This is a genomic window from Dongia mobilis, assembly GCF_004363235.1.
Taxonomy (GTDB): Bacteria; Pseudomonadota; Alphaproteobacteria; order Dongiales; family Dongiaceae; genus Dongia; species Dongia mobilis.
In genome coordinates this window covers 111,841-204,582 of the sequence record NZ_SNYW01000001.1, presented here as the reverse complement: position 1 = coordinate 204,582, position 92,742 = coordinate 111,841, and the positions used below count along the sequence as shown (strand labels likewise).

Genomic DNA, 92,742 nt, shown 5'->3' with positions numbered 1-92,742 from the left:
CCGGCTGCCGTCTGGATGTCGAGATTGGGATCGGTCGCCGCCACCACCGCGGCCACGTCGATCTCCTCGCCGGTATTGTCGAGCAGCGTCACGTCGGCTTCGCCCACCGCCGCGATATAGCCCTGCAGGATCACCGTGATGTCGCCGACGCGCACCGCCAGATTGCCGTTGCCGTCGTCAAGCCGCGCCACCATCGCGTCCTGCGGGAAGGGCAGCTGGATCGTCTCGCCCGGCGTCACCTGGATGCGCACCACCGGCTCGCCCGCCGGCAGCTGGACCTGGGTCACCCCCTGCGTCAGCGTCGCCCGCTCGACATCACCCTCATGGGCAATGCCGGTCGTCTCGGTCGGGATGTTGGTGGTGTCGGTGGCCATGGTTCGCTCCCCAGGAAGTGCAAAAGTACCTGCGATGGACACTTATCGCGCGGCAGGCGCTCGCTGTTTCCAGCGGACGCAGATTGCCGTTTTTTCGTACCGGATGATGCCGAGGCTGGCAGAAAGAGTCTCAAGCCTTATTAAAAGTTTTATATAAAATAGTGTGAGAACATTCATTAATCTTCGATTGATCCGCGGTATTATTCCCCATGCCTTCGAAAATTCATGATATTTGACCGATCGATCAGATATTTATCGAAAAAGCGGGCAAGGGCCAGATCCGGTGCCGGCAGCCAGCGGCGCAGATGGTCCATGCGTATAGGCACCAACCATTCGCCCGCCCCTTGCCCGCCTTGTTCGCCATCCCGCCAGGCGCTATCGCTGGTTCCAATGGTGCGCCCTGCCGGCCGTGACCACCCCCCACTGTGCGAGGCGATGGGCGGCCAGGTGCCGGGCGGCCAGGATAACTTGCGGTTTTGGCGGTAGCTGGGGATGCGGAAGGACGGAAGCGGCGCGATGACCGATGCGACGGAAGATGCGGCAGCAGTTCCGCCGGCAGGCGCCAGGAACTACATCACGCCGGCGGGTCTTGCCCGCCTGCAGGCCGAGCGGCAGCAACTCTGGCGGGTCGACCGGCCGGAGATCGTCCGCGTCGTCGAATGGGCCGCCGGCAATGGCGACCGCTCGGAGAATGGCGACTACATCTATGGCAAGCGCCGCCTGCGCGAGATCGACCGGCGCCTGCGCTTCCTCGACAAGCGCATCGCCGCGGCCGAGCCGGTCGACCCGGCGCAGCAGCGGAATCGAGACCAGGTCTTCTTCGGTGCCACGGTCACCTATGTCCGCGAGGACGACCGCGCGGTGACCGTGACCATCGTCGGCACGGATGAAACCGGGATGGCCGGGCCGCAGAGCGAAGGCAGCCGCATCTCCTGGGTCTCGCCGGTGGCGCGCGCCCTGATGAAGGCGCGGGTGGGTGACGTCGTCACCCTGCGCTCGCCGACCGGCAGCGAGACGCTTGAGATCCTGGCGATCAGCTATCCCGATTGCTGATCACACCCAGCCGCCGTCGACGGTGAATTCCTGAGCCGAACACATCTTCGAATCGTCGGCCGCCAGGAACAGCACCATCTGCGCGATGTCGACCGGCATGACCCGGCCGGCGAGGCATTGCTGGCGGTCGATCTCGGCCCCGCTCTCCGGCGTCACCCACAGTTTCAGCTGCCGCTCGGTCATCACCCAGCCGGGCACCACCGTGTTGACGCGGATATTGTCCTTGCCGACATCGCGCGCCATGCCGCGGGTCAGGCCATGAATCGCGGCCTTCGCCGTCGTGTAGGCAGGCATGCCGCCCTGGCGCGCCTTCCAGCTCATCGATCCGATATTGATGATCGAGCCGGCCTTCTTTGCCGTCATGCCCGGCAGGACCGCCTGCATGGCGAAGAACATGGGCCGCAAGTTGATCGCCATGCGCTCGTCCCAGTATTCGACCGTGGTGTCCTGCCATTTGTGACGCTGGTCGTTGGCGGCGTTGTTCACCAGCACGTCGATCGGGCCGAGTTCGGCCGCGATCTCGGCGATGGTCTTCTGCAGGGCGGCAATGTCGGTGATGTCGCAGCGGCGGAACAGTGGCTTGCGCCCGTATTGCGCCTGCAGCGCATCCTGCAGCCGGTTGCTGCCGTCCACGTCGATATCGACGAAGGCGACGCGGCTGCCTTGTGCCACGAAGCACTCGGTCAACGCAGCACCGATACCGGTGCCGCCGCCGGTGATGAAGACGACCTTGCTGTCGAGCGAGGGAAAGCGGCCGAGTGAACTGAGTTCCATGAATCTTCCTGGCTGATTTTGTGTTGTGCCGTGTTGTGTCTTGTCGCCTCGGCGCCGGGCTTCAGGCCCTGCCGCGGCGCGAGGCCGGTCGGGTGCGACTGCTGGCCACCAGATTGACGATGCGCCGCGTGTCGCGCAACAGGCTGCGCACGGCCTGTCGCGCCGCCTCGGGTTTCTGCGCCCGGATGGCCAGCAGGATCTTGCGATGCCCCGGCAAGGTGCGGCCGATATCGCCGCGCTGGCTGGCGGTATAGGTGAACATGTTCTCGAGCGCCGATTCGATGACCAGTCCCAATGGGACCAGCAATTCATTGCCTGCGGCAAGCAGGATTGCCTGATGGAAACGCGCATCCGCATAGTTCCAGGCGCTGAGGGTTTTTGCCTCAGCCATCTGCAGGAAGGCGGCCTCGATCTCGGCCATCTGTTCGGCATTGCGATTGGCGGCGGCCAACGCTGCTGTTTCCGGTTCGAGGATCTCGCGCACCTGCTGCATGTGGATGAGGAAATGCACCGGGTTGGCGGCGGCGCAATACCAGGCCAGCACATCGCGGTCGAGCAGGTTCCATTGCGCCCGAGGCAGGACGCGCGAGCCGATCTTGGGCCGCGACTGGATCAGGCCCTTGGCCATCAGCATCTTGATCGCCTCGCGCACGGCGGTGCGGCTGACCCCGAACTTCTCGCACCATTCCGCCTCGTTGGGCAGCAGCGTTCCCGGCGCGAATTCGCCCTTGAGGATGCGGGCACCGATATCCTGGGCAACGCTGCGGTGCAGGCTGCTGCGGGCCGGCTGAGCCGCCACCGCGCCCTTGGGCGGCAAGGCCCGCCCGGCACGCGCCCGAGCGCGTGCGGAATTATTTCTGTCGACCCCTGACATATCGCCGGTTTTCCTTTTTTTCCGGGCACTTCTTTTTTTCGACCGCGTGCATGTTTCCAGCGTCCGGTCGTTTGCGTCGGCAATCTCGCCGATGCCGCAAGCGATGTCCAGCACTCTCCCTATTTATCATACAAACGACGATTGCCGCTCTGTTTTTTGTATGATAAAAGCCGAATTCAACGATCGGTCAAGCCGCCTGGAAACCGGCGGCTACAAGAACCGGCACCAGACAGCCTCCGGGAGGGGCGGGACATGAAACACCAGCCAATCGGCCTGTTGCATCCGGCACGTTCAGCTCGCGCCGCGGCCGGGCCTTCCGCAACGCAATTGCCGCGTCACGCGATCGTGTAGCGTCTCCGGCGATTGCCCGGTGGCAGAATATGCCCGATCCTTCGGCCACAGCGACCGCATTCGATCAACCCCAACAGAACCAACGTCACGGGAGGAACAACGTGAAGAAACTGCAATCCCTTCTGACCGCCGCCGCCTTCGGTCTGATGACCGTCGCGGCCACGGCCATGAGCCCGGCCACGGCCCAGGACAAGGGCGTCATCGGCATCGCCATGCCGACCAAATCGTCGGCGCGCTGGATCGACGACGGCAACAACATGGTGAAGGTGTTTACCGACAAGGGCTATGGCACCGACCTGCAATATGCCGAGGACGATATCCCCAACCAGCTCGCCCAGATCGAGAACATGATCGCCAAGGGCGTCAAGGTCCTGGTGATCGCGGCGATCGACGGCACGACGCTTTCTCAGGCACTGCAGCAGGCAGCCGATTCCGGCATCAAGGTCATCGCCTATGACCGCCTGATCCGCGATTCCGCCAATGTCGACTACTACGCCACCTTCGACAATTTCCAGGTCGGCGTGCTGCAGGCGACCTCGCTCACCGATGCGCTGGGCCTCGACGAAGGCAAGGGTCCCTTCAATATCGAGCTGTTCGGTGGTTCGCCGGACGACAACAATGCCTATTTCTTCTATGACGGCGCCATGTCGGTGCTGCAGCCCCATATCGACAGCGGCAAGCTGGTGGTGCAGAGCGGCCAGATGGGCATGGACAAGGTCGGCACACTGCGCTGGGACGGCGCCGTCGCCCAGGCCCGCATGGACAACCTGCTCTCGGCCTATTACGCCGACAAGCGGGTCGATGCGGTGCTGTCGCCCTATGATGGACTTTCGATCGGCATCCTCTCCTCGCTGAAGGGGGTTGGCTATGGCAGCGGCGACATGCCGATGCCCTTCGTCTCCGGCCAGGACGCGGAAGTGCCCTCGATCAAGTCGATCCTCGCCGGCGAGCAGTATTCGACGGTGTTCAAGGACACCCGCGAGCTCGCCAAGGTGACGGCCGAGATGGTGGACGCCCTGCTGGCCGGCAAGGAAGTGCCGGTCAATGACACCAAGACCTATGACAACGGCGTCAAGGTGGTGCCGTCCTACCTGCTGAAGCCGGTGGCGGTCGACAAGTCCAACTGGGAAGAGATCCTGGTGGGCAGCGGCTATTACACCAAGGACCAGATCCAGTAATCAGCCTCCCCGGGCGCGTTCCGCTGCATTGCGGTACGCGCCCGGTTTTCATTCGACCCCTGTTTTGATTGAATTTCGCCGCCGGCTCTGATGTGCTGAAAGTCGACCAGACCTGATGGCCGGCTTTTTTGTTTGGGCGCCGCGCAGCGGAGACGCCGAGCAGGGAGCCAGGCTGGAACAAGCGGCATCCATGGACATGATTGCAAAACAGGCCGGCATTGAGGTCGGCAAGACGCCGATTCTGGAGATGCGGGGGATCACCAAGACCTTCCCCGGCGTCAAGGCGCTCGACAATGTCAACATTTCGGTCCGCGCGGGCGAGATCCACGCCGTGGTGGGCGAGAACGGCGCCGGCAAATCGACCCTGATGAAAGTGCTTTCCGGCGTATACCCGCATGGCAGCTATTCCGGCGAGATCCATTTCGAAGGCGAGGAGCGGCGATTTCGCGACATCGCCGACAGCGAGAAGCTCGGCATCATCATCATCCACCAGGAACTGGCGCTGGTCCCGCTGCTCTCCATCACCGAGAACATCTTCCTCGGCAACGAACTGGCCAGCAAGGGCGTCATCAACTGGCCGCTCGCCTTCAAGCGCACCCAGGAATTGCTGGCCAAGGTCGGCCTCAGGGAATCGCCGGACGAACTCATCACCAATCTCGGCGTCGGCAAGCAGCAACTGGTCGAGATTGCCAAGGCGCTGGCCAAGAAGGTGCGCCTCCTCATCCTCGACGAGCCGACCGCCAGCCTCAACGAGAGCGACAGCGACGCGCTCCTCACCCTGCTGATGGAATTCCGCCGCCAGGGCATCTCGTCGATTCTCATCTCGCACAAATTGAACGAGATCCTGAAGGTGGCGGACCGCGTCACCGTGCTGCGCGATGGCGCCACGGTCGATTTGCTGGATTGCCATGCCGAGGCGGTGAGCGAGGATCGCATCATCCGCGCCATGGTGGGGCGCGAGCTGAAGGACCGCTATCCACCGCGCGTACCGAAGGTCGGCGAGAAGCTGCTCGAGGTCAGCAACTGGGTGGTCTATGACGCCCAGCACGCCGACCGGCAGAAGATCAAGGGCATCGACATCCATGTCTGCAAGGGCGAGGTGGTCGGCATCGCCGGCCTGATGGGTGCCGGCCGCACCGAGCTCGCCATGTCCATCTTCGGCCATTCCTATGGCCAGAAGATCAGCGGCGAGGTGCGCATGCATGGCCGTCCGATCGATGTCAGCACCATCCAGAAGGCGCTCGGCCACGGCATCGCCTATGCGACCGAGGACCGCAAGACCTATGGTCTCGTCCTGATCGACGACATCAAGCGCAATGTGACTTTGGCCAACCTGCCCGGCGTGTCCAGCAACGGCGTCATCGATGACGGGCGCGAACTGACCGTCGCCAACGGTTTCAAGCGCGAGCTCAATATCCGCGCGCCATCTGTCTTCCAGCAGACGGTAAATCTGTCCGGCGGCAATCAGCAGAAAGTGGTGCTGTCGAAATGGCTGTTCGCGGAGCCCGAGGTGCTGATCCTGGACGAGCCGACGCGCGGCATCGACGTGGGCGCCAAATACGAAATCTACACCATCATCAACCGCCTGGCCGAATCCGGCAAGGGCATCATCGTGGTGTCGTCGGAAATGCCGGAACTGCTTGGCATCTGCGATCGCATCTATGTGATGAACGAGGGCAAAATTGTCGGCGAGATGCCGGCCAGGGAGGCGTCGCAGGAAAAGATCATGCACGCCATCATGAAGTCGTGGGAAAACTGAGATGACCGATCAAGCGGCACCGCGCGAGGCGACTGCGCCGAAGAACAACATCGTCGCCTTCATCAAGAGCAACATCCGCGAATACGGCCTGCTGATGTCGCTCATCGTGATCATGGTCTTCTTCCAGATCGTGACCGACGGCGCGCTGTTCAAGCCGCTCAATCTCACCAACATCGTGCTGCAGAACAGCTATATTGTCATCATGGCGCTGGGCATGCTGCTGATCATCGTGACCGGCCACATCGATCTGTCCGTGGGGTCGGTGGCCGGCTTCATCGGTGCCGTCGCTGCCGTCCTCATGGTGCAGATGCATGTGCATTTCGCGCTGGCCGCGATCGTCTGCCTCGCCGTTGGCGCCGCAATCGGCGCCGCCCAGGGATATTTCGTCGCCTATCAGAAGATTCCCTCCTTCATCGTGACCCTGGCCGGGATGCTGGTCTTCAAGGGCCTCGCGCTCTATGTCCTGCAGGGCAAGTCGGTCGGCCCCTTCCCGCCGGAATTCCAGCTGCTTTCCTCGGGCTTCATCCCGAATGTCGGCGACATCAAGTTCCACATCGTCTCGATGCTGATCGGCATCGGCGTCACCATCCTGGTGATCTATTTCAACTTCCGCGACCGGCGCAACCAGCAGGCCCACGGCCTGGTTGAGGAGCCGCTCGCCTTCTTTGCCGCGCGGAACATCCTGGTCGCCGTGGGCTTCCTGCTGTTCTCCTATCTGCTGGCCTCCTATCGCGGCCTGCCGAACGTGCTCATCGTCATGTTCGCGCTGATCGCCCTTTATGCCTTCGTCACCTCCTCGACCACCATCGGGCGGCGCATCTATGCCCTTGGCGGCAACGAGAAGGCGGCCAGGCTTTCCGGCATCAAGACCGAGCGCCTGACCTTCTATACCTTCGTCAACATGGGCGTCCTCGCGGCCCTGGCCGGGCTCATCTTTGCCGCCCGCCTCAACACCGCGACGCCGAAGGCCGGTCTTGGCTTCGAACTCGACGTCATCGCTGCGGTCTTCATCGGCGGCGCCTCGGCCTCGGGCGGTGTCGGCAAGGTCATCGGCGCCGTGATCGGCGCCTTCATCATGGGCGTCATGAACAACGGCATGTCGATCCTCGGCATCGGCATCGATCTGCAGCAGCTAATCAAGGGCATGGTGCTGCTGGCCGCGGTTTTCCTCGACGTCTACTACAAGAAGAAAGCCTGAAGGACTTCCCCATGCGTCTCATCCAGTTCGCCCGCCAGGGCAAGCGGGGCGTCGCCCGCATCAAAAACGGCCAGGCGATCGTGGTGCCGCTGGCCGACCGCGTCATCGATTTAGCCAATGCAGCGCTTGCCGACGGCCGCTCCCTGACGGCCGAAGTAGAGGCACGGGGCGAGGGCGAGCGGCTGGATTACGCGGCACTGCTCAAGGCAGGCGAGGTACTGGCGCCGGTCGACCATCCCGACCCGACGCATTGCTTCGTCGCCGGCACCGGCCTTACCCATCTGGGCTCGGCAGATACGCGCGACAAGATGCACCAGAAGGTCGCCGGCGATGTCGAGAGCCTGACCGATTCCATGAAGATGTTCCGCCTGGGGCTGGAGGGCGGCAAGCCGAAAGACGGCCTCCCCGGTGTGCAGCCGGAATGGTTCTACAAGGGCGACGGCTCGATCGTCGCCAGGCCGGGGGCGGCGCTTGAATTCCCGTCCTTCGCACTCGATGGCGGCGAGGAGCCGGAGGTGGCCGGCATCTATCTGAACGACGCCCAGGGCCGGCCCTGGCGACTCGGCTTTGCCATCGGCAACGAATATTCTGACCACGTGACCGAGCGACAGAATTATCTCTACCTCGCCCATTCCAAATTGCGCGCCTGCGCGATCGGGCCGGAACTGCTCCTGGGCGAGTTGCCGGACCATGTCGAGGGCGAAAGCCGCATCTGGCGCAATGGCAAGCTGCTGTGGCAGAAGCCTTTCGTCTCGGGCGAGCGCAACATGTCACACACCATCGCCAATCTGGAATACCACCATTTCAAGTACCGCCAGTTCCGCCGGCCGGGCGATCTCCACATCCATTTCTTCGGCACGGCGACCCTGAGCGTCGGCGACGGCATCGTGCCGGAGCCCGGCGATGTGTTCGAGATCGAGGCGCCGGTTTTCGGCGCCCCGCTGCGCAATGCCCTGGGCGCAAAGGGCAATGACGATTTCCAGCTGGGCGGCGTCGGATCGCTCTGACGTGGAGATTGCCTGCATCGCCATCGACTGGGGCACCAGCAACCGGCGTGGCTGGGCGCTGGATGCCGGCGGCACCGTGCTGGAGCGACGCGGCGACGACCAGGGCCTGTTGGCAGTCGCCGCCGCTGGTGGGAATTTTGCGGAATCACTCGCGGCCTTTGCGCAAGGCTGGCTGGGTGCGCCAGTCATCATGGCCGGCATGGTGGGAAGCCGCGCCGGCTGGCGCGAAGCGCCCTATCTCGAGACGCCGGCGCGCCTCGCGGATCTCGCCGGCAGCTTGATCACGCTGCCGGCCGTGGCGGGAAGCGAGATCCGCATCGTGCCCGGGATGGCGAAGCGGAATAGGCTACAGCCGGACGTCATGCGCGGCGAGGAATGCCAGTTGCTGGGCGCGCGGCTGGTGCGCGGCATCGAAGACGGCCTCTTCCTGCTGCCGGGAACCCATGCCAAATGGGCCAGGGTCGAGGCCGGGCGCCTCGTCGATTTCCGCACCTATATGACGGGCGAGATTTTCGGCCTGATGAGCCGGCAGGGCAGCCTCGCCCAGGTCGTCAGCGGAGATTCCTTCGACGCCGACGCTTTCCAGCGCGGCATCACCCGAGCGCGTGAAACATCGGCCGGCGGCATTACGCACCAGCTTTTCGGCGTGCGCAGCCTGTCGCTGTTCGGCGAACTGACACCGGCGAATGCCGGTTCCTATCTCTCCGGCCTCCTCATCGGTACCGAGATGCAGGATGCGCTTTCCTGGGCCAGGCCGGCGAGGCAGGTCGTCGCCATCGGTTCCGCCGCGCTGCTGGCGCGATACGCGGCGGCGGCAGCCTTCTTCGACATCACCCTCGACAGGCTGGAGAGCGACGCTATTCTGCCCCCGGCCCTGTTCGCGCTGGCAAAAGAGGCCGGCCTCTTGAGGAGATAGCGCCATGACGGATCTGCGCAGCTGGCTCGAGGAGCTGCCCATGATCGCCATCCTGCGCGGCATCACGCCGGCGGAAGCCGACGGGGCGCTCGACGCGCTGGATAACGCCGGTTGGCGCGTGGTCGAGGTGCCGCTCAACTCGCCGGACGCGCTGACGACGTTGAAGCGTATGGTGGCCAAGGCGGACGGGCGCATGCTGGTGGGCGCCGGCACTGTTCTCAGTGTCGACGAGGTTCATGCCATTGCCGATGCCGGCGCCCGGCTGATGGTGGCCCCCAATTGCGACCCGGATGTGATTCGCGCGGCGAAGCAACGCGGGCTCGTCACGGCTCCCGGTGTTGCCACCCCGAGCGAGGCCTTTGCGGCTCTTGCCGCCGGCGCCGAGGCCCTCAAGATGTTTCCGGGCGAAGCCCTGCCGCCCAGGGTGGTGAAAGCCTGGCGCGCGGTTCTGCCCCAAGGCACGCTGCTTCTCCCGGTGGGTGGTGTTTCGCCAGACAATATCGGTGACTACCTCAGGGCCGGCGCCGACGGTTTTGGCATCGGCACTGCGGTCTACAAGCCCGGCATGAGTGCCGCGGATATTCGCTCCGCCGCCGCGAAACTCGCTGATTCCTTCCGTGCGGCGCGGATGGGATGAGGCCGGCATGAGTATCAGCCCTTTCGGCCTGCTCGACGATGGCGCGGCGGTCGAGCGCATCGAAATCGACAGCGGCGGCGTTACGCTTGGCGTGCTCACCCTCGGTGCCACGATCCAGGATCTGCAGGTCGATACCGGCAAGGGCGCGCAGCGACGCGTGCTGGGCTTCGCACAGCTCAGCGACTACCGCGCCCATTCGCCCTATTTTGGCTGCATCGCCGGGCGCTATGCGAACCGCATCGCCGAGGGAATCTGCCGCATCGACGGAAAGACCTACCAGCTGACCCGCAACGAGGCGGGCCGCACCCATCTTCACGGCGGCGAGCGCGGCTTCAGCCACCGGATCTGGTCACTGCGCGACCAAGGGCCCAGCCACGTGACGCTCGAACTCCAATCGGCGCATGGCGAGGAGGGCTATCCCGGCAATCTCCTGGCGCGCTGCACCTATCGCGTGACCGGCGATGGCGAAATCACCCTGGAGCTCGGCGCCACCACCGACCGGGCGACCATCGTCAACCTGGCCGCGCACAGCTATTTCAACCTGGATCTTGACGAGGGCGCGGAGAACATCCTCGACCATCTGCTGGAGGTGCCGGCGGCACATTACCTGCCGGTGGATGCGCATCTCATTCCGACCGGCGAGATTGCCGCCGTCGGCGGCACGCCCTTCGATTTCCGCGTGGCGCGCAGCATTCGCGCGGCAGGCGACTCGCCATCGGCCTATGACCACAATCTGGTGCTGGCGCGGAAACGCCTGGCGGAACCACGACCGGTCGCGCGCCTCATCGGCCCCTTGAGCGGGACGATGCTCGAAATCCGATCGACCGAGCCGGGCCTCCAATTCTATGACGGTGCGCGCGTCGGCCCACTGGTACCGGGCCATGACGGCCGGCGCTACGGCGCCTATGCCGGCCTCTGCCTGGAGCCGCAGAACTTCCCCGATGCGCCCAACCGGCCGGATTTCCCCGATCCCGTATTGCGCCCGGGCGAGAGCTATCGCCAGGTGACGGTCTATCGCTTCAGCGGGGTCTGACGAAGCGAGAAGCTACTCCGCCGGCGCCGGCTTCGGTCCCTCCGCCGGCCGGTCGCGCAGGTGCCCGGACAGGCGATGCTCTAGCTTGTTGAACAGCCAGATCATCAGATAGGTGATGGCGCAATAGATGGCGCCGACGAAGAACCAGACCTCGAAGGTGCGGAACGAGCGCGAGATGATGACGCGCCCGACGCCGGTCAGATCCATCAGCGTGATGATGCTGACGAGAGATGTCGCCTGGAACAGGAACACTACCTCGTTGGTATAGGCCGGCAGTGCCATCCGGATCGCCTTGGGGAGGACGATGCGCCGATAGAGCCGGAAGCCCGACATGCCATAGGCCCGCGCCGCCTCGACCTCGCCGAAGGGTACCGCCTGGATGGCGCCGCGCAGGATCTCGGCGGTATAGGCGGCAGTGTTGAGGGTCAGCGTCAGGATGGCGCAGAAATAGGGCTCGCGCAGCAGGCGCCAGACGCCGATGTCCTCGAAGAAATCGCGGAACTGGCCGCTGCCGTAATAGACCAGGAACAGCTGCACCAGGAGCGGCGTGCCGCGGAAATAGAAGATGTAGCCATAAACCGGCCAGCGCAGCAGCGGATTGGCCGAGATGCGCGCCAGCGCCAGCGGCAGGGCGAGGACGAGGCCCAGCGCCACGCTGAGTGCGGTGATCTCGATGGTCAGCAGCGTCCCCCACAGGAACCGGTCGAGGTTGTTCCAGACCGGGGCGAAGCGGGTGTCGGCAAAGAGGAGATCGAGGCTTTCCATCATGACGAGATCCGCCGGATGCCGCGATTGGCCCATTTCTCGGCGCGGTGCTGCAGAGCCATCGAGATGATGGTGAGGCCGAGATAGAGGAAGGAGGCAGTCAGATAGAAGGTAAAGGGCAGCTTGGTGTTGCGAGCCCCGATATCGGTCCAGCGCATCAGTTCCTCAAGCTGGATCACCGACATGAGGGCCGTCGCCTTCAGCAGCACCAGCCAGGTATTGCCGAGGCCGGGCAGCGCGAAGCGCCAGACCTGGGGCATCATGATCCGGCGCAGGGTCAGGAAGGGCGACATGCCGAGCGAGCGCGCCGCCTCGATCTGGCCTTTCGGGATTGCCTGGAAGGCGCCGCGGAACACCTCGGTTGCGAAGGCACCATAGATGACGCCCAGCGTCAGCACGCCGGCGGTGAAGGAATCGATGTCGATCAGGACCTCGCCGCCGGTCAGTTCGGAGAGCGCCCATTGCAGGAAGATGGTGACGCCATAATAGACGATGAGGATCAGCACCAGTTCAGGCACGCCGCGGACGACGGTGGTGTAGACATTGGCGATGGTGTTGGCCGGCCTGAATTTGGCGAGTTTCCCCCAGGCGCCCAGCAGGCCCATGACGATCGCCACCGGCGCCGTGCAGAGCGCCACCGCGATGGTGATCGTGATGCCCTGCCAGAAGACCCAGCCGTATCCCTGATAGATATCCAACGACGCCCCCCTGATTGACGGCCCGATGCGGGCCCGGCGCCCACCGCCAGAAACGCGGACGCCGCGCCCGGCCGGATCGACCGGTCGGACGCGGCGCTGTCAGCGCGGATCGGACGACCGGCTCAGTTGCCGTAGACGTCGAAGGCGAAGTACTTGTCGTTGATGGCCTTGTAGGTGCCGTCGGCGAGAATCGTCTCGATCGCCTTGTTGAGGCCATCGAGCAGTTCCGGCTCGCCCTTGCGCACCGCGATGCCGGCGCCCTCGCCATGCCATTTCGGCTCGTTGTAATCCGGGCCGACGAACTCGAAATCGGCACCCTCGGGCGTGGCCAGGAAACCTTCCAGCAGGGCGACGGAGTCGGCCATCACCAGATCGACGCGGCCGGAGACGAGATCGGCATTGGCCTCGTCCTGGGTCGCATAGACGCGGATGTCGATATCCTTGAAATTGTCGCGCAGGAAGTTCTCGTGGATGGTGGCGCGCTGCACGCCGACGGCCTTGCCGCCCAGCGTGTCATAGCCGACGTCGAGACCAGCGCCCTTCTTGGCGATGAACTTGGCCGGGGTATTGTAGTATTTCTTGGTGAAGTCAACGACCTGCTTGCGCTCGTCGGTGATCGACATCGAGGCGATGATGGCGTCATACTTTTTGGCATTGAGGCCGTCGATGATGCCGTCCCAATCCTGCACCACGAATTCGCAGTCGAAATTGGCGGCCTTGCACAGCGCCTTGGCGATGTCGACGTCGAAGCCGACCAGCTCGCCATTGGCATCGATCGAGTTGAACGGCGGATAGGCACCCTCGGTGCCGATCTTGACCTTCTTCATCTCGGCGGCGGCGCCGGTGGCACCCATGACCATGATTGCGCCGGCGACAAGCCAGGCGAACGACTTCTTCATTGTTCTGCTCCCTTGATAAAGCCCTGCATCTTGCTTTTCTTGAGCCGGACCGGCATTGCGACCTGTCCGTTCGGCTAAGACACTAGCCCCGCCATGGCCTTTTGGCAATCTGGGCAAATCGACGGAAAAGGCCGTCGATTCAACGACACGTTGGCCGTTTCGACATCACGATCGCGGCACCGGGAGCAGGCGGGACGCAGTCGGATTGCGCCGGGACGCGCCTCGCCCGTCTCGCCCCGGGCCCGCTATCCGGTCTTGAGGCGCACGACCACATCGGTCGGCTCGGGCGCATGCGGCGCCAGGGCGGTCCGCTCCATATCGGCCCAGCTCGCCAGGCGAACGATATTGCCGGTTGCCGTGCCGTCCGGCAGGCTGCCGATCTTCTCGACGATCTCGAGCCCGTCCTTGTCGAGGAAGTAGGTATGATGCCCGAAGAGCGGTATGAGTTGGGCCATCATCGGATGATCCTCGGGCAGGACCTGGGCGCTGATTTCCTTGGTGGCGTGCTGGATCTGTCTGGCTGAAAGCTTCAAGACGATTCTCCTTGCGTTGAATCGTGCCGCCTCGTGAAGCCGGGTACTTGGAACCGGGTTCATGAGGGCGCTCGGATGTGCTGCGAGTATCGGCCGCCGAAAACCGCCCGGCGGCGTCTGCGCAAGCTGCGTCACCCTATTGCTGCAGTTCTGCGCTGCACTGGGCTTGCCTCTAGAACTGGGGCATGTGGGCGACGTATCAACCCCGCGCGGTCCAAAATACCGCCGCGCGCCGGCAAATCGCGGCATTTTGCCTGCATGGGTCGCATTTCTGATGCAGCACCAAACCCTTGGTCACCGTGTCGACAGCATAGCGCGCGGTGCTGCCGCCGCATCCGGCCGCTGATGGAGCCTTGTCCGCAGCGGCCGGATGCGGTTGGCATCATAGGTTCACGGCATCGAGAAAGCCGGTCACGCTGACGAAGCGGCCCGCCTCGTCAAGCCGGGCAAAATCGGTACCTTCCACGGCCGGACTCGGCCGGGCGACGCCGTTCTGCTCCAGCGACCACGAAAAGCGCAGGCAGTCGTTGTGGGCGTCGACACCTTCCTTGAGCGTGAAGGAATGCCCGGCAAAGCGCCCCTGCACGGCGGCAATGAGACCGTCGATTTCGTCGATGCCCGTCCCCTGCATCAGCGGATCCACATAGCTTGCGCCCGGCTGCCAGAATTGCGCCAGCAGGGCACGGCGGCGATCGCCATCGGTCTCGTTCCAGCAGGCGATATAGCGGCGAGCGGCCGCGACTGCGTCGGCCTGGCTGGAGTCGGGTACGGTGTTGTCGCGCATGTTCGTCTCCGGTTTGCTTGTTTCGACGTACCACCATTCGCGCATCTGGGGTCATGCCGTCGATTACGCCGAAGGTAATGGCGGGCGATTCCATCGAACCCTATAATTCGCGGCCATGATTGCCCCCCGGAAACAGGACCTGTCCCGCATCGCCGCACCGTCGATCGGCGATCTCGTCAAGCACTGGCGGGGCCTGCGGCGCCTCAGCCAGCTGGATCTGGCCCTTTCCGCCGGAATGTCGACCCGACACCTCTCCTTCATCGAGACCGGTCGCGCCGCACCCAGCCGCGAGATGGTCATGCGCCTCGCCGCGCAGCTCGAGTTGCCGCTGCGTGCACGGAACCGCCTGCTGCTGGCGGCGGGATTCGCCCCGGCCTATGCCGAGCGCAGCATCGACGACCCGGACCTCGCCGGCATAAGGGCCGCCATCGAGCGATTGCTGGCAGCGCAGGCGCCCTATCCGGCGCTCGCCATCGACCGGCACTGGAACTTGCTGGCGGCCAACAGCAGCCTGACCCCGCTATTGGCGGGGGCTGCTCCGGAACTGACGACACCGCCGGTCAATGTGTTGCGCCTTGCGCTGCATCCCGCCGGCATCGCGCCGCGCATTCTCAATTTTGCCGAATGGCGCGAACATCTCATGGCCCGGTTGCAGCGACAGATAGCGGCTAGCGGTGACCCGGTCCTTGGCGAACTGGCTGCGGAGTTGGCGGCCTATCCAGCCGCGGCGAACAGCGATGTCGGCAGCGCGGACGAGGCCGACATCGCCGTCAGTCTGCGGCTGCAGGGACCGACGGGGCCCCTCGCATTTCTCAGCACGACCATGGTGTTCGGCGCGCCCCATGACGTCCTGCTCTCGGAACTGGCCATCGAGATCTTCCTGCCGGCCGATGACGCGACCGTGGCTGCCCTGCAGGCCCTGGCGCAGTGATCATCCCGGGCCGCGTGTTGCCGTTGGCCGCGCCTTCCCGACACGAGGTTGCCCGCCGGTGCTGGCGGTTTGCACAGGTTGTTGCCCTGATCGGGCCCAGGATCTGGATAAGGATCAGGCATTGAGCCCGGCATCGATGGTGAGCGCTGTCCCGGTGATGCCGCGCGCCTCGGGACGCGCCAGATAGGCGACGCCGCCGGCAATCTCCTCTGGGGTCGCGAATCGGGGGATCGCCATCAGGCCGAGCTGTGCCGGCGCCATCGGCCCGTCGGCCGGGTTCATGTCGGTATCGGTCGAGCCCGGCTGGACCAGGTTGACCGTTATGCCGCGGGGGCCGAGGTCGCGGGCAAGGCCGCGCGTCAGGCCGATGAGGGCCGTCTTGCTCATCGTATAAAGGGTGAGGCCCGGGAACGGGATGCGCTCGGCGAGATTGGAACCGACGGTGATGATGCGACCGCCATCGGGCATCAGCCTTGCAGCCGCCTGGGCGGCGAGGAAGACGCCGCGCACATTGACCGCCATCACTTGGTCATATTCCGCGACCGGGATCTCGCCAAAGGGCGTCAGCGTCGCAATGCCGGCCGAGTTCACCAGGATGTCGAGCCGGCCCAACTCGCCATGGATGCGCGCGATGGCATCCGGCAGGGCGGCAGGATCGCCGCTGTCGGCCGGGACGACCAGTGCGCGGCGCCCGGCAGCCCGGATATCGGCGGCAACCGCCGCAGCCTTCTCGGCCGACCGCGCATAGGTGAAGGCAATGTCCGCCCCCTCATGGGCCAGGCGGCGCGCGATGGCGGCGCCGATGCCGCGGCTGCCCCCGGTGACCAGGGCGACCTTGCCGGAAAGGGAATTCTGCACCATCGGATATCTCCTATTTTTGTATCGTTTGATACATAAATAGTTAGAGCGCTTGCCTGGGCGTTTCAAGAGAATTATGTATCGAAAAGAACAAAAATCGGATGGACAGAACAAAATGGCTGAACGCGGCCGCCCGCGCAGCTTCGACCGCGACCAGGCGCTCGCCCGGGCGATGGAGGTTTTCTGGGAAAAGGGCTATGCCGGGGCCAGCCTCACCGACCTCAAGGCGGCGATGGGGATCAATGCGCCCAGCCTCTATGCCGCCTTTGGCTCGAAGGAACAGCTCTTCGAGGAAGCGGTCGACCGCTACGATGCCAGCGAAGGTCGAGCGCTCTGGGCGGCGTTCAACGCCGCACCCGATGCGCGCTCGGCCATTGCCGCCCTGCTTGCCGCGTCGGCGGATTCCTATGTGGCGCCGGATCGGCCGAAGGGCTGTCTGGTGGTCCTCGGCGCCCTGGTCGGCGGCGAGGCGGAAGCGGTGGTCGCCACCCGCCTTGCCGCGCGCCGCCGCCAGGCGATCGAACGCATCGAACAGCGTCTGCAGGCGGATATCGCCGCCGGGCGCCTGCCCAGGGGCACCGATTGCCGGCGCATCGCCATCTTCTACACCACCCTTCAGCAGGGCATGTCGCTGCAGGCCCGCGACGGCGCCGACCGCGCCACCCTGCGCGCCGTGGCGGAGGCCGCCATGGCGGCCTGGGGCGGTCTTATTTCCGCTTGATTTTGGGGGCCGGCGACCGCACCTTGCGCGCCGGATTTTCCTTCCCCGCAAGGCATGGCGAGCAAAGGCCCCGCGATGAGCATCACCGACACCAAATACTGGCTGAAGACAGCGCGCACCCTGACCGACGCCCTGCCCTATATGCAGAAATATGCCGGCAAGCGCTTCGTCATCAAATATGGCGGCCATGCCATGGTGGACAAGGAGCTGGCCCGGATCTTCGCCCGCGACATCACGTTGCTGCGCCAGGTCGGCATCCTGCCGGTGGTGATCCATGGCGGTGGGCCGCAGATCGGCACCATGCTGAAGCGCCTCAATATCGAATCGCGCTTCGTCGACGGCCTGCGCGTGACCGATGCCGCCGCCATGGAAGTGGTCGAGATGGTGCTTTCCGGCTCGATCAACAAGGAGATCGTCGCCGCCATCAATGCAGCCGGCGGCAAGGCGGTCGGCATCTCGGGCAAGGATGACAACCTGCTCCTCGCCCGCAAGACCGAGATGACCAAGGATGGCGAGCGGGTCGATCTTGGCCTGGTCGGCGAGCCGGACAAGGTCAATCCCGGCATCATCCGCTCGCTGGAGCAGGCCGGCGTCATTCCGGTCATTGCCCCGGTCGGCTTCGGGCCCGACGGCCAGACCTACAACATCAATGCCGATACGGCAGCAGGCGCCATCGCTGCCGCGATCGGTGCCGCGCGCCTCCTGATGCTGACCGATGTGCCGGGCGTGCTCGACAAATCCGGCCAGCTGGTCCAGCAGCTGACCGCCGGCGAGGTCAGGGCGCTGGCTGCCGACGGCACCATTTCGGGCGGCATGATCCCCAAGCTGGAGACCTGCCTGACCGCAGTCGAGAGCGGTGTCGAAGCCGCTGTCATCCTGGACGGCCGCGTGCCGCATTCCATGCTGCTGGAAATCTTCACGCCGCAGGGCATCGGCACGCTGGTGACGCGCGGCTGAACGCGGCCGTCGCTCAATAGGGCGTGCTGGGCGTCAGCCCGTAGGCTTCAAGGACGGCAAAATAATCGTTGCCGCTGCGCTTGCGGCCGAGTGCGGCCTCGAAATCGGCCAGCCTGTCGCGATGCGGCGATGCCTTGCCGAGGCAAAGCACATATTCGAAGGTGTCGATCACCGGGGGCAGCATGACGAGGGCCTCGGCGAGGCCCAGTTCGCGCAGGTAATAGGCGCCCGACGTCGTCGTCACCAGCGCGAGATCGCCCCTGCCCTGCGCCAGTCCCTTGAGATGGGCCACGTAATCGGCCGCGAAATAGACATCGAAACCGGGCTCCAGCAGGTTCTCCTTTGCCCAGCCATTGCCCCGATAGCTGACGAAGCTGAAACCGCCGAGTTCCGCCAGCGATCCCGCCAGTTCCATTTGCCGGCGCGCGGGATGGTCCCGACGGACCAGCGGATGCAGCGGCGCCCGCAGCACCGGCAGCACGCCGCAATCGGCATATTCCCGCCGCGCCGGGGTCGAGATCGTGATGAAGCCATCGGCCTCGCCCTGGCGCACCAGTTGTTGAGCCCGTTCCCAGGGATAGAGTTCTATTTCGACGGCTACACCAACATCCTTGATGAAAATATCGCTGGCGATGTCGATCAGGATGCCGCGCGTGAGCCCGTCCTCGACGAATGAAAGCGGCGGCAGCTTGTCGGCAAAGACCAGACGGACCGGCGGCACCTCATGGGCGAGGACGTCGCCCGGGCCGGCCCCAGGCAACCACGCCAGTGTCGCGGCAAGCAGGCAGCCAAGACGCAAATGTTTCAACAGCGCTCCCTTCATGTCGCTAGCCTAGCAAACAGTGCCGCGACGGTACATCGCGCGATCCACCTTTGCCGCGACGTAACCTCCATGACTATATTGCTGGGTGATGGCGCGAATCATGCCGCCATCACCTGTTTCGGACAGCGACGAAGGAGAATTCCGGGATTTGGCACTGATCAACCACATCATTCTGATCGGCGCAGTGCTTGCCGTGATCAGCATCCTGCTCGGGCAATTGTCGTCGCGCCTGGGAGCGCCGCTGCTGCTGGTCTTCCTGTTGCTCGGCATGCTGGCTGGCGAGGATGGCCTGCTCGGGCTCAGCTTCGATTCCTACGGCGCCACCTATGCGGTGGGCTCCATCGCCCTTGCCATCATCCTGTTCGAGGGCGGCCTGCGCACGCCGCGCGAGGTGGTGCGCCTGGTCTTCTGGCCCAGCCTGACCCTGGCCACGATCGGCGTCGTGCTGACGGCGCTTTGCACCGCCGGCATCGCCGTTCTGGTATTTGGCATGACGCCGCTGGAAGGCGTCCTGATGGGCGCCATCCTGGCCTCGACCGATGCCGCCGCCGTTTTCATGCTGCTGCATGGCCAGGGCGTCGCGGTGAATGCCCGCGTCGGCGGCACGCTGGAGCTGGAATCAGGCATGAACGACCCGATGGCCGTGTTCCTGACCCTGATGGCGGTCGCCTTGATCCAGGCCGGCGCCAGCATGAACGGCTGGGATGTCGCGTGGATCTTCCTGATCCAGCTATTGGGCGGCGGCGCACTCGGCGCCGGTGGCGGCTATGCGCTGCGCTGGCTGCTGGAGCGTCTCAACCTGAGCGCCGGCCTCTATCCGGTGCTGGCCACCGCCGGCGCGCTTCTTATCTTTGCCGGCACGAACGCCCTCAATGCCAGCGGCTTCCTGGCCGTCTATGTCGCCGGCGTGATGCTGGCCCGCGCCCCCTACCGGGCGCAGCAGGTCATCACGCGCTTTCTCGACGGCCTCGCCTGGCTGGCCCAGATCGCCATGTTCCTGATGCTGGGCCTGCTGGTGACGCCGTCCGACCTGGTCTCGAACCTGCTGGGCGCGCTCATCCTCTCGGCCGGCCTCATCCTGGTGGCCCGGCCCGGCGCCGTCCTTCTCTGTCTGCTGCCGTTCCGCTTCAACTGGCGCGAGCGTGGCTTCGTCGCCTGGGTCGGCCTGCGCGGTGCCGTTCCGATTTTCCTCGCCTCGATCCCGATCCTGGCCGGGCTCGAAAACGCGCAAGTTTATTTCAACGTCGCCTTCGTGGCGGTCCTCACTTCGCTGCTGGTGCAGGGCTGGACGATCAGCCGGGCGGCGCGCTTTCTCGGCCTCGAAGTGCCGGCCTCGGCGCCGCACGGGCATGAACTGGACATCAGCCTCGGCCATGGCGCGACGCGCGAACTGGCCGGCTTCCGCGTCATGGAAGGCGCGCGGGCGCTCAACCACACCTATGGCGACCTGCAATTGCCGCCCCAGGTCGACATTGTCAGCGTCATCCGCGAATCGACCCCGCTGCCCGATTTCCGCGCCACCCGGCCCGGCATAGATGATTACGTCATCGCCATCGCCCCGCCGACCGAGATCGCCGGCCTGCACCAGCATTTCGCCGAGCGCGGCAAGGATTCCGGCGGTCTCGCCGGCTTCGGCGAGTTCGTCTTCGATGCCGACACGCCGGCCGACGACCTCGCCCTCATGTACGGAATCGATCTCGGACCCGGCGCCAGGGGGCGCCGCATCGGCGATGTACTGCATGACGCGATGGGCGACCATGTCGTCGCCGGCGACCGCGTCAAATTCAACGAGATCGAGCTGGTGGTGCGCGAGGCGCGCGATGGTCGCATGCGACGCATCGGCCTGGAGCTGGAAGATACCCGCATCCACCTGCCGGTGACGCGGGCTCTGCGCAAGCTGAAACATCCGCTCAAGAGCTGGCGTGCTTTCCGCCGCCTCAACCGGCTGTAACGGCGCCTTCTGTCAACCGGTGAAAAGCTCCAGCTGCCATTCCATCTCGCGCTCGCTCAGCGGGTAGTCGGTGCCGCCGCGCGGGTTCAGGACCTGATGCGGCGCGATGCCGGCGATCTTCAACTGCAACTGCAGGGCCTGGCGCATGGTGAGCCCGGCTTTCCAGGCCAGCGCCGTCACCGCCTTGGCACTCATCGAGGTCAGGATTTTCCGGACAATGGCGGGATTGAGGATGGCATCGCGGGCGAGAGCCGCCGCCACCTGTTCCTGCTTGCCGCCCGCGATCGCCGCCGACATCGCCTCGGCATCGCCGGGCGGCGGCGGAGCGTCGTTCCTGGCGGCATCGCGCTCCCTCGATTCCGCGGCAAGGCGTTTCTTCACCGCCTTGGCGACCGCCTTGGCCGTCGCCCTGTCGAGATCCGGCCGTGCCTGCAGCAAATCGAACAGCGAGGAGGAGACGAAATCGGCGAGCCGCCTGATGGCATTCATCGGCAGCAGCGGGCGTTTCACCAGCGGTTCCTGCCATTCCTCGACCGCCGGCGCCTTGTCGAGGATGATGTCCAGCGTCTCCTCGCGTATGGCGGTATTGCGGTTGTTGAGCAGCGCCGTGATGGTCTCGCTCTCCTCCGGTGCCTCGATCGCGGCGGCGATGATGGCATCGGCCAGTCGCTCGCCGATCTGGGCGCGCCTGGCAATGGCCGAGAGGGCACCCCTGATCGGCCCGCTGCTGATGATCTCCAGCAGATCGGAATCGCTCAGAATCGGCGAATACTGCAGCACCGGCCCGGCCACCCGGATCTCGAGGTCGCGGGCCAGTTCCTGGATGATGTGCGGTGGCGCGTCGGTGAGGTCCTTCAGCGCCTCGGCGACGATGCGGCGCACCTTCACCGCCTGGTCGCGGGCCAGGGTTTCCAGCACCTGGATGGTAAGATCGCGAACCTGCGACCTGGTTTCCTGCGGCAGATCGGGGGCCAATTGGCCGATCTTCACCGCCAGCAATTCGCGCACGCCTTCATCCGCATCGCGCGCCAGCCTGAGATCGGCCTGGCGCGGCGTCGCTGCATTGCCGGCGATGGCGCGCCGCACGGCATTCGACTTGTCCTCGGCCAGGAAATAGAGAATCTCCGGGCGCATGTCGGACCGGGCAGCCAAGCTGCTGCGGTCGCGTTCGCTGCCGGCGGCTGCCAGCCTTTTCGCCTCTTCGTATTCCATCACTCCACCAGTACGAAACCGCCCTTGCCGCCATGCTTGATGCGATACATCGCCTCGTCCGCACGTGCCATCAGCCGCTCGAGATCGTCGACCCCGTCCTGGGCCGCCGGACGCATCAGCGCGATGCCGATCGAAAAGCCGAGCGGCCGGTCGGTGCCCGGCGCGAACCGTGCCAGATCCGCCGCCGCCCGCTGCAATTCCTGGGCCTTCGACTTCGCCTCCTCGGGACCGACGCCGTCCAGCCAGGCCACGAATTCGTCGCCACCAAGGCGCCCGATCGGATCACGCGTGCGCAGATTCTCGCGCAGGATGTCGGCGGTGGCGACCAGTGCCGCATCACCCTGGGCATGGCCGAAGCGATCGTTCACCTGCTTGAAGTTGTCGAGATCGACATACATGAGGGCGCCGCCCTGGCCGTCGAGCCGCGCCCGCGTCACGGCGCGGGCCAGCACGGTCTCGAAGCCGCGTCGGTTGAGCAGGCCGGTGAGCGCGTCGGTGGTGGAAAGCTGGCGCAGCGCCTCGTGACCCTTCAGCTGCTCGATCAGCACCGCCACCTGCTCGGCCAGTTCGGAGAGCAGGAAGATGTCATCGGCCGCCCAGGGCCCGCGCCCGTCCTGGCGCCACAAGACGAGCAGCCCGACCGGGCGCCCTTCGTGGCGGCAGACGAAGGCGATGCCATGGCGGTGGCCGGCATGGCCCATGGCAAGGCCGTTGTCGGATTCGATTGCGGTCGGGGATAGAACGGCATCATCGGCATCGGCGGTGCCGGCGAGGCAGGCACCGATGACGCCGCCGTCCAGCCGGTGGACGCTGCCGAGATCCGCACCAACGGCCTGGATGGCGGTTTCCAGCGCCGCCGCCAGGGCCGAATCGGGGTCGATGTTGCGCCGGAGCGAGCGCATTAGATGCAGCACCAAGCGCTCGCGGTGCCGGGCCTCCGCCAGATCCGCCTCGCGCGCCTTCTGCTCGGTCACGTCCCGGGCAAGGCCGCGGGCGCCGCGGAACGAACCGTCACCCGCTTCCAGCGCCTGGCCCTGGACCAGCAGGCAGACCGGAATGTCGCCGGCACCCTTCAGCCAGATCTCCGCGCCGGCATGCGGTCCCACCCCGGCAAAGGCCGCGTCGGAATCGCTCGAGATGGCAAGGTCGGACGGCTTGCGCCCGATGAGATCGGCCGCGGCAAAACCGAGCGGCCTTTGCCCGGAAACGAAGCTGAACCGACCCTCGGCATCCACCTCCCAGGTGAAATCGGCGGCCCGGTCGACCAGATCCTTGAGGCGCTGCCGGGAATCGATGAGGGCGCCGCGCAGGGCACGCTCCAGGCTGACATCGCGCGCCAGGACCAGCACGGCATTGCCGCAGGGGAGCAGGGTAAGATCGAAGCTGATTGGCCGCGATTGTGCGTCGGTTGGCGGTGCTTCGAGGGCGGCCAGGCGCTGGACCGCGCCCTCCTGCGCGGCGGCGAAGGCGGCGGCGAGTTCCATCGGCGGATGGCGAAGAAGCGGCCGCAGGGCAGCGGCTGCCGCATTGGCCGCAAGTTCCGTCCGGTCCGGCGCCAGCAGCATGGCAGGGCTCAGGTCCCGCGCCAGCGGACCGTCCGCCGCCAGCAGCCTGATGGCGGCAGCCCGCATTTCCCCCGCGTCGGCAGGCTCCGCGCCCGCAGCAGGTCGATCGGCCATATGTGACGGATTCTTGGGCGCCATGAAGCAAGACTGCCCCGGCCACCCTTAATGCCTTATTAAGCAACCCCTTGCCACCGGGCCGGGCAAGGCCATAAGGTCGCCGCGCCCGCCGGCGGCGCTCAACCGGGCGGGCCACTCACCGGACCAGTTCATGCCGATACCAGACGATCCAAATCCGGGCCAAGCAGCAGCAACGCCGCAAGCAATGCCGGATCGCCCCGATCACCGCCTTGCCTTCCGGGGCGCCATGGCCGTACCGGCTGCGTCTGCCGGGCGGGAACCAGAAAGGGTCGGTACCTGGATTTTCGACCTCGACAACACCCTTTATCCTGGCACCTGCCGGTTGTTCGATCAGGTCCAGGTGAAAATCCGGGAATTCATTCGCAGCCATCTCGGGCTCGACGAGGCTGGGGCGCTGGCCCTCCAGAAAAGATACTTCCGTGAGCACATGACCACCCTGCGCGGCCTGATGATCAATGACGGGATCGACCCCAACGCCTTCCTCGATTTCGTCCACGACATCGACCTCTCCGGGGTCGCCCCCGACCCGGCGCTCGACCGCGCCATCGCCGCCCTGCCCGGCCGCAAGGTGATCTTCACCAACGGCTCCGTGCCGCATGTCGAGCGGGTGCTGGCCAGGGTCGGCGTCGATGCCGGCCATTTCGACGGAATCTTCGACATCGTCGCCTCGGATTTCGTACCCAAGCCCGATATCGGCGTTTATCGCCGCCTCTGCGAGACCTTCCGCATCGAGCCCAGCCGCGCCGTGATGATCGACGACATGCCGCGGAACCTGGTGCCGGCACACAATCTCGGCATGACCACCGTGCTGGTCGAGGAGGGCGATGCCTTCGCCGGCCTTGATGACAGCGCCGATGCCGGATCCCAATCCGCTTGCATCCATCACAGTACCGCTAACCTGGCCCAGTTCCTGGCCGCCTGGCTGGCCGCATCCGACAACCAGACGAAGACAGTGGAGAGATAGAAGATGAGCAACCTCGCCAGCGTCATCGACGCCGCCTGGGAAAACCGCGCCGCGATCAACGCCGGCACCAGGGGCGAGGTGCGCGACGCCGTCACCCAGGCCCTGGCCGATCTTGACGCCGGCCGTGCCCGAGTCGCCGAGAAGATCGACGGCAAATGGCATGTGTACCAGTATCTGAAAAAGGCGGTGCTGCTCTCCTTCCGTCTCAATGATTCCTATGTGGTACCGGGTGGCGGCGGCTTCCCGGGCGGTGACGCCGCCTGGTTCGACAAGGTGCCCTCCAAATTCGCCGGCTGGGGCGAGAGCCAGTTCAAGGCCGCCGGCTTCCGCGCCGTGCCGGGCTGTGTCGTGCGCCAGAGCGCCTATGTGGCGCCCAGCGTTGTCGTGATGCCGAGCTTCATCAATGTCGGGGCCTATGTGGATAGCGGCACCATGGTCGATACCTGGGTCACTGTCGGCTCTTGCGCCCAGGTCGGCAAGAACTGCCATATCTCGGGCGGCGTCGGCCTGGGAGGTGTGCTCGAACCTTTGCAGGCGGGCCCCGTCATCATCGAGGATGATTGCTTCATCGGTGCCCGTTCCGAGATCGTCGAAGGCGTCGTGGTCGAGACCGGCTCGGTCGTCTCGATGGGTGTCTTCATCGGCGCCTCGACCAAGATCGTCGATCGCGTCACCGGCGAGGTGCATATGGGCCGCGTGCCGGCCTATTCGGTCGTTGTGCCTGGGGCATTGCCGGGCAAGCCGCTGCCCGACGGCTCGCCGGGTCCCAGCCTCTATTGCGCCGTCATCATCAAGCGCGTCGACGAGAAGACCCGCGCCAAGACCTCGATCAACGATCTGCTGCGCGATTGAGCCCATGCCCCTCGATCCGGTCGACCTCGCCCGCACCCTCATCCGCCGTCCGTCGGTGACGCCGCAGGACGCAGGCGCCATCGGCGTGCTGGAGACGGCCCTGAAGCCCTATGGTTTCGAGGCACACCGCCTGAGCTTCGCCGCACCGGGGACCGAGCGGATCGAGAATCTCTATGCCAGGGTCGCGGGCGACCGGCCGGGGCGCAATTTCTGCTTCGCCGGCCATACCGACGTGGTGCCGCCGGGACCGAGCGATGCCTGGAAAACCGACCCCTTCGCGGCCGAGGTGATCGGCGGCGAGCTCTTTGGCCGCGGGGCGGCCGACATGAAGAGCGCCATCGCCGCCTTCGCTGCTGCTGCAGCACGATTCATCGAGAAGCGCGGCGGCAAATTCGCCGGCGCCATCTCGCTCCTCATCACTGGCGACGAGGAAGGCCCGGCGGTCAACGGCACCAAGCCGGTGCTGGACTGGCTCAAGGAAAAGGGTGAAAGGCTCGATGCCTGCATTGTCGGCGAGCCCACCAACCCGACGCGCCTCGGCGAGATGGCGAAGATCGGCCGGCGTGGCAGCTTCACCGGGCGCCTCGTCGTGCATGGCGTGCAGGGCCATTCCGCCTATCCGCATCTGGCCGACAACCCGATTCATCACCTCGCCCGGATGATCGCCGCCCTCACCGAACCGCTCGACCAGGGCTCGGCGCATTTCCCGGCGACGACATTGCAATTCGTCACCGTCGATGTCGGCAATCCGGCCACCAACGTGATTCCGGGCGAGGCAAAAGCCGTCTTCAACGCGCGCTTCAACGATCTCCACACGGCGGCAAGCCTCGAGGCCGAGATCCGCCGCCGCCTCGACGCAGCCGGCGGGCGCTACAGCCTTGCCTGCGAATGCTCGGGCGAATCCTTTTTGACACCGCCTGGCCCCTTGTCCGAGATCCTGGTGGCGGCGGTCGAGGCGGAAACCGGCCTGACGCCCGAGCTTTCCACCACCGGCGGCACGTCGGATGCGCGCTTCATCAAGGATTTCTGCCCGGTGATCGAATTCGGCCTGGCCGGTTCGACCATGCACAAGGTGGATGAGCGGGTGCCGGTCGCCGATATCGAGACGCTGGCCCGCATCTACGAGCGGGTGCTCGACCGGTATTTCGATGCCTAGCTGGACCGAGGCGCTGGCCGCCATCCAGGGCATCAAGCGCCTCATCCGCTTCGATCCCGGCTTTGCCGCCTGGTTCGACCGCTCGCCGCGCGGCGCGCTCCGCTCCTTCGGCCTGATGCTGCCGGTCTTTCCCTGCTTCCTGGTCTTGTTGTTCTACGGCAAGACCCTGCGACCGGAACTGGAAAGCATCCGCCTCGTCTTCGCCACCCTCACCTATTATGCGCTGGGCTGGATCATGTTCCCGCTGCTGCTGATCCTGATCGGCCGGCTGCTCGGGCGTGAAGGCCAGGCCATCGGGACCATTACCTTCTACAACTGGTTCGGCGCCATCCTGGTCGGCCTCATATTGCCGCTGCGTATTCTCTATGCCGCCTTCGACGCCAGCGGGATCGCCGGTTTCGCGATTCTTTTCCTGGTAATCGCCTCGCTGGTCCTGGAAGCCTTTGCCTTTCGGGTCCTTCTGGGTATCGGCTATCTCGGCGCAATCCTGCTGACGCTGTTCGATTACATTCTCGGCGAAAGCCTGTTCGTGCTGCTGATGTCCCAGCTCTATCAGGCGATGCCGATCTAGGCGCAGGGCGACATTCCCGGAAGCCGGTGTCGTTTTCTGTCCCGACGAGGTTACGCCGCCGCCATCTCAAGCCGCCGCGCACGCAGCACGCGCAGCCGGCTCTCTACGTCTTCCTTGTTGAGATAGGCGCCGGCGAGGCGGCGCACGCCGCTATAGGCATCCCGGGCGTGGAGCAGGCGCCAATTGTCGAAGAGGGCCAGCGAGCCCGGCGCCAGACGGCGGCGGTATTGCAGGGCTGGGTCATTGGCGTGGCGGGCGAAGGTCGCGTAGGCCGCCGAGAAAAGTGCCTGGCGGCGGGGCTCGAGCGCGAAGGGTGCCCGGTCATGGTTGTTGAAGCTGACCTGCACGAGGCGGCCGGCGGAATCGAGGCGGAAGAGCGGCCGGCGGGCCATCAGATGGATGCCGCGGTCAAGATCGATATACTGGCCCGGCACCTCGACCTCGGTCAGCACGCGATAAAGTTCGGGCGTGTCGCGGCGCATGATCTCGGCGATGCGGAAGCCGTCGACGAACACGTTCTCGCCGCCCTCACCCTCGAAGGCGAGGACATGCAGCATCTGATAGCCCGGCGCGTCGAAGGCATAGGTGCCGTCGGTATGCGGGCCGATGGCAAGCGAGGTATAGGCCGTGTCCTTGTGCTGCAGGTTGGCGGTGAAATCCCAATAACCACCGAAGATGGTCTCGCGGATATAGGCGATGCGGGTGGCAACAGCCTGCGTGCCCTCCGGGGTCGCCGGCGTGCCCTCGACGAAACAGAAGCCGAAACGTTCCAGCCGATCGAGACAGGCTTCCAGTCCGCCATCTCCTTGCATCATCGCGTCAAACGACACCTGCGGAAAATCGGCCGAGATCTCGGCCTCGTTCCAGGTGGTGATGTCGCTGGTCGGGTGGCAGACCGGCGACAGGGTCGCCGCAAGCTCGCGCGCCATGAAGCTGCTCTCATGGCCGTCCGACCAGGTGATGCCGAGCCTGTCGCCGCCGGCGCCAAGTTCGATCGCGCTCGCCTGGAGGCCGGCAGGAAGGGCGAAGGTATCCACCAGGCGTTGGCGCGTTTCCGGGTGATGGCAGCTTGCACAGGTGCAATGATCGCGCAGCCAGTCATGGGTGAAGACATGGCTGGTGCCGTCGCCGAAGGCGATCTCGATCCCGCCCTGCTGGGGGGCGGCATGGGTCATATGCGTCATGGCGGCAATCCCGTGGAAAAAATGTCGGTGCGATCATTATTTTACGATTGTATAATACACAAGTATTATTTATTCATGTATGGATGAAGGCGATTCACTGAAGATCGAGCCACCGAAAACCGAGGCCGGGATTGACACCGTTGACTGACAAGGCACCGAAATTCACCCGCGACCTGCCGGAGGCGCGGCGCAAGCAATTGATCGAGGCGACCGCACGGTCACTGGCCCGGCATGGCATGGAAGGCACCACCGTCCGCGTGGTGGCGGCCGAGGCGGGGGTCTCGCCTGGCCTGGTGCGGCACCATTTCGCCGGCATGCATGACCTCATCGCCGAAACGTATCGCTGGACCGGCAAGGAGGTCGACCGGGCGCTGCGCGCATCGCTCGCCGCCGCCGAGCAGACGCCGGAGGCGCAGTTGCGCGCCTTCGTCGATTCGAGCTTTTCCGAGCCGATGCTGGATACCGATCTGCTGGGCGTCTGGCTGACCTTCTGGAGCCTGACCCGCACCGATCCCGAGATCCACGCCATCCACGGCAAGGTCTATGCCGGCTATCGCCGCCGCCTGGAGGAACTGATTCGGGAACTGGCCGTCGAGCGGAAGCTGAAGGTGGATGCGCGTGTCGCCAGCCTGGCCTTCACCGCCCTCCTCGACGGGCTGTGGCTGGAACATTGCCTGGATGCCAGCACCTTCACCGCAAGGGAAGCCGCGATGATCGCCCATGACTGGGTCGACAATCTGATCGCCGGCCGTTTCCTGGCAGGCGCGAAGCAGGCGCTCTCGGCCTAATAGACCACCCTGGTGAGATAGAGGCCGTCGGGCGGTGCCGTCGGGCCGCCGGCGGCACGGTCGCGGGCGGCGAGGGCCGCCGTCACGTCATCCGCCGACCATTTGCCCTCGCCGGCGAGGCGCAGCGTCCCCACCATGTTGCGCACCTGGTGATGCAGAAAGGAGCGCGCCTCGGCGATCACCTGGATCTCCTCGCCGACCCGGTTGACGTCGAGGCGGTCGAGCGATTTCACCGGCGATTGCGCCTGGCAGAGAGCGGCGCGGAAGGTCGAAAAATCGTGGCGGCCGACCAGGCGCTGGGCCGCCTCGTGCATGGCAGCGGCATCAAGCTCGGCCGGCACCCACCAGACATGGCCGCGCTCCAGCACCGGCGGCGCGCGCCGGTTGGCGATGCGATAGAGATAGGCACGGCCGGTGGCCGAGAAGCGAGCATGAAAATCATCCGCCGCCACAGCACAATCGGTGACCGCGATCGGGTTCGGCTTCAGATGGAAATTGAGTGCGGCCATCAGCCGTGCTGGGGCGATCTCCTTCAGGATGTCGACATGGGCCACCTGGCCGATCGCATGTACGCCGGCATCGGTGCGCCCCGCGCCATAGACATGGGTTTCCTCCTGCACCGTCGCCGCAACCGCCTCCTCCAGGCATTGCTGGATGGAAGGGCCGTTCTCCTGGCGTTGCCAGCCGACGAAGGGGCCGCCGTCATATTCGATGCCAAGGCGGAAGCGGGTCATGACAGCTGGGTACCCCTGGCCAGTTTCACCCCGCGCAGGAAATCCGGCGCCGTCATGGGTTTCTTGCCGGCCCTTTGCACCAGCGTCAGGCGGAGCGCGCCGGCGCCGCAGGCGACGGTCAATTGATCGTCGAGGATGGTTCCCGGCACCGCCTGGCCCGGCACGATCTCGGCCTTCAGGACCTTGAGCCGCTCGCCGTCGGGCAGCTGGCACCAGGCGCCGGGATGCGGCGCGAAGGCGCGCACGGCCCGCTCCAGCAATGTCGCCGATTGCGACCAGTCAAGCCGCGCCTCGGCCGGCGAGATCTTGGCGGCATAGGTGACACCCTCCGCCGGCTGCGGAACGGCCTCGAAGGGCAGCCGCGGCAGGGTTTCGACGATGAGCCGCGCGCCCATCTCCGCCAGCGCATCGTGCAGCGCGCCGGCCGTCATCTCGTGGCCGATCTTGAGTGTCTCGCTGGCGAGGATCGGGCCGGTATCGAGCCCGGCTGCCATCTGCATGACGGTGATGCCGGTGGTGGCATCGCCGGCCAGGATCGCCCGCTGGATCGGCGCCGCCCCGCGCCAGCGCGGCAGCAGCGAGGCATGGATGTTGAGACAGCCGAATCTGGGTGCATCCAGGATGGCCTGCGGCAGCAGCAAGCCATAGGCGGCAACCACAGCCACGTCCGCGCGGTGTGCGGCAAAGGCCGCCTGCGCCGCTTCATCCTTCAGCGAGACGGGCGTCAAAACGGGCAGGCCGTGCTGCTCGGCCAGCACCTGCACCGGCGATTTCCGCAATTCCTGCCCGCGACCCGCCGGGCGTGGCGGCTGCGCATAGACAGCCGCCATCTCATGGCCGGCCGCGATCAGTGCCGCGAGGGTCGTCGCCGCGAAATCCGGCGTGCCCATGAAAACTATGCGCATTGGAAGTCGGGGCGCATGCGCCGCGCCCTAGGCCGGCACGCCGGCGCCCTGCTTCTTCGCCTTCAGCAGTTTGCGCAGGATGATGTTGCGTTTCAGCGAGGTCAGGTGGTCGATGAAGAGCACGCCGTCGAGATGGTCGATCTCGTGCTGCACGCAGGTGGCGAGCAGGCCGTCCGCTGCCAGTTCCTGTTCCTCGTTGTTGTGGTCGAGATAGCGCACGCGGCAGGCGGCCGGGCGCACCACATCGGCATAATGATCCGGCACCGAGAGGCAGCCTTCGTTGTAGCTGGCGTCGTCGTCGGAGACCCAGACAAGTTCGGGATTGGCCATCCTGAGGGGTTGCGGCGGCTCGCCCTCCGGCGCTACGTCGAGGACGATGACACGCTTCAGCACGCCGACCTGTGGCGCGGCCAGGCCGATGCCGGGCGCCAGATACATGGTCTCCAGCATATCGTCCATCAGCTGCCGCACCTCGCCATCCACCGCGGCGACCGGGTCTGATTTCTTGGCAAGCCGCGGATCGGGTGCGGTCAGGATATTGAGCTTGGCCATGATCGGGTCGGGTACTCCTCGCTTTCGGGCTTTACCTATGGATTCCGGGGGCTATCGTCAAGCTGACCCCGGGGCGAGTCGGGCCTAATCGGGCACCGGGATCGGCTCTGGCAAAGGAAAAAACCATGGAATCCAGCCCTCTCCTGCTGGCGGGAATTGGCATCACCCTGCTGGCTGTCCTGTTGGTCCTGGTGGTCGTGCTGCGCCGCCGGCCGGAACCGGCGCCGGCCGCCGATCCCCGCATCGACCAGCTGGCGGGGCAGATCCAGGCGCTCGCCGCCGCCCAGGCCGCCACCCAGGCCGCCATCGACCAGCGCCTCGACCAACGCCTCAACCAGTTGTCGGACCGGGTCCACGAACGCCTCGCCCTTTCCGCCACCGAGGCCGGGCAATCGCTGAGCGAGCTCAAGGAACGCCTGGCCGTGATCGATGCGGCACAGAAGAACATCGCCGAATTGTCGACCCGGATGGTGAGCCTGCAGGACATACTTTCCAACAAGCAGGCGCGCGGCGCCTTTGGCGAGGTGCAGCTCGCCGCCATCGTGCGCGACGCCCTGCCGCCGGCCAATTACGAGTTCCAGGCGGCGCTGGGCGACGGCAAGCGGGTCGACTGCCTGCTGCGGCTGCCCAACCCGCCCGGCGCCATCGGCATCGACGCCAAGTTCCCGCTGGAGGCCTATCGCGCGATCCGCGATGCGGCTGATGATGCGGCGATCAATCAGGCGCGGCGCGAGTTCTCGACCGCCATCAAGCTGCATGTCCGTGCCATTGCGGAGAAATACATCGTGCCGGGCGAAACCGCCGATTCCGCCCTCATGTTCCTGCCCTCGGAAGCGGTCTATGCCGAGCTCCACGCCAATTTCCCGAATCTGGTCGAGGAGGCGGGGCGGTCGCGCGTCTGGATCGTCTCGCCCACCACCTTGATGGCGACCCTCACCACCATGCGCGCGGTTTTGAAGGACGTGCGCATGCGCGAGCAGGCCCATGTTATCCAGGCCAAGGTGGGCGAGCTCGCCAAGGATCTCGACCGCCTCGACACAAGGGTCGGCAAGCTGCAGCAGCATTTCGACCAGGCCGTCGAGGATGTGCGCCAGATCCGCATCTCGACCGACAAGGCATTGAAGAAATCGGCCGACATCGAGAGCGTCGGCCTGGACGGACCGGAGGCCGAGGCGCTCGCTGCGCCGGTTGCGAAAATTCCGGTGGCGCGCTGAGGTCCGTCCCGCCAGTTTCACTTGCAAGCCGGCAAAAGCCCCCTACATTCTTGGGGTGACCGGCAGCGGCATCTCGCCGCGCCGTCCTGTCTGGGGGGAAACCATGGGCCTGAGCACGTTTGCGATCTTCGTCATCGTCCTGCTGGTGGTGGCGGTCCTCCTCGTCTTCATGGGGATCAAATCGGTGCCGCAGGGACGCGAATGGACCGTGGAAAGGTTCGGCCGCTACACCCACACGCTGCGCCCGGGCCTCAACTTCATCATTCCCTTCGTCGACCGCATCGGCGCCAAGATCAACATGATGGAATCGGTGCTCGACGTGCCGACCCAGGAAGTGATCACCAAGGACAACGCCATGGTCAGCGTCGACGGCGTCGTCTTCTACCAGGTGCTGGAGGCGGCCAAGGCCGCCTATGAGGTCAACGATCTCGAGAACGCGATCCTGAACCTCACCATGACCAATATCCGGACGGTGATGGGCTCGATGGATCTGGACGAACTGCTCTCGCAGCGCGACAAGATCAACGCGCAGCTCCTCCATGTGGTCGACGACGCGACCCAGCCCTGGGGCATGAAGGTGACGCGTATCGAGATCAAGGACATCGCCCCGCCGAAGGACCTGGTCGACAGCATGGCCCGCCAGATGAAGGCCGAGCGAGACAAGCGCGCCGCCATCCTGGAAGCGGAAGGGTTGCGGCAGGCGGCGATCCTCAAGGCCGAGGGCGAGAAGCAGGCCGCGATCCTGCAGGCCGAGGGCGAGCGCGAAGCCGCCTTCCGCGAGGCGGAAGCGCGCGAGCGCCTCGCCCAGGCGGAAGCCAAGGCGACCGAGGTCGTCTCGGAATCCATCGCCAAGGGCAGCGTGCAGGCGGTCAACTACTTCCTCGGCCTCAAATATACCGAGGCCCTGCAGGCCATTGCCGGCGCCCCGAACCAGAAGGTGATCCTGATGCCGCTGGAGGCGAGCAATGTGATCGGCGCACTGGGCGGCATCGCCGAGCTGGCCAAGACGGCGCTGGGCGATCGCAGTGGTGGCGCCGCCGGCACAGGACCCTGGCAGAAGCCGTAACGGCAAGAGGTCGAGATGAGCGAGGTCGGCATTCCATTCGAGCTTGAGTTCTGGCACTGGATGATCCTGGCCGCATTGCTGGCGGGCCTCGAAATCCTCACCCCGGGCTTCTTCTTCCTGTGGCTGGGCGGCGCGGCCCTGCTTACCGGAATCGTGGCGCTGGTGGTGCCGAGCCTGACCTGGGAAATCCAGGTGCTGGTCTTCGCCCTGCTTTCCGGCGTTTCCGTTCTGGCCTGGTATCGGTTCCGCGACAAGCTGGTGATCCAGAGCGACGACAACACCCTCAACCGCCGCGGTGAGCAGATGGTGGCGCGCACGGCGACATTGTCCGAGCCGATCGTCAACGGCCGCGGCCAGATCCGGATCGACGATACGGTCTGGCGCTGCGAAGGACCGGACCTGCCCGCGGGCACCCGCGTCAAGGTGACCTCTGTCAGGGGCGCCATGCTGTCGGTAGAACAGGTTGGGACAAGCTGACGGATAACCACGACCCGAAGGAGGATTGCACGGGATGAAGATTCTCGTCGCCACGGATTTGTCGCCGCGTTCCGACCGCGCCATCGCGCGCGGCTATGCCCTCGCCCAGCAGCAGAAGGCCGAGATGTCGATCCTCTATGTGGTCGATGCCGATCTGCCGGCCGAACTCAGGACGCATTCCATCGAATGGGCGCGCGCGGCACTGGCGAAGGAAGCGGAGACCCAGGCGGCGAGAACCGGCGTCAAGGCGACGCTGGAGGTGCTGGCCGGCCACGCCAAGACCGACATCGCGCGCCATGCCGCGGCGATCAAGGCCGATCTCATCCTGCTCGGCATCCATAACGAGGCGGCCCAGCCGACGCGGCGTTCCTTCGCCGCCACCACGGCCGGCCAGATCGTCAAATCGACCCGCCTGCCGATCCTGCTGGTGAAGAACGAGGCGGCGCAACCCTATGGCCAGGTGGTGATCGGTGTCGATTTCTCGGTCTATTCCCGCGCCGCCCTGCGCGAGGCGATGAAGCTGGCCGGCAGCGCGCAATATCACCTGGTCCATGCCTATCACGTGCCCTTCAAGGGCTTCCTGGGCAGTGCCGAGACGGCGACCGAGGTGGCGCTCGACCAGCGCCTCGCCTTCGACGCCTTCCTCGAGGATGAGATGGATCTGATGGAAAAGCGCGGCCGCGATGGCGGCATCGCCCCGGAGCGGCTCAACAAGATCCTGCGCGAGGGCGAGCCGCATCGCCTGCTGCCGGAGGAATGCGCGCGCCTCAGCGCCGATCTGCTGGTGATCGGCACCCATGGCCGAACCGGCATGTCGGCGGCGATCTGGGGCAGCGTCGCCACCGACATCCTCAACCAGCCGCCGACGGATGTGCTCGTGGTCAAGGCCTACTAGCGCCGGGTCAAACAGCGCTGGCTGTAGCGCGTCCGATTATCTTCCCAGGACCACACCATTGAGCGGGTCCATTTAGCCTTTCTTCATATTCTTGGCGGAATCATGCGCCGGACGGAGGCAGGCTGCGCCGGGGATACGCGGCCAAGCCATCCGCTTGAGAAGATCGGGAAGGTCCGGACCATGGTGAAGGTAATCGGCGCCAATGCCGACGAATTGGCGCAGCGCGACGAACTTGAATTCCGCGACGAGGCGACCCAGCACATCGCCGAGATGAACCGGCTGCTGGACGAGATCGCCGCCCAGGGCCCGGCCGAGAACCTGCTCGAGCAATTCCGCCGCCACGGCCACGAATTGCAGGGCGCCGGCCGCAGCTTCGGCTATCCCGTGCTCTCCATGATCGCGCACCGCCTCGGCGCCTATCTCGACGATCTCACCGACTGGCAGGACAGGAGCCAGAACGACCTTCAGATCTTCGTCGACAAGCTGGGCGAGATGCTGGAGCGGAAGTCGCAGCCCGCCGACGAGGAGATTGCCAGCATCGTCCGCGCGCTGCCTTCGCATATCAACCAGAGCTTTTCCGAGAAGGATGTCGAGATCCGCAATGTCGAGATCCTGCTGGTGACGCCGGCGCGCGCGGTCGCCAAGCTGCTCGCCCAGCAGATCAAGGCCTGCGGCTTCCGCGTCACCACCCTTGCCGATCCGGTCGAGGCGCTCGCCATGGCGCTCCGCCTCCGCCCCGACATGGTGCTGACCTCGCAGGTGATGACGGGTTTGAACGGCGTCGATCTGTTGCGCGCCTTGAAAGCCATCGAGGGCACAGAGAAGATTCCCGGCGCCGTCCTCACCAGCCAGGATCTGGCCGCGACCGTCTTCAACCGCCTGCCGCAAGGCACGGCCATCATCCGTACCGGCGGCAATTTCGCCGACGATTTCGCCAAGGTGGTGACGCAGTTCGGGCTGGGGTGAGGCCTTCGCCGCCTGCCCGATTGTCCCGATACATGCGGTGAGGGCATAAGCCCCTCCCGGCATCGCCTCTGCTCAAGCGGAGAGAAGCCGCGCTAGACTCCCGCCCTATCGAAGCCTGGGAGACGTCGCATGGCGCCACAATCGGCGGCGAAGGCCGCACCGGATACCCGCATTCTCTGGATCATCGCGGCCGGCTGCGGCATCGGCCTGATCGGCTTCGGCGTGCGCTCGGATTTCGGGCTCTTCCTCCTGCCCATGGTGGATGCCAGGGAATTCACCAAGGCCGATTTCGGCTTTGCCATGGCGCTGCAGGCCCTGCTCTGGGGCCTGGGCCAGCCCTTTGCCGGCGCCATGGCCGATCGTTACGGCACCGCGCGCGTGCTCGCCACCGGCGGCCTCCTCTATGCAGCCGGCGTCATCCTGGGCGCACTCTCGCAATCCGCCATCCAGCTCTATCTGACCCTGGGTGTGCTGGTCGGCTTTGGCATGTCATCGGCCTCCTTCATGATCGTGATGGGAGCGTTCGCGCGCCTGGTACCGGCCGAGCAGCGCAGCTGGGCACTCGGCATCGCCACCGCCTCCGGCTCGCTGGGGCAATTCCTGCTGACGCCTCTGGGCGCCGTGCTGCTCGAAGCCTTCGGCTGGGAGACAGCGATGATCATGACCGGGCTGCTCTGCCTTGCCATCATCCCGCTCGCCATCGCGCTCAAAAGCCGCAAGGCAGAACCCCACGCGGCACCTTCCGCGCTTTCCTGGCACGCCGCCCTCGCCGAGGCCTTCGACCAGCGCGCCTATTGGCTGCTCATCCTCGGCTTCTTCGTCTGCGGCTTCCAGGTCACCTTCATCCAGACCTATATCCCCGCCTTCGTGCAGACCCGCGGCATCGGCCTTGATATCGGCGCCTGGGCAGTCTCGCTGATCGGCGGCTTCAACATCGTGGGCGCCTATACCGCCGGCGTGCTCGGCGGCAGGCACAGCAAGAAATACCTGCTGGTCATGATCTATCTCGGCCGCTGCGTCGCCATCACCGCCTTCATGCTGCTTCCCATCACGCCGGCGAGCGTCCTCGTCTTCTCCGCCGTCATGGGCCTGCTCTGGCTCTCCACCGTGCCGCTGACCTCGGGCCTGGTGGCGCAGATCTTCGGGCTGGGCTCCATGTCGATGCTGTTCGGCATCGTCTTCGTCAGCCACCAGCTGGGTTCATTCCTCGGCGTCTGGCTGGCCGGCTATCTCTTCGAGACAACGGGAAGTTTCGACGCCGTCTGGTGGATCAGCGTGGCCTTGGGGCTTTTCGCCGCCGCAATCCATTGGCCGATCGACGAACGCGCCCTCAACCGTGCGGCGGTGGCGTGATATTCTTCCGCGTCATCGCCGGGCGTGACCCGGCGATCCAGTGCCGGCCGCGCGACTGGATGCCCGGGACAAGCCCGGGCATGACGGGCTTATAGAGGTCGGAACCTCCATGACCGCCTTCAGTCCGCATGCCCTGACCCTGAAGCTGCTCGGCGCCATCCTGGCGCTGTGGCTCGGCGTGATGGCGGCCCTACTGGCCTATGCCCAGATGGATGAGGGGGAAACCGGCACCGCGATCATCGTCTTCCCGCCCGGCTGGAGCCTCGAGCAATCGCTTGCCGCCACCCACCGGGCGGATGCACGCCTTCTCACCCCCACCGCCTTCGACAATATCCTCACCGTCGCCGGGGATAGGCCCGGCCTGGTCGGTCGCCTGAAGCAGGCCGGCGGCCTCATCGCCTTCCGCAATCTGACCCTGGGCGGGATCAGCTTCGCGGGATGCCTGGGGGGCGATCTGGGCGGCAGTTTATAGGGCAGGTTAGCTGCGCTAATTCCCGGGGCCACCGGCTGCCAGACCGCGTTAACCATTCCTTTGCCTTAAATGCCGGAGAATGCGCAAAATCGCTGTGACTGAATGCCGATCCTGAGTGGCATCCGCAGGCGATGGAATCCCCTGGGAAGGGAACCCATGGAGACAAGCGTGTCGGGGGTGGGGGAAGAGGCGCGCAAGCCGGGCGCAGGCATGCCCGTCTGGGCTTCGTCCTATCCGCCGGAGGTCGATTGGGCAGCACCCATCGCGGTGAAGCCGGTCCATGCGCTGCTCGACGACCAGGCGGCGGCCAACCCGCAGCTCGATTGCATCGACTTCCTCGACAAGCGCTACTCTTACGCCGAGGTGAAGGCGCTCTCCGACCGCATCGCCAAGGGGCTGCAGCTGCTGGGGCTGAAACCCGGCATGCATCTGGGTCTCTTCCTGCCGAACTGCCCCTATTTCGTCGCCTTCTATCACGGCGCCTTGAAGGCCGGGGCGACCCTGGTCAATTTCAACCCGCTCTATGCCGAGCCCGAGATCGAGCGGCAGATCAACGATGCCGAATGCGATTTCATGGTGACGCTGGATGTCGTCCAGCTGCTGCCCAAGCTCGATGCCGTGCTGCCGAAATGCCGGGTGAAGACGGTCATCGTCTGCCCGATGGCGGACCAGCTGCCCTTCCCGCAGAACCTGGTCTATCCCTTCGTCATGCGCGCGGCGCGTGCGCGCATGACGATCGACAGCCGCCACATAGCCCTGAAGGATCTGATCGACAATGACGGCGCCTATCAGCCGGTTGCGATCGATTGCAGCAAGGATGTGGCCCTGCTGCAATATACCGGCGGCACCACGGGCGTGCCGAAGGGCGCCATGCTCAGCCATGCCAATGTCTACAGCAACGCGATCCAGGCCGAGCGCTTCTTCCACACGGTCGAGCGGCCTGGAGCGAAGATGGTCGGCGTCCTGCCCCTTTTCCATGCCTTTGCCATGACCTGCGTCATGAACTTCACGCTGGCGGTCGGCGGCACCATGATCCTGGAGCCGAAGTTCGAGGTGCAGAAACTCCTGAAGCTGATCCACCGCAAGCGGCCCGCGGCCTTGGCCGGCGTGCCGACACTGTTCAACGCGCTCTTAAATGCGCCCAACATCGACGACTTCGACCTCACCTCTCTCAAATTCTGCATTTCCGGCGGCGCCGCCCTGCCGGCCGAGGTGCGCAAGTCCTTCGAGGCCCGTACCGGCACGCATCTGATCGAAGGTTACGGCCTGTCCGAAGCGTCGCCGGTCTGCTGCTGCAATCCCACCCATACCGGTGGCAAATCCGGCTCGATCGGCCTGCCATTCCCCTTGACCAGCTGCGAGATCGTCTCGCTGGATGACCCGCACCAGCTGGTGGCACCCGGCGAAAAGGGCGAGATCTGCTTCAGGGGGCCCCAGGTGATGCTGGGCTATTGGAAGCGCCCGGAAGCGACGGCCGAGGTGATCTATGACGGCCGCCTCCATACCGGCGATGTCGGCCATATCGACGAGGACGGCTATGTCTTCATCACCGACCGCCTCAAGGAAATGATCAATGCGTCGGGCTTCAAGGTCTATCCGCGCGTGATCGAGGAGGCGCTTTACGAACATCCGGCGGTCAAGGAATGCGCCGTGATCGGCGTCGACGATGCCTATCGCGGTCAGACGGTCAAGGCCTTCATCGTGCTGAAGGACAACCTGACGGCGACCGCCGAGGAGATCGATTCCTTCCTGGAGGATCGCCTGTCCAAGATCGAAAAGCCCCGGCTCTATGAATTCCGCGCCGATCTGCCCAAGAGCATCATCGGCAAGATCCTGAAAAAGGTCCTCGCTGACGAGGAAAAGGCGCGCGCCGAGCGCATCAAGGAGATTGAACCATGACCGATGTCGTCATCGCGGGCTATCAGCGCTCGCCCTTCCACTTCGCCAACAAGGGGGCGCTGGTCAAGGTGCGGCCCGACGATCTCTGCGCCGCCGTGGTCCGCAGCCTGGTCGAGCGGACAAGGGTGGTGACTTCGGATGTCGAAGACCTCGTCGTCGGCTGCGCCTTTCCGGAGGGCGAGCAGGGCTTCAACGTGGCGCGCCTCATCGGCCTCATCGCCGATCTGCCGCAATCGGTCGCCGGGGCCACGGTGAACCGGTTCTGCGGCTCCTCCATGCAGGCGATCCACTGGGCGGCGGGCTCGATCCGCATGGGTGCGGGCGAGGCCTTCCTCTGCGCCGGGATCGAGAGCATGACGCGCGTGCCGATGCTGGGGTTTAACCCGATGCCCAATCCGGCACTCAACGAGCGCCTGCCGGCCGCCTATATCTCGATGGGAACGACGGCCGAGAATGTCGCGAAGAAATACGGCATCAGCCGCGCGGACCAGGAGGCATTTGCGGTTTCGAGCCAGAAGAAGGCCGCAGCAGCCCGCGATGCCGGCAGGTTCAAGGACGAGATCGTGCCGATCCAGGCCGGCAAGGAAATGGTCAGCGAAGACGGCACCATCCGCGCCGACACGACAACCGAGGGGCTTGCCGGGTTGAAGCCCGCCTTCGACCAGGCGGGCTCGGTCACGGCCGGGACGTCCTCGCCGCTCACCGACGGCGCCGCCGCCTGCCTCATCACCTCGGCCGAATATGCGAAGGCGCATAAACTGCCGGTGCTGGCCAGGATCCGTGCGATTTCGGTTGCCGGCTGCGCACCGGAGATCATGGGAATCGGTCCGGTCGTGGCGACGCAGAGGGCATTGAAGCGCGCCGGCCTCACCATCAACGACATCGACATCATCGAGCTCAACGAGGCCTTCGCCTCGCAATCGATCGCCTGCATCCGCGATCTCAAGATCGACATGGCCAAGGTCAATCTGGATGGCGGCGCCATCGCGCTCGGCCATCCCCTGGGCGCCACCGGGGCCCGCATCACCGGCAAGGCGGCCGCACTTCTGAAGCGCGAAGGCAAGCAATTCGCGCTGGCCACCCAATGCATCGGCGGCGGCCAGGGCATCGCCACCATCCTGGAGGCCGTGTGATGGCCATCAGAAAAGCCTGCGTCATCGGCGCCGGCGTGATGGGGAGCGGCATCGCCGCCCAGATCGCCAATGCCGGTATCCCCGTCCTTCTCCTCGACATCGTGCCGAAGGAAGGCAATGACCGCAGCGCCATCGCCAGGGGCGCCATCGACAAACTGCTGAAGGCCGATCCCGCCCCGCTCATGTCGCGGGCGGCGGCAAGACTCATCACACCGGGCAATACCGAGGACGACCTCGACCAGCTCGGCGATGTCGACTGGATCGTCGAGGCGGTGATCGAGCGCCTCGACATCAAGCAGGCGCTCTACCAGAAGCTGGAGGGAAAGCGGCAGCAGGGCTCGATCCTCTCCTCCAATACCTCGACCATTCCGCTCTCTACCCTGATGCAGGGATTGCCGGAGAGCATCCAGGCCGATTTCTGCATTACCCATTTTTTCAACCCGCCGCGCTACATGCGCCTCCTCGAGATCGTCGGCGGGCCCAAGACACGCCCAGAGGTGCTCCGCGACATCGCCGATTTCGGCGACCGCATGCTGGGGAAGTGCATCGTCCGCGCCAAGGACACGCCGGGTTTCGTCGGCAATCGCATCGGTGTCTTCTGGATGCAGGCAGCCGTCACCGCCGCGCTCGATCTCGGCCTCACGATCGAGGAAGCCGATGCCATCATGGGCCGGCCGATCGGCGCGCCCAAGACCGGGCTCTTCGCGCTCCTCGACCTCGTCGGCCTCGATCTCATGCCCCATGTCGACAAGTCGATGGCCGGGCTCCTGCAGCCGGACGATCCCTATATGAAGATCCGGCGCGACTGGCCGCTGCTCCAGAAAATGATCGCCGACGGCTATACCGGGCGCAAGGGCAAGGGCGGGTTCTATCGCCTCAACACAGCGGGCGGCGGCAAGGTCAAGGAATCGATCGACCTCAAGACCGGCGCATATGCGCCCAGCGATCGCGCGCGACTTGATTCCGCCGATGCCGCCAAGGGCGGCCTCAAGGTCCTCGTCACACACAAGGACAAGGGCGGGCAATATGCCTGGAAGGTGCTGTCCGGCCTGCTCGCCTATGCCGCTTCGCTGGTGCCGGAAATCGCCGATGACGTGGTCGCCATCGATCAGGGCATGAAGTCCGGCTACAACTGGAAGCGCGGCCCGTTCGAGATGATCGACCAGATGGGTGCCGCCTGGTTCGCCGAGAAACTGACGGCCGAGAACCTGCCGGTGCCGGCCTTCCTCGAAACCGCCGCCAGGGCGGGCGGCTTCTACAAGGTCGAGGGCGGTCAGATTCACCACCTCAAGCCCGATGGCAGCTATACCCCGCTGTTGCGGCCAACGGGTGTGCTGCTGCTCTCCGACATCAAGCTCGGCAGCAAGCCGATCATGCGGAACGGCTCGGCCTCGCTCTGGGATATCGGCGACGGTGTCGCCTGCCTCGAGTTCCACAGCAAGATGAACGCGCTGGACCCCGACAGTCTCGCTCTGGTGAAGCAGGCGGTGGATCACGTGGCCAAGAAGATGAGGGCCCTCGTCATCCATAACGAGGGCGAGAATTTTTCGGTCGGGGCCAATATCGGCCTTGCCCTCTTTGCCGCCAATATCGCCATGTGGCCGATGATCGACGACATGATCGCGACCGGCCAGTCCGCCTACAAGGCGGTGAAGTTCGCACCCTTCCCCGTCGTCGGCGCGCCTTCCGGCATGGCGCTGGGCGGCGGCTGCGAAATCCTGCTGCATTGCGCCGCGATCCAGGCCCATGCCGAGACCTATATGGGTCTGGTCGAGGTCGGCGTCGGCCTGATCCCCGGCTGGGGCGGCTGCAAGGAGATGCTGCTGCGCTGGCAGCCGGGTGCGCGCGACCCCAAGGGGCCGATGCCGCCGGTGGCCCAGGCCTTCGAGGCCATTTCGCTGGCCAAGATCGCCAAATCCGCCCATGAGGCCAAGGAGCTGCGCTTCCTGCGGGCGGATGATGCCGTCACCATGAATCGCGACCGGCTGCTCTACGACGCCAAGCAGAAGGCGCTCAAACTGCTGGAAGCCGGCTACCAGCCGCCGGCACCGCAGGAATTGCGCCTGCCGGGACCCACCGGCCGCGTCGCGCTCAATCTCGCGGTCGAAGGCTTCGCCCTGCAGGGGAAGGCGCTGCCCCATGACGTCACGGTCTCCGACGCACTCGCCGAAGTGCTCTCCGGCGGCAAGACGGATTTCACCGAAACCGTGACCGAGGACCAGATATCGAAGCTGGAGAAGAAGGCCTTCATGTCGCTGCTGAGGACCGGCCCGACGCTGGCGCGCATGGAACACATGCTGACCACCGGCAAGCCGCTCAGGAACTAGGCAAGGGAGACGATCGATGCCAGCCTATAAAGCACCCTTGCGCGAGATCCGTTTCGTGCTCAACGAATTGCTCGAGGCCGAGAAGCTGCCCGAGCTGGTCCCGGATTTCGCCGATGCGACCGGCGACACGGTGGAGGCGATCCTCGAAGAGGCCGGCAAGTTCTGCGAGGAGGTGCTGCAGCCCCTCAATCATCCCGGCGACGAGGAAGGCTGCCATTTCGACAACGGCACCGTCACCACGCCGAAGGGCTTCAGGGAAGCCTATGCCACCTTCATCGAGGGCGGCTGGACCAGCCTGCCCTGCGATCCCGCCTATGGCGGTCAGGGCCTGCCGAAGCTGATCAATTTCGCGGTCGAGGAGATGATCTGCTCGGCCAATCTTTCCTTCGGCATGTATCCCGGCCTTTCCAACGGCAATTACAACGCCATTCACGCCCACGGCTCCGACGAGCAGAAGGCGCTCTATCTGCCGAAACTGGTCGATGGCAGCTGGACCGGCACGATGTGCCTGACCGAGCCGCATTGCGGTACCGATCTCGGCCTCTGCAAGACAAGGGCCGAGGCCAATCCTGACGGCTCCTACAGGCTCTACGGCACCAAGATCTTCATCTCGGCCGGCGAGCATGATTTCACCGAGAACATCATTCACCTGGTGTTGGCGCGCCTCCCTGACGCGCCGGCCGGCATTCGCGGCATCTCGCTCTTCGTCTGTCCGAAATTCATCCCCGATGCGGATGGCAAGCCGGGGACCCGCAATCCCGTGGTCTGCGGCTCGATCGAGAAGAAGATGGGGATCAAGGCGTCCTCCACCTGCGTCATGAATTTCGATGGTGCGCAGGCCTGGCTGGTGGGGAAGCCGCACAAGGGCATGTCGGCGATGTTCACCATGATGAACACGGCGCGCCTGGCTGTCGGCATGCAGGGGCTTGGCATCGCCGAGGCCGCCTATCAGGGAGCCGTGACTTACGCCCGCGACCGGTTGCAGATGCGCGCATTGACCGGCGCCAAGTTCCCGGAGAAGCCGGCCGACCCCATCATCGTGCATCCGGACGTGCGCCGCATGCTGCTGACCATGCGCAGCATCACCGAGGGCTGCCGGGCGCTGGCCTACTGGATCGGCTATCACCTCGACCTCTCGCAGCATCATCCCGATATCGAGAAGCGCCAGGAATCCGACGACCTCGTCGCCCTGATGACGCCGATCGTCAAGGCCTTCCTGACCGATCACGGTTTCCATGCCGCCAATCTGGGTGTCCAGGTCTATGGCGGCCACGGCTATATCCGCGAATGGGGCATGGAGCAGTTGGTGCGCGATGCGCGCATCACCCAGATCTACGAGGGCACCAACGGCATCCAGGCGCTCGACCTGGTCGGTCGTAAGCTGCCGACCGGCACCGGCCGCCTCGCCCGGCGCTTCTTTCATCCCGTTGCCGACTACATCGAGCAGACCAGCGAGAAGCCCGAGATGGCGGAATACGTCCTGCCGCTGGCCAAGGCCTTCGCCAAGCTGCAGCAGGCGACCGCCTGGATCGCGCAGGCCGGGCTTGCCAACCCGAACGAGGCGGGGGCGGCGGCGACCGACTACCAGCGCCTCTTCGCGCTGACCGCCCTCGGCTTCATGTGGTGCCGCATGGTGGAGATCGCCCTCGCCAGGAAGGATGACGATCGCGACGGCTTCTATGCCGCCAAGGTGCAATCGGCGCGCTTCTACATGGCGCGCATCCTGCCCGAGACCAATTCCCTCTTCACCATCCTGATGGCCGGGTCGGACTCGCTGATGGCCATGCCGGCGGAATCTTTTTGATCCCGTTTTCCGATACGTGGCGAACGAACTTCATATGGCGTCACAGGTATTTCACAGGCTGCGAGATTAATCTCACAACGGAACCGTCGCATTTTACGCGCATTCTGACTGCGTGAGTTGCATCGAGTCGGGCGGCACAAGTCCACCCGATTCCGGCAACGGGAACACGGGGACGGAACATGCCAACCTGCTTCGAGGCCAATCGCCCGGCGGCACCCGCCACCGGCGCCGGTGTAATTGTCGCCCTGCTGCTGGCAGCAGGCGTTGCGCACGCGGATTCGAGTGCCGATTCACGGGTTCCCGTCCAGCTTGGCTATCCGCTTGGTATCTCGCTGGAGGAGTTCTCCAGCATGCCGTTGCCCTTCGAGGGCCTGCCCAAGGGCGCGACGGTCAAATGCGGCGACGACCCTGAATTGCGCCAGCGCATGGTGGGTTACGTGGCCGACAACGAGGCCCGCTACGAGCGGGTCGGCGTCAAGACCTGCCGCGTCGTGGCGCCGGATCCCGCCAATCTTTCCTGGTGGCGGCCGGTCGAGGTCGAGGTCGACGGCGTCATGACCCGCATCCGCTTCGATTTCATGGAAGTCTCGGGTGATGACGGTTTCGACGAGACCGGCTTCGGCGAGGCACTCTATGGCGGCAACGACCTTGCCGAAAGCGGCACGTCCTACGAACTCGTCTCCGCCCGCCTGACACCGGTGAAGACCAAGGAGGGCTACAAGCTGCTGGCCGGGCTCAACCGCCGCCTCGGCAGCCCGCAGGTGGTGAAGGACAAGGTGGAGCTGGCGCCCGGCATCTCGTCGACGATGCCGGTCCATACCTGGAAATCAGGCCCGGTCAGTGTCGCCGCCTGGGATCCCAGCGAGCTCGGGCACTACGATCTTGTCTTCACGCTGACCGCCGCAAAGGCGGATTTGCAGACCCGCCTCGACCATATCGAGTGAAAAGTCGCGCCGTTTCAGTCGCTTGGCTGAAATATGGAAAGATCGCGGCATTGTGACCCCGATCACTGAAATCTGGCGCAGGGATGCCTAGATTAGAAGCGTCGGCGGATGGGTTTCCCTCCCTCCCCGCCGGGAGTTTCCCTAGGTTTGCGATTGAAACTTGGCTTTGCGAAAAGCACAGGGCGATGGCGGAAGACGGGCCGAACCGACCCGCGCCGCCAGCCCCGCCGGCGGGCTTACCGCCCCCCAAACTGCCCGCCGGTGATTTTCTTTTCTTCCGGTTTTCCCTGGGTCTGCGCGTCATGGAAGCGTCATCTCGACGCCATTTTTTCGACCCGCATTCCAGGTATGGGTGAATCATGAACGTCACCGCCAAACGCAACGACATCTTCGCCTGGCCGGTCGTGATCGGAATTCGCGGCTGGTTCGGGCGGCCGCTGGCCCAGATTCGTTGCGGCCTCCGCGCCCTGCGCGTACCCAATCACCTGCGTCCGCAACCCGCCAACGATTGCTGATTGCCGCCGCCGCGGCCCGCAGGCGGATTCCCTCCCGGACTTCTATTGTGGCTGTTCCAGCGGCGTCTCGACCAGGCGATAGCCGGCCGGCAGTTTCGCCCCGGCGATATCCAGCCGGTCGGCATTCACGGGGATCTCGATCATCGTCGCGTCATCTAGGCTGAGGCGGTAGGTGATGCCGTCGAAAATTTCGGCTCCGCTGCCGCTGCGTTCGATGAAAAGACGGTCGCTCGCCTCGCCCTGTCCGGGTCCCGTCAGTGCTGCCTTGGGCAGCCAGTCCAATTCGCGGCCGGCATCGAACACCGCTTGCGGCGCCACCAGCGCCACGCGCTGCAACGGCCTGTCGCGCCGCGCATAGGAAATGATCGCGGCACCGTTCTCGACATCGCCGAAAAGAAGGCTGTCCAACGGCGTCGGCACCAGGTGATAGGCGAGGATACGCTCGTTCTCGAGCCCGCCGCGCGCACCTATGGTTACCCAGTCGCCCGCTTGGCCCGGTCCGTTGGCATTGAATAGATATCGGCCGGTTTCCAGGCTGAAGATGGAATCGGTACCGCCCTCGGCACAACAGCCGTAATGGCTGATCGTCAGATAGGGGCCATCGACCCTGACCGCATCGCCCGGCGATTCGATGGTAAAGCTGGCCCCGCCCTTGCCCGCGGCCGAGAGCGGATAGGCCGTCACCTTGACCCCGCCTGCGCCGAACTGGCGCTCGATCTCGGTGCCTTCGACCAGCTCGGCCCGGTGTTCGATTGCCAGCAGCTGGTGCTGGACCGCTTGGCGGTCGGCCAGGGTGGCAAGCAGGTTGGTCTCGAACCGGCGCGTGGTGTTGACGATTCGCATCTGGCCGTCCGGCATCGCCTCGATGCGGATCTCCGACGGCGCCTGTTCCAGCACCAGATCCTCGGCTGTAGCTGGCTGGGCGAGAAGAGCCGGCAAGACGGTCGGCAGTGCAGCCAGGATGGAAAGCGGAATTGAGCGCATGATCCCCTCGTTGCAGGTGTGATGCGATGGCGCGCCAGTCCCTGCGCCGAAACTCGCATGCCTTGGTCGCGCTAGCGGGCCGCCTGGTTCGCTCCGGACAGGTGACGCGCGTCGCGTTCTAGCTCAGGCTGTCCCTGATGCCATAGGCGACATAGGCGCCGCGCAGATAGAGCGGGCGCAGGAAGGCGAGCGGGAAACGCGGCGGCGGGCGGCGGATGAAATTAGGCCTCTCGTCGACGCCCCCCACCATGGCCCGCGCCGCCGCGCGGCCCGACCAGGTCCCCATGGCGACGCCGTTGCCGTGATAGCACATGGCAAAATAGACACCAGGCTGGTCGTCCCAGCTGCCTACATGCGGCACCAAATCCTGGGCGAGGCAGAGCAGGCCCGACCAGCGATGCGTCACCTCGACATGGCGCCATTCCGGGTAATAGGCGCGGAAATCCGCTTCGATCCGATCCTGCTGGGCGCGCAACTTCCCGGGTTCGGCGGAAAGCCCGCCGCGGCCGCCGAACATCATGCGCCCGTCCGGCAGCAGGCGGAAGTAATGCAGCAGATAGCGGATGTCATAGACCGGCGTGGTGTTGGTCCAGCCCTGCGCCTTCTGCTCGGCCTCCGTAATCGGCCGCGTCACAACGATCGAGGAGAGGGCCGGCAGGACGCGTCCGCCATAATCATTGTGCAAATCCTCCGGCGTATAGCCGGCGGTGGCGATCAGGACCTTGTCGGCGCGCACCCGGCCGCGCTGGGTGGTGAGGACATGCTTGCCGCCCTCGCGCGACCAGTGGATCACCTCGGCATTGCCGAAGATGCGCGCACCCGCCCTTGCGGTCGCGGCGGCAAGCCCGGTCACGTATTTCCAGGGGTTGAGGCCGAAACCGACCGGATTGGCGACACCGGCATAGAGCCCCGGCGAATTGAGGCCCTGGGCGACTAGGTCTTCCTTGCTCATGAATTTCTCGGTGGCACCGAAGGTCCTGGCCATGTAGTCGGCTTCTTCGCGCAGGGCGTCCACCAGGTTCGGCTTGTGGGCGAGCGAAACCTCGCCATGGCCGGTCTTGTCGACATCGATGCCTTCGCGGTCGATGATCTCGGCGACGAGGCCGACCGATTCGCGCTGGCTGCGCCAGAAGCTACGCGCCTCCTCGAGGCCGAACTTCGCCGCCATCTTGTTCCAGGGCATCTTCGACGAGCCCATGCAGCAGAAGCCGCCATTGCGCCCCGATCCACCCCAGCCGGGATAGGCGCGTTCCAGCACCACCGCCTGGATATCGTGGTCGCGCGCCAGGTGATAGGCGGCGGATAGGCCGGTATAGCCGCCGCCGATGATGGCGATTTCGGTGTCGATCTCTCCTTCCAGCGTCGGATAGGCGGGGACATCCGTCTTGGTATCGCGCCACCAGCTCGGCACCGGGATCGCGGGATCAAGGGCGGTCGCATGATAAAGATGCTGCATGGTCGAAACCTCGTTACTCCCAGCGGCCGCCGCGCTCGCGATAGAAGGAATCGGAATAGGGGTACCACCAGGACTGCAATTCGGCCTTCGGGTCCAGCATCACCATCTTCGACTGGCGGAAGGCGTTGAGGCCGAGGCGGCTGAGCGCGCGGCCCAGGCCGGAGAGCTTCCAGCCGCCGAAGGGCAGTGCGTCATTGTCGCCCAGTACATTGTTGACCCATACCATGCCGGCTTCAAGCCGGTCCACGGCCGCCATCGCCTCGTCAAGCTTCGAGGTGAATATGGCAGCCCCCAGGCCGAATTTCGAGCTGTTGGCGAGAGTGACGGCTTCCTCGAAGTTCCGGATGCGGATGATGGGCGCCACCGGGCCGAACATCTCGGCACGCATCAGGTCCATCTCCGGCGTCACACCGGTGAGGATCGTGGGCTCGTAGAACCAGCCGGTATTGTGGTCGGGCGGCACGCGGCCGCCGCAGGCGATCCTGGCGCCTTGCGCCACCGCCGCATCCACGAGGCGCATCACCTTGGCGCGTGCCGCTTCCGAGACCAGCGGCCCGATCTCGACATTCTTGAGGCCGTTGCCGATGCGCAGCCGCCTGGTCCTTGCCACCATGGAATCGACGAAGGCGTCATGCACCTTCTCATGGACGAAAATGCGCTCGGTCGAGGTGCAGATCTGGCCGGAAAGATGGAAGGCGCCGGTGACGGCCGCCGCCGCCGCCACTTCCGGATCAGCCGAATCCATCACGATCATGGGGTCGGATCCGCCCGCCTCGATGACACAGGGTTTCAGATGCCGCGCACAGGCGGCAGCCACGTCGCGCCCCGCTTCGACCGAGCCGGTGAAGGCGATGGCGCCGATGCGCCCGTCATTGATGAGGGCTTGCGCGGTATCGATGCCGCCGGTCACACAAGCGACGAGGCCCGCCGGCAGCGCCTTGAAATGTTCCATGAAGGCAAGGGTCGAGAGCGACGTCGCCGGCGCCGGCTTGATGACGACGGCATTTCCGGCGGCGAGCGACGCCGCCACCGTGAAGGCCATCAGGATGATCGGAAAGTTGTAGGGCACGATATGCCCGGTGACGCCATAGGGGTACCAGCGCGCATATTGCAGCGAGCCCGGCGAGGTGGGCGCCGCGACGAAGCCGCCATCCTCCCGCGCCAGTTCCGCAAAATAGCGGAAGATCGGCGCCACGTTCATGAGTTCGCCGGTCGATTCGGTGAAGGGCTTGCCCATCTCCCGCGTCATCAGCTCGGCCGCCGCGCCGGTGACCGCGCGCTCCATCGCATCGGCGAGACGATGCAGCGCCGTCGCCCGAGACTTGCCGTCGAGGGCGGCCCAATCCTTCTGCGCCAGCAGCGCCTTCTCCAGCACGCCGTCGAGGACCGAGGGTGCGCATTGCGCGACCCGTCCGACCACGGAAAGATCGGCCGGATTCTTCACCTCGGCCAGGGTTGCGCCTGCCGGCATGATGTAATCGTTGCCGACGAAGATCTGGCCGAGATTGGGGTCGAAGGCGGGCATAACGAGACTCGCTGTTTGACGCCGTCATCCCCGGGCGAAGACCCGGGGATCCACTGGTGCAGTTGATAGAGTGGATGCCCGGATCAAATCCGGGCATGACGCAATTGGTAGAACGAGGGTGACAATCACCGAATCATGTAAACCTTGCGCACGGTCTCGTGCACGCGGCAGGTACCCTTCCAGTCCTTGGGGAAGAAGGCGATGGTGTCGGGATAGATCTCGATCACCTCACCGCTTTCATGGGTGTAGGTGCAGCGTCCCAGCATGAAATGGCAGAACTCGTCGCGGGTCACGTGGCAGTTCCAGAAACCCGGCGTGCAGACCCAGATGCCGGTCTCGTTCTCGCCATTGGGCCCCTTGTGCAGCAGCACCCCCGAGGTCATCGACTGGCCTTCGATCATGGTCGGAATCGGCCCCCAATCCTTGAGCTCGGCGACCGATTTCGGGTTGTAGAGGACAGGTGTGGTCATGATGTTTCGCTACTCCTATCGCAGCATGTAGACATTGCGCAGGGTCTCGTGGACCGTGCAGATGCCGGCCCAACCGGCGGGAAAGTGGACGCAGGTGCCGGGCGTTACCTCGATCACCTCGCCATCGTCCTTCACATAGGTGGCGCGGCCGGCGATGAAGTGGCAGAACTCGTCGCGCGGAATGGCGAGCGGCCATTTCCCCGGTGTCACCACCCAGAGCCCCGTCTCCGGCGAATTGCCGCCGACGGACGGGTCCGGTCGCTTGAAGAGCAGGCGGCCGGAAGAATGCGACCGCCCCTCCATGCAATCCGGCTGCTCGCCCCAATCGACGAGATCGTCATAGCCCGTGGCGTCGTAGATATGCGGCGCCGAGGAATCGAGCTTGGCCTTGTTGCTCACGGCTTGAAGCCCCCCGTGGTCGCGATCTCGGCCAGGATATTGGCGGCCTTCTCGGTGCCCTTGGCGGCCTGCATGTGCTTGGCCACCTCGTTGAGGCGCTGCTTCATCGCCCGGTCGTTGAGCAGGCGGTCGATGGTGGCGGCAAGCTCGCCTTCTGTCCAGGTATAGCGCGGCAACTGCTCGCCATAGCCGGTGTCATGGATACGCGCGGCATTGTCGAGGCCGTCCCAGCAGAACGGCATGATGATCGCCGGCTTGCCGAAATAGAGCGCCTCGTTGAAGCTGTTGTTGCCGCCGTGATGGATGAAGAGATCCACATGCGGAATGACCGCCGGCTGCGGATACCAGCTTTCCAGATGAACGTTGCCGGGAACGTCGGAATATTCGCCGATGTAATCGCCGACATTCATGAGGAAGCGATAGGGCAGCTTGGCGAAGGCCTTGATCAGGTTCTTGTAGAGATCGATATCCGCGGCACCCAGCGAACCGTAGGAGACATAGATCAGCGGCTTGTCGTTGTGGACCTTGAATTCCGGCACGGTATAGGTGCCCTCGTCGCGGACACAGCCCTCGAGATACTGGAATTGTTTCGGATCCAGCGGATGCCGGCGCTTGAAGGCGAGCGGCTTCGGATAGAGCAGCAAATTCATGGTGGGGCTTGCCTCGAAGAACTGGCCCAGCGGATAGGGCTTCTCGCCTTGGCGCACCATGAATTCGGTAAAGCGGTCATGCGTCGGCTTGACCAGTTCCAGGAACCGGTCGTCGAACTTCTTGAAGCCCTCCTTGTCATTCTCGTGGCAGCCGGAGAGATGCGGCGGGATGTCGGGGTCCGGAATCTCGTTCTCGGAACAGGAGATGATGCGCACCCAGGGACAGCCGGCCTTCTTGATGGCCGGGAACAGGATCACGTTGTCGACTGCCACCAGATCCGGCTTGATGCGGTCGAGATGCGCCTTCAGCCCCTCTTCCGCAATGATCGCGGAATCGACGATCGCCTCCCACACCGGGATGACATAGGTCGGCAGCTGGTCAATCGGCGAGAGGCGGAAATGCGGCTGCTTCTCGGCGATGAAGTTGGCCCAGAACTTGGCGATCTCCTCATCCGACATGCCGCCTGACATGTCGACCAGGTTCTCCTCGAAGCCGTATTTCTCGAAGACGCCCTTGAAACCCTTGTCACAGATGAAGACCGGGTTGTGGCCCATGGCCTTGAGGCGCTGCGCGATGCCGACGCAATTGAGCGCCGGGCCGAAGGCCGCCTCCGGAAACAGGACGATGGTTTTTCCCATGGTTTTTCTCCCTTACGCGAATGCTATTCCGACAAGACAAGGCTGTGCTCGGCCGGCCAGCGGCACCACAGATCGAGCCCCTGGCGCAGCCGTGTGCTGAGCGGATTGGCGGCCGGCACCCGTGCCACCAGCGGCTGCGCGCGGCCGGCAATGCTGAGGTGCAGGATGAGATCCTGGCCGAGATAGGCAAGTCCCGAGACGTGCGCGGCGATCGCACCTGACACAGCGCCGTCCAGGAGCTCGACGCGCTCCGGCCGAATGGCAAGCTCGGCACGCGTACCGATGGCGTGATCGGCGAGATTGACGGCGCCGAAGCAGCCGAGGCCCGGAATTTCCAGCCCGGCCGCCGTTACCTCGCCCGCCAGGAAATTCATCTGGCCGATGAAATCGGCGACGAAGCGCGAACTCGGCCGCTCATAGAGGGCGCGCGGCGCGTCGAGCTGGGCAACACGACCCGCCTTCAGCAGCGCAATGCGGTCGGCCATGGTGAGGGCCTCTTCCTGGTCGTGGGTGACCACCAGGAAGGCGATGCCGGTTTCCTGCTGCAGGCGCTTCAACTCGATCTGCATCTGCTCGCGCAGCTTCTTGTCGAGCGCGCCCAGCGGTTCGTCGAGCAGCAGCAATTGCGGCCGCTTGACCAGGGCGCGGGCCAGCGCCACGCGCTGCTTCTGCCCGCCCGACAACTGTGCCGGCTTGCGCTTGGCCAACGGCGACAACTGGACGAGATCGAGGGCTTCGGCGACGCGCCGATCCAGTTCGGCGCCGCGCATGCCTTCCATCTCGAGGCCATAGGCGACATTGCCGGCGACCGTCATATGGGGAAAGAGCGCATAGGACTGGAACATCAGATTGATCGGCCGTTTGTTGGCCTTCACCCCGGTGATGTCCTGCCCGGCAAGGATGATGCGGCCCTGATCCGGCATCTCGAAGCCGGCGATCATGCGCAGCAATGTGGTCTTGCCACAGCCGGACGGCCCCAGCAGGGCGAAGAACTCGTTGGCGCCGATGGTAAGGTCGATATTGTCGACCGCCTTCACCGGGCCGAAACTCTTGGAAACGCCTGCGACCTCGAGAAGCGCACTCATGGCTTCGCCCCCTGCGCCGGTTCCTCGCGCGTCAGGCGCTGCGACAAGAAGATGAGGAAGAATGAGACGAGTAGCACGATGGTCGCCACCGCATTGACGTCGGGCGTCACGCCGAACCGGATCATGGCATAGATCTGCATGGGAAAGGTGATGGAGGAGGAGGATGGGCCCGCCGTGAAATAGGCGATGATGAACTCGTCGAAGGAAAGCGTGAAGCCGAGCAAGGCCGCAGCGATGACACCGGGCGCGATCACCGGCAGGGTGACGCGACGGAAGGTGGTGATTTCCGAAGCGCCGAGATCGATCGAGGCTTCGATGATCGAGCGGTCGAAATGCTTGAAGCGCGTCCTGACCACGACGCAGACGAAGGAAATCATGAAGGCGGTGTGGCTCAAGATCACCGAATGCGCGCCCAGCGTCAGCTTGATCAGCGAATAGAAGGAAAGCAGCGAGATCGCCATGACGATGTCGGGAATGATCATCGGCGCCGAGATCAGCGCCTCGGTCGCGACTCGCGGCCGCCGCTCCTCCAGCCCCATGGCCAGCAGCGTGCCGATGACGACGGAGATCGCCGTCGCCACGGCAGCGATGAAGAGCGAATTGCCGACCGCCGAGAGGATCTTCTGGTTGGCGAGCAGCTTGCCGTACCACTCGACCGAGAAGCCGGTCCAGACGGTGGGGAGACCCGCCTTGTTGAAGGAGAGCGCCACCAGCACCAGGATCGGCGCATAGAGAAAGACATAGACCAGCGCCAGATGTGCGCTGAGCCAGCGGCGGATCGTCATTGCCCGGAACATCATTGTCCGGCCTCCCCGTCTTCGCGGGAGCGGCGGTTGACGATGATCGCCTGGGCGGTCAGCAGCGCCATCATGATGAAGACGACGATGGCGGCGATGGCCGAACCGAAGGGCCAGTCGCGCGCGGTCAGGAACTGGTCGTAGATGAGATTGCCCAGCATGGTGCGCTTGCCGCCACCCAGCAGATCTGGAGTGACGAAATTGCCGACCGAGAGCACGAAGACAAAGACCGAGCCGGCGGCGATGCCGGGAAGCGTGAGCGGCAGGGTGACGCGGCGGAAGGTGGTAAAGGCGGAGGCACCGAGATCGGTCGAAGCCTCGCGCAGATCCGGCCCCAGCTTCGAGATCGAACTGAAGAGGGCCAAGATCATGAACGGCATGTAGCCGTAGGTGAGGCCGATGATGATGGCGAAATCGTTGTAGAGCAGCGGCAAAGGTGCGTCTATGAGGCCAGCCCCGATCAGCACGCGGTTGATGAGGCCTTCGTTGTTCAGCATCACCATCCAGGCATAGGTGCGGATGAGGTAGTTGCTCCAGAGCGGCAGCATGACGAGGATCAGGCAGGCCAGCTGCCGGCGGGGGTTCATCTGGGCGATGCAATAGGCGGCGGGATAGCCGACCAGCAGCGAGATCAGCGTCGTGATTCCGGCCACCTGGGCCGAGTTCCAGAACACGGCGGCATAGAGCGGGTCGGCGGCGCGGGCGTAATTCTCCAGGGTGAAGATATAGTCGATGCCGCCATAGACACCGCGCTCGAAAAAGGAATTGCCGAGGATCAGCAGGCAGGGAATCACCAGCAGGGCGACGATCCAGGCAATGCCCGGCCCGGTCAGCACGATGCGGCGCGATAAGACCATGATGATCCCAGGTTCAGGAACGGAAAATGGCGGGGCCCCGTGCGGGAGCCCCGCCATTCGTTGAGGTGGCTCAGTTGGCGGTGATTTCGGTCACCGTCTTCGACCACAGCTTCTGGCCGTCGCCGAGATCGCGCAATTGCTCGAATTTCAGCAATTCGGCCGGGCTGATGCCGAGATTGGGATATTGCGTCACCAGAGCGGGATCGAGGCTGTCCATCGCCGCCTTGTTCGGCACCTTGTAGAGGATGTTCTCCGCCACCCAGCGATGCACGTCGGGCTTCAGGATGTAGTTGATGAAGGCTTCGGCCGCCGCCTTGTTCTCGGAGGACGAGGTGACGACCATGGTATCGACCCACATGTCGCTGCCTTCCTGGGGAATCACGTATTTGATGTCGGCGTTCTCGGCGATGCCGTAATTGCACCAGCCGTCCCAGGCCTCGACCAGATGCGCCTCGGCCGAGACCAGTTTTGTGTAGAAGGTGGTATCGTCATATGAGAGCAGCGTCTTCTTGGTCTCGATCAGCAGCTCCTTGGCCTTCGCCACCTCGGCCTCGTCGACCGTGTTGATCGAATAGCCGAGCGAGAGCAGGGCCGGCATCATCAGCCAGCGATCGGTCGCCAGCATCGTGGTCTTGCCCTTCAGATCGTCGCTGGGCTTCAGTAGATCGTTCCAGCTGGTCGGTTCCGCCTTGACGAGGTCGCTGCGATAGCAGAGGCCCGTGGTGCCCCAGGCATAGGGCACCGAATATTTGAGGCCGACATCATGGCTGAGCTCCATCGCCTCGGGATAGAGATTGGCGAGATTGGGGATATTGCCGTGGTCGAGCTCGGCAGCGAGACCCAGCTTGTGCAGCGCCTCGCCGAACTGGCCGGACACGAAGAGCACGTCATAGCCCTTGCCGCCCGAGGCCACGACCTTGCCCATGATCTCCTCGTTGGTGGCATGGACGGTCATTTCGGCTTCGATGCCGGTTTCCTTGGTGAAATTCTCCAGCAGCTCGGCCGGCATGTAGCCGTCCCAGTTGGAGATGACGATCTTGCCTTCGGCCTGGGCGGCACCGGCAAGCGACACCAGCAAGGCGCAAGCCGCGGTGCCCAGCATTTTCTGGATCATGGTTTCAAGTCTCCCTGTTTGGCCGTTCGTGCGGCCGTCCTCACCGGGGTCTGGCATGGCTTCGCTCTCCGCCTTCGGCCTGCCCATCTCCTGTCTCGGTCGCCTAGCATCACGGGTCCCCCTCCGGGCCGTCAAGCGGGAAAATGAAAAATCGGTTGACTATTTTCACTCAAATGATCTGAACTCGGGGCAGTATTCACTCCGAGGTGACGACACCCAGGCATGCCGAGAAGCACGGAAGCAGCGCGCGCGGCGCGAAGGGCAGGCAACCAGCCGGCGGATGCCGCGGCTGCCGTGCCGGCAACCAAGATCGCCGATCTGTGGCTGGGGCAGCATCTGCGGGGCCTGCGCAAGATGCACGACCTCTCGCTGGAGCAGCTGGCCGAACGCTGCGGACTTTCCGTGGGTGCACTCAGCCAGATCGAGCGCGGCCTCACCTCGCCCACCATGCGCTCGCTCAGGCGCCTTTCCGAAGTCTTCAATGTGCCGATGTCGCAACTCTTCCACGAGGGCGACCTGCCGCCGGTCGAGGAACTGGGCCGCATCGTGCGCGCGCAAGGGCGCCGCGTGCTCAGCCTCAACACCACGGGCGTGCAGAAGGAATTGCTCACCCCCGCCGCCAATGGCGCGCTCGAGATCTATCTGGTCACCATCGCGCCGGGCGGCTCCTCCGGCCCCGAGCTGTATACCCACAAGGGCGAGGAAGGCGGCTATGTGATGGCGGGCGAAATGGTGCTGGAGATCGAGGATCGGGTGTTCCACCTGAAAACCGGTGATTCCTTCCGCTTCAAGAGCCAGACGCCGCACCGCTTCGCCAACGAAACCACCCAGGAAACGGTGGTGGTCTGGACCAACGTGGTCGGCTAGTCTCGCCGCCATGCAAACATCCTGCGATCTTGTCATCATCGGCGCCGGTGCGGCTGGCCTCGCCGCCGCCGATGCGGCGGCCCGCGCCGGGCTCAATGTCGAATTGCTGGAGGCGATGGACCGCATCGGCGGTCGCGCCTTCACCGATACCTCAAGCCTGCCGGCCCCCTTCGACCATGGCTGCCAATGGCTGCATTCCGCCGGCATCAACCCGTTCCGGGAGGAAGCCGACCGGCGCGGCTTCCGCTATTGGAAACAGCCGTTCCAGATCCGCATCCATGACGGCAAATGGTGGCTCAACGACGCCGCTGTCGAGGAATACTGGGCCTTCGTCCACGATACCTATGACCGCATCGATGCGGCGGCGGCGGCCGGCGATGACCGCGCCGCCGCCACCTTCATCGACCGGGACAATCCCTGGGCCGGGCTCTTTGCCCGCAACTATTCGGGCTATGTCGCGGCGGCGCCCGAATTCTCCTCGACCTACGATACCGGTCGCTACCGCAACACCAACGAGGACTGGCCGGTCGAGGACGGCTATGGCGCGCTCGTCGCCGCCACCTATGCCCATGTGCCGGTCCACCTCAACTGCCCGGTGAAATCGGTCGATTGGGGCGGCAGCGAGATCATGGTGGGAACACCCCAGGGCATGATCTTCTGCCGCGCCGTTCTGGTCACGACCTCCATCCCCACCCTTAAGCAGGAGCGCTTCAATTTCTTCCCGCGCCTGCCCGATTGGAAACTGGACGCGATCGACCGGATCGAGATGGGCCATGCCGAAAAGGTCGGCTTCTGGCTGAAGCGCGACCCCTGCCCCGGCATCGACATGCATTTTGCCATGCTGAACGACCCCGCCCTGCCGGATGGCGCCTTCCAGGTGAAGCCCTATGGCCGGCCGATGATCACCCTGTTCGCCGCCGCCCATTTTGCCCGCGACCTCTTCGCCCAAGGCGAGGCGGCGGCCGTCGCCGAGGCGACCGCGCTGCTGGGCCGGGTCTTCGGTGCCGATATCGTGCGCGACGTGGTGGCGGCCAAGGCGACACAATGGGTCGCCAATCCCTGGGTGGGCGGCGCCTATTCGGTGCTGAAGCCGGGCGGCGGCGAGGCCCGGGCGGAACTGGCCCGGCCCATCGACGACCGCCTGTTCTTTGCCGGCGAGGCGACCTCGGCGGACGCCTTCTCGACCGCCCATGGCGCGCGGCAAAGCGGCATCGATGCGGTTGCCGCCATCCGGAAGGCGCTCGCCGGCTGATTTTGCTACCTCCGTGCCCAGCCTGATAGGATGGCCGGCGGGGACGATTCGCGCCGTAGCTGGCTTTTTCCGGGGGCAAAACGCCGTGTCGATCGGGATGTTCTCGCGCCTGAGATTCCTGGGCCAATCCCCCAGCCTCTGGGTGCCGCTTGTGCTGCTGGCGGGGGCGATCCTGCTGCGCCAGCACGACCCGCAGCCGATCCAGCAATTGCGCAACCTTACCTTCGACACCTATCAACGCCTGGTTCCTCGTCCCTATGACCCGACCCTGCCGGTACGCATCGGCGACATCGACGAGAAAAGCCTGGAGAAATTCGGCCAATGGCCCTGGCCGCGCGGGCTGATGGCCCGAATCGTCGACCGGCTGCGCGAACTGGGCGCGGCCGCGGTCGCCCTCGACGTGATCTATGCCGAGCCCGACCGGACCGGTCCCGCGGGCCTTGCCGCGATGCTGCCGGAAGATGCCGCCTTCGACTCCGTCCGAAGCGCGATCCAGGCCGTGCCGGATCCGGACCAGGCCCTGGCCGCTGCCATCGCGCGCATCCCGACCGTGACCGCCTTCGCTACCCAGGCGACGGATCCCGAGCGGCCGCAGGAGCTGCCGCTGCAGAAGGCGGGCTTCGCCTTTGCCGGCGACAATCCCGCGGATCTGCTGCCGTCCTGGCCCTATTGGATCACCACGATGATGCCGTTGCAGCAGGCCGCGGCCGGCATTGCCTCGGTCAATGCCGAGCCGGATTTCGACGGCATCATCCGCCGTGTGCCGGCCTTTGTGCGCCTGCCCGAGCCCGGCAATCCCACCCCCTTCCGTCCGACCCTCGCCATCGAGGCGCTGCGCGTCGCCCAGGGGGCCGGGACCTATCAGGTGAAGTCGAGCGGCGCCAGCGGCGAGCAGCAATGGTTCGAGAGCCGCGGCATCGCCATGGTGAAGATCGGCCAGGCCATCATGCCGACCAGCGCCAATGGGGGCATCCTGCTCTATGACAGCGGCCACCAGACCGAGCGCTTCTTCTCCCTGGCCGATCTCTGGAACCCGGATTTTGATGCCGCCCAGGTGGCGGGGCGCATCATCTTCATCGGCGCCTCGGTCGCCGGCCTGCGCGACTACAAGCCGACGCCCAATGCCGAGATCATGACCGGCATCGAGATCCATGCCCAGATCGCCGAGCAGATCGCCAGCGGCACCTATCTCACCCGCCCCTATTGGGCGACGCAGCTGGAGCAGCTGGCGCTGCTGGGGTTCGGCCTCATCCTCGTTGCCCTGGCGCAGAAGCGCGCGGCGCTGTTCGGGCTTGCCGTGGCGCTCATCGGCATCGGCGGCGCCTTCGGCGGCTCCTTCTATCTGTTCCGGTCGCAGGGCTTCCTGCTCGATCCGCTCTATCCCGCCGGTATCGCCTTCGTCATCTTCGTGGCGGCGACCCTTCTCGGCTATATCCGCTCCGAGCGCGAGAAGGCCTTCGTGCGCGGCGCCTTCTCGCGCTATCTCTCCCCCGCCCTGGTCGACCAGCTGGCCGCGCATCCCGAGCGCCTGAAGCTCGGCGGCGAATTGCGCGAGCTCACCATCATGTTCTGCGACATCCGCGGCTTCACCCGCCTGTCGGAGGGCCTCGACCCGCAGGCGCTCACCCACGTGATCAACGCCTTCCTCACCCCGATGACCGAGGTGATCCAGCGCCGCCAGGGCACCATAGACAAGTATATCGGCGACTGCATCATGGCGCTGTGGAACGCGCCGCTCGAGGTGGCGCCGCACGGACGCATGGCGGTGCTGGCCGCCTTCGACATGCGCGCGGCACTCATCCGCATCAACCGCGATTTCGCGACGGAGGCAGCTGCTTCCGGCGCGGCGCCGATCGAGATCCGCATCGGCATCGGCATCAATACGGGGCTTGCCTGCGTCGGCAATATGGGCTCGGAACAGCGTTTTGACTATTCGGTCCTCGGCGACACGGTCAATATTGCCTCGCGCCTCGAGGCGCTCTCGCCCGTCTATGCAGTCGATCTGGTGATCGGCCAGGAGACCGCCGCGACGGTGCCGGAATTCGCACGCATCGAACTCGACCAGGTGCGGGTCAAGGGGAAGGCCCAGCCGGTGCGCATCTATACCGTTCTCGGCGACGAGACGGTTGCCGGCTCGGCCGCCTATCAAGCGCTGCTGCCGGCGCACCAAGAACTGCTCGCCGCCTATCGCGGCAAGGACTGGCCGGCGGCGGAACAGGCCCTCGCCGAAGCGCGCCGCCTCGCCCCGGATTCGCTGGCGGGATTCTATGACCTCTATGCCGCCCGTATCGCCGAATACCGTGCCGATCCGCCGCCCGCCGATTGGGACGGCGTCCATGTGGCACGCAGCAAGACCGGGTGATGGCCGGTTGCCGCCACGCCGTCAACCCGGGCCGAGCCCGGGCCTGACGGCATTCGAGATCAGCCCTCGATATCCAGCGCGTAGCCGGCCGAGCGGACGGTGCGAATCAGGTCCGGCAGGCCGTCGATATTGATCGCCTTGCGGAGGCGCCGGATATGGACGTCGACCGTTCTCGGCTCGACATAGATGTCGCGACCCCAGACATGATCCAGCAATTGCTCGCGCGAAAAGACGCGGCCCTGGTTCTCCATCAGGAATTTCAGCAGGCGGAACTCGGTCGGCCCCAGATGAAGGTCGCGATTCGCGCGGCGCACGCGGTGCGTCGCCAGATCCATCGAGAGGTCGGCATAGGTCAGGTTCTCGTCGCCCGATTGCGGGCGCGCGCGGCGCAGCGCCGCCTTGGCACGGGCCATCAGCTCCGAGGGGCTGAACGGCTTGGTTACGTAGTCATCGGCGCCGGTTTCGAGGCCGCGGATCTTATCCGCCTCCTCGCCCTTGGCGGTCAGCATGATGATGGCGGCCGATTTCAAATCCGGCATGCGGCGGATCTGCCGGCACACCTCGATTCCGGATACCAGCGGCAGCATCCAGTCGAGCAGGATGAGATCCGGCGTTTCCTCGCGGGCCCGGACCAGCGCCTCCTCGCCATTGACGGCCTCGACCACCCGGTAGCCCTCGGCCTCCAGGTTGTAGCGCAGCAGGGTAAGAAGCGCCGGTTCGTCCTCGACCACCAGGACGACGGGCTTCGATCGCTGGTCGTTCATCGGTTCGCCCCGCAGCACATCAGACCGTCGGGCGCGTTCGGAAATCACGCGCTCAGGTCCAGTGCGGTCAGGTCCAGTGCGGTCAGGCATTGATCGCAACATTCGTCGTATCTCCTTTCGGGCGCGTCTCGTCAATGGGCTTGCCATGGACCAGGAAATGCACCGTCTCGGCGATATTGGTGGCGTGGTCGCCGATCCGCTCGATGTTCTTGGCGATGAACAGCAGGTGGGTGGAGGCACCGATATTGCGGGGATCCTCCATCATGTAGGTGAGCAGCTCGCGGAACAGCGAATTGTACATCTCGTCGATGCTCTCGTCCGAGCGCCAGGCGGCAAGCAGGCCGTCGGCATCGTCATTGGCATAGGCCGAAAGCACTGCGCTGATCAGCTTCACAGCGAGGTCGCCCATGCGCGGGATCGAGCTGGTGGGCCGCAGCGGCGCCAGCTGGTTCAGCTGCAGGGCGCGCTTGGCGATGTTCTTGGCATAGTCACCGATGCGCTCGATATCGGACGAGATCTTGATTGCGGCCACCACCTCGCGCAGATCCTTCGCCATCGGCTGGCGCAGTGCCAGCACCTTCAGCGAGTCCTGCGCCACCTGCATCTCGATGGCGTCGATGTTCTTGTCGCTTTCGATGACCCGCACGGCCTTCTCGGAATCGCGCTTTGCGAGAGCCGCGACAGCGTCGACCAGCTGTGCCTCGGCGCGGCCACCCATGGCGAGGATCTGCTCGCGCAGGCGCCGCAGTTCCTCGTCGAAGCTCTTGACGATATGGTCGGGGGCTTTGTTGGGCATGGCTATCTGCTCCTCAGCCGAAGCGGCCGGTGATATAGCCCTGGGTGCGCTCATCCTTCGGGCTGGTGAAGATCTGCTCGGTATCGCCCCATTCGATCAGATAGCCGAGGTGGAAGAAAGCCGTTTTCTGGCTGACGCGGGCTGCCTGCTGCATCGAGTGGGTAACGATGACGATGGTGAAGTTCTCGCGCAGCTCGTCGATCAGTTCCTCGATCTTTGCAGTGGCAATGGGATCGAGGGCCGAGCACGGCTCGTCCATCAGGATCACCTCCGGGCTGACCGCGATGGCGCGCGCGATGCACAGGCGCTGCTGCTGGCCGCCGGAAAGGCCGGTGCCCGGCTGGTCGAGCCGGTCCTTGACCTCATTCCAGAGGCCGGCGCGGGTGAGCGAGCTTTCGACGATCTCGTCGAGCTCGGCCTTGGTGGCGCCCATGCCGTGGATGCGCGGGCCGTAGGCGACATTGTCGTAGATCGATTTGGGGAACGGATTCGGCTTCTGGAACACCATTCCGATCCGCGCCCGCAGCATGACCACGTCGAGGCTGGCGTCATAGATGTCCTGGCCGTCGAGCACGATCTCGCCGCCGACCCGGCAGCCGTCGATCACGTCGTTCATGCGGTTGAGGCAGCGCAGGAAGGTCGACTTGCGGCAGCCCGACGGGCCGATCAGCGCCGTCACCATGCGCTCGGGGATCTCCAGGTTGACGTCGAACAGGGCCTGCTTCTGGCCGTAATGCACCGTCACCTTGCGGCCGGACATCTTGGACATTGCGGGGGAAATCGCGTTCATTTTTAGGTTCCTTACCAGCGCCGCTCGAAGCGGCGACGAACGAAGATGGCGATGGCGTTCATGGTGATGAGGAAGGCCAGCAGCACCATGATGCCGGCGCTGGTCTTCTCGATGAAGGCGCGTTCCGGGCTGTCGGCCCAGAGATAGATCTGCACCGGCAGGACGGTCGCCGGGTCGGTGACGGCGCCCGGCACGTCGACGATGAAGGCGACCATGCCGATCATCAGCAGCGGCGCCGATTCGCCGAGCGCACGCGCAAGGCCGATGATGGCGCCGGTCATGATCCCGGGCGTAGCCAGCGGCAGGACGTGGTGCAGCACCACCTGGAGCGGCGAGGCACCGACGCCATAGGCCGCCTCGCGGATCGAAGGCGGAACCGCCTTGAGTGCCGCGCGCGTCGCGATGATGACGGTGGGCAGGGTCATCAGCGAAAGCACCACGCCACCGACCAGCGGCGCCGAGCGCGGCATGCCGAAGACACCCAGCAGCACGGCGAGGCCGAGCAGGCCGAACACGATCGAGGGCACGGCCGCAAGGTTGTTGATGTTGACCTCGATCAGTTCGGTGACGCGGTTCTTCGGCGCGAATTCCTCGAGATAGATGGCGCTCATGACGCCGAGCGGCAGTGCCAGCACGATGGTCACCAGCATGGTGAACATCGACCCCATGAAGGCGCCGAGGATGCCGGCCTGTTCCGGCTCGCGCGAATCGCCCTTGCTGAGGAAGTTCCAGTTGAGGCCGGTGCTGACCAGCCCTTCCGAAACCAGCCGGTCGTACCAGGCGATTTCTCTGTCCGATACGACACGTTCCGATTCCGGCAAATTGCGGTCGATGAACCCCTTGTGCAGCATGCCGATCTTGTCGTCGAGCGGGAAGGTGAGGCGGATGGTCTGGCCGATCAGCGACGGGTCATCCATCACGGCCGTGCGGACGACGTCGCCGGCACTGTTGGAGATCAGGCGGTTGAGGTCGCGTCGCTCGGTGCGGCCGGTGACCTCGGGGAAGATGCCGCGCAGCGATTCGCGGACCAGGGCCATGTAGTTGGCGCCCATCAGCGTGTCGGCATCGGTCCGGCCATCGGCGGCGATCTCGGCCGGGTCGAGAAAGACGTCGAGGCTGACCTGGGTCTGGTAGAACGCGGAATAGCCGCGCCCGACGATCGAGACCAGGAGGACCGCCAGCATGGCGATGGCCGCCGCCACGGCCAGGAGGCCATAGAGCCTGAAGCGGCGTTCCGCGGCGTAGCGGCGCCGGATCCATTGCTGGCTGAGGTTCGGCCGCGGATTCGGCCGCGCGGCGGCGGTGCCGTTCATCTTCGCGTCACTCATATTGCTCTCGATACTTCTTGACGATGTGAAGGGCGACGATGTTGAGGATCAGCGTCACCACGAAGAGGACGAGGCCGAGGGCGAAGGCGGCCAGCGTCTTCGGGCTGTCGAATTCCTGGTCGCCCACCAGCAGGGTGACGATCTGGACGGTCACGGTCGTCACCGCATCCAGCGGGTTGGCAGTGAGGCGCGCGGTGAGGCCGGCCGCCATGACCACGATCATGGTTTCGCCGATGGCGCGCGAGACGGCCAGCAGGATGCCGCCCATGATGCCGGGCAGGGCCGCCGGCACCACCACCTGGCGGATGGTTTCCGACTTGGTCGCACCCAGCGCATAGGCGCCGTCGCGCAAGCTCTGCGGCACCGCGTTCATCACGTCGTCGGAGAGCGAGGAGATGAACGGGATGATCATGACGCCCATGACGAGGCCGGCGGCGAGCGCCGATTCGGAGGCGACATCAAGGCCGAGGGCATTGCCGGCATTGCGCACCAGCGGCGCCACGGTCAGGGCGGCGAAGAAGCCGTAGACCACGGTCGGGATGCCGGCCAGGATCTCGATCAGCGGCTTGGCCCAGCTGCGGGTCTTCTTGCCGGCATAGTCGGAGAGATAGATCGCCGCCATCAGGCCGATCGGCACGGCGACCGCCATGGCGATGATGGTGATCAGCATCGTTCCGGCGAAGACCGGGACGGCGCCAAAGGCGCCCGACTGGCCGACCTGGTCGGCCCGGATCGCCATCTGCGGCGACCATTGCAGGCCGAACAGGAACTCGAACGGCGAAACGGTGGCGAAGAAGCGCAGCGCCTCGAACACCAGCGACAGCACGATGCCGATGGTGGTGAGGATCGAGAGCAGCGAACAGACGATGAGCAACACCATGACCGCGCGCTCGACCGCGTTGCGGGCGCGGAATTGGGCGCTGATATGGCGCTGCGCCCAGGCCAGGCCGATGGCAGCCGCGGCGAAGGTGGCGGCGGCGATCGCCGCCCAGATCACGTCGCGGCTGGATTCGGCCGGCAGGCTGCGGACGACGAAGACGCCGGCAAGCAGGGCGAGGGCGCCGGGCAGGAAGGCGCCGAGGCCGACGAAGATGCCGTGATAGCCCGGCAGCGAGTGCAGCTGGCGGGCGCGGCCGCCGACCGAGGCGAAGGCACGGCGTCGGCCAAGCTGGAAACCGATCGAGGATAGGATCAGCAGCAGCGCCACGGTGCCCCAGGGCAGCAGCGCCGCCGCGGGACCGAGGTCGAGGCCGGCGCCGAGCGAGCTGGCGATCGGCAGGGCGGCAAGGGCCGCCGCCGCCACGATATCGTGCTCGGGCGCCGGCATCGGGATCATGCCCTTGTCGGCGAGATAGCCCTGCGGGCCCGAGGCGCGGTCCGAGACGAATTCGGCAACGAATTCGCCGAGGCCCGGCACCAGCTCGAGATGCTGCTTCTTGACATAGATGTAGAGCTTGCGCGCGATCCGGTAGGCACCGCCGATGATGTTCTCCTCGGTCGGCGCCACACCGTCGACAGCGCTGCCCTGCAGGCGGTCGAGATTGTCGGCGAGGAAGGAATAGCCGAGGATGCCGAAGGCGGCCGGGTTGCCGGAGAGCTTCTGCACGATGAGATTGTCGTTCTCGCCGGCGTCGATATAGGCGCCGTCCTCGCGCAGGGTCTGGCACAGCGCCTTCTGCTGGTTCTTGTCGGCGATGGCCGCCACTTCCGGAAAGGCGTGGCAGGCCGGCTCCATCACCAGTTCGAGGAACGCGTCGCGCGTGCCGGAGGTGGGCGGCGGGCCCAGAACCTCGATGCGCGCGGCCGGCAGCGCCGGGTTGATCTCGTTCCAGCTGCGATAGGGGTTCGGCACCAGCGCGCCGTCGACCGGCACGGTCTTGGCGAGGGCGAGGTAGAGGTCGCGCAGGTTAAGGGCGCGGGACGGCGCCTGCTTCGAGCTGGCCAGCACGATGCCGTCATAGCCGATCTCGATCTCGACGATTTCGGTGACGCCGTTGGCCCGGCAGGTCTCGACCTCGCTGTCCTTGATCTGGCGCGAGGCGTTGGCGATGTCGGGCGTGTTCGCGCCAAGACCGGCGCAGAACAGCTTGAAGCCGCCGCCGGTGCCCGATGCCTCGACTACTGGCGCGCGAAATTCGCCACTGCCGAAATGCTCGGCCACCGCGGTCGAGAAGGGATAGACGGTCGAGGAACCGACGATGTGAATCTGGTCCCTGGCCTGAGCCGGGGCTGCCAGCCCCAGGACAAGGCTGAGCGCCACCGCCAGGGCGGCGAGCAGACCGCGCGGCGGTTGGCCTTCATCGGGCTGCCCGGGAATTGGCGCTGGGGTTTGCGCGGGGGCGGCCGGCCGGCGATCTCGGACCATGGGTCGGGAACCTCTTTGGCTTCGTTGCCGGGTCAAGTACGACACTATTGTTACAACTTGATGAAAGACAAAAAGATATTATCAATCAGGAGGTTATATGAGGGCTGGGCGGGCTTTTGCTTGACTTCGACGGGCGGATTCGGTCAGCCTGCGGTGACCCGATGCCACCCATCACGCGTTTGCGGAGCGCATTTCCATGGCCTATGACAGCAACAACATCTTCGCCAAGATCCTGCGCGGCGAAATCCCCAACCAGACGGTCTATGAGGACGAGCACGTCCTCGCCTTCCGCGACATCCGCCCCCAGGCCAAGGCGCATGTGCTCCTCATCCCGAAGGGCCCGTACGAATCCTTCGAGGATTTTTCCGCCCGCGCCTCGGATGCCGAGATCGTCGCCTTCACCCGTGCCGTCGCCAAGGTGAGCCGTCTCGCCGGTATCGACGTCACCGGCTACCGCGCCATTGCCAATACCGGGGCCGACGGCCACCAGGAGGTGCCGCATTTCCACCTGCATCTCCTGGGCGGGCAGCGCCTCGGTCGCATGGTGAGCCTGCCGGAATGAACTGAGGCGGAATGAACTGAGGCGGAATGAACCTGAAGCGGAATGGGCGTGAATCCGGCTCAAGCGAGCCTTGAGATTTTCCGGCCTGTTGTTTGCCGCGCGGCGCGCCTAATCTCGCCGCGCCATCCACTCTCGAACCGGGGAATCGCATGCTGACGCTCTACGACAGTGCCATATCCGGCAATGCCTACAAGGTGCGCCTGCTGCTCTCGCAGCTGGGACTGCCGTTCAAGCGCATCGAGATGAATGTGGATGACGGCTCGACCCGTCAGCCCGACTTTCTCAAGGTCAACCGCAACGGCAAGGTGCCGGCCATCGTGCTCGAGGACGGCACCTGCCTCGCCGAGTCGAACGCCATCCTCTACTACTTCGCCGAAGGCACCGCGTTCTGGCCGCAGGACCGCCTGCAGCGCGCCCAGGTGCTGCAATGGATGTTCTTCGAACAATACACCCACGAGCCGACCATCGCGGTGGTGCGGCACTGGGTGGCCCATCTGGGCAGGACCGAGACGACCGAGCCCTTGCTGCCGGTGAAGATAGCCGGCGGCTATCGCGCCCTCGATGTGATGGAAGATCACCTGTCGAGCCGGGACTATTTCGTCGGTTCCACCTACAGCATCGCCGACATCGCCCTCTACGCCTACACCCATGTGGCGCATGAGGGCGGCTTCGACCTTTCGCGCTATCCGGCAATCAGGGCCTGGCTGGCCCGGGTCGCTGGACAGGCCGGCCATATCCGCATCACCGACTGACCCGTCGATCACGCCGGCCAGTCGATTGCGCTGGCGAGGCGATTGCGCCGATCAGTCGATCACGTCGTAATCGACCTTGATCGACGTGCCCTGGGCGAAGATCACGCATTTCACGCCGGCGCCCTCGCACAATTCGATGGCGCTCTGGGTCATGCTGCCGGGCAGGCAGCGATCCGCCGGGCAATAGGAGTAGGCCGAGCCCAGCCCATCCTCGGTCACGGCAAAGGCGCCGCCGCCCCGGCCCATCAGCCGCTTGTACTCCTCGAACGAGTCCCAGACGCCCTTGGCGATCTGGATCTTCTCGTCTTCGGCAAGATGGACCCGGCCATGCTGCGGCTGGCAGGCCGCCAGAGCCAGAACGGCAAACGCCGGAACGAGAACGCGCATCAACATCCATGCCCCCAATAATATAGTGGTGAGAACGAATTCTCGCATTTCGGGATCACCCTGCCAATCCTTTTCCGCTGCCAATTGCTGACGCGTCGCCAATTGTGCACGCGCCGGCTGTCGCGCGCTCAGCGATAGGGATCGGCCGCGTCGCGCAGCCCATCGCCCAGGAAGTTGAAGGCAAGGACCACCACGATCACCGGCAGGATGGGCAGCATCAGCCAGGGATAGAGCGCCACCACGTTGATGTTCTGCGCCTCGTTGAGCAGGACACCCCAGGAGGTGATCGGCGGCCGGATGCCGAGGCCGAGGAAGGACAACGCCGTCTCGCCCAGGATCATGCCGGGGATAGCCAGCGTCGCCGAGGCGATGAGATGGCTCATGAAGCTGGGCATCAGGTGGCGGAAGATGATGCGGCCCGGCTTCGCCCCCATCAGCTGCGCGGCAACGCAGAAATCTTCCTCGCGCAGCGACAGGAGGCGCGACCGCACCGCGCGGGCGAGTCCGGTCCAGTCAATCAGGCCGAGGATGATGGTGATGCCGAAGAAGACCAGCATCGGCGACCAGTCCACCGGCAGGATGGCGGCAAGCGCCAGCCACAGCGGCAGATGCGGGATCGAGCGCAGCACCTCGATCGTGCGCTGCAGCAGGTCGTCGATCCACCCGCCATAATAGCCGGCCAGCCCGCCGAAGACGATGCCGAGGGCAAAGCTGACGGCGACGCCGATGAGCCCGATGGTGAGCGAGATGCGCATGCCGTAGAGGATGCGCGAAAGCATGTCGCGGCCGAGCCGGTCCGAGCCCAGCAGGAAGAGCGGTGTTTCCGAATCCGGCGGACAGACCAGGTGCAGATTGCCCTCGATCAGGTTCCAGAACTTGTAGGAATCGCCCGCGCAGAAAAAGCGGATCGGCCGCGGATCGTCGGTCCGCTCGGTATAGACGCGCTCCAGATTCTCCATGTCCAGCCGGTAGTCGAGGCCATACACGAAGGGGCCGATGAATGACCCCTCGTGGAAGAAATGCACGTCCTGCGGCGGCGTATAGATATAGTCGACATTGCGGCTGTGCTGGTTATAGGGCGCCAGGAATTCGACACACAGGATGGCCGCATACATGGCCAGCAGCACGATGCCGCAGAACACGGCGACGCGATGCCGGCGGAAACGCAGCCACATCATGCGCCACTGGCTGGCCATGTAGATTTTTTCGAGCGCCGGATTGACCTTCTCGACGTCGTAGGGGTCGAACGGCCTCGGATTGACGAAATGCGGCAGCAGGCTGCCGCCGCGCGAATTGCCATTCGATCCGGATTGCTGGCCGATATCGGTCATTTTTCGGCTCCCGCGCCAAGCCGGATGCGTGGATCGAGCAGCGCCAGCAGGATGTCTGAGATGAAGACGCCGATCACGGTCAGGAAGGCCATGAACATCAGGAACGACCCGGCGAGATACATATCCTGCGACCGCAGCGCGGTAAGCAGCATCGGTCCGGTGATCGGCAGCGACATGACCACGGATACGATGACCGAACCGGAGATCAGCTCCGGCAGCAGGCTGCCGATATCGGCGATGAAGGGGTTGAGCGAGATGCGCAGGGGATAGCGCACCAGCAGCTTCAGGGGCGGCAGGCCCTTGGCGCGGCCGGTGGTGACATATTGCTTGTTGAGTTCGTCCAGCAGATTGGCGCGCAGGCGGCGGATCATGCCGGCGGTGCCGGGCAGGCCGATCACCAGCACCGGCACCCACATATGCTCCATGATGCTCCAGAACTTGGCGGCCGACCAGGGCTGGCCGACATAGACCGGGTCCATCAGGCCACCGATCGAGGTGCCGAACCAGATATTGGCGAAATAGAGCAGGATGAGGGCGATGAGGAAGCTGGGTGTCGCCAGGCCGAGATAGCCGACGAAGGTGAAGATATAGTCGAACAGGCCGTACTGGTGGGTCGCCGAATAGACCGCGATGGGAAAGGAAACGATCCAGACGAACAGGATCGAGGCGATCGAGACGATCACGGTAAGCGCCAGCCGGTCGCCGACGATATCGGCCACCGGCTGGTTGTATTCGAACGAATAGCCGAGATCGCCGAAGATGAGGCCGCCCTTCACGTAGCTCAGGCCATCCCACTGCCCGAACAGCCAGCGCAGGTACTGCACATGGAAGGGCTGGTCGAGGCCATAGAGGGCGCGCAGGCTCTCGATCTGGTTCTGGTCCATGCTTTCGCCGCGCGCCTGCAGTTCGGCCAAAGTGGTTTCCAGGAAGTCGCCGGGCGGCGCCTGGATGATGACGAAGATCAGGAAGCTGATGATCAGCAGCGTCGGCACCATGACCAGGACGCGCTGCAGGAAGTAGCGAAGCATGACGGATTAGCGACCTTCTATTGCAGGCGATCCTCGACCGGACTGAGCGAAGCCAGGGCCTCGGGAGCCAGCTCGCGCCACAGGCAGTCGATGCGGTAGACGCCGAAATGGGCTCCCGGGTCCCAGGCCCACATACCCTGGTCGGGAAGATTCCGGATCGACTTGTCGACGATGACCGGCTGCGGAATGTTGGTGACAGTGCCGATGGAATAGACCTGCTCGGACCAGATGGCGAGGATCCGGTCCCAGATCTCGCGCCGCTCGTCGGCATCGGCGCTGCCGCGCCATTGCGCCAGCAGATCGGCCAGCTCCTGCGCCTCCGGCAGGTCGATGGGGGTGCCGGAGGCACCCTGCGTCTCGATATACTGCCCCCATTTCGGCCACATGTATTGCTGCTGGGTCGACGGGGCGAATTCCTTCGGACTCATGTCCGGGGTCGGGATGCCGTTGTCGACGCCGAAGGAGACCGACATGATGGTCTCGCCGGTGAAGATGCGGTCGCGGAACACCTCGCGCTGCGACGGCTTGGTGAAGATATCGATGCCGAGCTCCCGCCAGCTGTCCTTGATCAGCTGCAGGATGTCGGTTTCCTCGGTCGATTCGCCGGCCGTCTCGATGATGATGGTCATGCGCCTGCCGTCCGGCAGGCGGCGATAACCCTCATCGTCGCGCTCAGTGAGGCCGATCTCGTCGAGCAGGCGGTTGGCGGTGGACAGATCGAACACCGACCAGGAAAGGCGATATTGCGACCTGAACAGCGGGCTCATCTCCTGCACGGTGTTGGCACCTTCCTTGCCGAGGCCGTAATAGATCGCCTGGTTGATCTCGTGCCGGTTGACGCCCAGTGACAGCGCGCGGCGGAAACGGACGTCGCGGTTGAGCTTGCGCCATTCCTCGTCGTTGCAGTTGAGGTTGGGGAACAGCGCGAAATTGGAGCCGCGGCTGTCTTCCCAGAGGTGCAGCGCAAAGCGCCCCTCCTTCTCCGCCTTCTTCAGGAAGGTGTAGTTGTCGAAACGCAGATAGCGCGCCTGCAGGTCGCTCTCTCCCGCCGCCACCTTGGCCGGAATGAGCTTGGAATCGGCGACATCCATCACGACCTGGTCGAGATAGGGCAACTGCCGGCCGTTGCGGTCAACCCGGTGGTAATAGGGGTTGCGCACGAAGACGAGGCGGTCAGCCGGCGGCTTGATGCGCAGCACCCAGGGATCGAGGGTCGGCAGTTTCGGATTGTCGTTGCGGTACTGGTTGCCGCGCCGGTTGTAGAGTGCCGCCCAGCTCGGCTGGCCGCTATCCTTGACCGCCGCCTCGAGTTCCGCCGGATCGGCGTATTTGGCGTGGAACTTCTTCATGTATTTGGCGGGCTGGTAGATATAGAGCGGCGTCGCCCCGGCCAGCGCCGGGAGGAACTCGGTGTTGGGTTGCGACCAGGAATAGCGGATGGTGAACTCGTCGATCACCTCCACCTGCGGCTTCTCGCCATCGACGATCAGCACCGCGGGCGGGCCGACCGGGAACAGCTCCTCGTTATTGGCGACATCCTCCCACCAGAAGCGGAAATCCTCGGTGGTGAAGGGCTTGCCATTGGACCATCTGTGGCCCTTGCGCAGATGCAGGGTGAAAATGCGCCCTTCCGCCACCTCGAAGGATTCGAGAAGGTCGGGCTTGAGCTCGAAATTGCGGTCATAGCCAACCAGCCTGGCATAGGAATAGGCCACCAGGATGCGGCTGTCCTTGGGGCTTGCCATCAGCGTGCGGATCTCGCCGCCGTGGCGGCCGATCGCCGGCATGTCGGTGACGAGGGGCTGCTCCGGCAGCCGCTCCGCCACCGGCGGCAGGTCGCCCGCCTTCTCCGCCTCGGCAAAGAGGGGCGCGCCGATGAACCGGGCCCCCTCGGCCGCCAGGGCGGGCAGCGTCGCCAGTGCCAGGACGGCAGGCGCTGCCAGCACGAGGCCGAGGACGCGGGAAATGCGCGCGCGTAGGTGTTTCATGCGGCTTCTCTCCGGATCGACAAATCGGCGCGCACCCAATGTTCGTTGCCGATATCGATCAGCGTCGGCTGATTGTCGGCATCGATGGTGAAGGGAGCCGGCCAGGCCGCAGGCTGCGAGGCCTTCTCCTCCATGACGCGGCCGAAATCGAGGCAGTCGTCGAGGCTGGGATTGGGCACGGCGGCCAGCAGCGCCCTGGTATAGGGATGCAGCGGATTGCGGAACAATTCCTGCGTCGGCGCCATCTCGACCACGCGCCCCGCGCACATCACCATGATGCGGTCGGCGACGTAATCGACCACGGCCAGATTGTGCGAGATGAAAATGTAGGTCAGGCCGAGCTTCGCCTTGATATCCTTGAGCAGATTGAGAATCTGCGCCTGGATGGACACGTCGAGGGCCGAGACCGGTTCGTCGCAGATGATGAGATCGGGTCGGAGCGCGAGCGCGCGGGCGATGCCGATGCGCTGGCGCTGACCGCCCGAGAAGCTGTGCGGATAGCGCCGCAAATGGCGGATGTCGAGGCCGACCAGTGCCATCAACTCCTTCACCGCCTCGGCGCGCATCGCCGCATCGCCGATCCGGTGGATCACCAGCGGCTCGCTGATGATGTCGAACACCGTCATGCGCGGGTTGAGCGAACCGATCGGGTCCTGGAACACGAACTGCACGCGCTTGCGGTATTCGTTGAGGTCGGCGCCGCTCATGCCGCGTACGTCGAGGCGGCGGCCGCGATCGTTGTAGTAGATCTCGCCGCTGTCGGGCGACAGGGCGCGCATGATGATCTTGGACAGGGTCGTCTTGCCGCAGCCGGATTCGCCCACCAGTCCCAGGCACTCGCCGCGCTTCACCTCGAAGCTGACATCGGCCACGGCGGTCACCTTCTGCTGGTGCCCGCCGCCCCAGAAGCCGCCCTTCTTGATGGTGAAGCCCTTCTGCACGTTGCGCACGTCGAGGAGCGGACCCGCCTTGTCGGCGCCTTCCGGCCAGGGTTGCTTTTCCTGGAACAGCGGCCCGGCCTCGCTCTTGATTTCGCGAATCGGCACCAGGCGTTCCGCGTCGGTCATGCCGAATCGCGGCACCGCCTGCATCAGCGCCCTGAGATAGGGATGTTCCGGCGCCCGGAAGATGGCCTCGACCGGGCCGGCCTCCATCACCTCGCCGTGATACATGACCACCACCTCGTCGGCGACATTGGCGACGACGCCGAGGTCATGGGTGATCATCAGCATCGCCATGCCCAGTTCCTTCTGCAGATCCGCCATCAGCTTGAGGATCTGCGCCTGGATGGTGACGTCGAGGGCCGTGGTCGGTTCGTCGGCGATGAGCAGCGAGGGGTTGCAGATCAGCGCCATGGCGATCATCGCCCGCTGCCTGAGGCCGCCGGACAGTTCGAAGGGATAGGTCTTGACGGCGCGCGCCGGATCCGGGAAGCCGACCGCGCGCAGCATCGCGATAACCTTTTCCCTGCCCTCCTTTTCGCTCAGCTTGAGATGCAGTTGCAGCGCCTCGCCAATCTGGTCGCCGATCGTGTGCACCGGCGAGAGCGAGGTCATCGGCTCCTGGAAGATGATCGAGATGGCGCGGCCGCGGATGGCCCGCATTTCCGGCCCGTCGCGGCCCAGCTTGGCGATGTCGACGATACCGCCCTTCTCGCTCCAGTCGCCACCGCTGGTGCGTCGGTCGAACAGGATCTCGCCGGAACGGATCGTGGCCGAACGCGGCAGCAGGCCCATGATCGCCTGTGCGCAGACCGATTTGCCGGACCCGGATTCACCCACCAGCGCCACGGTCTTGCCCGCCGGCACGCGGAACGACACGCCGCGCACCGCCTGGATCGAGCCACCCTCGAGGGCAAAGTCGACCGCCAGATTGTTAACCTTGAGGAGATCGGTCATGGCCGCGCCTCGCCATCCGGCCGCACTTCGCCGCCGAGATCGGGCGGCGGCCCCCCGGCGCTCGCCTCCGCCTCGTCCAGCCTGACGCCGATGGATTGCAGGTTGTGCGCGGTATAGGCATCCACCAGGACGCCGTTTTCCCGCGCCGCCAGCGCCGCCTTGGTGACAATGCTCTGGAAATGCGGCAGGTCGGAATCGAGCGCGATCGAGCTGCGATCCGATTTCAGCTTGAGCGCCATCCATCCCCCCTTGTTCCGCCCGAGCCAGGATCGTACCGGGTAAAAGTTCAAACTCAACCCTTTGAGATCGTTCCAGGCGATAAAGCGGCGATGGATCGGCCCGATGGCGATGCCATCTTCACCGAGTGTGACACGCGTCACATGGCGCTGGGCGCCGTGCAGCAGCATCACCAGGAAGAACAGGCCGAGCGCCAGGAAGAACCAGAACAAGCCGCTGCCCGGCTCCAGCGAGGTCAGGATATTGATGATGGCGGCAAGTCCCAGAAGGCCGATCAGGTAATCCTTCACCAGGCTGCCCAGCGGGTAGCGGACTTCAATCATGCTGCCTCGAACTCATCCCGGAACCATTCCCTTGCCGGCGGGACGGCCACAAATCGCGGGCGTCCTGAAACGATGCCGGATTGCCCCGCCGCGCCAGCCAATCTTGCAGGTTCTCGAGAAACCGCCAAGTGGCGGCATCATGCACCAGGTGATGGGTCAGCAGGCCGGTCGGCTGGTCCCGCCTGGCCGCACCTGCCCGGCGCGCGGCAAGATGGCCGGCGAGGCGCCCGAGACAGGCCGCCTCGCCCAGGAATCCGCCGCCGCCCCGCCAGTCGATGACATCGACATGGGTATCGATCTCGCGCAAACCGGCGATGGCCGGCCGGGCTGCATAGGGCGGTTCGCCGAACCGGCTGAGGCCGCGGAAGCCGAGACCCGGCAGGGATCCGGCCCAGACCGGCGCCAGCCGGTTCCAGGGTGGCGTCAGAACCGGCAGAAAGCGCGGGCCGAAAGCGCGTTCCAGGGCGGCACGGCCCGCGGTCAGGCCGGCGGCGATCTCGGCGGCCATCCTGGCCGCCGACGGGTCGGACGGATCGGCCGGCGGGAATTCGGATTTCTTGGCCGAGGCGGCGGCCCGGTTGCGATGCGCAATGCCGTGCTGCAGGACGCTGGCCGCCGGCCAGGCGGCGAGGGCCTCGTCGAGGCTGGGCTGCAGCGGTCGCTCCGGGGCGAGCGGAATGACGGCCAGCGCCACCGGCACCTGCGCCACCGCCATCAATTGCCGCAGGGCCGGGCTGTCCGCCACCGCGTCGTCATCCCGCCACCACAGGGTCGGCTGCGCGCCCGCCTCTGCCCAGCGATCACATTCGCGGGCAAGATCATCCCAATCCGCCCGATCCGCCGAAGTGATCTCAGGCACCATCCCGCTCCAGCAACAGGGCGGCGGCGCGGCGGGCGCCATCCACGGCGATGGTGAAGGCAGGGCCGCCCAGGGCCGCGCGCCGGTCGAGGGCGGCGGCCAATGCGGCTGGCGTCAGGCTGGCGGGATCCAGGCAATCCACCGCTTGGCGTTCGGCAAGGATGCGCGCACGCAGGCTCTGTTCGCTTTCCGCGCCGTCGGCAAAGGGCACCAGCACGGCGGGGGTCTTCAGGCTGAGGATTTCCATCACCGTGTTATAGCCGCCCTGCGAGAGGGAAACATGACATTGTGCCAAAAGCTGCGTGAAATCCGTGCGATGCCGTTCCAGTACGATGCCGGGATCGCCCGCCACTGCGGCGGCGAGGCGCGCGAAATCCGCCGGCGGCAGGTTTTGGCCGGCGATCAGCCGCCAGCGGCGGTCCTTCAGCCGCGACAGGGGCCGCGCTTTGAGCGCAGCCTCGAGCAGCGGCGCGCCCACCGCCCCGCCACCGGCCGAGACCAGCACCTCGCCCCGGCTGCGATCGCCCGGCCGCACATCCGGCAGGTCGGCGATATAGCCGGTGTAATGCAACCGGTCGGCGATGGCCGAAGCGGCCGGAAAGGTGCGTTCGAAGGGCACCATCTCCTGGGCGCCATGCACCAGCACCAGGTCGAAATAACGTCTCACCATCGCCGCGATCTCCTCGGCCCGGCCCGGCTTGCCCTTGTCCACCAGGATGTCGCGCACCGAGGTCGCGACCAGCGGGCGGGGCGATTGGACAACCGCCCAGTCCAGCAGCGGCAGCAATTCGAAGCGGAACGGCCGTCGGCCGAAGGGGAACATCTCGATGACGATGATCCCCGGGCGGAATGCCGCCACGGCCCGCAGCAACTCGTCCCGCCGCCGCGCCCGCCAGGCATCGTCGACCGGGCGGCCCGCTTCATCCAGCAGGCCGGAGAAATCGCTGTCCGCCGTCGCCGCCGGCGGCAGTTGATGCAATCGCGCGCCGCCGAAATCGATTCCCGCCACCGGATGTCCGCCGGACAGCACCAGCACCTCCGCCCCCGCAGCATCGAGGGCGCGGGCCAGCGCCGCCGCACGCCGCAAATGCCCGATTCCCAGCAGATGCTGCACATAAAGGGCAACGCGGCGCCTAGCCATCGCCCGACCCCAGCCTGATATTGAGTTCCGCCACCCGGGGCGAACCGTCGGCGGCCAGGTCGAAGAGATGGGCGCAGCCATCCTTCAGCTTGATCGGCGGCTTCTCCAGCATGCGCCAGCCGGTGGCAAGGGCATAGAGCGCGCGGCTCACCGCCTTGTGGCTGACAGCCACCGTGTCCAGCCCTTCCGCAGCCAGGCGCGCCAGCACGGGAGCGAGGCGCGCCTGCACTTCGCGCGGGCTTTCGCCGCCGGGCGCGCGGAAGTCGAGACCGAGTTGCTCCCGCTCCGCCGCCTCGGCGCCGGGATCGACGCGCAGGTCGGCGAGGCGCCGACCCTCCCAGGCACCGAAACTCATTTCGCGAAGACCGGGCTCGATCTCGGCTTCCCGTTCGGGAAACAGGATCGCGGCCGTTTCCCGCGCCCGGCCGAGCGGGCTGGTGAGCAGGCGCCAGCCCTGCCATTCCCGCGGCACCTGCCAGCTGGCGGCGACGATGCGTCCTTCCGCCCCGAGGCCGATATCGGTGTGGCCCTGCAGGCGCTTCTCGCGGTTCCAGGCAGTGGGCGCGTGGCGGATGACGGCAAGAAGCGTCACGACGCCGCCAGTTTCGCGAGGACGCAGCCGAGCCGGGCGGCGGCGGCGTCGATGTCGTGATGCTTGAGGACATGGGCACGGGCAGCCAGGCGATAGGGGGCTAGATCCCGCTCCAGCGCAAAATCGATGTCGGCGGCGAGGGCTGCCGCATCGCCCGGCGCCGACAGCCAGCCGGTCTCGCCATCGGCGACGATCGCCGGCACGCCGCCGCTCGCCCCGGCGACGACCGGGCAGCCGCAGGCCTGCGCTTCCAGAAGCGCCATGCCGAAGGCCTCGTTGACCGCCGGCCAGACCATGAGGTCAGCGGCGGCATAGATCTCGGGCAGTTCCTGGGCCGCCCGCAACCCCAGCCAGGCGATGCGGCCCTTGACGGCCGAGAGGGCCTGCTCGACCTCGGCCCGCGCGGCGCCGTCGCCCACCACCAGCAGCTGATAGGGTCGCCGCACATGGCGCAGCGCCTCGCCCAGCACGCGATAGGAGGCAAGCTTGTCGCCGGGCCGCATCATCGCGATGGCGGCCAGCCAAGGCAGATCGGGATCGAGCCGGTAACGGGTGGCAAGCTTCAACCGCCCGAGATCGCGATCCGGCCGATGCGGCGCAAAGGCCTGCACGTCGAGAAAGGGTGGCAGGTCGACCAGCCGCTTCTTGGCAACCAGACCGGCAAGGCAGGCCCGGTCGCCGGGATTGAGGCAGAAAATGGCATCGGCGCCGCGGATCGCTGCTTCCGCCGCCGCATGCGAGAAGGCATAGGGGCCGCCGGCGCGCTTCGGCGCATGGCTGGCCTCGGCCACCAGATAGGGAATGCCGAGGGCCCTGGCGACGCGCGGCCCCACCCAGTCGACCGCCTTGTAATAGAGGTGATAGGTGAACCAGACCTGCGGCCGTTCGCGTGCCGGCTGCCTGCGGTATTTTGCGATCAGGCGATCGGCGATGGCGTGCCCCCTGGCCGCCATGCGCCGCTGCGCCGCCGCGTCACCCTCGCCCACCCGGGCCCGCAGGCGCGAGGCGAGCGTCACCTCGGCCCCGCTGCGCTTAAGCGCCTTCACCAGCAGCCGCGCCACGGTGCGGTCGCCCGAGGCGTCGGGGTGGTCCGGCGACTTCAGCGGCGCATAGAAGGCGATGCGCGGATGCCGTGCCACTAGGGCTTTTCCCAGCTGCCGTGCTGTGCCGCGCGGAACATGGCATCGATCACGCGCATGTTGAGGATCGCATCGGCAATGCCGAATTCGAGCGTTGCCTTGCCGCGAACGGCATCCGAGAAGACTTCGCCCTGCAAGGTGTATTGGTCGCAGGCGGGAATCGTCTCGGCCCGGATATTGGCCCCACTCAGATCCGTGCCGTCGTCGATGCGAATGATGGTCGGCTGGTTGGGGGGCGCGTTGAACGGGATCATCACCTCGGCGCGCGCCTTCGTGCCCAGGATCTGCACATGCTGGCGCGGCACCAATTGCGTGGCGCAGCCGAAGACGAGGTGGCGCCCGGCCCCGGAAGCATCCGGCGGAAACTCGGCAATAGCCGAGGTCAGGCGGTCAGTCTTGAATCTGGGATCGCGGTCCATCGCCGCCGTGACGCGGACGGGTTCGGCGCCGAACAGATAGCGCGCGGTGACGATCGGATAGCAGCCGATGTCATAGAGCCCGCCGCCGCCGATCTCGGCCATGTTGCGCACATTGTTGGGATCGTCGAGATAATAGGTGAAGACCGAGCTGACCAGGCGAACCTCGCCCAGCACGCCCGCGCGGACCATCTCGCGCGCCCGCTGCCATTGCGGGTGGAAGCGCACCATGAAGGCCTCCGCCACCAGCTTGCCGGCCTTGGCCGCCGCCTCGGTCAGCAGTGCCGCCTCGGCCGCGTCGAGGGCGATCGGCTTCTCGCACAGCACATGCTTGCCGGCAGCAAGCGCCAGCAGCGTCACCGGCACATGAAGATGGTTGGGCAGCGGGTTGTAGATGGCCTCGATCGCGGGATCGGCCAGCAATTCCTCGTAAGAGCCATAGGCCCGGGGAATGCCGAGCCTGCCCGCTGCCGCCTGGGCGCGCGGCAGGTCGCGCGAGGCAATGGCGGCGATCTCGATGTTGCGGCCGCGCAGCATCGCCGGAATCACTTTCTTCAGGCCGATATCGGCCGTGCTGACGATGCCCCATTTGACCGGCTGCATGCGCAGTTCCCCTTCCTCTCGAACCGGCCGGCATAGGACCACAGGCAACGGACCACAGGCAACCCGGCCCGGCAAGATTCATGCCCGTTCCAGCTGTTCGACCAGCAGATCGGCAAAGGCATCGGCCAGCTGGCGGTTCTCGTCCCGCGGCCGGATGACGAAATAGGGATGCGGTGCCGGGATCTCGAGGTCCAGCACCTTGGTCAGGCTGCCGCGGCGGAGGTCGTCGGCACAAAGGATGGTGCTGCCGACGGCGATGCCGCAGCCCGCCTTGGCCGCCTCCAGGGCAAGGTGGGAGTTGGGCAGGAACACCTGCTGGCGCGGGGCCAGTTCGGTACGACCGCCGGCCTGGAGCAGGCGCGGCCAGTCCTCATGGGCATCGCCATGCAGCAGCACATGCTGGGCAAGGTCGTCCAAAGTGTCGACCGGCGCGCGGTAGAGCAGGGTCGGGCTGCACAGCGGAAAATAGCTTTCGTTGCGCAGGATCGCCTGGCGCCGGCCGGTGATGGCGCGCTCGCCGAAGGAGATGACGACGTCCATCGAATCATCCGCCAGTTCGATCGGGAACTGGCGCACCGTGATCGAGGGATAGCGCTGCAGGAAAAGTTCCAGGATCGGCATCAGGCGCAGCGCCGCGAAGGCCGGCGCCGCGGCGAGGCGCAACTCGCCGGTGAGTTCGGCGCCCTGGGCGTTACGGCAGGCCAGATGGATCTCGTCGAAGGCGCGACCCAGTTTTTGATAGAGCTCGCCCCCGGCTGCGGTCAGGGCCAGTTCCCGCCGACCGCGCAGGATGAGCTGCGTGCCCAGTTCCTGTTCCAATTGCCGGATCTGGTAGCGGATCGCCCCGGCCGTCACGTTGAGCTGGGACGCGGCCCGGCCGATGCCGCCGCCGCGGGCCACCGCATAGTAGGTGCGGAGTGAGGTGAGATTGGCGAGATTTGACCACATAATTCTATATGTCAAAAATTTTGACGTTTTTCGGATAAAAATATTCCCAGATGCGAACTCATTTGTCGAGAGACGCTGGCGCTGCGCTTGCGTATCATCAAGTCGACATTTTTCTCGAGGCACCGACATGGCACCCGATTCCGGTATCGAAAAGGCTGGCGTTCAGACCCGCACCGCGCACGCGGTTCCGGCGGGCGGCGGCATGGTCGACGGCAAGACCACCCCGCTCTATTCGCTGCCCGCCAGCTGGTATCACGACCCCAAGATCTATGAGGCCGAGCGCTGGGGCGTCTTCGCCGCCACCTGGCAGTTCGTCGCCTCGGAGCAGGACGTGCCCAATCCAGGCGACTACACGGCGGTGGAGTTCGCCGGCTTCAAGGTCTTCGTGCTGCGCGACCGCGACGGCAAGCTGAAGGCCTTCCACAACATGTGCCCGCACCGCGCGGCGCCGCTTTTCGCCGAAGGCGCCGGCCATTGCGACGTGCTGCGCTGCCGCTATCACGGCTGGGCCTTCGACCATGACGGCAAGCTGAAAGTGGCGCCCTATTTCGGCGAGGCGAATTGGTTCAGGAAGGAGGAGCACGGGCTGAAGCCGGTGCGCCTCGATACCTGGCGCGGCTTCATCTTCGTCAATCTCGACGGCAAGGCGGCGCCGCTCCTCGATTTCCTCGGCGACGTGCCGGCCCTGGTCGAGAAATATCCGATCGAAAGCTTCCGCAGGAAGGATGCGGCCGATTTCACGGTCAAGGCCAACTGGAAGATCTATACCGACAATTTCGTCGAGGGCTACCACATCCCCGGCATCCATCCCGGCCTCATCCAGGCGATCGACTTCAATGCCTTCGAAACCACCTATCAGCGCAACGTCGTCATCATGAAGGCGCCCCAGAAGGAAGGCTCGATCTATGGCGGGCTGTGGCTGTGGCTGTGGCCCAACATGACCCTTTCGGTCTATCCCGACGGCATGAATGCGTCCCGCATCGTGGCGCACGGCCCCAAGCTGACCACGCTGCATTACAGCTTCTATTTCCAGAGCCTCGACCCGGCGCTCGATGCCGGCCAACGCCGAACGATCGAAACCAATTGCCAGATCGTGCGCGAGGATTTCGGCATCTGCGAGGATGCCCACAGCAATTTCGAGGCCGGAATCTTCGAGAAGGGCCCGATGAGCCCGCGGCACGAGCTGGGTGTGCGCTATTTCCACGACGAGATGCGTCAGGCGCTGAAGGCCCAGGGCATCGCCGAATAGCGCCATCGTCGATTAACGCCTCCGGATCACATTCGCGTCAGCCCCCTATCCAGCGGGGTGGCGGCGGGCGCAGTATTGGCCGCATGCGTCCGTTCATGCCGCTTCTTTTGCTAGCCCTCGCCGCCTGTTCCTGGCTCGGCCCCGATCTGCCGCCGGTGCAGCGCGTGGCGGCGGAGGCGGATGCGCAGGCTGGTGACGCACAGGCTGACGGCGCACCGGCTGGCGGCGCACAGGCTGGTGGCGCGCAATCTGGCGTCGTTCAGGCCGAGCCGGCCCCGGCCCTGCCGGTTCAGGGTGCTGGCGACGGCGTCCCCACCTTCGACACCACCCGCGCCACCATCGCCGGCGATATCATCACGGTCACGGTGACCGATCCGCTGCCGGCAAGGAGCGCCCGCCTGATCGCCCCGGATGGCGCCGTCACCGAGGCCGCCAGCATCGAAACCGAACGCTATACCGCCCATGAGGACAATTCGATGCGGCCGCGCATCGGCGCCAGCGTCGTCGGCGGGTCGGGGGGCGGCGTTTCCACCGGTATCGGTATCGGTTTTCCGCTGTTCGGCTCGGATGACAGCCGCACCTGGCGCGAAACCCAGAGCCGCATCACCATCCGCCTGCCCGATATGGCCGCCTATCGCGCGGATTGGCAGCGCTACGCCATCGCCGTCGATCTCGATGACGGGGTCAATCGCCGTTCCTTCCAGATGCTGCCCCCGGCCCCGCCGATGGAATAGCCGCTCAGCGCCGCATCCGCCGCAGAATGACCGGCCCCAGGACGCAAAGGGCGGCGACGAGAAGAAGGGCCAGCGAGATCGGCTGGGTGAAGAACACGCTGACATCGCCTTGCGCGATCGCATAGGCGCGGCGGAACTGGCCTTCCGCCAGTGGCCCCAGGATCAGGCCCACCACCAGCGGCGCCACCGGGTAATCCATCTGCCGCATCAGAAAGCCGACCACGCCGATGCCCAGCAGCAGCCAAAGATCGAAGACCGCATTGTTGAGCGAGAAGACGCCCAGCATCGAGAACATCAGGATGCCGCCATAGAGATAGGGCCTGGGGATCAGCAGCAGTTTCGCCCACAATCCCACCAGCGGCAGGTTGAGCACCAGCAGCATGAAATTGCCGAGATAGAGGCTGGCGATCAGCGCCCAGACCAGGGTGGAATTGGCCGAGAACAGCATCGGCCCCGGCTGCAGGCCGTATTGCTGGAAAGCGGCCAGCAGGATGGCGGCAGTGGCCGAGGTGGGCAGGCCGAAGGACAGCAGCGGCACGAGGACACCCGCCACTGCGGCATTGTTGGCGGCTTCCGGCCCCGCCACCGCCTCGATGGCACCCTGGCCGAATTCCTCCGGCTTCTTCGAGAGCCGCTTCTCGGTGAGATAGGAGAGGAAGGTCGGAATCTCGGTGCCGCCGGCCGGCAGCGAGCCCAGCGGAAAGCCGATCGCCGTGCCGCGCAGCCAGGGTTTCCAGGAACGCGACCAGTCGCTCTTCGACATCCACAGCGATCCCGTCACCCGGGACAATTCGTCCGGTGCGCGCGCGAGGCGATAGGCGACGTGAAAGGCCTCGCCGAGCGCGAAGAGGCCGACCGCCACCACCACCACGTCGATGCCGTCGAGCAGCGGCAGCAGGCCGAAGGTGAAGCGCGCCTGGCCGGTCTGCGTGTCGATGCCGATGAGGCCGATGGCAAGGCCGATGAACAGTGACGACATGCCGCGCAGGGTGGAATCGCCCAACAGCGCCGAGACGGTGACGAAGGCGAGGATCATCAGGCTGAAATATTCCGCCGGTCCGAACAGCAGCGCGATCTTGACCATCAGCGGCGAGACGAAGGAGAGGCCCACGGTGGCGATGGTGCCGGCGACGAAGGAGCCGATCGCGGCGGTGGCGAGTGCTGCCGCGGCGCGGCCCTTCTTCGCCATCATGTGGCCATCGATGGCGGTGACGATGGAGCCGGTCTCGCCTGGCGTGTTCAGGAGGATCGAGGTGGTCGAGCTGCCATACATGGCGCCGTAATAGAGGCCGCCGAAGATGATGAAGGCGGCCGTCGGGTCTAGATGGAAGGTGACCGGCAGGAGCAGTGCGATGGTCAGCGCCGGGCCGATCCCCGGCAGCACGCCGATCGCGGTGCCAAGCGTGACCCCCAGCAGCGACCACAGAAGGTTGGCCGGGGTGAAAGCGATCGCGAAGCCGTTGAGAAGGGCGGCAAGCGTGTCCATGGGGTCAGAGCAAATCCGTCAAAAGGCTTCCGGCCGGCAGGCGCAGGCCAAGGCCCGCGGTGAAGCCGACATAGACGATGACGGCGAGCCCGATGCCCGCCGCCACATGCCGCCAGCTGAAGGCGCCGGCAAAGCCGCGCGCCGTCAGCACATAGACGGCGATGGCCGCCGGGATGAAGCCGAGCGGGCGGAAAAGTATCGCGGCAAGGGCGACACCGCCCACCACCCAGAGCAGGGTCGGCAGATGGCCGGGCGGCAGGTCGGATTCGACACCGTCGACGATGGTGGGCCGGTTGCCGCCCCCCCCCGTCCGCGCGGCGAGAAGATGCATGAGGCCGAGAACGACCAGGCCGCCGCCGATCAGCACGGGGAAGAGTCGCGGTCCCATGCTGTCCTGGCCGGGCAGCGTACTGACACCGAAGGTGCCGACCACCAGCCCGGCACCGATCGCCAGCAGGACCAGGCCGACGGCGAGGTCCTGCCAGCGCGGCCGTTTGACGATGCTCACGAAACCAGGCCGATTTCCTTGAGAATGGCCGTGATCCGCTCGTCCTCGGCGGTGAGGTAGCTGGCGAAATCGTCGCCGGCCAGATAGACGTCCATCCAGCCGCGGGTGGACAGGATGTTCTTCCAGCCGTCGGATTTCACCATCTGGTCGATGACGTCCAGCAACGCCTGGCGGTCGCCATCGGCAAGCTCGCCGGCGGCGAAGATGCCGCGCCAATTGGCGAGTTCCACATCGAGCCCCTGCTCCATGAGCGTGGGCGCATCGAGACCGGGCAGGCGCTCGGGCGAGGAGATGGCAAGGGCGCGCAACTCGCCGGCCTTGATCTGCGCCTCGAACTCGCCGATGCCGGACACGCCCGCCGTGACATGGCCGCCGACGATCGCCGCCAGCGCCTCGCCGCCACCCGAGAAGGCGATGTAGTTGACCTTGGTGACATCGGCGCCACCCGCCTTGGCGATGAGGCCGCACAGGATGTGGTCGGTGCCGCCGGCCGAACCGCCGCCCCAGGAGACGGAGCCGGGATCGGCCTTCAGCTTGGCGACCAGATCCGCCATGCTATTGAGTTCGGAAGCCGCCGGCACCACCACCACCTCGTATTCCCCGGTGAGGCGGGCAAGCGGCGTCACATCCTTCAGCGTCACCGGCGATTTGTTGGTGAGGATGGCGCCGACCATGACCAGGCCGCCGACCAGCAGCTTGCTGGCATCGCCCTTGCTGTTGGCGAATTGCGCGAGGCCGACGGTACCGCCGGCGCCGGGCACGTTGTCGACCTGCACGGCCTTGACGATGCCGCTGGTTTGCAGCACTTCCTGGATCGAGCGCGCGGTCTGGTCCCAGCCGCCGCCGGGTGCCGCCGGCGCGATCACGGTCAGTTCGTCCAGGGCCAGCGCCGCCTGCGGCAGCAGCGTACCCAGCGTGGCGAGGGTCGACAGCGCGACACCCGATTTCATCAATTGGCGGCGGGTCAGTTCGTTCATGGCATCCTCCCGAATTTTTGTCGGGCCAGATTACAGCCAATCGACCGCCGGTCAATCGTGGCGTGGGCCGGGCGCCCGGAAATCAAGCCCGGGCACCCATTCAGCGCCGGCGTTCCAGCCAGGCCTTGGCCAGCAGGCTGAAGACGGCGAGCAAAGTGAGCAGCGACGCCGCCGCAAATGCCCCGACCGCTGAATAGTCGTTGAACAACAGTTCAATTTGCAGCGGCAGCGTATTGGTCTGGCCGCGGATGCTGCCCGAGACCACCGAGACGGCGCCGAATTCGCCCATCACCCGCGCATTGCAGAGCAGCGCCCCGTAGAGCAGGCCCCATTTCATGTTGGGCAGCGTCACCTTGAGGAAGGTCTTGAAGCCGCTAGCGCCCAGCGACAGGGCGGCCTCCTCGTATTCGTTGCCCTGGACCTGCATGGTGGCGATGAGCTCGCGCGCCACGAAGGGCGAGGTCACGAACATCGAGGCCAGCATGATTGCCGGCACGCTGAACATGATGCGGATGTCGTATGCGGCAAGGACCGGGCCCAACAGGCCTTGGCTGCCATAGAAGAAGAGATAGGAAATGCCGGCAACGATGGGCGAGACCGAGAACGGAATCTCGATCAGCGTGATGAGCAGCTTCTTGCCCTTGAACTCGAAACGCGTGATGCACCAGGCGGCGGCGATGCCGAAGACGACATTGACCGGCACCACCACCAGGGCCGTCAGCAGGGTCAGCCAGACCGCATGCAGTGTGCTGGGCTCGATCACCGCCTCGACATAGGCGCCGACGCCCAGCGACAGCGCCTCGACGAAGATCACGATGACCGGCAGCAGCAGGAACAATACCGCGACGATGCCGGCAAGGCCGATCAGAACCGTGCGCGCGAGCGGGCCTTGTGCCACGCGGCGGCGATAGGGCGCGGCGCCATGGGCACCGGGGGTGGCGCCGGCCGCCGCCATGGGGACGGCGGCACTCACCGGCTGCCCCGCACATAGCGGAGATGCCAGAGCTGCACGCCGTTGCTGACGAACAGCATGACGAAGGCGGCGGCCAGCATCACCGAGGCCAGCGCCGCCGCCGCCTCGTACTCGAATTCCTCGACCCGAATGACGGCGAGCAAGGCCGTGATCTCGGTTTGCATCGGCAGGTTGCCGGCGATGAAGATGATGGCGCCGAACTCGCCGAGGCAGCGCGCGAAGGAGAGCGCCGAACCCGCCAGGAAGGCCGGCAGGATGGTGGGAAAGATCACCCGGGCGAAAACCTGCCAGTCGCTCGCCCCCAGCATGATCGCGGCCTCTTCCGCCTCCGGATCCATGTCCTCCAGCACCGGCTGCACCGTGCGCACGACGAAGGGGATCGAGGTGAAGATCATCGCGATGACGATGCCCAGCTGCGTATAGGCGATCTTGATGCCGAAGGGTGCCGCCAGCTGGCCGATCCAGCCATTGGGCGCGAGAAGTGCGGTGAGGCTGATGCCGGCCACCGCCGTCGGCAGGGCAAAGGGCAGGTCGACGAAACCGTCGAGCAGGCGGCGGCCCGGAAAATCGTAGTTCACCAGCACCCAGGCCAGCAGCAGGCCGATCACGGCATTGATCGCGGTCGCATAGAGCGCCGAGCTCAGGGTCAGCCGGTAGGTGGCGACGGCGCGGGGCGAGGCAACGATCGCCCAGTATTCGGCCAAAGTGAGGCCGGCCGCCTTCAGGATCAGCGCCAGGATCGGCAGCAGCACGATGATGGTGAGATAGGCCAGGGTCAGGCCCATGGTGAGGCCGAAGCCCGGAATCACCCGGCGCCTGAAAGGGGAGCGTCGCCGCCCGCCGCCCGCGGGTGGAAAGACCGCAGGCGGCACGGCCGACGACGCCTGTGCGAAGCCAGTCATGCCGGCGTCATTACTGGTTCACGAAGGCCTGGTCGAGGAGGCCGCCGCTGGCGAAATGCTCGGCCGCAACCTTGTCCCAGCCGCCGAACACGTCCTCGACCGTCACCAGTTCGACCGGCGGAAAGTTCGTGGCATGGGTAGCAAGGATGGCGGCGTCGTTCACGCGATAGGCATGGGCGGCGATGATCTCCTGCGCCGCCTTGCTGTAGAGGAAATCGAGATAGGCCGTCGCCACCGCACGGCTGCCGCGCTTGTCGGCGACCTGGTCGACCACCGCCACCGGGAATTCAGCCAGCAGGCTGAGGCTCGGCGTCACCGCGTCATACTTGTCGAGGCCGAATTCCTTGCGGATGCCCTGCACCTCGGCCTCGAAGGTGATGAGGACGTCGCCGATCTCGCGCTCGACGAAGGTGGTGGTCGAGGCCCGGCCGCCGGCGTCGAAGACGGGCACGTTCAGGAAGATCTTCTGCACGAACTCGGTCGCCTTCGCCTGGTCGCCATCGAACTTCCGCAAGGCATAGGCGGTGGCGGCGAGATAGGTGTAGCGCGCATTGCCCGAGGTCTTCGGGTTGGGGAAGATCACCTTCACGTCATCGCGGATGAGATCGTCCCAATCCCTGATGTTCTTCGGGTTGCCGGCGCGCACCAGGAAGGAAGGCAGCGAATAGAAGGGCGAGGATTTGTTCGGGAACTTCGACTGCCAGTCGGCAGCGATGAGGCCGCCCTTGTCATGCAGGATCTGGACATCGGTCACCTGGTTGAACGTGACGGTATCGGCCTGCAGCCCTTCCAGGATCGAGCGCGCCTGTTTCGAGGTGCCGCCGAAGGACTGGTTGACCGTGATCGGTTGGCTGGTCTTCTCCTGCCATGCCTTCTGGAAGACGGGGTTGAGCTCGCCAAAGAGCTCGCGCCCCACGTCATAGGTGACGTTGAGGATTTCGCCTGGCCCCTGGGAACCGGGCGCCGCCGGATCGGCCGCATTGGCCTTGACGCCACCCGCCACCAGGCCGGTCAGGAACAGCGCCGCCAGGCCAAGGCGCGCCAGATTTCGCAAAGACATTGTGTGATACTCCATTTCAGAATTCACACAATTGATATTCATCTGGCCTTATGAATTCAAGCAATCTGGCTCGGTAATTGGATGATTTAAACTCGCATCGTTGTTGAAATTTCTAACAAGACGATCGCCTCCTGCATGCCTCGATCTGAGGTAACACGATGTAAAATATATATTTTTTTCCAGCCCGCAGAACGCACAGGCGCAATCTGGCTTCGCACCCAGCTCCAGGGATATTCACATCAATTCAATGGTAATAATGCCAAGCTACGCCTTCAACAGGCCCTTGAGCCGATAGAGCTGCTCCAACGCCGCGCGCGGCGTGAGCTCGTCGGGGTTGAGGTCCCGGAGGGCGTCCTCGACGGCACTTGCCGCGATGGCCGATGCCGGCGGCGCCTGCACGGAAAAAAGCGGCAGGTCGTCGGCGAGGCGGCCCAGGGCCCCCGCTTGGTCGCCTTTCTCGAGGGTTGCCAGCACTTCCTCGGCGCGATGGATGGCGGCGGGGGGGAGCCCCGCCAGCTTGGCCACATGGATGCCATAGGAGCGGTCGGCGGCACCGGGCCCGATCTCGTGCAGGAACTTCACCTCGCCCTGCCATTCCATCACCCGCATGGTATGCGGCTTCAGCGCGGGAAGGCGCGCCGACAGATGGGTGAGCTCATGGTAATGCGTCGCAAAGAGTGCGCGCGACCCGTTCACCTCATGGAGATGCTCGAGGCAGGCCCAGGCGATGGAGAGGCCGTCGAAGGTGGCCGTGCCGCGCCCGATCTCGTCCAGGATGACGAGGGAACGCGGCGTGGCGCGGTTGAGGATCGCCGCCGTCTCCACCATCTCGACCATGAAGGTCGAGCGGCCGCGGGCGAGATCGTCGGCCGCCCCCACCCGGCTGAAGAGGCGGTCGACGATGCCGATCCGGGCACGCCTGGCCGGCACGAAACTGCCCATCTGCGCGAGGATCGCCATGAGCGCGTTCTGCCGCAGGAAGGTCGATTTGCCGGCCATGTTGGGGCCGGTCACCAGCCACAGGCGCCGATCGTCGGAGAGATCGCAATCATTGGCGACGAAGGGTCCGCTCTGGCTGCGCGCGAGAGCGGCCTCGACCACCGGATGGCGCCCGCCTTCGACGACGAAATCGGTATCCCCGGTGATCTCGGGGCGCACCCAATCGCCTTCCCGCGCCCGCTCGGCCAGCGCGCAGCCGACATCGATGAGGGCAAGCGCGGCGGCGGCCCGGGCGACGGGTTCGGCCCGCGCCACCGTCTCGGCCACCAGATCGTCGAACAGCTTCAGTTCCAGGGCGAGGGCGCGGTCCGCGGCATGGACGATCTTACCTTCGAGTTCGGCCAGTTCCCCGGTCGAGAAGCGCATCGCATTGGCCATGCTCTGGCGGTGGATGAAGCGCGCATCGCCCTTCAGCTTTTCGGCATGCTGTGGCGTCACCTCGATGTAATAGCCGATGACGTTGTTGTGGCGGATCTTCAGGGTGGCGATGCCGGTTTCGTCCTTGAGGCGCGTTTCCAGCGCCAGGACGAGCGAGCGGGAATCCTCCCGCAGGCTGCGCAATTCGTCGAGTTCAGCAAGATAGCCGGGGGCGATGAAGCCGCCATCGCGGGTAAGGTGCGGCAGCTCCGCCTTGAGCGCGCGAGCAAGCCGCGCCACCGGCTCGGCATGCTGACCGAGATCGGCGACGGCCCGCAGCAGCAGGTCGGGCAAGGGTGCGGCTAGACGGCCGATACGGGCGCTGAAATCTGCCGTGGCAGCGAGGCCGTCGCGAATGGCGGCAAGATCGCGCGGGCCGCCGCGCCCGGCGGTGAGGCGCGAAAGCGCGCGTTCGAGATCGGGCACCCGGCGCAACATGTCGCGGAGATCGGCGCGGGCTCGGTCCTCCTCCGCGAGGCGCGCCACGAAATCGAGGCGCGCATTGATGGCGGCGCGATCGGTCAGCGGTGCCGCCAGCCAATCGCCCAGCAGCCTCCCGCCGCCGCCGGTCAGGCTGCGGTCGAGGGTGACCAGCAGGGTATCGGCGCGTTCGCCGGCCAGATTGCGCGAAAGCTCGAGATTGCGCCTTGTCGCGGCATCAATCTCCATCAGCGTGCCATCCAGCACTTGGGATGGCGTCGAGAGGCGCGGGACGCGGCCCTGCTGGGTCAGTTCGACGTAATCGAGGACGGCCCCCATTGCCGCCACCTCGGCGCGGGAAAAGCTGCCGAAGGCGTCGAGCGTCGCGGTGCCGAGGAATTGGGTGAGGCGCTTGCCCGCATTCTCGCTGTCGAAGCGCGCGGAAGGCAGCGGCGAGAGGCGCTTCCTGTAGTCGGCCAGGAGCTCGACCAGCGCCTCCCGCGCCAGCAGCCGGTCCGGCAGCAGGATCTCGGTGGGATCGAGGCGGGCGAGGATCGCGGCCAGATCGCGCTCGGCCGCCTTCTGTACGCAGAAACTTCCGGTCGAGATGTCGACCCAGGCGAGGCCCAGCGCGCCACCCGCCTCCGCCAGGGCAGCAAGGTAGTTATGCCGCCTCGCTTCCAGCAGCGAATCCTCTGTCAGCGTGCCGGGGGTGACGATGCGGGTGACGTCGCGCCTGACCACCGCCTTCGAGCCGCGCTTCTTCGCTTCCGCCGGGTCCTCCATCTGCTCGCAGACGGCGACCTTGAAACCCTGGCGCACCAGTTTCGACATATAGGCGTCATGGGCATGCACCGGGACGCCGCACATCGGGATGTCTTCGCCGGCATGACGCCCGCGCTTGGTGAGGGCGATGTCGAGGGCGGCGGCGGCGGCCACCGCATCCTCGAAGAACATCTCGTAGAAATCGCCCATGCGGTAGAACAGCAGCGCATCCGGATGCTGGCGTTTCGCCGCCAGGTATTGCGCCATCATCGGCGTCGCGTCCGGCGCCTCCTTGGCCCAGGCGGGGATATCCTGGCTTGGCGTATCGATTGTCGCAGCATGATCCATGGCGGCAGGCTTAGCACCCGACAAGGGGATTCGCCAGACGTGACGATCAACCCTGATTTTTCAGGGCCTCCAGCACCAATTTGCCCCGTGGCGACAGCCGGTAGCCGACCTCCAGGCTTTCGGTGAGGCCGAGGGATTTGAGGCGGCGGATGCGCAGCTTGAAGGGTTGCGTGCCGAGCCCGGCTGCCGCAGCAAGTTCGGCGGCGCGAATGCCCGGTCGGCGCGCGATCCGCTCCAGGTGGTCCAGCGCCCAGGAGAGGCGCGCGAGCTTTGCCAGGATGGCGGCCAGTGTCGCCCCATCCAGGTCATTGTCCATGCGCAGGGCCACGCGCGGATCGGCGCCGGCATAGGCCAGCCCGATTCGGTAGAGCGTTCCCTCGCGTTCGCCGAGTTCGGATTTCAATGCGGCGAGGCTGTCAAAACCGGCGCGCGCCGCGTCA

General features: G+C 65.4%; 88 protein-coding genes and 1 pseudogene (1 of these 89 only partly in view). 37 read left to right on the top strand and 52 right to left on the bottom strand.

Going from position 1 to position 92,742, the window contains the following annotated elements; all coding sequences use genetic code 11:
- The coding region (locus A8950_RS00980) for a hypothetical protein (protein ID WP_133611608.1) at positions 1 to 374 on the bottom strand (374 nt) is incomplete at its 3' end.
- Positions 375 to 890: 516 nt separating this feature from the next.
- Between A8950_RS00980 and greB the strand changes: the two genes are divergently transcribed.
- Positions 891 to 1,427 (top strand): transcription elongation factor GreB, encoded by a 537-nt coding sequence (greB, locus tag A8950_RS00975; protein ID WP_208109689.1) that lies wholly within the window; start codon positions 891 to 893, stop codon positions 1,425 to 1,427.
- Here the strand turns inward: greB and A8950_RS00970 are convergent, their stop codons facing one another.
- Together A8950_RS00970 and A8950_RS00965 are read right to left on the bottom strand one after the other, a co-directional pair.
- Positions 1,428 to 2,201, bottom strand: coding sequence for an SDR family NAD(P)-dependent oxidoreductase (locus A8950_RS00970; protein ID WP_133611606.1), 774 nt, complete (start codon positions 2,199 to 2,201; stop codon positions 1,428 to 1,430).
- A gap of 61 nt (positions 2,202 to 2,262) precedes the next feature.
- A complete protein-coding gene (locus tag A8950_RS00965) occupies positions 2,263 to 3,018 on the bottom strand; it encodes a FadR/GntR family transcriptional regulator (protein ID WP_208109688.1) in 756 nt (251 codons plus the stop codon).
- A gap of 509 nt (positions 3,019 to 3,527) precedes the next feature.
- On the opposite strand from A8950_RS00965, the gene chvE reads away from it, so the two are divergent.
- The 7 genes from chvE to A8950_RS00930 all read left to right on the top strand — a co-directional run bounded on the left by chvE (position 3,528) and on the right by A8950_RS00930 (position 11,154).
- Positions 3,528 to 4,604, top strand: a complete 1,077-nt coding sequence (gene chvE, locus A8950_RS00960) for a multiple monosaccharide ABC transporter substrate-binding protein (RefSeq protein WP_133611604.1) — start codon at positions 3,528 to 3,530, stop codon at positions 4,602 to 4,604.
- 190 nt (positions 4,605 to 4,794) lie between these two features.
- On the top strand, positions 4,795 to 6,363 hold the full coding sequence (gene mmsA, locus A8950_RS00955) for a multiple monosaccharide ABC transporter ATP-binding protein (protein WP_166644929.1): 1,569 nt from the start codon (positions 4,795 to 4,797) through the stop codon (positions 6,361 to 6,363).
- Position 6,364: 1 nt separating this feature from the next.
- Positions 6,365 to 7,561 (top strand): multiple monosaccharide ABC transporter permease, encoded by a 1,197-nt coding sequence (mmsB, locus tag A8950_RS00950; RefSeq protein WP_133611603.1) that lies wholly within the window; start codon positions 6,365 to 6,367, stop codon positions 7,559 to 7,561.
- Positions 7,562 to 7,572: 11 nt separating this feature from the next.
- Positions 7,573 to 8,568 (top strand): AraD1 family protein, encoded by a 996-nt coding sequence (gene araD1 / locus A8950_RS00945; RefSeq protein ID WP_133611602.1) that lies wholly within the window; start codon positions 7,573 to 7,575, stop codon positions 8,566 to 8,568.
- Entirely contained in the window at positions 8,531 to 9,484 is a 954-nt protein-coding gene (locus A8950_RS00940; RefSeq protein ID WP_166644928.1) for a 2-dehydro-3-deoxygalactonokinase, read from the top strand. Before araD1 ends, A8950_RS00940 begins: the two co-directional genes overlap by 38 nt.
- Before the next feature lie 4 nt (positions 9,485 to 9,488).
- The gene (locus tag A8950_RS00935; RefSeq protein ID WP_133611600.1) at positions 9,489 to 10,121 is read left to right on the top strand and encodes a 2-dehydro-3-deoxy-6-phosphogalactonate aldolase; all 633 of its coding nucleotides are present in this window, start codon (positions 9,489 to 9,491) and stop codon (positions 10,119 to 10,121) included.
- A gap of 7 nt (positions 10,122 to 10,128) precedes the next feature.
- On the top strand, positions 10,129 to 11,154 hold the full coding sequence (locus A8950_RS00930) for an aldose epimerase family protein (protein ID WP_133611599.1): 1,026 nt from the start codon (positions 10,129 to 10,131) through the stop codon (positions 11,152 to 11,154).
- Positions 11,155 to 11,166: 12 nt separating this feature from the next.
- Here A8950_RS00930 and A8950_RS00925 read toward each other — a convergent pair whose 3' ends face one another.
- The 5 genes from A8950_RS00925 to A8950_RS00905 all read right to left on the bottom strand — a co-directional run bounded on the left by A8950_RS00925 (position 11,167) and on the right by A8950_RS00905 (position 14,833).
- Positions 11,167 to 11,922: an ABC transporter permease gene (locus A8950_RS00925; RefSeq protein WP_243735485.1), complete on the bottom strand. Its 756-nt coding sequence runs from the start codon at positions 11,920 to 11,922 to the stop codon at positions 11,167 to 11,169.
- On the bottom strand, positions 11,919 to 12,617 hold the full coding sequence (locus tag A8950_RS00920; RefSeq protein ID WP_133611598.1) for an ABC transporter permease: 699 nt from the start codon (positions 12,615 to 12,617) through the stop codon (positions 11,919 to 11,921). The genes A8950_RS00925 and A8950_RS00920 overlap by 4 nt, the downstream gene beginning before the upstream one ends.
- A 122-nt stretch (positions 12,618 to 12,739) precedes the next feature.
- Positions 12,740 to 13,516, bottom strand: a complete 777-nt coding sequence (locus A8950_RS00915; protein ID WP_133611597.1) for an ABC transporter substrate-binding protein — start codon at positions 13,514 to 13,516, stop codon at positions 12,740 to 12,742.
- Positions 13,517 to 13,761: 245 nt separating this feature from the next.
- On the bottom strand, positions 13,762 to 14,049 hold the full coding sequence (locus tag A8950_RS00910; protein ID WP_133611596.1) for a hypothetical protein: 288 nt from the start codon (positions 14,047 to 14,049) through the stop codon (positions 13,762 to 13,764).
- A 382-nt stretch (positions 14,050 to 14,431) separates the two neighbouring features.
- Positions 14,432 to 14,833: a nuclear transport factor 2 family protein gene (locus A8950_RS00905; RefSeq protein WP_133611595.1), complete on the bottom strand. Its 402-nt coding sequence runs from the start codon at positions 14,831 to 14,833 to the stop codon at positions 14,432 to 14,434.
- Between the two features lie 115 nt (positions 14,834 to 14,948).
- On the opposite strand from A8950_RS00905, the gene A8950_RS00900 reads away from it, so the two are divergent.
- Positions 14,949 to 15,764 (top strand): helix-turn-helix domain-containing protein, encoded by an 816-nt coding sequence (locus tag A8950_RS00900; RefSeq protein ID WP_133611594.1) that lies wholly within the window; start codon positions 14,949 to 14,951, stop codon positions 15,762 to 15,764.
- A 114-nt stretch (positions 15,765 to 15,878) separates the two neighbouring features.
- Here the strand turns inward: A8950_RS00900 and A8950_RS00895 are convergent, their stop codons facing one another.
- Entirely contained in the window at positions 15,879 to 16,625 is a 747-nt protein-coding gene (locus A8950_RS00895; protein ID WP_133611593.1) for an SDR family oxidoreductase, read from the bottom strand.
- Positions 16,626 to 16,737: 112 nt separating this feature from the next.
- On the opposite strand from A8950_RS00895, the gene A8950_RS00890 reads away from it, so the two are divergent.
- Together A8950_RS00890 and argB are read left to right on the top strand one after the other, a co-directional pair.
- Positions 16,738 to 17,343, top strand: coding sequence for a TetR/AcrR family transcriptional regulator (locus tag A8950_RS00890; protein WP_133611592.1), 606 nt, complete (start codon positions 16,738 to 16,740; stop codon positions 17,341 to 17,343).
- Between the two features lie 75 nt (positions 17,344 to 17,418).
- On the top strand, positions 17,419 to 18,300 hold the full coding sequence (argB, locus tag A8950_RS00885) for an acetylglutamate kinase (protein WP_243735484.1): 882 nt from the start codon (positions 17,419 to 17,421) through the stop codon (positions 18,298 to 18,300).
- Between the two features lie 13 nt (positions 18,301 to 18,313).
- Here the strand turns inward: argB and A8950_RS00880 are convergent, their stop codons facing one another.
- Complete coding sequence (locus A8950_RS00880) at positions 18,314 to 19,108, bottom strand: substrate-binding periplasmic protein (RefSeq protein ID WP_166644927.1); 795 nt, start codon at positions 19,106 to 19,108, stop codon at positions 18,314 to 18,316.
- Between the two features lie 163 nt (positions 19,109 to 19,271).
- Between A8950_RS00880 and A8950_RS00875 the strand changes: the two genes are divergently transcribed.
- Complete coding sequence (locus A8950_RS00875; protein ID WP_166644926.1) at positions 19,272 to 21,074, top strand: potassium/proton antiporter; 1,803 nt, start codon at positions 19,272 to 19,274, stop codon at positions 21,072 to 21,074.
- A 12-nt stretch (positions 21,075 to 21,086) separates the two neighbouring features.
- On the opposite strand, the gene A8950_RS00870 is transcribed toward A8950_RS00875, so the two are convergent.
- A complete protein-coding gene (locus A8950_RS00870; protein ID WP_133611588.1) occupies positions 21,087 to 22,286 on the bottom strand; it encodes a DUF2336 domain-containing protein in 1,200 nt (399 codons plus the stop codon).
- Positions 22,286 to 23,917: a sensor domain-containing diguanylate cyclase gene (locus tag A8950_RS00865; protein ID WP_133611587.1), complete on the bottom strand. Its 1,632-nt coding sequence runs from the start codon at positions 23,915 to 23,917 to the stop codon at positions 22,286 to 22,288. The genes A8950_RS00870 and A8950_RS00865 overlap by 1 nt, the downstream gene beginning before the upstream one ends.
- 256 nt (positions 23,918 to 24,173) lie before the next feature.
- Between A8950_RS00865 and A8950_RS00860 the strand changes: the two genes are divergently transcribed.
- Genes A8950_RS00860 through A8950_RS00845 form a run of 4 tightly spaced genes read left to right on the top strand, consistent with a single transcriptional unit; the run spans position 24,174 to position 27,532 of the window.
- Entirely contained in the window at positions 24,174 to 24,953 is a 780-nt protein-coding gene (locus tag A8950_RS00860) for a pyrimidine 5'-nucleotidase (RefSeq protein ID WP_243735483.1), read from the top strand.
- 3 nt (positions 24,954 to 24,956) lie between these two features.
- Positions 24,957 to 25,805 carry a 2,3,4,5-tetrahydropyridine-2,6-dicarboxylate N-succinyltransferase gene (gene dapD / locus A8950_RS00855; protein WP_133611586.1) on the top strand — a complete coding sequence of 283 codons (849 nt, stop codon included), beginning with the start codon at positions 24,957 to 24,959 and terminating at the stop codon, positions 25,803 to 25,805.
- Positions 25,806 to 25,809: 4 nt separating this feature from the next.
- Positions 25,810 to 26,961, top strand: a complete 1,152-nt coding sequence (dapE, locus tag A8950_RS00850; RefSeq protein ID WP_133611585.1) for a succinyl-diaminopimelate desuccinylase — start codon at positions 25,810 to 25,812, stop codon at positions 26,959 to 26,961.
- Positions 26,954 to 27,532 (top strand): hypothetical protein, encoded by a 579-nt coding sequence (locus A8950_RS00845; RefSeq protein ID WP_133611584.1) that lies wholly within the window; start codon positions 26,954 to 26,956, stop codon positions 27,530 to 27,532. Before dapE ends, A8950_RS00845 begins: the two co-directional genes overlap by 8 nt.
- Before the next feature lie 50 nt (positions 27,533 to 27,582).
- Here the strand turns inward: A8950_RS00845 and A8950_RS00840 are convergent, their stop codons facing one another.
- A complete protein-coding gene (locus A8950_RS00840) occupies positions 27,583 to 28,716 on the bottom strand; it encodes a trimethyllysine dioxygenase (protein ID WP_133611583.1) in 1,134 nt (377 codons plus the stop codon).
- A gap of 140 nt (positions 28,717 to 28,856) precedes the next feature.
- Between A8950_RS00840 and betI the strand changes: the two genes are divergently transcribed.
- A complete protein-coding gene (gene betI, locus A8950_RS00835; RefSeq protein ID WP_133611582.1) occupies positions 28,857 to 29,504 on the top strand; it encodes a transcriptional regulator BetI in 648 nt (215 codons plus the stop codon).
- Here the strand turns inward: betI and truA are convergent.
- The 3 genes from truA to def are packed head-to-tail and all read right to left on the bottom strand — an operon-like array spanning position 29,501 to position 31,695.
- Positions 29,501 to 30,238, bottom strand: a complete 738-nt coding sequence (truA, locus tag A8950_RS00830; RefSeq protein WP_133611581.1) for a tRNA pseudouridine(38-40) synthase TruA — start codon at positions 30,236 to 30,238, stop codon at positions 29,501 to 29,503. The genes betI and truA overlap by 4 nt on opposite strands.
- A complete protein-coding gene (gene fmt / locus A8950_RS00825) occupies positions 30,235 to 31,143 on the bottom strand; it encodes a methionyl-tRNA formyltransferase (protein WP_133611580.1) in 909 nt (302 codons plus the stop codon). The genes truA and fmt overlap by 4 nt, the downstream gene beginning before the upstream one ends.
- A gap of 27 nt (positions 31,144 to 31,170) precedes the next feature.
- Positions 31,171 to 31,695, bottom strand: a complete 525-nt coding sequence (gene def / locus A8950_RS00820; RefSeq protein WP_133611579.1) for a peptide deformylase — start codon at positions 31,693 to 31,695, stop codon at positions 31,171 to 31,173.
- 125 nt (positions 31,696 to 31,820) lie between these two features.
- On the opposite strand from def, the gene A8950_RS00815 reads away from it, so the two are divergent.
- From A8950_RS00815 to A8950_RS19330, 13 genes are all read left to right on the top strand, one after another.
- Positions 31,821 to 32,909: a DNA recombination protein RmuC gene (locus A8950_RS00815; RefSeq protein WP_133611578.1), complete on the top strand. Its 1,089-nt coding sequence runs from the start codon at positions 31,821 to 31,823 to the stop codon at positions 32,907 to 32,909.
- Positions 32,910 to 33,012: 103 nt separating this feature from the next.
- Positions 33,013 to 33,975, top strand: a complete 963-nt coding sequence (locus A8950_RS00810; RefSeq protein ID WP_208109687.1) for an SPFH domain-containing protein — start codon at positions 33,013 to 33,015, stop codon at positions 33,973 to 33,975.
- Positions 33,976 to 33,990: 15 nt separating this feature from the next.
- Positions 33,991 to 34,452, top strand: a complete 462-nt coding sequence (locus tag A8950_RS00805; RefSeq protein ID WP_133611577.1) for an NfeD family protein — start codon at positions 33,991 to 33,993, stop codon at positions 34,450 to 34,452.
- Between the two features lie 34 nt (positions 34,453 to 34,486).
- A complete protein-coding gene (locus A8950_RS00800) occupies positions 34,487 to 35,347 on the top strand; it encodes a universal stress protein (RefSeq protein ID WP_133611576.1) in 861 nt (286 codons plus the stop codon).
- 180 nt (positions 35,348 to 35,527) lie between these two features.
- Positions 35,528 to 36,313, top strand: a complete 786-nt coding sequence (locus A8950_RS00795; protein WP_166644925.1) for an Hpt domain-containing protein — start codon at positions 35,528 to 35,530, stop codon at positions 36,311 to 36,313.
- A gap of 129 nt (positions 36,314 to 36,442) precedes the next feature.
- The gene (locus A8950_RS00790) at positions 36,443 to 37,666 is read left to right on the top strand and encodes an MFS transporter (RefSeq protein WP_133611574.1); all 1,224 of its coding nucleotides are present in this window, start codon (positions 36,443 to 36,445) and stop codon (positions 37,664 to 37,666) included.
- Between the two features lie 109 nt (positions 37,667 to 37,775).
- Positions 37,776 to 38,138, top strand: a complete 363-nt coding sequence (locus A8950_RS00785; RefSeq protein WP_133611573.1) for a hypothetical protein — start codon at positions 37,776 to 37,778, stop codon at positions 38,136 to 38,138.
- A 156-nt stretch (positions 38,139 to 38,294) separates the two neighbouring features.
- Entirely contained in the window at positions 38,295 to 40,037 is a 1,743-nt protein-coding gene (locus tag A8950_RS00780; protein ID WP_243735482.1) for a long-chain-fatty-acid--CoA ligase, read from the top strand.
- The gene (locus A8950_RS00775; protein WP_133611572.1) at positions 40,034 to 41,170 is read left to right on the top strand and encodes a thiolase family protein; all 1,137 of its coding nucleotides are present in this window, start codon (positions 40,034 to 40,036) and stop codon (positions 41,168 to 41,170) included. Before A8950_RS00780 ends, A8950_RS00775 begins: the two co-directional genes overlap by 4 nt.
- The gene (locus tag A8950_RS00770; protein ID WP_208109686.1) at positions 41,170 to 43,497 is read left to right on the top strand and encodes a 3-hydroxyacyl-CoA dehydrogenase/enoyl-CoA hydratase family protein; all 2,328 of its coding nucleotides are present in this window, start codon (positions 41,170 to 41,172) and stop codon (positions 43,495 to 43,497) included. The genes A8950_RS00775 and A8950_RS00770 overlap by 1 nt, the downstream gene beginning before the upstream one ends.
- 16 nt (positions 43,498 to 43,513) lie before the next feature.
- Positions 43,514 to 45,301, top strand: a complete 1,788-nt coding sequence (locus A8950_RS00765; protein WP_133611570.1) for an acyl-CoA dehydrogenase C-terminal domain-containing protein — start codon at positions 43,514 to 43,516, stop codon at positions 45,299 to 45,301.
- Between the two features lie 179 nt (positions 45,302 to 45,480).
- Positions 45,481 to 46,245: a hypothetical protein gene (locus A8950_RS00760; RefSeq protein WP_133611569.1), complete on the top strand. Its 765-nt coding sequence runs from the start codon at positions 45,481 to 45,483 to the stop codon at positions 46,243 to 46,245.
- 359 nt (positions 46,246 to 46,604) lie between these two features.
- Positions 46,605 to 46,760: a hypothetical protein gene (locus tag A8950_RS19330; protein ID WP_166644924.1), complete on the top strand. Its 156-nt coding sequence runs from the start codon at positions 46,605 to 46,607 to the stop codon at positions 46,758 to 46,760.
- Positions 46,761 to 46,802: 42 nt separating this feature from the next.
- On the opposite strand, the gene A8950_RS00755 is transcribed toward A8950_RS19330, so the two are convergent.
- The 10 genes from A8950_RS00755 to A8950_RS00710 all read right to left on the bottom strand — a co-directional run bounded on the left by A8950_RS00755 (position 46,803) and on the right by A8950_RS00710 (position 56,736).
- Positions 46,803 to 47,744 carry a hypothetical protein gene (locus tag A8950_RS00755; protein ID WP_133611568.1) on the bottom strand — a complete coding sequence of 314 codons (942 nt, stop codon included), beginning with the start codon at positions 47,742 to 47,744 and terminating at the stop codon, positions 46,803 to 46,805.
- Positions 47,745 to 47,862: 118 nt separating this feature from the next.
- Positions 47,863 to 49,200 carry an NAD(P)/FAD-dependent oxidoreductase gene (locus A8950_RS00750; RefSeq protein ID WP_133611567.1) on the bottom strand — a complete coding sequence of 446 codons (1,338 nt, stop codon included), beginning with the start codon at positions 49,198 to 49,200 and terminating at the stop codon, positions 47,863 to 47,865.
- Between the two features lie 13 nt (positions 49,201 to 49,213).
- Positions 49,214 to 50,725 (bottom strand): aldehyde dehydrogenase family protein, encoded by a 1,512-nt coding sequence (locus A8950_RS00745; protein ID WP_208109685.1) that lies wholly within the window; start codon positions 50,723 to 50,725, stop codon positions 49,214 to 49,216.
- 125 nt (positions 50,726 to 50,850) lie between these two features.
- The gene (locus A8950_RS00740; protein ID WP_133611566.1) at positions 50,851 to 51,195 is read right to left on the bottom strand and encodes a cupin domain-containing protein; all 345 of its coding nucleotides are present in this window, start codon (positions 51,193 to 51,195) and stop codon (positions 50,851 to 50,853) included.
- 15 nt (positions 51,196 to 51,210) lie between these two features.
- The gene (locus A8950_RS00735) at positions 51,211 to 51,594 is read right to left on the bottom strand and encodes a cupin domain-containing protein (protein ID WP_208109684.1); all 384 of its coding nucleotides are present in this window, start codon (positions 51,592 to 51,594) and stop codon (positions 51,211 to 51,213) included.
- Complete coding sequence (locus A8950_RS00730) at positions 51,591 to 52,883, bottom strand: glycosyltransferase (RefSeq protein ID WP_133611565.1); 1,293 nt, start codon at positions 52,881 to 52,883, stop codon at positions 51,591 to 51,593. The genes A8950_RS00735 and A8950_RS00730 overlap by 4 nt, the downstream gene beginning before the upstream one ends.
- Before the next feature lie 23 nt (positions 52,884 to 52,906).
- A complete protein-coding gene (locus A8950_RS00725) occupies positions 52,907 to 53,968 on the bottom strand; it encodes an ABC transporter ATP-binding protein (protein ID WP_133611564.1) in 1,062 nt (353 codons plus the stop codon).
- Positions 53,965 to 54,768, bottom strand: coding sequence for an ABC transporter permease (locus A8950_RS00720; RefSeq protein ID WP_133611563.1), 804 nt, complete (start codon positions 54,766 to 54,768; stop codon positions 53,965 to 53,967). The genes A8950_RS00725 and A8950_RS00720 overlap by 4 nt, the downstream gene beginning before the upstream one ends.
- Complete coding sequence (locus tag A8950_RS00715) at positions 54,765 to 55,622, bottom strand: ABC transporter permease (protein WP_133611562.1); 858 nt, start codon at positions 55,620 to 55,622, stop codon at positions 54,765 to 54,767. Before A8950_RS00715 ends, A8950_RS00720 begins: the two co-directional genes overlap by 4 nt.
- Positions 55,623 to 55,692: 70 nt before the next feature.
- Entirely contained in the window at positions 55,693 to 56,736 is a 1,044-nt protein-coding gene (locus tag A8950_RS00710; RefSeq protein WP_133611561.1) for a polyamine ABC transporter substrate-binding protein, read from the bottom strand.
- Between the two features lie 222 nt (positions 56,737 to 56,958).
- Here A8950_RS00710 and A8950_RS00705 point away from each other — a divergent pair, with 222 nt between their 5' ends.
- From A8950_RS00705 to A8950_RS00695, 3 genes are all read left to right on the top strand, one after another.
- Entirely contained in the window at positions 56,959 to 57,603 is a 645-nt protein-coding gene (locus A8950_RS00705) for a cupin domain-containing protein (protein ID WP_133611560.1), read from the top strand.
- Positions 57,604 to 57,613: 10 nt separating this feature from the next.
- Positions 57,614 to 58,855 carry a flavin monoamine oxidase family protein gene (locus tag A8950_RS00700; protein WP_133611559.1) on the top strand — a complete coding sequence of 414 codons (1,242 nt, stop codon included), beginning with the start codon at positions 57,614 to 57,616 and terminating at the stop codon, positions 58,853 to 58,855.
- An 85-nt stretch (positions 58,856 to 58,940) separates the two neighbouring features.
- The gene (locus A8950_RS00695; RefSeq protein WP_166644923.1) at positions 58,941 to 61,217 is read left to right on the top strand and encodes a CHASE2 domain-containing protein; all 2,277 of its coding nucleotides are present in this window, start codon (positions 58,941 to 58,943) and stop codon (positions 61,215 to 61,217) included.
- Positions 61,218 to 61,276: 59 nt separating this feature from the next.
- On the opposite strand, the gene phoB is transcribed toward A8950_RS00695, so the two are convergent.
- From phoB to A8950_RS19320, 6 genes and pseudogenes are all read right to left on the bottom strand, one after another.
- Positions 61,277 to 61,981, bottom strand: a complete 705-nt coding sequence (gene phoB, locus A8950_RS00690; RefSeq protein WP_133611557.1) for a phosphate regulon transcriptional regulator PhoB — start codon at positions 61,979 to 61,981, stop codon at positions 61,277 to 61,279.
- Between the two features lie 82 nt (positions 61,982 to 62,063).
- Positions 62,064 to 62,777, bottom strand: a complete 714-nt coding sequence (phoU, locus tag A8950_RS00685) for a phosphate signaling complex protein PhoU (RefSeq protein ID WP_133611556.1) — start codon at positions 62,775 to 62,777, stop codon at positions 62,064 to 62,066.
- A gap of 13 nt (positions 62,778 to 62,790) precedes the next feature.
- On the bottom strand, positions 62,791 to 63,567 hold the full coding sequence (gene pstB / locus A8950_RS00680) for a phosphate ABC transporter ATP-binding protein PstB (RefSeq protein WP_133611555.1): 777 nt from the start codon (positions 63,565 to 63,567) through the stop codon (positions 62,791 to 62,793).
- Between the two features lie 11 nt (positions 63,568 to 63,578).
- Positions 63,579 to 64,895 (bottom strand): phosphate ABC transporter permease PstA, encoded by a 1,317-nt coding sequence (pstA, locus tag A8950_RS00675; RefSeq protein WP_208109683.1) that lies wholly within the window; start codon positions 64,893 to 64,895, stop codon positions 63,579 to 63,581.
- Complete coding sequence (gene pstC / locus A8950_RS19325; protein ID WP_407644217.1) at positions 64,888 to 66,120, bottom strand: phosphate ABC transporter permease subunit PstC; 1,233 nt, start codon at positions 66,118 to 66,120, stop codon at positions 64,888 to 64,890. The genes pstA and pstC overlap by 8 nt, the downstream gene beginning before the upstream one ends.
- 159 nt (positions 66,121 to 66,279) lie before the next feature.
- Positions 66,280 to 67,260 (bottom strand): annotated as a pseudogene (locus A8950_RS19320) (PstS family phosphate ABC transporter substrate-binding protein); the annotation flags it as partial.
- A 196-nt stretch (positions 67,261 to 67,456) separates the two neighbouring features.
- Here A8950_RS19320 and A8950_RS00665 point away from each other — a divergent pair.
- Entirely contained in the window at positions 67,457 to 67,822 is a 366-nt protein-coding gene (locus tag A8950_RS00665) for a histidine triad nucleotide-binding protein (RefSeq protein ID WP_166644922.1), read from the top strand.
- Between the two features lie 149 nt (positions 67,823 to 67,971).
- Positions 67,972 to 68,574: a glutathione S-transferase family protein gene (locus A8950_RS00660; RefSeq protein ID WP_133611552.1), complete on the top strand. Its 603-nt coding sequence runs from the start codon at positions 67,972 to 67,974 to the stop codon at positions 68,572 to 68,574.
- Between the two features lie 51 nt (positions 68,575 to 68,625).
- Here the strand turns inward: A8950_RS00660 and A8950_RS00655 are convergent, their stop codons facing one another.
- The 12 genes from A8950_RS00655 to A8950_RS00600 form a co-directional block, all read right to left on the bottom strand.
- Entirely contained in the window at positions 68,626 to 68,961 is a 336-nt protein-coding gene (locus A8950_RS00655; RefSeq protein WP_133611551.1) for a hypothetical protein, read from the bottom strand.
- 128 nt (positions 68,962 to 69,089) lie between these two features.
- Entirely contained in the window at positions 69,090 to 70,292 is a 1,203-nt protein-coding gene (locus tag A8950_RS00650; protein WP_133611550.1) for an ABC transporter permease, read from the bottom strand.
- A complete protein-coding gene (locus tag A8950_RS00645; RefSeq protein WP_133611549.1) occupies positions 70,289 to 71,320 on the bottom strand; it encodes an ABC transporter permease in 1,032 nt (343 codons plus the stop codon). The genes A8950_RS00650 and A8950_RS00645 overlap by 4 nt, the downstream gene beginning before the upstream one ends.
- Positions 71,321 to 71,337: 17 nt before the next feature.
- Positions 71,338 to 73,308, bottom strand: coding sequence for an ABC transporter substrate-binding protein (locus tag A8950_RS00640; protein WP_133611548.1), 1,971 nt, complete (start codon positions 73,306 to 73,308; stop codon positions 71,338 to 71,340).
- Positions 73,305 to 75,206 (bottom strand): ABC transporter ATP-binding protein, encoded by a 1,902-nt coding sequence (locus A8950_RS00635; protein ID WP_133611547.1) that lies wholly within the window; start codon positions 75,204 to 75,206, stop codon positions 73,305 to 73,307. The genes A8950_RS00640 and A8950_RS00635 overlap by 4 nt, the downstream gene beginning before the upstream one ends.
- A complete protein-coding gene (locus tag A8950_RS00630; protein WP_133611546.1) occupies positions 75,203 to 75,766 on the bottom strand; it encodes a hypothetical protein in 564 nt (187 codons plus the stop codon). The genes A8950_RS00635 and A8950_RS00630 overlap by 4 nt, the downstream gene beginning before the upstream one ends.
- A complete protein-coding gene (locus A8950_RS00625) occupies positions 75,759 to 76,628 on the bottom strand; it encodes a polysaccharide deacetylase family protein (protein WP_133611545.1) in 870 nt (289 codons plus the stop codon). Before A8950_RS00625 ends, A8950_RS00630 begins: the two co-directional genes overlap by 8 nt.
- The gene (locus A8950_RS00620) at positions 76,618 to 77,766 is read right to left on the bottom strand and encodes a glycosyltransferase family protein (protein WP_133611544.1); all 1,149 of its coding nucleotides are present in this window, start codon (positions 77,764 to 77,766) and stop codon (positions 76,618 to 76,620) included. Before A8950_RS00620 ends, A8950_RS00625 begins: the two co-directional genes overlap by 11 nt.
- Positions 77,759 to 78,358: a histidine phosphatase family protein gene (locus tag A8950_RS00615; RefSeq protein ID WP_133611543.1), complete on the bottom strand. Its 600-nt coding sequence runs from the start codon at positions 78,356 to 78,358 to the stop codon at positions 77,759 to 77,761. The genes A8950_RS00620 and A8950_RS00615 overlap by 8 nt, the downstream gene beginning before the upstream one ends.
- On the bottom strand, positions 78,355 to 79,497 hold the full coding sequence (locus tag A8950_RS00610; RefSeq protein WP_133611542.1) for a glycosyltransferase family 4 protein: 1,143 nt from the start codon (positions 79,495 to 79,497) through the stop codon (positions 78,355 to 78,357). The genes A8950_RS00615 and A8950_RS00610 overlap by 4 nt, the downstream gene beginning before the upstream one ends.
- Complete coding sequence (locus tag A8950_RS00605; protein ID WP_133611541.1) at positions 79,497 to 80,516, bottom strand: Gfo/Idh/MocA family protein; 1,020 nt, start codon at positions 80,514 to 80,516, stop codon at positions 79,497 to 79,499. The genes A8950_RS00610 and A8950_RS00605 overlap by 1 nt, the downstream gene beginning before the upstream one ends.
- Positions 80,517 to 80,594: 78 nt before the next feature.
- Entirely contained in the window at positions 80,595 to 81,464 is an 870-nt protein-coding gene (locus A8950_RS00600) for a LysR substrate-binding domain-containing protein (RefSeq protein ID WP_166644921.1), read from the bottom strand.
- A 127-nt stretch (positions 81,465 to 81,591) separates the two neighbouring features.
- Between A8950_RS00600 and A8950_RS00595 the strand changes: the two genes are divergently transcribed.
- Together A8950_RS00595 and A8950_RS00590 are read left to right on the top strand one after the other, a co-directional pair.
- The gene (locus A8950_RS00595) at positions 81,592 to 82,713 is read left to right on the top strand and encodes an aromatic ring-hydroxylating oxygenase subunit alpha (RefSeq protein ID WP_133611539.1); all 1,122 of its coding nucleotides are present in this window, start codon (positions 81,592 to 81,594) and stop codon (positions 82,711 to 82,713) included.
- Between the two features lie 95 nt (positions 82,714 to 82,808).
- The gene (locus A8950_RS00590) at positions 82,809 to 83,447 is read left to right on the top strand and encodes a hypothetical protein (RefSeq protein ID WP_133611538.1); all 639 of its coding nucleotides are present in this window, start codon (positions 82,809 to 82,811) and stop codon (positions 83,445 to 83,447) included.
- Positions 83,448 to 83,451: 4 nt separating this feature from the next.
- Here A8950_RS00590 and A8950_RS00585 read toward each other — a convergent pair whose 3' ends face one another.
- The 8 genes from A8950_RS00585 to A8950_RS00550 all read right to left on the bottom strand — a co-directional run.
- Entirely contained in the window at positions 83,452 to 84,933 is a 1,482-nt protein-coding gene (locus A8950_RS00585; RefSeq protein WP_133611537.1) for a tripartite tricarboxylate transporter permease, read from the bottom strand.
- A 4-nt stretch (positions 84,934 to 84,937) separates the two neighbouring features.
- The gene (locus A8950_RS00580; RefSeq protein WP_166644920.1) at positions 84,938 to 85,441 is read right to left on the bottom strand and encodes a tripartite tricarboxylate transporter TctB family protein; all 504 of its coding nucleotides are present in this window, start codon (positions 85,439 to 85,441) and stop codon (positions 84,938 to 84,940) included.
- Positions 85,438 to 86,418, bottom strand: coding sequence for a Bug family tripartite tricarboxylate transporter substrate binding protein (locus A8950_RS00575; protein WP_243735481.1), 981 nt, complete (start codon positions 86,416 to 86,418; stop codon positions 85,438 to 85,440). The genes A8950_RS00580 and A8950_RS00575 overlap by 4 nt, the downstream gene beginning before the upstream one ends.
- Before the next feature lie 100 nt (positions 86,419 to 86,518).
- A complete protein-coding gene (cysW, locus tag A8950_RS00570) occupies positions 86,519 to 87,391 on the bottom strand; it encodes a sulfate ABC transporter permease subunit CysW (RefSeq protein WP_243735480.1) in 873 nt (290 codons plus the stop codon).
- The gene (cysT, locus tag A8950_RS00565) at positions 87,388 to 88,293 is read right to left on the bottom strand and encodes a sulfate ABC transporter permease subunit CysT (RefSeq protein ID WP_133611535.1); all 906 of its coding nucleotides are present in this window, start codon (positions 88,291 to 88,293) and stop codon (positions 87,388 to 87,390) included. Before cysT ends, cysW begins: the two co-directional genes overlap by 4 nt.
- Positions 88,294 to 88,303: 10 nt before the next feature.
- A complete protein-coding gene (gene cysP, locus A8950_RS00560) occupies positions 88,304 to 89,353 on the bottom strand; it encodes a thiosulfate ABC transporter substrate-binding protein CysP (protein ID WP_133611534.1) in 1,050 nt (349 codons plus the stop codon).
- A 264-nt stretch (positions 89,354 to 89,617) separates the two neighbouring features.
- Positions 89,618 to 92,302, bottom strand: a complete 2,685-nt coding sequence (gene mutS / locus A8950_RS00555) for a DNA mismatch repair protein MutS (RefSeq protein WP_133611616.1) — start codon at positions 92,300 to 92,302, stop codon at positions 89,618 to 89,620.
- Between the two features lie 46 nt (positions 92,303 to 92,348).
- Positions 92,349 to 92,742 carry the 3' portion of an ASCH domain-containing protein gene (locus A8950_RS00550; RefSeq protein ID WP_133611533.1) on the bottom strand. It continues 170 nt past the right edge of the window, so only the last 394 of its 564 coding nucleotides appear in the window; its start codon lies beyond the right edge, outside the window; it ends in the stop codon at positions 92,349 to 92,351.

What these genes read in the sequence shown, in the direction of transcription:
- A8950_RS00785 (WP_133611573.1), top strand. Translation starts at nt 37,776, where the DNA reads ATGACCGCCTTCAGTCCGCATGCCCTGACCCTGAAGCTGCTCGGCGCC.
- A8950_RS00585 (WP_133611537.1), bottom strand. Translation starts at nt 84,933, where the DNA reads ATGGACACGCTTGCCGCCCTTCTCAACGGCTTCGCGATCGCTTTCACC.
- A8950_RS00625 (WP_133611545.1), bottom strand. Translation starts at nt 76,628, where the DNA reads ATGGTGCCTGAGATCACTTCGGCGGATCGGGCGGATTGGGATGATCTT.
- A8950_RS00655 (WP_133611551.1), bottom strand. Translation starts at nt 68,961, where the DNA reads ATGCGCGTTCTCGTTCCGGCGTTTGCCGTTCTGGCTCTGGCGGCCTGC.
- A8950_RS00660 (WP_133611552.1), top strand. Translation starts at nt 67,972, where the DNA reads ATGCTGACGCTCTACGACAGTGCCATATCCGGCAATGCCTACAAGGTG.
- A8950_RS00715 (WP_133611562.1), bottom strand. Translation starts at nt 55,622, where the DNA reads ATGGTCTTATCGCGCCGCATCGTGCTGACCGGGCCGGGCATTGCCTGG.
- A8950_RS00780 (WP_243735482.1), top strand. Translation starts at nt 38,295, where the DNA reads ATGGAGACAAGCGTGTCGGGGGTGGGGGAAGAGGCGCGCAAGCCGGGC.
- A8950_RS00730 (WP_133611565.1), bottom strand. Translation starts at nt 52,883, where the DNA reads ATGGGAAAAACCATCGTCCTGTTTCCGGAGGCGGCCTTCGGCCCGGCG.
- argB (WP_243735484.1), top strand. Translation starts at nt 17,419, where the DNA reads ATGAGCATCACCGACACCAAATACTGGCTGAAGACAGCGCGCACCCTG.
- truA (WP_133611581.1), bottom strand. Translation starts at nt 30,238, where the DNA reads ATGACCCGCTTCCGCCTTGGCATCGAATATGACGGCGGCCCCTTCGTC.
- A8950_RS00725 (WP_133611564.1), bottom strand. Translation starts at nt 53,968, where the DNA reads ATGAGTGCGCTTCTCGAGGTCGCAGGCGTTTCCAAGAGTTTCGGCCCG.
- A8950_RS00740 (WP_133611566.1), bottom strand. Translation starts at nt 51,195, where the DNA reads ATGACCACACCTGTCCTCTACAACCCGAAATCGGTCGCCGAGCTCAAG.
- araD1 (WP_133611602.1), top strand. Translation starts at nt 7,573, where the DNA reads ATGCGTCTCATCCAGTTCGCCCGCCAGGGCAAGCGGGGCGTCGCCCGC.
- A8950_RS00620 (WP_133611544.1), bottom strand. Translation starts at nt 77,766, where the DNA reads ATGGCTAGGCGCCGCGTTGCCCTTTATGTGCAGCATCTGCTGGGAATC.
- A8950_RS00925 (WP_243735485.1), bottom strand. Translation starts at nt 11,922, where the DNA reads ATGATGGAAAGCCTCGATCTCCTCTTTGCCGACACCCGCTTCGCCCCG.
- A8950_RS00775 (WP_133611572.1), top strand. Translation starts at nt 40,034, where the DNA reads ATGACCGATGTCGTCATCGCGGGCTATCAGCGCTCGCCCTTCCACTTC.
- A8950_RS00860 (WP_243735483.1), top strand. Translation starts at nt 24,174, where the DNA reads ATGCCGGATCGCCCCGATCACCGCCTTGCCTTCCGGGGCGCCATGGCC.
- A8950_RS00665 (WP_166644922.1), top strand. Translation starts at nt 67,457, where the DNA reads ATGGCCTATGACAGCAACAACATCTTCGCCAAGATCCTGCGCGGCGAA.
- A8950_RS00805 (WP_133611577.1), top strand. Translation starts at nt 33,991, where the DNA reads ATGAGCGAGGTCGGCATTCCATTCGAGCTTGAGTTCTGGCACTGGATG.
- dapE (WP_133611585.1), top strand. Translation starts at nt 25,810, where the DNA reads ATGCCCCTCGATCCGGTCGACCTCGCCCGCACCCTCATCCGCCGTCCG.
- A8950_RS00870 (WP_133611588.1), bottom strand. Translation starts at nt 22,286, where the DNA reads ATGGAATACGAAGAGGCGAAAAGGCTGGCAGCCGCCGGCAGCGAACGC.
- A8950_RS00930 (WP_133611599.1), top strand. Translation starts at nt 10,129, where the DNA reads ATGAGTATCAGCCCTTTCGGCCTGCTCGACGATGGCGCGGCGGTCGAG.
- A8950_RS00755 (WP_133611568.1), bottom strand. Translation starts at nt 47,744, where the DNA reads ATGCGCTCAATTCCGCTTTCCATCCTGGCTGCACTGCCGACCGTCTTG.
- phoU (WP_133611556.1), bottom strand. Translation starts at nt 62,777, where the DNA reads ATGCCCAACAAAGCCCCCGACCATATCGTCAAGAGCTTCGACGAGGAA.
- def (WP_133611579.1), bottom strand. Translation starts at nt 31,695, where the DNA reads ATGGCCAAGCTCAATATCCTGACCGCACCCGATCCGCGGCTTGCCAAG.
- A8950_RS00720 (WP_133611563.1), bottom strand. Translation starts at nt 54,768, where the DNA reads ATGATGTTCCGGGCAATGACGATCCGCCGCTGGCTCAGCGCACATCTG.
- A8950_RS00815 (WP_133611578.1), top strand. Translation starts at nt 31,821, where the DNA reads ATGGAATCCAGCCCTCTCCTGCTGGCGGGAATTGGCATCACCCTGCTG.
- A8950_RS00630 (WP_133611546.1), bottom strand. Translation starts at nt 75,766, where the DNA reads ATGATTGAAGTCCGCTACCCGCTGGGCAGCCTGGTGAAGGATTACCTG.
- A8950_RS00800 (WP_133611576.1), top strand. Translation starts at nt 34,487, where the DNA reads ATGAAGATTCTCGTCGCCACGGATTTGTCGCCGCGTTCCGACCGCGCC.
- A8950_RS00970 (WP_133611606.1), bottom strand. Translation starts at nt 2,201, where the DNA reads ATGGAACTCAGTTCACTCGGCCGCTTTCCCTCGCTCGACAGCAAGGTC.
- A8950_RS00790 (WP_133611574.1), top strand. Translation starts at nt 36,443, where the DNA reads ATGGCGCCACAATCGGCGGCGAAGGCCGCACCGGATACCCGCATTCTC.
- A8950_RS00935 (WP_133611600.1), top strand. Translation starts at nt 9,489, where the DNA reads ATGACGGATCTGCGCAGCTGGCTCGAGGAGCTGCCCATGATCGCCATC.
- mutS (WP_133611616.1), bottom strand. Translation starts at nt 92,302, where the DNA reads ATGGATCATGCTGCGACAATCGATACGCCAAGCCAGGATATCCCCGCC.
- A8950_RS00865 (WP_133611587.1), bottom strand. Translation starts at nt 23,917, where the DNA reads ATGCGGGCTGCCGCCATCAGGCTGCTGGCGGCGGACGGTCCGCTGGCG.
- A8950_RS00650 (WP_133611550.1), bottom strand. Translation starts at nt 70,292, where the DNA reads ATGACCGATATCGGCCAGCAATCCGGATCGAATGGCAATTCGCGCGGC.
- A8950_RS00635 (WP_133611547.1), bottom strand. Translation starts at nt 75,206, where the DNA reads ATGACCGATCTCCTCAAGGTTAACAATCTGGCGGTCGACTTTGCCCTC.
- A8950_RS00810 (WP_208109687.1), top strand. Translation starts at nt 33,013, where the DNA reads ATGGGCCTGAGCACGTTTGCGATCTTCGTCATCGTCCTGCTGGTGGTG.
- A8950_RS00895 (WP_133611593.1), bottom strand. Translation starts at nt 16,625, where the DNA reads ATGGTGCAGAATTCCCTTTCCGGCAAGGTCGCCCTGGTCACCGGGGGC.
- A8950_RS00890 (WP_133611592.1), top strand. Translation starts at nt 16,738, where the DNA reads ATGGCTGAACGCGGCCGCCCGCGCAGCTTCGACCGCGACCAGGCGCTC.
- A8950_RS00590 (WP_133611538.1), top strand. Translation starts at nt 82,809, where the DNA reads ATGCCGCTTCTTTTGCTAGCCCTCGCCGCCTGTTCCTGGCTCGGCCCC.
- cysT (WP_133611535.1), bottom strand. Translation starts at nt 88,293, where the DNA reads ATGACTGGCTTCGCACAGGCGTCGTCGGCCGTGCCGCCTGCGGTCTTT.
- A8950_RS00605 (WP_133611541.1), bottom strand. Translation starts at nt 80,516, where the DNA reads ATGCAGCCGGTCAAATGGGGCATCGTCAGCACGGCCGATATCGGCCTG.
- A8950_RS00640 (WP_133611548.1), bottom strand. Translation starts at nt 73,308, where the DNA reads ATGAAACACCTACGCGCGCGCATTTCCCGCGTCCTCGGCCTCGTGCTG.
- A8950_RS00770 (WP_208109686.1), top strand. Translation starts at nt 41,170, where the DNA reads ATGGCCATCAGAAAAGCCTGCGTCATCGGCGCCGGCGTGATGGGGAGC.
- cysP (WP_133611534.1), bottom strand. Translation starts at nt 89,353, where the DNA reads ATGTCTTTGCGAAATCTGGCGCGCCTTGGCCTGGCGGCGCTGTTCCTG.
- A8950_RS00750 (WP_133611567.1), bottom strand. Translation starts at nt 49,200, where the DNA reads ATGCAGCATCTTTATCATGCGACCGCCCTTGATCCCGCGATCCCGGTG.
- A8950_RS00840 (WP_133611583.1), bottom strand. Translation starts at nt 28,716, where the DNA reads ATGACGCATATGACCCATGCCGCCCCCCAGCAGGGCGGGATCGAGATC.
- A8950_RS00940 (WP_166644928.1), top strand. Translation starts at nt 8,531, where the DNA reads ATGACGATTTCCAGCTGGGCGGCGTCGGATCGCTCTGACGTGGAGATT.
- A8950_RS19330 (WP_166644924.1), top strand. Translation starts at nt 46,605, where the DNA reads ATGAACGTCACCGCCAAACGCAACGACATCTTCGCCTGGCCGGTCGTG.
- A8950_RS00795 (WP_166644925.1), top strand. Translation starts at nt 35,528, where the DNA reads ATGGTGAAGGTAATCGGCGCCAATGCCGACGAATTGGCGCAGCGCGAC.
- A8950_RS00765 (WP_133611570.1), top strand. Translation starts at nt 43,514, where the DNA reads ATGCCAGCCTATAAAGCACCCTTGCGCGAGATCCGTTTCGTGCTCAAC.
- A8950_RS00600 (WP_166644921.1), bottom strand. Translation starts at nt 81,464, where the DNA reads ATGTGGTCAAATCTCGCCAATCTCACCTCACTCCGCACCTACTATGCG.
- A8950_RS00745 (WP_208109685.1), bottom strand. Translation starts at nt 50,725, where the DNA reads ATGCCCGCCTTCGACCCCAATCTCGGCCAGATCTTCGTCGGCAACGAT.
- dapD (WP_133611586.1), top strand. Translation starts at nt 24,957, where the DNA reads ATGAGCAACCTCGCCAGCGTCATCGACGCCGCCTGGGAAAACCGCGCC.
- A8950_RS00905 (WP_133611595.1), bottom strand. Translation starts at nt 14,833, where the DNA reads ATGCGCGACAACACCGTACCCGACTCCAGCCAGGCCGACGCAGTCGCG.
- A8950_RS00700 (WP_133611559.1), top strand. Translation starts at nt 57,614, where the DNA reads ATGCAAACATCCTGCGATCTTGTCATCATCGGCGCCGGTGCGGCTGGC.
- A8950_RS00645 (WP_133611549.1), bottom strand. Translation starts at nt 71,320, where the DNA reads ATGCTTCGCTACTTCCTGCAGCGCGTCCTGGTCATGGTGCCGACGCTG.
- pstB (WP_133611555.1), bottom strand. Translation starts at nt 63,567, where the DNA reads ATGAACGCGATTTCCCCCGCAATGTCCAAGATGTCCGGCCGCAAGGTG.
- mmsB (WP_133611603.1), top strand. Translation starts at nt 6,365, where the DNA reads ATGACCGATCAAGCGGCACCGCGCGAGGCGACTGCGCCGAAGAACAAC.
- greB (WP_208109689.1), top strand. Translation starts at nt 891, where the DNA reads ATGACCGATGCGACGGAAGATGCGGCAGCAGTTCCGCCGGCAGGCGCC.
- A8950_RS00760 (WP_133611569.1), top strand. Translation starts at nt 45,481, where the DNA reads ATGCCAACCTGCTTCGAGGCCAATCGCCCGGCGGCACCCGCCACCGGC.
- A8950_RS00900 (WP_133611594.1), top strand. Translation starts at nt 14,949, where the DNA reads ATGATTGCCCCCCGGAAACAGGACCTGTCCCGCATCGCCGCACCGTCG.
- fmt (WP_133611580.1), bottom strand. Translation starts at nt 31,143, where the DNA reads ATGCGCATAGTTTTCATGGGCACGCCGGATTTCGCGGCGACGACCCTC.
- A8950_RS00845 (WP_133611584.1), top strand. Translation starts at nt 26,954, where the DNA reads ATGCCTAGCTGGACCGAGGCGCTGGCCGCCATCCAGGGCATCAAGCGC.
- A8950_RS00710 (WP_133611561.1), bottom strand. Translation starts at nt 56,736, where the DNA reads ATGATCCAGAAAATGCTGGGCACCGCGGCTTGCGCCTTGCTGGTGTCG.
- A8950_RS00915 (WP_133611597.1), bottom strand. Translation starts at nt 13,516, where the DNA reads ATGAAGAAGTCGTTCGCCTGGCTTGTCGCCGGCGCAATCATGGTCATG.
- phoB (WP_133611557.1), bottom strand. Translation starts at nt 61,981, where the DNA reads ATGAACGACCAGCGATCGAAGCCCGTCGTCCTGGTGGTCGAGGACGAA.
- pstA (WP_208109683.1), bottom strand. Translation starts at nt 64,895, where the DNA reads ATGAGTGACGCGAAGATGAACGGCACCGCCGCCGCGCGGCCGAATCCG.
- A8950_RS00705 (WP_133611560.1), top strand. Translation starts at nt 56,959, where the DNA reads ATGCCGAGAAGCACGGAAGCAGCGCGCGCGGCGCGAAGGGCAGGCAAC.
- mmsA (WP_166644929.1), top strand. Translation starts at nt 4,795, where the DNA reads ATGGACATGATTGCAAAACAGGCCGGCATTGAGGTCGGCAAGACGCCG.
- A8950_RS00595 (WP_133611539.1), top strand. Translation starts at nt 81,592, where the DNA reads ATGGCACCCGATTCCGGTATCGAAAAGGCTGGCGTTCAGACCCGCACC.
- A8950_RS00575 (WP_243735481.1), bottom strand. Translation starts at nt 86,418, where the DNA reads ATGAACGAACTGACCCGCCGCCAATTGATGAAATCGGGTGTCGCGCTG.